We start from the raw sequence: 101897 nt of genomic DNA, 5'->3' as shown, positions 1-101897 counted from the left end.
AGCCGATATGGCGTTTCGCCTCTACAGGGTTCTCACGGATACTCACGCCCTTGATGTAAACATCACCCTCCGTCGGTCTCAACACGCCACATATGATATTCATCGTGGTCGACTTACCCGCCCCGTTGGAGCCGAGCAAACCGTAAATACCGTTCCGGGTAATCTCGAAATTGATATCCCGGATCGCCCACTGGATCGTGTAACGATGAGATAGATTTTCAATTTTTACGATCGATTCTTCCATACAATAGATTTACTTTATATTAGTGATTAATACTTTATTATCGTTTATAAATCAGCACTTTAAAACGTCAATCATTATTTCTTATCTAACATCTTCCGTATTTTGTACAACATGTACTCGTAATGCAATTTCGTATCACCGGTACTTTTCTGAACGGCTGTTTTCAACAAATCCTGAACTTTAAACAACAGGTTGAAATAATGATCCACCGGGATATAATCACTCGGCATAACCACGTTCATGTTCGGGTAAAAACCGCTTTGTTCCTCAACGGCCTTTCCGTCGAAACGCACCTGATTGCGGTACTCGTCCATTAACCGATTCGCCGTTTTCATGTCTATAACGGGGAATACCGCTTTATATGAATCCACCAAACCTTTTTTGGGAACGAAATTCCCGGCATTGGTCGCTACCGTCGAGGAGGCGACGACGCTCCCCAAGAACTCCCGTTGCAAGGCCATCTCGTGCTTCTCTAACGGACGGTTTTTTATCGTGCCTTCCCAAACCGCTTTATAGATATCGTCGACATACTCCTCTACGGGATAACCGCTACCTTTTTCGGCTCCCAACGCCACGTACTTCAAACGGAAGGTCAACGTGCCGAAAATAAAACCACGGATACGGTCGATATAAGAGTTGCCGATCTCGAGTTGTCGCAGGACGGCCTCGTTCTCCAACCAGGAAAGATCTTTAGCCAGGTCGACCATCGCTTTCAAAGTAGCTTTCTGCGTGGTTTTCGGAACCGCGGTGTAACTCGTCAGATCTTCATCGTCAAACGCCTCGCGTTGATAAAAACCGCCAAGGTTTACCGAAAGGTCGTTTATCCGTTTTTGTAATTGCCCGTATAACATGTTATACAAGATCGCGCGCTGGCGTTGATCAACGTCTCCTTCAGCGTACCATTCATAAAAATGACGAACGGAGAGTTTCAAATTATTAACGGTGTATTCGAGGGCTTTTAAATGATCGTCTCCCAAATCCCCGGCGAACGTCGTCGGGTCGTAATAGTAATAAGGCATTTTACCGAAACGACAATTGGGGTTGTCCCGGCCTTCCTTGATCCAACGGTCTAAGGTTTCAAATTCATCCTCCGGACGGGAAGCGTTAGCGATAGGACGATACAACCAATTGATCACGTAATAGTCGTAATCGCCCAAACCTTTCGGAGTCATACGAACGCCTTTCTCCACGTCTCCCGGCTGGGCGATGTAATTACAAGGCACTTCATCCATGATCGAGGGACTCAGACCGTGTTCCCGCGTGAAAGAAGGGGAACGCAAAGAGTCTACCGGATAAGCACTCGAGGCCCCAGCGTTGTAGACCAAACCCAGGTTAATACCCGTTTCACGCGTGACATTCGCCCGGATAAGCTCCCCGATCTGTTCGTCGGAAAGCTGTTTCCGTCTCACTCCCGGGTCGGAAGCCATCGTCGTCACCTTGCGATCAAATTGTAAACCGGAGGCCAACCCGTCATAAAGGTAAAGAGACGCCTGCAAGATTTCCCCCGTACGAGGGTCGATCGTCATGGAACGTTGCATGTCCATCCATAGCGGGGCGTAACGAACCGTCGAATAACCGATGTTGTTGGCGTTAAAATCCGGATCGTTCCTCGGGAAATCGACCACGCGTATCGCATTTTTGAACCCTATCTTCTCAAAAGCCGCATTCCAAGCCTCGATACCCTCTTTCACGGGTTTTTTCCAGGCCGGGGGAATCAACGTGTCCATGTAAAAAACGATCGGCTTCAGGGGTTCGACCAGTTTTCCTTGCTGGTAAGCCGCACTATCGCTCGGCTCTAAACGCCAGCGTTTCGTGAAATACGTTCTTTCAAGGGGCTTTCGACCATCCGGGAACTGGGACACGCTCGTGAAAGATACTCCCAGGCGGGGATCCGCCAAGCGGGGTTTCATCGGCTCCTCCGGTAACAGCAACAACATCTTGTTAGTCGTAACGGAAACCTTAACATCGGCCGGTAACATCTTGAACGCACCGAACAAGTACATGTTTTCGATAAAACCCAACTCGCAAGTCACCGAGATATTATCTTTATAAGACCGGACCTCTTTCAAGAAAGAGGTCTCTTTCTTGTACTCGTGAACACGGGCGATATAACCGTAAAAAGAGTTAGCCGAGTAAGCGGCAAAAGGGGTCGTGTAAGGAGAGTATTCCATGAAAAGAGGGGTCATGTCAACCACGATAGCGCTACTATCCGGCGTGTAAGCCGCAACTTTGAAAGAAGCGTAAACGCCACCTGCGTTGGACCGCTCTATCGCCTCGTCCAGGTTCTGGTCACCACCACGGTTCAAAGGCTTATCCAGAAGAGAAATCCGCGCCTGTAACGTCGAGTCCAAAAGAACGAAACGGAAGGGAAGCGAGTACCCCCCGAATTGACCGACGACTCCCTCTCCGTTATCGCTGATATCTTCGATGGAAGAGACCAGTAACATCTCTTTTCCCAGCAGATTCAGCGGATACTCGACGAGGACCTTGTCTCCCACCTTGTGGATCGTCATCAACCCCCGGGAAGTTTGCACTTTTTTACCTTGAAAAAGTTGCCGGTAAGGGGTCAACGTTTCTCCCCTCTCCACTCTCTTCTTTTTCCGCGCCCAAGATTCCTGGCAAAAAAATCCCAGCAAAAAAGAAGTGATCAATATATATAGTATTCCTTTCATACGTGACATCATGAATTATTTCAACGCCTGTTCCAGTTTATAAAGTAGTAAACGGTAATGTTGACGGGTATCGGCAGATCCGGTATTGGATTTCGATTTAACCAGGGACTGTATCTTTTTCAACATGTCGAAATAGAGGTGATCAAGAGGCTCAACTACCGTATTCGAGTTGACATTCACCCAGTAACCGAAACCCTGACGCTCTAAATGTTCCAAGCTCGTGCCCCGTTCAAGCACAGGCACCTCCTTGCAAGCCTCGACACGCGGAAAGTCCGAATACATGCCCATCCACTCCGTAGACAACATCCCGTATTTTTCACGGTGAAACGTCTTCACCACTTCCGGGACATCCACGAGCCCGCTACCGGAAACGATCGAAAACGGGTCGCCCGAGATTCCTTTCTTCGCCACGTCCGAGAACAACATGATATTGGCAAGCAATTTCATCTGGAGTTTCTTCTCCGACACCGAAAGGGTCTTGCCCTGTCTCGTCGGTTTGAAAACGAACTCTTGAACGTCATTTAAAAATTCCCGGGGGGTATAAGTATCCTTATTTTCATCTTTCACCGCCGTTAAAGTGACACTCCCCAGCCGGCTCATCACCGCTCCGAAGATTTTGTCTTCCAGCTCGGACGAGATTTCGCTCCGCAACGGCCATTTAGATTGCAACTCTTTAGCGTCAAGCCAATCAAGATCACCGATCTGACTCAACAAGAAGTGAAAAGCACGGCGTTGTTTCTCTCTCGGAACCACGGAATAACTGGGGCGGGAATCTCCTTCATAACGCTCGTTCAAGTAAATACCGCCGATATTCAATAAAACGTGGTTCACGTACCGAACGTACTGGTAAACAACCTCGTTGTACATGTTCTCCCGGAACGCCAGGTCGGGATCGTCTTTTCCTACCCAGGCACTCATGTTCGAGAGCACGTGTTTCAAGTTCTTCACGCCGTAGGTCGCCGACTTTATAGCGTCGTCTCCCAAATCTTCCTCGATTGAGCTCGGGTCAAAACGTGAATATATCTGTTGTTTGCCGTAACGATAAACGGGATCGCCAGATTTCTCGCTGATCCACCGGTTCAACGTCGGGACTTCATCTCGAGCGCTCTTGACATCCAATAGAGGAGTGTATAACCAGGCGATAGCGTACAAGTCGTACAGGCCCAGGTTGGGGGGCGTCAATTTTACCCCTCTCTCTTTATCGCCAGGTTGGGCCACGTAGTTGTTACGGGCGTAATCCATGATCGAGTACGTAGTTCCATGTTTTTGGGTGAAAGAGGGTGAACGCAACGAGTCCGTCGGGATCGAGGAAGAACCCGCCATGTTGTGCATCAACGCCAGGCAGTGACCCACCTCGTGCGCCACCACGTAACGGATACAATTGCCAAGGGTCTCCTCGTCAAAAGCGACCTTACGCACGTCCGGATCTGCCGGTGCCGTTTGCAGGAAACGCCAGGCAGTGACCAACTCTACCATGTTATGGTAAAGGTAAACGGAAGCGTTCAATATCTCTCCTGTGCGAGGGTCCGTCCAGGAGGGACCCATGGCATTAGCGATCCAGGAAGGGGAGTACCTCACGCAAGAATACTTCAGGTTATCGGGATCGAACTCCGGATCGTCCGTCGGGAAGTCCCTCGCGATTATGGCGTTTTTAAAGCCTATCTTCTCGAAAGCGGCCTGCCACTCCTCCACTCCGGCTTTGATGTATTTTTTCCAGCTCTCGGGAAAGGCGTTATCAACATACCAGACGATAGGTTTTTTAGGCTCTACCAGCTGCCCTGAACGATAGGCCGATTCGTCCGAAGGTTCCAGACGCCAGCGGGTCGCATAATAAAGGGCCTCGACTCCTTTATTGTCGTGACTGAAAGAGGATACTCCCTGGTAAAAAATACCGATACGGGGATCGGCCAGGCGGGGACGCATCGGCTCGTCAGGCAAAAGGATAAAACTGCGGGTCAATACCGACGTGAAAGGTAACTTGTAAATGTAGTAATACCGACCGTCGCGAACATTTACCTCGTAACTTAAAGAGGACTGCACGCTCGCATTATCAGAGAAAGACTTCACCTTCCCCAGCTGGGATTTATCCTTTTTAAACTCTTTGACGATCCAACGACCGTTTCCGAGGATCGGTGCATATGGAGAAAACGGGGTCAACTCCTCGTTATCGCTGATAAAGAAATCGGTCACGTCGATTACCACCGCCGTGCTGTCCGGAGTGTAAGCGAGGATCCCGGTATTATATAACGTGGCAGGTCGTGTGCTTGCCTTAACGCGTTCTTTCAAGTTTTCCACTTCCGTGGTGTACATCGTGTTCACTTTACATAAACTCACGAGAGAATCTCTTCTCGTGAATACAACGTGCAAGGGGTCCGTCGGTTTCTCTCCCACGCTACCGAACCAGTTGCTCGTCGTCTCCGATATGGTTGAACCCAGCAGCATTTCACGGTCCAATAAAGTCAACGGGATCTCGAAATAAACCTTACCATCCATCTTGTGTATGGTGAAAATACCACTCGCCGTCTCACAAGCTTTCCCTTTAAACAATTTATCGTAAGCAGTTTCGCTCTTCGGCTGAAGCTTGTCCTTTTTCTTTTGCTTTGCAAAGGCAAGCTGTCCGCTTCCGAATAAAGCAAACACGATAAAGAAAATCACAACTCTTTTTTTCATTACCAATTCTTTTCAATTTTACAAATACAATATAACATTCCCATTCCACAACAGTTACCAAACTGTTATAGTTCTATAAATCAATTAAATATTCAGGAGAGAAGGTATTCCAAAAGTATCTTTTGGAATACCTTCCATTAGTCATCTACCAAAATCTTTTTACAAATCATTATTTATAAAAATCGGTATAGCTATTATAGGCTAACTCCAAAAGGTCAACAATCTTTCCGCCCACGTTAAATCTCGTCTCCTCTATGATCTTAGGAGTAATGATATTAGATATGTCAATTGCAAAAAAGTCTCCGTTTTCCAAAGCAACATACAATCTGTTATAATCTATATTGGACGCATTATAAATAAACGCCACAACATTGGCAACAAACGGACTGCTCATTAAGCTTCCGGTCGTATTATTTTCCCGGTTCACGTAATGAATCTCTTTTCCTTTGGAATAGAAAATATAGTTATTGGATATCGGGGCACCGTAATTAGCGGCCGAAGTCAAAAACTTCGTTCCTTTGGGCAAATTTCCTCCCGGGAACGCTTGTTTACCGGCCTCTTCATGTTGAACGACCAAACCGGTAGCCCGATTGACAATAAAATCGGTCAACCAAGTTTTTCCATCCTTGTCATTGTAAATGATCGAATATTTATACACATTTCCCAAATAATTGTAATACTCTCCCGCAAACAGGTGCAGCACCTCTGTTCCTTCCGGCATAGCCCAGACCGGATCCGGATACTCGGCACCCTCCACGTAGGTCAAAGGGAAAATATTAAAGGGCTCAGAATTCATCCTAATCATCAATATTCTCCGGTTTTTCTCGTCCCAACAAGGTGAAATATATCCCCCCGAGGGAGTACGTCCTAAACCGAAGCCCGTCACTTGATATCCTTTTTCATCTACAATATAAGGTTCCGACTGGAATTTTCCTCCCAACCAACTGGCCGTTTTAACTCTCTGGTATAACTTTCCGTCTGCCGTTGCCAACAAAGAAAGCCGACTGCGATGGAACGCACTCACGACATCAAAATTAGCAGGAGTTCCGCTCATAAATTCATCCTTCAACTCCTCGGCGAATTTCATATTCTCGTTATTGACCACATATATACCCTTACTCGTCAATACCGTCGTCGCCGCCATGGAAGAAGAGATCGCGTTGTCATGATTCGCGTACAATCCGCGAGGTGTTCCCTCCAATTTCATATTGGCATTCGCTACTTCAAAAACATTATCCTGCAAACTGTAAACCACTTTACTCACCCCGTTAACGGTTTCTGTTTTTTGCGAATAACACGACAATTTGGCATTACTGCCGTTCTCGGACAAAATCAAGACGTTGCCTCTTCTGTATCTTCCATAGGTATAAAACCAAAGTCTTGCAACGAACTTCATTCCGGTCGACTGGTCAACGGCAGTGAAAGTTCCGGTTTGAGGAATCTCCGTATAGGAGGTAATTCCCAGTCTCGAAAACAAGGTATCCGTAGATATCGCCAACACTCTTTCCTCACAGAAAAGTTTCCCGTCGTAAGTTCTCCATTCGAATCTAAAATTAGAAGAATCTCCTTCGAAATGCATCGGAACCGTCGCCTTCGTGGAATCCCCCTCGTAAGCACGAATATAAACCGGAGAAGAGGAGTAATTATAATCCCATACCGGACCGTTGATCTCCTTGTAGTCATATGTTCCCTCGTCATCGAAACAACCTATCAATAAGGCGGCGAGAAATAAACATCCTAACAATATTTTGTTTTTCATCATAATAACTTCATTTTAAATTACAACATCACTTGCATGTACTCGTTATTTTCATCGTCGTATATCCGAGGATTTTGTTCCAGCAACCACTCTTTAAACTGTAAAACAAGTTGTTTAGCCCTGTCGGGAGATTCCGCGATCAGCTCTTTACTCATCTCTCCCTTCTTATCGATTTCGCTCATGAATAATTTGAACTTCTTCTCCGAATATTTTCCTAACAGATAACTCGTTACATCGCCATCCCACCAATCAGGCGGTGATACTTGAGTCGAAACGACGATAATCGCCCTTCTCCTCTCCCATTGTCCTAAGGCAAGTTTTTCGCCGGGAACCAATTCCACGATAATCCGCACGGGAGCAACATCCATTTTAGCCGTCCGGTGTATTTTCAAGTAGATGGTATCTCTTATGTCCACGGCATCTTCTCCCACAGTTGTCGACTTAAACGTATAAGAGGGATCCAGGGTAAACTCCTTTCCTTCCTCTCCCGTACTTCCTTCCGTAACGGCTTTTAACCCGAACGTAAGGTCTTCCGTCAAAAGATTTCCGGAAAGACAGACTACAAGCGGAACTTCTATATCCTTGGTTCCATCAGGATAATGGAAGAAAGAAACCTCGGTCGAATCGGCCCCTTCCGTACCGGGATAGATAGCATCCATATAAAATTTATCGAAAAAAACTTCGGGACGATCCGCAAACGTAAAAATTTTCTCTTCTTCACAGGCCCAGAATAAACAAAGAAGGAAACTTAAATATATACTCTTTTTCATATCTATAAATCATTTAAAATTTATCATAATCCTTCATTCGTCGGTATCGGCAATAAATATTCACTACGAGTAAAAGGACGAACCGTTCCATTACCGAAATCCACACTGGCATTCAAACGCTTGTATAAATAGAATAATTGCCCTTCACCGATCCACTCCCTGCGGGCATCCCGGATCAATTCGCTCACAAAATCCGCCCAACTGGAAATACTAAGGGACTCAACACATCCTCTCGCCTTACGAATATCTTCCAATATTTCTTTAGCTTTAGGGAAATTATTTTGACGAGCGAAGTACTCCGCCATAATGTATTTCATCTCTGTCGCACGAATCAACGGGATGACCGTGGCATTATAATCCCGAGTCGTTTCGTCCGTACTACAATAATACTTTCCTGAAATAGGATACTCTCCTCCGGCAAGATAGGTCAAACGCAAATAACGATAATCGCGGTCGGATTCGTCCACTCCTGCATAATTCTGGAAAACTTTCTGTCCATCGAGATTAAGCACGAACCATCCTGCACTTCCCGTATATTCCGGTGCATAACTGTAAGACAACCCGAAATCTTCATAAGCATTTTCATTATACACGCCGAAAATCAGGTTACTGATCGTTTTCAGATCTTTTTTATTATTCCAATTGGTAGAACTGACTCCGGAAAAATCATCCTTATCGAATGCTAACTCGTCACCGTAATTACTCTTCACTTTAAATTCCAGCACCTCTTTTGCACATTCATAGGCCTCCTGATACCTTCCGGCATATTGATAGGCTCTTGCCAACAAAGCCGTTACAGCAAAATAGTGCATGCGATATCCGCGTCCTTTGAAGAAGCTCTCCACATTCAGGGTCTGATTACCGTAAATTTCCGTTCCGAACACGAACGTATTATGGAATCTACTCTCTCCTCTGATTAAAGTTCCTCTTCCCACGAGAGAAGTATCCCAGACAACAACAAGCGGACGAGCTTGTTCCAAATCGGTTATTATTTTATCGATACAAGACTGTACGCCCAATTTTTGAGAATAGAGGCTGGGATAAGCTTCTACATAGGGAACATAAGCTTTTCCGTCGTCATTGACCGGAGCCGGAGCAAACAACCGCAACATATCGAAATGCATAAAAGCCCGGCAAGCGTAAGCCTCTCCCAAAATAAGGTTCTTTTCCATCTCCCCTTGAGAAAAAAGATCGGGAGTAGCATTTTTCAGATTCTGTATCAAATTGTTAGCATTGGCGATGATATTATAAGCATCCGTCCACACATTTTTCAAATAACTGACGGAATAAGTGGTCGTGTAGTCGAGTTTTGCAAAATCCCTCCAAATCTTCCCCGCGTAAAAATTATCTTCTCCCAGCTTATATTGTTGAGATATACAATCCAACATACCCCAAGTCAGCTCTTTTCCGTACAAAGCTGTCTCTCCCATGGTTTTATATAAACCATTCAGGACGGATCTGTAACCATCTCCCGTGGTTAACAAAGACTCTTCGGTAATTTGCGTTTCCGGTTGCACGTCCAACCAGCTTTCGCAAGCGGCAAACGAAAACGATATCAATAATACCACTGTTTTTATATAATCTTTCATTTCATTACTTTTTAGGTTAGAAACTTACATTCAAGGTAAAACTATAATTCCACGCGTACGGGTAATTGGTTCCCCTTTCTACCTTTACCGTTGACCAACGGGCAAGCTCGTTCACGTTGAAACGCAAGCCTAAGGCCGTTAATCTCCATTTGCTTATCAACTCTTTCTTAAAGTCATAACCGACAGATAAACTGGTAAATTCCAAAACATTTTCATCCTGCACGAATCGACTGGTCGGTTGCGTACTCGCACTATTCTGAAGATTACGATAAGGCGTTATATCTCCCGGCTTTTTCCACCTTTCGGTAAGTAACCGTTTGTCGACATTCACGCTCTGAATATTAGGATTCTCGACCCGATTCATCAACGTCGTGTTGTAAACCTGTCCACCCCATTGATAGCTGAAAGTGGCATTCATATAAATACCGCGGAAATTAACATTGAGTCCGAAAGACCCCTGCACGTCGGGTAATTCATCTCCGACAACCACCTGGTCATTGGAATCCCACGTATAGGTACTCGAACCGTCTCTTTTTATATATTTTTCCTTACCGTTTGCCGGATCGATTCCTGCCGAACGTACGGCATAAATAGCCGTTGTCGATGCACCTTTATAATATCTCGTAAACGGTGCATATTGCGTGTAATAAGACGAACCGTTTTGATAAGCCTCGTTAATTGCCTCGTTATAAGCTTCTGCCGCGGCTCCCAATTTCGTTATCTTATTCTTGTTTCCTCCCATATTCCCCATAAAGCTAACGATCCAATCCTTATCCCGGTAAAGAGTAGCGGATAAGTCTATTTCAAAACCCTTATTCTCGACAGAACCCGAATTGTCCCGGTATTCGCTGAAGCCGGAAGAGGGACGAATTGAAATCTGATCGATCAAATCCACCGTCTTCTTGATATAATAATTGGCAGACAACAGTATACGGTCATTGAGGAATCCCAATTCGAAACCGACATCCGTCGTTTTGGTAGTTTCCCATTTTAATTTCGGATTACCCAGGTACTTTAAGGAAGTAGCAGGACCGGTATAATACCAATGCTCCGAATCCACTTCATAAGTAGAAACAGCCGTGTATGCCGGGAAATTCACCTTACCGGTACTACCGTAAGAAGCCCGAAGTCTTAACCTGCTTAACAACCAATTATCCTTCAACCAACTGTAATTATGGATATTGATACCAGCACCAACGGACCAGAAGGGAGCATATCTCTTATCCGAACCGAATTGTGAAGAACCGTCCAAACGTATAGATCCGTCAAAAAGATAGACATCGTTATAAGAGTAGTTTATTGAAGCCAAGAAACCGATCAAACGGTTGGTTGATTCATCCACGGATGTCTTATCCGGTTGAGATTTGGCATAAGAAGGGTTATACATTCCCTCCATCTGGAATCCTTTAAACACACTCGTATGTGAATTGGAATTATCCTCTTTGATATTTATTCCAAGCGTTGCATTAATAAAATGTTTTTCAAATGCCCTATTATAATAGAACATGGCATTCAGGTTCCAACTATAACTATCCGAATAACTCTGGGTCAACTCTCCTCTTTCATTTTCATTGTAACTACCAGAATTCCTATATGCATATACAGATTTAGGATCTATAAAAGATTCCTGTTTTTGGGTCGTTTTGGTTATACTCAGCTGTCCCTTGAATTGCAAACCCTCCAAAATAAACAAATTCACGTTCAGGTTATCCTGAAATTCATGGTAACGAGTACGACCGTCAAACCCACCTAAAGTGACATCGAATAAAGGATTGGCTTTCGTTCCGATACCATCTTTGAGGTACTTCAGGTATTCGCCGTCTTCATCGTATATTTCCAAATAAGGTTGCTGAGAGGCATACGTGCTGAACAAACCGTAAGGAGAGTTTTCAGAACGCGTTCCCGCGTAAGAGATATAATTTCGAATTTGCAATTTTTTGTAACGATAATCCAAAGACATGCCTGCTCCGACACGGTCCCGATAGGAACCTCTCATCGCTCCACCGTTTTTATCATAGAAGAAATCGACCCCGTACCGTATGCTTTCCACACCGCCTTCTATATAAATCGTATGCTTGTGATTGAATACGTTGTGTAAGGGCTGAGCCAGCCAATCGGTATCAACCCCCTTCAATACCTGATTCAATTTGTTGTAATAATCTTGATCGCTGTTCGGCTGACTACTCGGAGAAGAAGCCGTATAAACACCGGCTAACCGCTCTACTTCCAACTTTTCGGCAGCGTTACAAAGATTGTAATCGGAAAGATCCGGCAACTCCAAACCACCCGTAAAATTATAAGTCACCCGCATTTCTCCCGGTTGCGGAGCAACGGTAGTGATAACCATTACGCCATTGGCGGCACGGGAACCGTACATAGCCGTTGCCGCGGCATCTTTCAAGATAGTGATACTTTCCACCCGGTTCATATCCATATCGTATATCTTTTGAACATCCACCTCAAATCCGTCCAAAATAAACACGGGCAAATTAGGGTTATCTTTCAGGTTGGTACGTTGTGTCTGCTTCATATATTCCGATTCCAGACTTTTATTCATACCGATACTGGACTCTCCCCGGATATTGATTTCAGGCAAACTATTCGGGTCGGATCCCCACGCACTCTGGCGGATTCGGAAAGAGGGATCGAAAGTCTGAACAGCCGCAAGCATATTCTTACTATTGGTTCTCAATAGCTGTTCCCGGTTTACCGTGGTTACATTTCCCGTAAAACTCTCTTTTCGGATATTGGAATATCCCGTCACAACGACATCCTCCAACGCAACCTTATCCTCCTTCATGACGATTTTCAAATCTTTTCTAACCTCTCCTTCCTTTAAAGCATTGATCTTTACGTTCTGAGTCTGCATTCCGATAAAAGTAAAGATTAAAGTCGCCGTATCCCGGGGTATAGGAATGCGAAATGCCCCCTTATCGTCCGTGGCAACTCCCAAGGTCGTACCTTTTACGAGAACGGTAACTCCGGGTAAGAAGACCCCCTTTTCATCCACGACGACTCCCTTGATCAAGATAGGTTCCTTTTTCGTACTATCTTGAGCTGCCACTTTAGGAGCCAATCGGATAACGATCAAATTTTCTTTAAATTCATAGGCAAAACCGCGAGGTGTCAAAATCTCTTGTAACAACTCTTTTACCTCTACATTCAACGCCTCCACGTTTACACGACTCTCCCCCTTTATCAGATCATAATTATAAAGAAAATCATACCCGCTTTGTTCTGTGATTTCTTTAAAAACCTTGATTAACGTTGCGTTCTTCATCTTAATGCTGACGGTCTCGTTTTGGGGAAAACCTTTTGCAGAGAGAAGCATTGTCCCAGCAAGAATAAAAAAAGTAATCCTTCCCATCGTAAATAAAATTTCCTGCAACCACGTTTTTCCACGTGACATGGCAAAAATCCATTTCTTTTTCATAAATTTGTAGCGTTTAGTAATTAAACATTGTATCCCGCGTCTACGCGCATTTGACAAAGGGACACGTTATCTAAAACTGAAAATGTTGGAAGCATTTTCAGTTTTATTTTTTATTCACAGTTATAGTTCTATTATCTATTTGGAAATCAACATCATAAGTCCCTTTTAAAATCTCCAAGAATTCACGAATATCGCCGTAACGCTTTATCCTACCTGAAAATCTGATTCCTTTCAACTCTTCACTCGCATAATGGATTTCTATATTATACCACCGAGCCAACGTATTCATGATCTCTTCCAAGGTAGTTCCTTCAAACTTATAGTATCCGTCCTTCCATGAGATATATAGCGCCACATCGACTTGACGCACATTCATTTGTCCCGTCAGCGAATCAAATACGGCCTGTTCTCCCGGTTTTAAAACACCCAAAGACCTCTCGTCGCTTTGAATCGCCACGGCTCCTTCGACCAAGGTTGTAAATATCTCTGAAGTACCCTCGTAAGACGCAACATTAAACTTCGTTCCCAACACCCGAATATCAATTCCTTTGCTCGTCACGATAAAAGGCCTCGACAAATCTCTTTTCACCTCAAAAAACGCCTCTCCGTCGATATACACACGCCGTTCCTTAGCCCCCCACACCGACGGAAATCTCAATCGGGATTCCGAATTTACCCATATCCTCGTACCGTCTTCCAACTCCAAAGGATATTCTCCCCCTCGAGGTACTTCCAAAATACGATATTCCAGATTCTCTTCACTCGAAACAAGAGAGTCCCCCGTCACAGAACAAATCAACCCGTCTTCTTTGTTGCTGATCACCTGCCCCTTCTCCACAAACGTGAACGTTTTATCTAAACTCAAAGCAATAGTCTCTCCTGAAGCCAAAGTCAGCACAGCTTTTGTCTCTCCTCCCTGAATGCTCAATGATTCCATCGATTTCATCCGAACAGGTTTATCCTGGAAAAAATAATAAAAAGAGAACGAAAACAACAGTAAAACAGAAGCCGCATAAGCCCATTTCTTAATACTCCTTAAATACCTGGTCTTACGCTTTTCTTGTAGTTTCTTTATACATATCTGATAAGCAGCATCAACATCGATATACTTTTCCTGCTTATAATCAAAGTAATACTTCTCTAATTTCTTCAGCACGACTTGATTCTCGACCTCAGATTTTAACCATTCTTGTAAAATCGATTGCTCCTCTAACGTCAACACCTCACCGTTAATTTTGGCCGCAATTATTTCCCAAATAGAATTTTGCATATCTTTTAACCTTGCATTTTGTCAAAAGACCCCAAAATCTACATTTAATGTGACAAGGATTTCGTTTTTTTTAGAAAAAAATTTATTTTATTTGGTTTTCGCTGATTGTGAATACCTTAAGAAAATAAAATACAATAAAGCAGTAAACGATTTTCCATTCAAAGAAACTCGTAATGATTTGAAAGCTCTCGCCATCTGTGTCCGCACGGTATTTATAGAAATTCCCAACAGATTGGCAACTTCCTGATATTTCATACCCTCTACACAACACAGGTTAAAAATACGCCGGCATTGTTCCGGCAAACGATTCATAGCCCGATACAACTCTTCCCGCTCTTCCATCTCCTCCAAATCGACCTTACACTCCTCCTTTTCATTCACGATCATACGAACCAGCTTATCGTTATGTCTCCTCTCGTTCCGTATATAATTGATACAATTGTTACGAGTGGATCGAAACAAATATCGCTCCAACTCGGAACTTATATTCTCGTATTTCTTCTCGTACCAAAAATTAATAAATAACTCCTGAACGATATCTTCCGCTACTTCCCGATCCTTCAATATGGTACTCGCGTAAACGACCAAATTGGCGTAATAAACCCTGAACAAACGTTTGTACGCTTGTTCATCACCCGTTTTCAACTCTTGTAGTAAATTAGCAGACACCAAACAACTGTATTAAATCTTACAAACAAAGATACGTCAAATTTCAACTCATTCGCAAGACTATAATAAAAACAAATGTATTTTTTTTATAAAATCGTTAGTCAATTATGATTTTTTCAAGGAATTTATCAAATAGATATCCAATCATATCACTTCTTCACAATTAAGACAATAAAGCATGCAAATATTTTAATTTAGGAATTAACAACACCACACCGACCAAAAATAATACACATATTATTAACCAATTATAATAAATATCATAAAAATAAATATAATCCAATAATCATCTTTTACACGAAAAAAAAGCTCGAATTACATCTCCTTTTTCTTTCCACTAAAACCGCAGTGTTAATTCTTTTTTAATTTTCAAGCTAACACGTGACCAAACATAAATTTTTACAGGGACGATCGACGGATTAGGTCATCTTGTCACTCTATGATACCGCGATTAACACGACGACCAACCGAATGAAAACAGGTATAACCGAAACTGAAGAGTCTTTTCGGGACAAAACAAATCGATAGCGTCATGAAACGATCGGGTGATTCACCATCTCATCACCCGATCATCCGATCTTTTAATCGGTTAATATGACTGTCACTGCTTTCGGCCCGTGCGCTCCGATTACAAGAGCTTGCTCTATATCAGCTGTCTTTGAGGGACCCGCAATAAAACATCCGTATCCGAAATCGTTAAAATAAGGATGGCGGTAAGCTTCATGCATGTTGTTTACGATCTGATGTCGATCCAACACGATAACCAAAGATTCCGAAATAAAATAGAGTGCTTTATACTTTGTACTTTGCCTGATCCATACAGCTCCGTTCTCTATCACGCCGAATTCCCCGCGGATAACTCCCACATCCGTCCCGTTTAACTCCCGGGGATCCGTTAAAACATCGGGATTCAATGTAGCACAAGCGATACTCGGCAAATCGGAAGCGATCATTTTGGCATCCGGATACTGCTTTCGAATCGTTTCATTGATATCTTCGCCTTTTTCAAGCAAGAATACATCACACCCTACCCTTTGCGCTACCTCTATAAAATGTCGAATCTTATCTTCGAAAGTCATCGGCTCAAAGTCCATAGCAGGCCGTTCGACCTCCGGCACCGGATGAGCTTTTATTCTGTTCAATATGTCATTTTTACTATTCATGGTCAATCTTATTATGTTTCCATATGGAATGAAAAGTTTCCGGAGCTATCCGGGGTAATTCCCGTCCTTTTCCCCAAGGATCCAAACGGTTATACAATACAAAGCGAGGCATATGCTCCGCTACACGTCCTGCCTTTATCGTTGCATAAAATAAATCGGGATGATTCATTATCCATTTCATTCGCTTTACCATAAACTTTTTCATCGGATCGGCCAGGTTCAATCGGTCCATCTCCTGTCTCCATTTATAGATCTGTTCGGCCAAATCGATTTTAGCCGGACATACGTTGGAACAGGAATAACACAAAGAGCAGGCCGATACATTACCGGAATATTTTTGCGGAGAATTCAACATCCCCAAATTAATTCCAATCGGGCCCGGAATAAAATAAGAATAGGAATATCCTCCCGTACGACGATATACCGGACAGGTATTGATACAGGAACCGCAACGAATACACTTTAACATACCTATATGGTCAGGATTACCCAATATATCGCTCCTTCCGTTATCCACGATCACGATATGCATCTCTTGTCCTTCCACCGGTTTTTTATAATGCGAAGTATAAGTCGTCGAGGGCTGTCCGGTAGCGGAACGGGCTAACAAACGAATATAAACGGCTAATGCATCGTAATCAGGAATTACTTTCTCCATCCCCATGATGGCAATATGCACTTTCGGGAAAGAAGTTCCCATATCGGCATTCCCCTCGTTGGTACAAACCACAAAAGTTCCCGACGAGGCGACGGCAAAGTTTACCCCTGTCATGGCAATATCGGCATGCAAAAACTTCTCTCTCAAATTAGCCCGAGCCGCGTGGGTCAAATAGGTAGGATCACTATTTCCCGGTTCCGTATGCAAGTATTTTTCAAAAACTTTCCCCACCTCTTCCCGTTTTACATGGATAGCCGGCAAAACAATATGACTGGGCGGCATCCCCATCAACTGCATGATCCGCTCTCCCAAATCCGACTCCACGACATCAATACCCTGTTCGGCCAGAAACGGAGTCATTCCGCACTCTTCGGACAACATGGATTTACTTTTTATCAAATTCTTACCGTCATGTTTTTTGATGATTTCATATACTATTCGATTGTGCTCTTCCGCATCTTTAGCCCAATGCACATGAATTCCGTTTTCCGCGGCATGTTTTTCGAACTCTTCCAAATAGTAAGCCAGATGGCTGATGGTATGTTGTTTTATACGACTTGCCATCTCCCGCAATTTCTCCCATTCCGGCACACCGAAAGCCATTTTATCACGTTTCTCCCTGACAAAAAAAAGAGCCTGGTCGTGCCACCGTGTCCGTTCCTTATCGGCTATAAATTTTTCGGCCGCTTTAGCATGTGTACTCATGATCTCGAGGTTAAAATTTCAATGATATGAATCGTTTTGATCGGTAATTTTTCACGTCTGATAACTCCCTCCATATGCATCAGGCAGGAACTATCAGCCCCGGTAATAAACTCTGCCCCGGTCGACATATGATCCCTTACCTTATCTTCCCCCATACACACGGATGTAGCCGCCTCCTCCACGGCAAACATGCCTCCGAAACCGCAACATTCGTCTACCCGCTTGGGTTCCAATACCTCCACCCCTTTCACCAGGGAAAGTAAATCCCTCAATTTGGAAAACCGGGGAATATTCAACTCGCTTGGGGAAGAGAGATGTAGCAAGCGCTCCCCGTGGCAACTATTATGCAAACTCACCTTATGCGGAAAACAGGCATCTAACTTATCTACTTTTACCACATCATGCAAGAATTCGCAGATCTCATATATCCGGCTACCGATACAAGCATGTTCCTCTTTACGCAACAATCGAGGATAATTCTCTTTGACAAAAACGACACAACTGGCCGAAGGTCCGACTACATAATCGTATTTTTCGAACAACTCCTCCATCTTCCTTGCCAGCCCGATCGAATCGTGTTCAAAACCGCCGTTCGCCATAGGCTGGCCGCAACAAGTCTGCTCCAAAGGATAATCCACGTCTACCCCCAAGGACTTCAATAGCCTGTAAGAAGCCACGCCTACATTCGGATATATCGCATTGACATAACAGGGAATAAATAAACCTATCTTCATATGCTATATTTTAATTTGAAAAACGGATTCTATTCCATTTTTTCATTGTAATACATTCATCTTTCCAAAAATACAATCTTTAGCGTTTAAATTTTCTTTCATACGAATAAATAAACAATAATTCCTGTAATAATGACATAGGCTAACGCGTAAGGAATAGCCGCCTTTAATATACCTCCCTCCTGTCCCTGCCGATCAGTTGCCGACGTGGCAATAGCCATACTCTGCGGAGAGATTATTTTTCCTCCCGTCGCTCCTGCAGTATTGGCCGCAGACGACCAAGTGGGATCCACTTGAATATGTTCCGCAACCCCTGCTTGCAACTTTCCAAAAAGGATATTAGCCGACGTATCGCTTCCGGTTAGGAAAGTACCTAAAGCCCCGATCGTCGGAGCAAAAACCGGGTATAAAGCCCCGGTTGCCGCGGATAAAGCCATTGCCAAAACCTGTATCATTCCGGCTGTCTCCATAACGGAAGAGAGGCCGACCCAACAAATCACCGTAACGATCGTTTTTCTCAATTGAATGAACGTTTTCCAAAACAATCGCAATAAAATTCCGAGAGAAGCCCCTTGAATCAATCCCCCGATAAAGGAACCTAAAAATAAAAGGACTCCCCCTTGTGTCAACCACTGAATAACATACCGGTTTTCCTCTCCGCGAATAGTAAAAGAAACAGTTGATACTCCAACGGATTGTAAAGAGTTTTTTATCGTCGGGAATAACGGACTCGTTACCAATACGAAAAACATAATCAAAACATAAACCATCCATGCCGATGCGATCTCTTTTCCCCGATACGGAGATCCTACTCTTTTCTTCCCTTCTTTACGAATTAACTTTCCGAAAGAAACAATAACGACCACCGCAACAATACTGCCGATAATAGCCGGAGTTTCCGCTCCTATATAACGGGCCGACAAATACTGGGCCGACAAAGAAAAACCTCCGACCAACATACTTAATACCATATTTTAGGTAAAGATTTAAGTTTAGGATCTGCTAAAAACGTAAGGGCAAAAGGTACTAAAAACATCAACACGGATAATTGAAGCACCACAGCCGTACTCAAAGGACCTACCGGCAAACCGGTTTCTTGAGCCAAAACAATCACAGGCACCCCCACGGCACCAAAAGCCGTCGGAACACTATTGGCAATCAAACTCACGACAGCAGAAAAAAACGGCCGAAAACCCAGACTAATCAATATGGCTGCCGGGATGGCAACAGCGGTACCAAATCCTGCCATCCCCTCCAACAACCCGCCAAACCTCCAGGTAATCAAAAGTACCTGTATGCTCTTATCCGTAGAAACAGAGGAAAATTGTTGCTTCAATACCTCTATTTTTTTCGTACGTAACAATACGTTATAACTATATATAGCCATCAGGATAATAAAAAGAATAGGAACCAGCGCCTTTAACATTCCGTACACAAAAGAAAGTGCCGTATCCCGTAGCGAACTATGAAAAGCAAACATAGCCAAAGATGCCGTTACGATCAAAGTTATTACACTACTTTTATCCCCCGACATTTTAAAGAATCCCATCAGGATAATCAATAAAAGAACAGGTAACGCCGCATAAAAGATTTCCATAACTTCTATCATTAAATCAACGAGAATAAAAAGATAACGAAAAACCTTTTCCATTCACTTAGATACGAGGAATAAACGTATAAAACAAAAAAAATGTTACTTGCCATGCCCGATTTTTTAAATTTATTTACGAACCGACTATTTTAACCAAGACGGGAACCTTCCCATTCCCGATCATGCTAAAACAAAATAAGATTCAGGAACCTTAATTGAATAAAAAATCATATTTTTGCAAGTCAAATGAGTAACGTACATTTAAAATACATAGCAATTCGATTGAAACATTTGCTGACGAACCCGGAAGCAGAATGGGATACAATTAGAACGGACGAGACGGGAAGGATCGAACTTTTCAGAAATTACATCGTCTTGCCGGCGTTTCTATTTTCCATCCTGGTCTTTTTGCTCAGGCTTGCGAGCAATGATGTCACGGTCGCTTTGGGATGGGGAATCATTAATTTCATTGCCTGTACCGCGGGATGTTACATCTGCTTCCGTCTTACGCGGGAATATCTTTCTAACAAAACGATAGACCCGGGCAAGATAGCTTTGAAACTATCCGTCTACAGTTCGGCTGTATTCATTCTATTTCATAGCCTTGCCGTCGGTTTTACGCAAAATTTTATCGGAGACGTGATGGCTATTCTAAGTCTTCTCTCGCTTAGAATATTATACATCGGATTAAATACGATATCGGGATTAAATACACGATACAAAAAAAGTGCCGTTATCATTATCGGATTACTGATTATTTGCACCCCCATCATCATTACGAGACTCTTGACAATTATTTTTAGAATCCCGGCTATTAACGCGTAAAAAAATTATGGAAAACATTAATATAAGAAACAAACGAGCCTCCTTCGATTACGAGTTTATAGAAGAATACACGGCCGGCATTGTATTGACAGGAACCGAAATCAAATCCATTCGCGCCGGCAAAGCCAGTCTGGTGGATGCCTATTGCTATTTCCATAATGGGGAATTGTGGGTAAAAGGGATGTATGTGGCCGAATACAAGTTAGGCACCTATTACAATCATATCGAACGACGCGAACGTAAGCTGTTACTTCAGAAAAAAGAGTTGGTCAAACTGGAACGTAAAACAAAAGAATCCGGTTTGACGATCGTCCCGATCCGGCTCTTTTTAACTGAAAAAGGCTTTGCCAAACTCCGAATTGCACTGGCCCGCGGTAAAAAAGAGTTCGACAAACGAGAATCTTTAAAAGAGAAAGATGCCAAAAGGGAAATGGATCGTTTTATGAAAAAATAAATAAAATTCAAAGCCGGAATTCGGGATTTTCTCATCGTATTCAAGTCTCTTTTACCGATCAACATCAATAAACACCCACACGTAAGCGCTTTGCTCCGCAACGATCATTGGAGAACAGGAGCTTTTTACCATACCCGTATTTATCGTTCTATTCTCTTTTTTTAAAACATTCTCAATAGAAAAAAATTAAAAAAGTAATATCAAAATGTTAAATCTTAAAAAAGAGTAGTACTTAATAAAGGTCGGCGTATTCTATATATGAAGAAAAATATTTTATTTTGTCACAAAAAAAACAGGGTTTCATTTATATAGAATAATTCACAAATTTAGTGAATCTATTTTCACCATGATAACGTAAATAATACAGGTCTAAAGCAATAGATTTATAATGATTAATAACCAAAAGGGAATATATCCCAATTCCGGGCGAGGACCCCTTATTCCTCCCCGGAATTTTTTATTCGCTTGTTCTCAATAAAAAATCAAATCAATAAGAACGTTCATTACGTCCTTCCATCCAATTGATGTAAGCCGTATTGACGACCTTATTTCCCCCGGGTGTCGGATAGTTTCCGGTAAAATACCAATCCCCGGTATTACCAGGACATGCTTCGTGAAGATTTTCAACGGTTTGGAAAACTACTTTTATTTCGGCTTTTATGGCATTACTTTTTACCATCTGGGCTATTTTATCGGAAATTTCTTCATTACTGAAAGGGGCGTAAATCTCTTTCACGTAATTTTTTATCTGCTCTTTAGGAAGTTTTTCCTGTTGTTTGCATTTTTGATAAACCTCATCAATTAAACGAATCATATTCCGTTCTTTCAGTAACTCTATAGCCGCGTTAAAGGCAATAAATTCTCCCATCCGGTTCATATCTATCCCGTAACAATCCGGATACCGTATCTGGGGAGCCGAAGAGACAACAATAATTCGTTTAGGGCGCAAACTGTCCAATATCCGTAAAATGCTCCTTTTTAAAGTCGTTCCGCGAACAATGGAGTCGTCGATTACCACCAAATTATCCGTATCCTTTACTGCTCCGTAGGTTACATCATATACATGTCCGACCATATCGTCACGTCCTTCGTCCCCCGTGATAAAAGTACGCAATTTAGCATCCTTGATGACAATCTTTTCAACACGAGGCTCTTTACAGATAATTGCATCCAACGTCTCTTCGCACCAATTCGCTTTCCCCTCCCGGATCAATCTTTTTTTATCTTCGACCATATACTGTTGTATCCCTTTTACCATTCCGTAAAAAGAAGTTTCAGCCGTGTTCGGAATAAAAGAGAAAACGGTATTATCCAGATCTCCATCTATCGCTCTCAACAGCTGAGGCGTCAATAACTCCCCTAACCTTTTCCGCTCCCGATAAATACTTCGGTCGTTCCCCCGTGAAAAATAAATCCTTTCAAAAGAACAACTGCTTTTTTGCCGCGGTTCCCGTACCAACTCTTCCCGAACAGAACCATCCTTTTTTATAATCAAGGCATATCCCGGGCGAATTTCCAGTATATTCGCATCGTCTACACGGAATGCCGTTTGAATGACAGCCCCTTCTGAAGCCACGACGACCACTTCTTCGTCTTTATAATAATAAGCCGGACGAATACCCCAAGGATCACGCATTACAAAAGCATCTCCGTGCCCTACCACTCCCGCAACCACGTATCCGCCATCCCAGTCGGCACTACTCCTGGACAAAACACCGACCAAGTCCAAATGCTCCTCTATCAAAGACGAAATATCCTGTTTCGCGTACCCCTGATCCCGGTAATCCCGATACCGATCCTGAATCTCATTATCTAAGTAATAACCGACTTTTTCCAATAAAGTTACCGTATCCGAATAGTTCCGGGGATGTTGACCCGCCTGAATCAGACTTTCAAACAGCTCATCCACGTTTGTCAGGTTAAAATTAGCCGCCAATGCCAGATTACGGGAACGCCAGTTACTCGCCCGCTTCAACGGATGTACATAATCAATATTATTTTTTCCGAAAGTAGCATAACGCAAATGTCCCAGATAAATCTCTGAAACAAACGGGAGATTCTGTTTACTCCAAACCGCATCTTTCTCCTTTATCTCCTCCGCGTGAATAGATTCGTGGATCTTGTCAAACACCTCCTGAATCGGATTGGCATCACATGAACGTACTCGGTCCATGTATTTAAACCCCGGAGCCATATCCAACTTTACTCCTACGACTCCCGCACCGTCCTGTCCACGATTTCGCTGTTTTTCCATCAAAATATACAAACGATTCAAACCGTATAGGTATGACCCGTATTTTTCCCGATAATATTCCAAGGGCTTTAGTAACCGAATGAATGCAATCCCACATTCATGATTAATGACATCACTCATAAATAATTATATTTACCTTCCAATGAATAGATTCCGAAAGCGATACAAAATTAATAAAATCAAAAAGCATTGACCGTTTCGGAGAGACTAAATCATTTTATTTTTTTTATTTTTCAGATTTTATTTCAGAATATATCGATTTTTTTCCGATAACCTTTATCTTTATACCACATAATACAGAAAAAAAATGAAAAAAAAATACTTGTTTATCCTCATCGTCGTTAGCTCTATCGTTGTTCTCTTTTTTCTATTTTCAGAGGATGCTACTTTCGACAAGCCAAAGCAACAACAGACCGCAATCGAAGTAAACCGGGATTCGGTCCATTTAGATACCTTCCGGTATAGCGAGTCGAAAAAAACCATATTTGAAATTAAAAATACAGGTCATTTCCCATTGATCATAAAAAAAATAGAAACATCATGCGGATGTACCGACGTGACATGGAATAAAAAACCTCTATTGCCCGGGAAAACAGAAAAGATTCAAATTACCTTTACACCCAACTCCCTGGGGCATTTCTCCAAAACCATCCGAATATTTTGTAACATCTCCTCTCAAACTTACACGTTAAGACTAAGCGGATTTGTAAAAGAATAATAATACTGTATCTATAAACCACTTTCCCTCTAACTAAATAATACTCAATTTTACACAAGAATCAACCCGCTTCAGCGTATTCAAAATAAAAAACACTAACTTGGAAAAACATCGTTTAGAGAAATGAACCAAATCTAACCTATCATGAAACGAATATCATTGCTATTTAGTATAATAGTTTTACTATATGCCTTTCAGGAGCATCCTCCATTTGAGGAAGAAATATCCGATCGATTCTATAATCTTTTCCAAAAATATCCTAAAGAAAAACTCTATCTACATACCGACAAGGATATATATCTGGCAGGAGATACCGTTTGGTTCAGAAGTTACATGGTAAATGCTTTTACGAATATTCCGATAATACTCAGCAGACTCATATACGTGGAACTATCGGACAAGAGGGATTCCGTCATCCAGCGCCTCAAATTCAGGGAATGGGACTCCACTTTTTACGGCAACATCAATCTGCCGGAAGATATAAAACAAGGAGATTACTGCATACGGGCCTTCACGTATTGGATGCAAAACGAGGGAACCGACTACTTTTTCAAAAAAAACATCCGGGTAGTGAACCCGCATGAAGCCAGAATCAATACCGAAGTGAAATACATCAAACAAGAGAACGGCAGGCTAACGGCAGAGATCAAGTTATCGAACGCCATGAACATCGTCTATAACAAGCAAATCTTTCTATATCAGGTAAACAAACAAAACCAAGCAGGTAAAATCCGCTCCGCTCGTACCGACGATAACGGTATTTTACGCGTTCAACTCCAGTCGGATGACCGTACCATATACTTGAGCACGAAAGACAACTCCTCCATCGAATGTGACCGTTACCTCTATATACCCAAGGAGGTAACAGACTTCGATGTGCAATTTTTCCCGGAAGGAGGAAATTTATTAAGCAACAATTACCAACGAGTTGCCTTTAAAGCCATCGATTCCAACGGGCTTTCAACAGAAATAGAGGGAACCGTTTATTTAGACAGTATGCCTACTGTCCTAATCAAAAGCGAACACAAAGGAATGGGAAGTTTTAAACTCCCTACCTACACGAACAAACACTACTACGCCGAAATTACGAACAAGGACGGCATCACCAAACGTTTCACTCTACCACCCGTCGTTAACGAAGGGATAGGCATTCAAATGGCCTCCAAGGATTCCTGTATATATTACACGATTATTACCGCAAATAACTCTCGTTTCCCCGATGGACTTTCCCTGTTGATACAATGCAGGGGACAACTCCTTAACTTAATTCCGATCAACGCACAACATAAAAAGGGAAAAATCTCCATCTCCTCCCTGCCGGAAGGAATAATACAGGCCGTTTTACTGGATTCCTCCTTCAAAGTATACAGCGAACGCCTGTTTTTCATCCGCCCCGGCAAGCAAACAAATGTAGATATTCATACCGATAAGGAAACATTCGGCCCGCGGGAAAAGATAAACCTTCGTCTGCTTTTAGAATCTAACGCCACCCGGGGATCGTTCTCCATGGCCGTGGTGGAAGATTCCGGGTTAGACACCACCTCCTATAACGACAACATCCACTCCAACCTGCTGATGACCTCCGACCTGAAAGGATACATCGAGGAGCCCGGGTACTACTTCAGCGACACGACCGAGGAGACCAACCGACACCTGGATTTGGTCATGCTAACACACGGCTGGACACGGTTTAACGTGGCCGACTTGGCAAAAAATCAATCTCCCAGAATGAATTTCTATCTGGAATTAGGACAAGCCATTACCGGGAAAGTGAAAAATGTCTGGGGGAAAGCTTCTGAAAAAGCCAATTTGCTTTTTATTTCCGACAAGGGAAGCATCACGATGACCACCACGGATTCTACCGGATATTTCAGTAACAATCGATTGTTTTTTACCGACGGCACTAATTTTGTCGTCAGGGCCACTAATCAAAAAGGCAAAAAACGGGTAGAGATTCATTTCGATAAAGATTCGTTTTTAACCGTATCGAACTTTTTTCCTTACAACGAAAAAATCATGAGAGAAGAGGAAGAGTTTTACGACAAATTCAATCAAAATTATTATTACGAGAACGGGGAAAAAGTGTACCTGTTGAATGAAGTGAAGGTCAATCGCAAGGCTCCTCTCAAAAAATACTCTAAATACGACAATTGGGCCGATGATCTCTACCGGTTGGATTCCGCCCGGATCGCAAATGACCCGGAAGAGAATATCGTTAAACTTATTGCCAGGAAAATACCCGGGCTCATGGTTTACGACGAACAAGTATGTGCCATAGGCCCGTTCCCGCCTCGCGCGATTCCAGTTGCATTAAACGGATTCATGGAAAGGAGTTATACTTTTATCAACATGATTCCCAAAAGATATTTCTTGGGAGTTACTTTATTAACAGGTTCTATTGCCAAAAGCTCTTTCGGAGTAGATTCCGTTCTTTTAATTACGACACAACCCGATTATCATTTTGAAAAGCCATCCAATCAGATCAACATAAACCGGATACGTCCGATGGGAATTCGAATCCCCGATGAGTTTTACGTTCCGAAATACGACATCGACTCCATACGCAACGCCCCCGAAAAAGATAAAAGAGTAACCTTATTCTGGGATCCGGTCATCACGTTAGACCCCGGAAAAACGACAGCACTTTCATGCTACACGAACGATAAACCGGGAACTTATTCCATCATTGTCGAAGGGATAACCTTAGACGGGAAAACGGTAAGAAAAATAAAAAAGATCAAGGTAAACTGATCGTTTGCACGTAATAGTTGTTAATTAACATACTTTACAACCTAATTTGGGAACTATGATTTAAAATTAAGTTATCTTTGTGGACCTTTTAAAAAAGAGACGAATGCGTAATTTGCTAAAATACAGTCTATTAACACTATCTATTCTCTTAATGAACGGATATTCTCAAGCCATTTCCGCCCAACCGGAAGTGTTAAGAGAGAGTTATGCCGCTCAAACAACCTTACGCCAAGCCTCTAATGAAATTCTCCATTTACTGGAAGCAATCTCTTCCTACTTCGGAGAAGCCCCGTTAGGTAACACGCATATTACCTCGGATCTAAAATCTTACAACCACCACTTGTTTCATGCCAAATATGCAAAGAACATTACACCGTCTTTAGCACCTTTTAATCGGAACAGGTATTTTCATCCTTACTCGACTCTTAACAAAACAAAATACTACGTTTTTGCTTTACGCAAAATTATTATTTAGTTTATGAAAGAGGATATATCTTTTTTATCCTTTTCTATCCTTTAGCATAAATTAGTCATCTGATTTATCCATTTTATATCTACATTTTAACATTTTATTTTATGAATCTGACCTTATTTGTAGTAGTACTACTTACGGCCATCGCACTTGTCGTCATGGCCATGGGAATTGCCCGGTTGATCTCTCCCCGTTCTTACAATCAACAAAAGGGGGAAGCCTACGAGTGCGGTATCCCGACACGAGGAAAATCCTGGATGCAATTTAAAGTAGGATATTACCTGTTTGCCATCCTGTTTCTGATGTTTGACGTGGAAACCGTATTTTTGTTTCCCTGGGCTGTCACGGTTCAAAGTTCCGGCATATACGGATTACTAAATATATTGTTTTTCATGTTGATTCTAATCTTGGGATTAGCATATGCCTGGAAGAAAGGAGCGTTGGAATGGAAGTAAATATCAAATCCATGAAATATGAAGAGTTCAATGACAACGAGTATCTTGAACAACTTCGGGCATCCGGCACAAACGTGTTCATGGGATGCCTTGACGAGGTTATCAACTGGGGACGTTCGAACTCCCTTTGGCCTCTTACCTTTGCGACCAGCTGCTGCGGTATCGAATACATGGCAGTCGGAGCAGCCCGTTATGACTTTGCCCGTTTCGGCTTCGAAGTAACCCGGGCCAGTCCGCGGCAAGCCGACTTCATTGTCGTAGCGGGAACGATTGTCCATAAAATGGCTCCGGTATTAAGACGCCTTTACGATCAGATGGCAGAGCCGAAATATGTTATCGCCATGGGCGGATGCGCTATTTCCGGAGGCCCTTTCAAAAATTCATACCACGTCGTTAAGGGAGTAGATTCCATTATCCCGGTTGACGTCTACGTACCCGGTTGTCCTCCCCGGCCGGAAGCATTGTTATACGGTATCATGCAACTCCAACGGAAACTAAAGGTTGAAAAATTCATCGGGGGAGTCAATCGAAAAGAAGAGAAGAAATAAATGATCTATTTATGCTAACAGATAAAATCAAACATATCGACCCGGATATTACCATAGAGGAAAACGGTATACCCACCGTTATTGTCCCGGTTTCCGAATATCGAAACACAGCCTTGTTTTTCAAAAACGATCCCCAACTCTCTTTTGATTATTTAGTATGCATGACCGGCATGGATTGGGGAGATTCCATGGGTGTCATCAATCTACTGGAATCCACGATACACGGGCATCGTATCTTCCTAAAAACAAGCACTACCGACCGGGAGAGCCCGGAACTTCCCTCGATAAGCGATATTTGGGAAACAGCCAACCTAAACGAACGGGAAGTATTCGACTTTTTCGGTATACGTTTCATCAATCATCCGGATATGCGTCGTCTTTTCTTACGCAACGACTGGGTAGGCTATCCGTTACGAAAAGACTACGACGCAAGCGAAGTCATCAATCCCGTACGTATAGAAAGCGATGAAACATTGGATACCGCCCCCACTTACAAGGAAAATAGAAGCGGAGAGATTCAGGAAAAAGAGAATATCGTATTCAAAGAAAACGAATACGTGGTGAACATCGGTCCTCAACATCCGGCTACCCACGGAGTTCTTCGTTTCAGAGTATCCTTGGAAGGTGAAATCGTAAAAAAAGTAGATGTCAACTGCGGTTACATCCACCGGGGCATCGAAAAACTGTGCGAAACCCTCACCTATCCCCAAACATTAGCCCTGACGGATCGACTGGACTATTTAGCCGCACAACAAAACCGTCACGCGTTATGCATGTGTATCGAAGAGGCCTTGCAAATCGAAATACCGGAACGGGTGAAATACATTCGAACTCTTATGGACGAACTGAACAGACTCTCTTCTCATCTCTTGTTTTGGTCGGCTCTATGCATGGACTTAGGAGCTCTTACGGCTTTCTTTTACGGTTTCCGTGACCGGGAGAAAGTATTGAATATGCTAGAAGAAACGACCGGAGGACGTCTGATTCAGAATTACAATGTAATCGGCGGAGTCATGGCTGATATTCATCCCAACCTAACCCGCCGGATCAAAGAGTTTATCACCTATCTACCTCCCATGATCAAAGAGTATCATGAGGTATTTACCGGAAATGTCATTGCACAGCAACGCCTGAAAAACATCGGTATCTTATCCAAAGAAAACGCGATCTCTTATGGCGTTACCGGACCTTCCGGAAGAGCTTCCGGGTGGGCATGCGACGTTCGCAAGCGAATGCCGTACGGAGTCTATGATAAAGTAGATTTCAAAGAGATTACCTATAACAAAGGAGACTCGTTCAGCAGATACATGGTCCGAATGGAAGAGATGCTCGAATCCCTCCATATTCTGGAGCAATTGGTTGACAATATACCGGCCGGGGATTTTGCAGTAAAAACGAAACCGGTGATTAAACTCCCGGAAGGCCAATATTTCAAGAGTGTAGAGGCCAGCAGAGGAGAATTCGGAGTATACATCGAAAGCCGGGGTGAAAAAAACCCCTACCGGATGAAGTTCCGTTCCCCTTGTCTGACATTGGTCTCCGTTGTCGATCAATTGGCACAAAACAACAAGATCGCCGACCTGATCGCCATAGGAGGTACCCTGGATTACGTGGTCCCGGATCTCGACAGATAAATAAAATAAAAGATACTTAGGTTTAGTAAGGAATACAAATAGTGTTGGAATTATAAATCTAAAATCATAAATCTAAAATAGCATATATGTTTGATTTTTCGACAATAACAGAATGGATAGACAACTTACTCCGAAGTTTCCTGCCCCATACCGCGGCAACTTTGATCGAGTTCGTCATCATCGGGTTATGCCTGTTGGTGGGCTATGCGCTCATTGCCTTAGTATTGATTTATGCCGAACGAAAAGTGTGCGCTTTTTTCCAGTGCCGGATCGGCCCTAATCGCGTAGGACCTTACGGCATCATACAAAGCATCGCCGATATGATTAAAATGCTCACGAAAGAATTGATCGAAATCAATCAGGTAGACCGTTTCCTGTTCAACTTAGCCCCCTTCGTGGTGATCGTCGCCTCCGTATTGGCATTCGGGTGCATTCCGTTTGCCAAAGGACTGCATGTTATCGATTTTCACGTGGGCATTTTTTTCCTGATTGCCGTCTCTTCCATCGGTATCGTCGGGATTCTGCTTGCCGGATGGGCCAGTAATAACAAATACTCCCTCATCGGGGCCATGCGAAGCGGAGCCCAAATGATCAGCTACGAACTCTCCATCGGACTCTCTATCTTGACGATGGTTGTATTTGCGGGAAGTATGCAACTCTCCACGATCGTAGAAGAACAAGCCAACGGATGGTTTATTTTCAGAGGACATATTCCGGCTCTTATCTCATTCGTAGTATATCTGATAGCCGGAACGGCAGAAACCAACAGAGGTCCTTTCGACCTGCCGGAAGCCGATTCGGAGCTGACGGCCGGATACCACACGGAATATTCCGGGATGCAGTTCGGATTTTTCTATTTAGCGGAATACCTGAACATGTTTATCGTGGCCGCTGTTGCCACTACCCTGTTTTGGGGAGGATGGATGCCGCTGCATATTCCGGGATGGGAAAGTTTCAATCAGATCATGGACTACATTCCGACCATCGTCTGGTTTTTCGGGAAAGTGGCAGTCATCATATTTATCATTATGTGGTTCAAATGGACCTTTCCGCGATTAAGAATAGACCAATTGCTTAAATTGGAATGGAGATATCTTCTGCCCATTAACCTGTTCAATCTTTTTTTAATGGTCGTCGTCGTGGTTTTTAAACTACACTTTTAAACTTTGAATTATGAACGTGAAAGAATATATCAGTTCCTTTTTCAGCGGCTTACACTCGCTGCTTGTCGGAATGCGGGTAACGTTAAACGAATTTTTCACCCGGAAAACAACGGAACAATATCCTGAAAACAGGGCTACATTGAAAATGTTCGATCGGTTCCGGGGAGAATTGACCATGCCGCATAACGAAAAAAACGAACATAAATGCATCGCTTGCGGTATTTGCGAGATGAATTGTCCTAACGGAACCATCAAAATCACTTCGGAATTCGTGACGGACGAGGAGGGAAAAAAGAAAAAGGTATTGGTAAAATACCAATACGATTTAGGTAGTTGCCTGTTTTGCCAACTATGCGTAAAAAACTGCCCCCAACAGGCTATTACATTTATTCCCACGTTTGAACACGCTGTTTTCACGCGTTCAAAATTGGTCAGGATACTGAACCGCGAAGGATCTAAAGTGGAAGAAAAAACAAAATAATGAAAAGAGAGAGGGATAACAGGAACTTTTGTTACAACCCCGTCTCTATATTAATAGATTGAATTATGAATATTGCTTTACAAGATGCCGTTTTTTTTATTTTGGCGACAGTCATCGTAGTTTGTTCCATTCTGACGGTAACGACCAAAAGGATTCTACGATCTGCGACCTACCTGTTATTCGTGCTTTTTGCCACGGCAGGTATCTATTTTCAGCTTAATTACTCCTTTTTAGGTGCCGTTCAAATAACCATCTACGCGGGAGGCATTATCATACTTTACGTGTTCTCCATTTTGTTGACCAGTCCGGATGGAGATAAAGCGGAAAAACTAAAAAACAGCAAAATGGCCGCGGGTTTACTGACAGCTTTGGCAGGTACGGTCCTATGTGTTTTTATCACTTTAACACATTCGTTCGGCCCCAGTCGGCCCGCGGATGGAGAAATTCATATGAAAACCATCGGAACGGCCTTAATGGGCATGGAGAAATACCAATACCTGCTGCCTTTTGAAGCCATCAGCGTCTTACTGTTGGCTTGTATGATCGGGGGTATTGTCATCGCCCGGAAACGATAAAAACAAAACGAAAGAAAAACATTGCAAAATCTAAACATAAGCACATGGAAATACACATGGAATATTATCTGGTAATCAGTACCGTCATGCTTTTTGCAGGAATATACGGATTCATCACCCGCCGAAATTTATTGGCCATCTTGATCTCGATCGAGCTGATCCTGAACTCGGTTGATATCAATTTCGCGGTATTCAACCGTTACCTTTTTCCCGATCAATTGGAAGGTTTTTTCTTCACCTTGTTTGCAATCGGAATATCAGCCTGCGAAACGGCCGTGGCCATCGCCATCATTATAAACATATACCGGAACATCAGGAATATCCAAGTAAAGAACTTGAATAAGATGAAACATTAAAATCCGACGAATTACAAAATCGGGAATTTGAAAATATAAAATTATAAATCATGGAATACGTTTTACTCATTCTGATCCTGCCGCTATTTACCTTCTTGGCCATCGGGTTACTGGGGACGAAGCTTAAACCGCTGACAGCCGGTTGCATAGGAACCGCCTCTCTCGCCCTATCGGCCATCTTAGCCTATATCGCGGCAGGGCAATATTTCTCAACGGCACAGGTAAACGGCATATATGAAAAATTAATCCCCGTGAATTTCACGTGGCTTCAATTCACGGACCGTTTGCATATCGATTTAGGACTTTTATTAGACCCGATCTCGGTCATGATGCTGGTGGTCATTACCACGGTCTCGCTGATGGTGCATATATACAGCCTCGGATACATGAAAGGAGAACGGGGATTTCAGCGTTATTACGCTTTTCTCTCCCTATTTAGCTTTTCCATGTTAGGGTTAGTTGTGGCAACCAATATCTTCCAGATGTACATATTCTGGGAGTTAGTCGGGGTCTCCTCCTACCTGCTGATCGGTTTCTATTATACCAAACCGGAAGCTGTATCCGCCTCTAAAAAAGCATTTATCGTCACCCGGTTTGCCGACCTCGGCTTTTTGATCGGAATCCTGCTATTATCCTATTTCACAAAAACATTCAGTTTCGAATTGCTGACTTCCGGCGACCGATCTCTGTTTGCCGACGCATCCGGAATGACATTTATGGACTGCTCTGTTATCAGCTGGGCATTGGCCCTTATTTTTATCGGGGGAGCAGGAAAGTCGGCCATGTTTCCTTTACACATCTGGTTACCGGATGCCATGGAAGGTCCGACTCCGGTTTCCGCGTTGATTCACGCCGCCACCATGGTCGTGGCAGGAGTATATCTGGTAGCCCGATTATTTCCCGTCTATTACCTGGAGGCGCCCGATGTTTTAGTCGTCATCGCTATCGTGGGGGCTTTTACCTCTTTATACGCGGCTGTCGTCGCATGCGTGCAAACTGATATCAAACGGGTATTGGCCTTCTCTACCATCTCCCAAATCGGGTTCATGATGGTAGCTTTGGGTGTCTCCGGCATGGACGGACATGCCGGATTGGGCTACATGGCTTCCATGTTCCACCTCTTCACTCATGCCATGTTTAAAGCCTTGTTGTTCCTCGGCGCAGGAGCCATCATTCATGCCGTACACAGCAACGAGATGAGCCATATGGGAGGATTGAGAAAGTATCTTCCGGTTACGCATATTACCTTTTTGGTCGCTTGTCTTGCCATTTCGGGGATTCCCCCTTTCTCTGGTTTTTTCAGTAAAGACGAAATATTGGCTGCTACGTTCAATTTCAATCCTATATTGGGAGGTATCATGAGTTTTATCGCCGCTTTAACCGCATTCTATATGTTCCGGTTGTATTACAATATTTTTTGGGGAAAAGAGAGTCCGCACGAACACACGCCCCACGAAGCTCCTCGGTCCATGACCTTACCGTTGGTATTTCTGGCCATAGTCACCCTGTTTGCCGGTTTTATTCCCTTCGGGAAATTTGTCAGCAGTAACGGAGCCGAATACGTGATTCATTTGGATTGGGTCGTAGCCGCCAGTAGCGTACTTATCGCTTGTTTAGCGATAGCGATCGCAACCCGCCTGTATAAAAAAGAGAGCTCCGTCCCGGCTCAAATGGCCAATACTTTCCCTACTTTATACAGGGCAGCATCCAAACGGTTCTATATCGATGAGTTTTACCTGTTTATTACCAAACGGATCATATTCAACGGAATATCCCGTCCGATCGCCTGGTTCGACCGCCACATCATCGACGGAACGATGAACGGTATAGCTCAATTGTCCCAACGAACCGCTTACGCGATCCGGGGATTCCAATCCGGACAAATACAACTGTATGCTTATATTATCCTGTTGGGTACCTTATTCATCGCCTTTTTGGTTTTATTCGTGTAATCTAAAATACAAAAGATATGAATTTTTTATCCTTATTCGTTCTTATTCCGATCCTGATGATGTGCGGATTGCTCTTTTCAGCGAACCTGAAACAGATACGAGCCGTTGTTGCCGCGGGAGGATCTCTATTGCTGGCTTTGGCCATCGGATCGGTATTTGCCTACATAGGCGAACGGAACGCCGGAAACACGGCGGAAATGCTTTTTACGGCAGATTGCGTATGGTACGCTCCGCTTAACATACACTACTCCGTAGGGGTCGACGGAATCTCCGTCGCCATGTTACTGCTCTCTTCCGTCATTGTTTTCACGGGAATATTTGCCTCCTGGAAAATGGAGTTCCTGCAAAAAGAATACTTCATGTGGTTCTGTTTGCTCGCCGTCGGCGTATTCGGTTTCTTTATCTCCGTAGATCTGTTCACCATGTTTATGTTTTACGAGATCGCCCTGATTCCCATGTATCTATTGATCGGGGTATGGGGTAGCGGAAAGAAAGAGTATGCGGCCATGAAATTAACCCTCATGCTGATGGGAGGCTCGGCCTTATTATTGGTAGGAATCTTGGGTATCTACTTCCATTCGGCAACCGACGGGGGACAGTTGACCATGAACCTGCTCCGGATCGCCCGAACCCACATCCCGGTAGAAGCCCAACATTGGTTCTTTCCTTTGACATTCGTCGGTTTCGGTGTTTTGGGGGCTTTGTTTCCGTTTCATACCTGGTCTCCCGACGGACACGCATCCGCCCCGACGGCCGTTTCCATGCTACACGCGGGAGTATTGATGAAGTTAGGAGGCTACGGTTGCTTCCGGGTAGCCATCTACCTGATGCCCGAAGCCGCCAAAGAACTATCTTGGATATTTATCATCCTGACGGGTATCAGCGTGGTATACGGGGCCTATTCGGCCATCGTACAAACCGACTTGAAATACATCAATGCCTACTCTTCCGTAAGCCATTGCGGATTGGTATTGTTCGCCATTCTGATGCTGAACCAGACTACCATGACCGGAGCCGTACTCCAGATGCTCTCCCACGGTTTGATGACGGCTCTCTTCTTCGCCCTCATCGGCATGATATACGGACGCACGCACACGCGGGATATCCGGGAAATGGGCGGATTGATGAAGATTATTCCCTTCTTGGGTTGCTGTTACGTTATTGCCGGTTTAGCCTCTTTAGGTTTACCGGGATTAAGCGGATTCGTGGCCGAAATGACGGTATTTGTCGGGGCGTTCCAACACACGGATACCTTCCATCGGGTCTTCACGATCATCGCCTGTACCTCAATCGTCATTACGGCGGTCTATATCCTGCGGGTAGTCGGTAAACTTCTGTACGGACAAGTCGTTAACGACCACCATCTGGCCCTCATGGATGCCAACTGGTACGAACGCCTGTCCGTCATCGTATTGATACTGGCGATAGCCGGTATCGGTCTGGCTCCCTTATGGATATCCGACATGATCCGCGAAAGTTTATTGCCGGTCGTTAACGTGTTGAACTATTAGTAATCATTAAACCTCAAAATAAAATGTATTACACGAATCTAATGCCATTAAAAGAAGAACTATCCTTAGTCGCCCTGATAGTCATCCTTTTGCTATACGATATATTCGGTTCTCCCAAAAGTCTGAAATATTTTCAGCCGACAGCCTGTATCCTGATGGGAATACATACCCTGTTGAATCTGTTTCCCGGCGAAGCTGCTTCCGCGTTCGGGGGCATGTACCATTACGAACCGATGGGAGGAATCGTAAAAACAATTCTGAATATAGGTACACTGCTTATTTTCATGCAGGCAAATAACTGGCTGAAAAGCGAAGAGACCGTCATTCGAAGGGGCGAATTTTACATGATCACCCTCTCGACATTGTTAGGCATGTATTTTATGATCTCTGCCGGAAACTTCCTGATGTTCTTTATCGGCATGGAAACCGTATCCATCCCGATGGCTACGTTGGCCGCTTATAACAAATACAAGCATCTTTCAGCGGAGGCCGGAGCCAAATACATTCTTTCGGCGGTCTTTGCTTCCGGATTGGCCCTTTACGGTATCTCGTTGATTTACGGTACCGTGGGAACCCTCTATTTCGAAGATATTCCCGCGGGTATCAACGGCAGCCCGATCCAAATCATGGCCTTCGTATTCTTTTTCACGGGTTTAGGATTCAAACTATCCTTAGTTCCCTACCACCAGTGGACGCCCGACGTTTACGAGGGGGCTCCGACCAGCGTAACCGCTTATCTTTCCGTTATATCCAAAGGATCGGCCGCTTTCGTGTTAATGACCGTTTTGTTTAAGGTATTCGGAAACCTGATCCACGAGTGGCAAGCCATTCTCTACGGTGTGATCATCGCCACGATCACCTTAGCCAACCTCTTCGCCCTGCGCCAACAGAATATAAAACGATTCTTCGCCTACTCTTCCATCTCGCAGGCCGGCTACATCATGTTGGGTGTTATCAGCGGATCGGCTATGGGTATGACGGGATTGGTATACTATATCCTGATCTACACGCTTTCGAACTTAGCTGCGTTCGGAGTTATCGCCATCGTCGAAACTCGTTCCGGAAAATTGAATATCGACGAATATAACGGCTTATACTCGACAAATCCCAAATTAAGTATCGCCATGATGATCGCCCTGTTTTCCTTGGCAGGGATTCCTCCTTTTGCCGGATTCTTCAGCAAATTTTTTATTTTTGCCGCCGCCGCCAAAGAGGGATACTACGTCTTGGTATTCATCGCCCTGCTGAACACGATCGTCTCGCTTTACTACTACCTGAGAATCGTAAAAGCCATGTTTATCAACAAAAACGAAGAAGCCGTGACGGCTTTCCGTTCCGATAATTACACCCGGTTAAGTTTAGTGATTTGCAGCGCGGGTATTCTTTTATTAGGCCTCATCAGCAGTGTTTACGAATACATCGATACATTCAGCAGATTCTAATTTTCCTCCATATACGGATCCCCTTTATTCTTCGGAAGAGATTAAAGGGGATTTATCTTTTTGTATATTTAAAAATAGAACCCCAGATCAAAATAGAATTTCAATTTTTTATCCCGGTCGGAAAGACTGAACACGACATCTATCGGTCCCAAGCGGGAATCCCGCGAATAAGAAACGCCTCCGCCCCAAATACCCCGTCGGCCCCACATATCGAAAAAACGATCGTCTTGTTGGGCATAATTACCGATCAAAGAGGCATAATGCCGGCCTCCCATCCGTTGTCGCAATTGAAGCCGCCACACGACAAGCGAGTTCTCGGCCATCTCCATATGGTTGATCCCTAAAAAAGCTATCTGTTGGGGCAGATAACGGCCGGGATGCGCTCCTCCCATGCAATTCAGATAAGAATATGCCGGGCTGCGACCGATCAAAACCCGCCCCGAGACAGAAGGCAATATCTTCAAACGGTTCGTTAGCGGTATCACTCCCTCTAAACGAGACTCCAATACAGAAAAAGGAGAATGCTCCTTATAGGTAATCATATTATCGGTATACAGGGAATAATCGGCCCGGAAAGAGACCCCCCGGGTCGGATAGTAACGCCGGTCGTAGGTCTCCAAACGAGCCGACCCGTAATAACTGAAAAAGCCCTCCGGCCGCACGTCCATCACCTCTCCCCCGGCAGAATAGAGAAAGGAATTGTAATCGAAATATTCGTAACGCAAACCTACCTGAAACTGGAAGTTCCGGAAATAAAAATTAGAAAGTCCGAGCTCTCCCATATGATAACGGAACGTCATATTGTAATCCTTATGCCCCTCTTTATACACGTTAACGTCGCTAAAACGAAACATATAGGCCAAATTGAACCGACGTAAAAAAGTATTTTCCAACGTATACTCCAAACGCACGTAAGGGTTGGCACTCAAACGCCCCGTTACGGAAAACTGGGAACCTCGCAGAGTCTTATTGTTCAATGTCGTATTGATCAGGATAGCCGCCATCTCCTCGGAGTCAAACCGAAAACCTATGTTCACACGACTCACCGGATGCTCTTTCAGGGTCAGTTCCAGATCATAGGGAGGATCCCCAACCAAACGGTAATTAACGGCACTGAATGCTTTCGTACCGTACAAAACGGCGATGGTCCGGTGCAAATCCTGTAAAGAAATTTCACTATTTTCTCGGACATACAATTTTCTCCTTACCCATTTTTCATCTTTCGGGGAGACTCCCAAAACCCGGATATCCCGTATCCTAAAATACCCGGGAGACACAAAACGACTCTTCCCGACTTTCGATTCCGCCTTTTCCGGTTTGATTCCGATTTTCTCCTTGAAAGCCATCAATTCGTCCCACTTCGACAAAGCGGCGATTTTTCCTCGGGCCAATAACGAATCGATCGCTTTCGTACTGAAACTGGCCGCAGTATAACCCTTTACATTAGGACGTATCAATAGATCCGTCTGTTTGAGGTTTGCCTCGTATTTATTCATACAAAGCAAATTAATAATCTGGGGTATCACCTGGGAAACGGATTTCAATTCATCCGCACCGAGCAAATCGGCCTGTACATCCACCCCGATAATCACTTCCGCACCCAACGCCTTAGCCACATCCACCGGAAAATTATTCAATACACCCCCGTCAACCAACACCATATCCTCCATTCGAACCGGCGTAAAAGCTCCCGGAATGGCCATGCTGGCACGCATCGCCAACGCCAGGTTACCCCGATCGAGCCGGATCTCCTTCCGGGTTATCATATCCGCCGCGATACAGGTAAACGGAATAGGCAATTTCATAAAATCCAAAGAATCATGATAACCGATCGTCAAATCCTGAAACAGATTATAAATATTCTGGCCGCTTACAAATCCCAAAGATCGTCCCTGCTTTTTGCTTCGATCAAAAGGTATGGACAATAAGTACTTTTCATCCTGCTCTTTTTCGTAAAAAGAGAGATCATACCGATACACCTTATCGCTCAGTAAAAATTCCCAATTCTGACGGCGTACCATACTGTCGAGAGCATCCGCACGATAACCGATGGCATATAACCCGCCAACAATGGATCCCATACTGGTTCCCACGATTATATCGACAGGTATCCCCGCCTTTTCCAATACCTGCAACACCCCGATATGAGCCACACCCTTGGCTCCTCCCCCGCTCAACACGAGTCCGACTTTTTTCCGTTGCGCATCCGCAGTACTGCACAACAACAGAAAAAATAAAAAAGACAACCAGACTCTTTTCATGGGAAGCACTGTTATTCCGTCATTTTTTACCGTGTAAATCCAATATCCATTCGCCGATCTCTTTCAACGCCACTGGAGAAAAAGTTTGCTCTATGATTCCGTATTCCCCGGGAGTCCCCGTGGTACACTCTTGAAACAAATGATTCAATCCGGGTAATATCCTTACTTCGAACCGTCTGTTTTTTCCCTCTGTCAAAGCATTTCGTATCGCCTCTATGTTAACACCCGCGGGAACCTGCAAATCCATCCCTCCGTTCAAAGCCAAAACCGGACACTTTACCTTTTTCAGTATCGGATAGGGATCATATTTGAGCAAAGCCGTATACGAAGGAGTCAGACAACCATCCACCTGTACTCGAATCCATCTATCGAGACTCATATTGCCGGGTTTCAAAAAAAGATGTTCATGTGCAAAACGGGAGACAAGAGCAGTAATGGAATCCCGTTCCTTTTCAGGATCCTCCGAAGCAATAATCCGATCAAAAATCGCCCGATCCAAATCGCCAATCTTTTCCATCAACTTCGGATCCGTTCCGTAAGCTTTCCCGATCAACTCCTTCTGCAATAAGACGAGTCGATCCCCCCGAATACCGGGTCCTGCCAATAAAACGATAAAACCAACACGCTTGTTTCTGCTTGCCGCAACAGAAGCCACACATCCCCCTTCACTATGACCGATCAATCCGATTCGCCGGATCTTTTTTTCTCTCCTTAAAAAATCGACCGCCGCTTCCGCATCCGAAGCAAAATCCCATAAAGAGGAGGAATTAAAATCTCCCGCGGAAGCTTCCACCCCCCGATCATCCACCCGCAACACGCCGATGCCTTGTCGCGTCAAATAATCGGCCAAAACCCAAAAAGGTTTATGTCCCATCATCTCTTCATTTCTATTCTGCGGGCCGCTACCGCTAATCAACACAACCGTAGGGAAGCTCTTCTTCCCTTCCGGTAAAGTCAAGGTTCCAGCTAACCTGACGGAATCTCTTTTATTCTCAAAAAATACCTCCTCGACCCGGTAAGGATAGGGCCCCCGGGGTTCCTGATAGCGTATATTTCCGTCTCCCGGGACAAAAAGCAAAAAAGAGGTGTATCCCATCTGCTTAAAAGTTCCTTCGATCTCTCCCTCTCCATTCAATTTTCCCGTGTATTCAACACCCAATTTCCGAATGACGAAACGCAATTGTCCATCTCTCCAACAAACGGTATCGACAGGGATTCCGAGGGCCCCCTGAGCGGGGCTATCCAAAGAGGCGGTATATCCGCCTTCGTTTCTATCGATATGCAACACGAGTTTTAAAACCCCACCCGGAAAAAGCAATATTCCGTTCCATGCACCCGTATCATGCTGAGCCGAAACCGTTCCGGCTCCCCCTATAAAACATACTATCCAAACGATTAAGAAGTTTCTCATCAGTCTCGTGTTGATTCTTTTACAAATCTACAAAATTTGTAACTTGATCCCGAAAGAAAGACTCAAAATATCTCCTAAACCGATATACCTGTTTCCGACAGCACTGATAAAATATAAATCACAGGTACTGAATTCGTAAAAGACCGTCATTTTTTTAAAGGGGGCACTCCGGTCTAACCCGAAAGTAAGCCGTTGTCCGATAAAAACATGGAAACGAACCCGCGTGGAAAACTTATAATAGTTACTCGGATAACGATCCGGTTCCTTCACCCAAAAAGCATCGTCCAATACCGTATTCACGTAAATACCCGTCGTCAAGGGATCGAACGACCAACGTTTGGCTAAATAAACATTGGTCCAGGGAATATAATTTTGTTTTAATGTAAGAGTAACCTTTGCCTCATTGGAAGAAAAACGGGGTATGAATCCGATCAGGAAATCGGTTTCCCATTGGTCTCTCTTACCGTAATCCCATCCCATTCCTAACGAAATCAAACCTATGGAACCGGCAAATTGCAGTTTTTGATATTTAGGAATCAATTTTTGCCAAGTCGTCTGGTAATTCATCAATTTTCGCTCGTAGCGTGCCCGTAAACGTTCTTGCCGGGCCAAACGATGAGCTTCCTGTTCCTTTATACGAATGCTGTCGGCATCCTGCTGTGCACAAAGAGGCGAAGTGACAAAAAGAAATAACCCGATCCCCCATTTAATAATAGACCACTTCATAACCATATCCTTTCGGGGTTAAAGTAAACAACAAATAATTTTTATCTTTCATACAACTGCAACCGTAATACATGATTCCGTCTTCAAACAGATCTTCCGCCATCAAAGTATGATTGTGTGCATGCAAACAAAATTCCATCCGGGGAAAACGCCTCAACAACTCATGAAATACCTGAGACACGTTATTATTGAATTCAACATCTCCCGGTCGGACATGCATCACGGGGATCGTACGCTTAAAACCGGAAACACTATCCTGCAACTCTTTATAAATAAAAGAAAAATCTGGGATCGGATGGGAATAATCAAATTCCAAGGCACAAGTGTTCATGCAGATAAATTTCGTATCACCCGCAATAAACGAAAAATTCATATCTCCGTATATCTTCTTGTACACCTCCACCCCGTTTCCCAACACATCATGATTACCGAGCAAAGCAACATAGGGCACTTTCAACTTCGACATAATATCCCGCACCCACTCGAACTCCTTGGTTAAGCCAAAATCGGAAATATCCCCGCCATGAATAACAAAATCCACATCATCACGGGTGTTCACGTGGGAGACGAACTTTTCAGTCTCGTCATACCAACGCTGACTATCTCCCATCAACACGAAACGAATTGTATCTTTCCCTTTACAAGCCTCCTCGATACGGGCAATATTCTTCTCGTTTATTCCCCTCTCCCCACCCAAACGGACATCATAAGGATGGTACTCTATCAGATCGCAACCATATACAAACAAAGCGATCATTAACATTACACCTACTCTCATCACAAGTTTATTTTTACACTACACGAAAAAGTAAAGTACAAAAAACAGACCAAATACAATATATTTTAAGATAATAAATATTAAAATAGAAAGTTAAATCGCTCCTCGTTTCCGAAACTCTAATCCCATCCGTTTTTCCTCGCAATATACTATCTTTGCAATGAAAAAAAAGATCATGAAGGCTAAAGTAAACAAAACGAATGCAGCCCGTCTACTCGACAAAGCAAAAATCGATTACGAGCTTGTTCCTTACGAAGTCGACGACAATAACCTGGCTGCCGTTCACGTTGCCGAACAATTAGGGGAAAATATCGGGCAGGTCTTTAAAACCCTTGTACTGAAAGGAGATAAAACCGGCTTTTTCGTATGCGTTATTCCAGGCGATCGAGAAGTCGACTTGAAAATAGCTGCCAAAGTGTCCGGAAATAAAAAAGCCGATCTTATTCCCGTGAAAGAATTACTCTCTACAACGGGCTATGTCCGGGGAGGTTGTTCCCCTATTGGCATGAAAAAAGAATTTCCGACCTACATTCACTCCTCCTGTCTTCATTTCGATTACATCTATATCAGCGCCGGAATCCGCGGTCTGCAAATCAAAATCTCCCCCTCCGACCTAATCCGCATCACCCAAGCCAAGACGATAAGGATCGAGGGAAAAGATTAAGAGATTAGATGATTAAAAAGATTGTAGATTAGAAAATTCGGAGCTCAATTTACAATTAGCGGATGTTGATTCAATCGACCAATCATTGAATCGTTAAATCACTTAATCCCCTAATCCCTAAATTCTTTCGTTGTCAGTCGTTCCGACATATACTCCGCAGCCCTGCGTCCGTCTCCCATCGCCAAAATAACCGTGGCTCCTCCGCGTACGATATCTCCGCCCGCGAAAAGTCCGGGAATATTGGACTCCATGGTCTTTTCATCCACGATAATCGTTCCCCTGGAAGAGACATTCAGTCCCTCCACGGAACGAGGAATTATCGGATTAGGAGAGACTCCCACGGCCACGACCACCACGTCGGCATCTATCAGATATTCGGAGCCGGGAACAGGCACCGGACTACGACGTCCGCTGGCATCCGGTTCTCCTAAAGCCATTTTCTGTACTTTCACTTGTTTAACCCGGCGATTTTCATCGGCAATATATTCAACCGGATTGGTCAGGGTCATAAACTCGCATCCCTCTTCCTTGGCATGCTTCACCTCTTCGATCCGGGCAGGCATCTCCTCCTCGCTTCTACGATAAACAATCGTAGCCCGTTCGGCACCCAGACGTTTTGCCGTCCGGACAGAATCCATCGCGGTATTTCCCCCGCCGACTACGACCACCCGTTTCCCGTGATACACGGGAGTATCCGACTCTTCACTATCGGCACCCATCAAATTCACCCGGGTCAAATACTCGTTGGAAGAGAGTATGCCATTGTAATTTTCTCCCGGTATATTCATAAAACGGGGCAATCCCGCTCCCGAAGCTACATAAAATCCTTTAAAACCTTCCGACTTTAAATCTTCCATCGAATCCGTCATACCCACGATAAAATTGGTAACGAATTTCACCCCCATCTTTTTCAGACTGTCAATCTCCACATCCACTACCCGATTAGGCAAACGGAACTCGGGAATTCCATATTTCAACACCCCTCCGATCTCGTGCAAAGCCTCAAAAACGGTCACATCAAATCCCTTTTTAGCCAAATCCCCGGCACACGAGAGTCCGGACGGCCCGGAACCGATCACCGCCATTTTTATACCGTTAGCCGGAGCCACCTCAGGAACGGATACGCGACCAGATTCCCGCTCGTAATCCGCCGCAAACCGCTCTAAATAACCGATAGCTACCGGTTGCTTATTCAACTTTTGAATATAAAAACACTTGGATTCACACTGTTTCTCCTGAGGGCATACCCGGCCGCAAACCGCCGGCAAAGCACTCGTATTCTTCAAGATTACGGCCGCTTGTAAAAACTCCCCCCTTTCAATGTTCTTCACGAAACCGGGAATATCAATCTCCACCGGACAACCTTCCATGCACGTGGGATTTATACAATCCATACAACGTTTCGCTTCCAGAACGGCCATTTCCGACGTTAACCCTTTATTCACCTCTATCCTTTGGCTCTTAATCCTCTCCACGGGATCCACTTCCGGCATACGAACCCGCTCTATGGATGTCCGTTCCTTACCCGGCACATCTCGACGTAACTGCTGTCTCCAGGCAGCATTCCGATCACTTACCCCACTCATATTTTTATTTTTCAAATTCATGCAATTTTTCACTCTCGGTATTTTTATACCCGTTTAAGCGGGACAACATCTCGTCAAAATCAATCTGATGCGCATCAAATTCCGGTCCGTCGACACAGGTGAACCGGGTTTTTCCTCCCACCGTAACCCGGCAGGCTCCACACATACCAGTACCGTCCACCATGATAGCATTTAAGCTGGCTATCGTGGGAACGTCATATTTCCGCGTCAATTTCTCACAAAACTTCATCATGATTGCCGGACCGATAGTCACCGCCAAATCGATCTTCTCCCGTTTTATGATCTCTTCCATCCCCTCCGTAATCAATCCCTTCTTTCCGTAAGAACCGTCATCCGTCATAATAATCATTTCGTCCGACAAAGCCCGTATCTCATCTTCCAAAATAACCAAATCCTTCGTCCTTCCAGCGATCACCGATAGGACCCGATTACCAGCTTCCTTAAACCCTTTGACAATAGGCAACAAAGGTGCGACACCGACACCGCCACCGCAAGCCAACACCGTTCCTACTTTTTCTATGCGAGTCGGTTTTCCCAATGGCCCTACTAAATCCGTGATATAATCCCCTACCTTCAAGGCACATAATTTCCGGGAAGAAACTCCCATCACCTGCACCACTAATGTAATACTCCCCCGCTTTAAATCGGCATCCGCTATCGTCAAAGGCATTCGCTCTCCCTTCTCCCCCACCCGCACGATGACAAAATTACCGGGTTTTCTCGCCTTGGCGACCAAAGGGGCCTCCACTTCCAATTTCACTACCCGCTCCGAAAAATAGGTTTTACTCAGTATCTTATTCATATTCGTTACTCTCTTAATATTATATCACACGTTCAAGGGGTGTGAAGATAATAAAAAATATCAACAAAAAACACCCGTAACCACCTTCTCTCCTTCATATATAATATTTCAACATCAAAATACTATATTTGCAATAAATATAAATCGATTATCCGCTATGAACAATAAGAAAGAAAAAAAGGAAAAAATAAACGTGGTATACTCTACTGATCCCGATTTTCAATACGAATACAACGAAGAAACAGAAGCAGAAACGCTGGTCCCGGAAAAACAGAATCTCAGGGTATCTCTCGATTCCAAACAGCGCAAAGGTAAAATCGTCACGCTCGTGCAGGGTTTTATCGGCACAGAAAACGATCTAAAAGAATTAGCCAAATTACTTAAAAACAAATGCGGGGTCGGCGGTTCCGTGAAGGACGGCGAAATCATTATTCAGGGTGAGCTCAAAGAAAAAATACTCACCATTTTAAAAGACAACAACTACCGAGCCAAATAAAAAAGCAGCTTATTAAAGCTGCTTTTTTATTACGTGCTACAACCATTTCACTAAAGCAAAATCTTGCCTGTGCGGTAGCAAAGGATTCTTCGGATAGATACGTAGACCTAACGTAAACAGCCCCGGATCGTCCGGAGTGATCTCTACCGAATAGAGGGCCTTGCCGTTTTCAAAAGAAATCGGGGCAAAATCATAGGTAGAACGAACGACCATTTTTCCGTTTACCTGTTCCGTAACGATCAACTCGACTCCCACATCGTCGATCGAAAGATCTCCTATATCCAAAAGAACTTTCCCCACGTACGACTTACCTAAAGAGATGATCTGTTTCGACTTATCCGGAAGAGTCAACGAATCAACGGTTACATTCTCCCATTCGCGTCCGACTTTTTTCTTCCATTCCGCAATCTCTATGGCTAAAGCATCATTATCGGCTATCAATTTATGATACCGACGGGACATCGGCAAGTAAAATTTCTCCTCGTAATCCGTCAACATTCGATTCGAAGTAAAGTTGGAAGCGACCTTGGCTATCGTATTCTTAATATACTCTACCCAGGCCGACGATATGCCGTTTTCTTCTTTCGCGTAGAAAACCGGAGCGATCTCTGTTTCAATGATATTATAAATCAATTCTGCATCCAGTTGATTCTGGAACTCTTGATTCTCATAGGTACGCTCCATGGGTAAAGCCCAGCCTGCTCCTTTCTGATAACCTTCCACCCACCAACCGTCCAACACGCTGAAATGCATAACCCCGTTCATAGCCGCTTTTTCCCCACTCGTACCGGAAGCTTCCTGCGGGCGGGTGGGGGTATTCATCCACACGTCCACCCCCTGCACCATCCGGCGGGCCAAATCCATATCGTAATTAGGCAAAAAGACGATCTTCCCTAAAAATTGCGGATACTTGGAAACCTCCACGATTCGCTTGATCAAATCCTGCCCCGCCTGATCCGCCGGATGAGCCTTCCCGGCAAATATGAACTGTACCGGACGATCCGGATTATTGACGATCTCGTTCAAACGATCCAAATTGCTAAACAGAAGATGGGCACGTTTGTAAGTGGCAAAACGCCGGGCAAAACCGATAGTCAAAATATCATCCCGCAGCTTATCTTTAATCTCTACCAACTCCTTCGGGGTAAAATAGGCCGTATCTCCTCCATCGGCTAAACGACGTTTAATATGACGTATCAACCGGCTCCTCAATACGCCCCGTACTCCCATAATCCGTTCGTTATCCACCTGATATATCCCTTCAAAGCAGGAGCGGTCGTAATGATGGGTTTTAAACTTCTCCCCGAAAACCTCCTGATGGATCGCTTTCCATTCGGGAGCCGTCCAGGTAGGGTAATGGACTCCATTCGTCACATAACTGATATGCAGCTCTTCGGGCATATATCCCGGCCACAAGCCTTTAAATATCTCCCGGGTGACCTTCCCGTGCAACCAACTGACCCCATTCACTTCCTGTGATAAATTAGCCGCCAAAAAGCTCATGGAGAATTTTTCGTTCGGATCTCCCGCATTGATTCTTCCTAAAGCCAACAACTGTTCCCAAGTTATTTTCAACCGGTCGGGGAAATAGGAAAGATACCCCCTCAACAAATTCTCCGTGAAAGCATCGTGTCCTGCCGGCACGGGCGTATGCGTCGTAAACAGCGATGACGCGCGAACGACCTCCAGCGCCTCGGAGAAAGCAAGGTCCTCGTTCTCCACGTACTCCCTCAGCCGTTCCAACCCAGTAAAAGCAGCATGCCCCTCGTTACAATGGTATACATCCGCAGAAATATTCAGCTTACGCAAAGCCTGAATACCTCCCAACCCCAATAACAACTCCTGCTTCAAACGGTTTTCCCAATCTCCGCCGTATAAATAATGTGTAATGCAACGATCTCCTTCCTGGTTATCCTCGAAGTCGGTATCCAACAAATAAAGCTCCACTCTCCCCACATCAACCCGCCAAATCCGTGCCGATACGTTACGTCCCGGAAAAGCCAGGCTTACCGTCAACCAATTTCCCTCTTTATCCCGTACGGGATTAACCGGAATTTTCATAAAATCTTGCGCTTCGTACTCCGCTTCCTGATTCCCAGCTGCCGAAAACTTCTGTGTAAAATAACCGTAACGATACAACAAACCGACACCCGTGATCCGGGTTTGCTTGTCGCTCGCCTCTTTCAAATAATCCCCTGCCAATACCCCGAGTCCGCCGGAATAGATTTTCAAAGAAGAATGCAACCCGTATTCCATGCTAAAATAAGCGATAGAAGGATCGTTCATTTTCTTTTTTCCCTCCATATAATCCTTAAATTTAGCATAAACTCTCTCCAAACGCTGCACGAACTCCTCGTCCTTCTCCAACTCTTTATAACGGTTCAAAGAGATCTTATCCAGAAGGGCTATAGGATTATGCCGCGTCAACATCCACTGCAAGGGATCTACACTCTTAAACAAATCCACGGCCTCCTCATTCCAGCACCACCACAGGTTATCGGCTAATTGTTCCAAGGCGCACAAGCGTTCCGGAATAGACCTGTGAATGATCACACTCACCCAGGTCGGCGTAGTGTTAATCATCTGTTTGTCGATAAACGCCACCTCTTCCGCCTCGTTCACAGGCATATCCTCAATTCTTAAAGCTACCTTCTGCAAAGCAATTTCGTAAGCCTTATGATAATAAGTGATCAGATGTTCCCATAAAGCAATCCGGGACACCTCTTTTGCATTTTCTTGGTAGTTAAGGTATTTATCCGGTGTCAGTACGGCTATATCCTTTATTTTATCCGCTATTTCGTGCACGACAACTTCATTATTCCGGTCGTCCCGAGCAATAACGTCTATTCCGGGGTGCTCTTTGGAATAATGAGTCTCCACCCATAATCCGAAGCCGGCCAAAGTCGTTGTTATCGTGGGAACCTTAAACGCCAGACTCTCCAAAGGCGTATACCCCCAGGGCTCGTAATAAGAGGGGAACACCGTCAAATCCATACCTACCAACAGATCATAATAAGGTACGTCGAATACCCCGTCGCTCCCGTTCAAATAGCTGGGACTGAAAAATACTTTTACCCGATCCTCTTCCCGGTTCAACAGTTGTTCCTCGGCAAACTTCAACAATACCGGATCATGATCCGGATCTGTCAACAGATGTGTTACGTAAGGATGTACGATCTCAACAGCCTGATACGGCTTCTCCATGTTATTTATCAGCTCTGCATTTACCCCTTGATGCCCGGCCGGAACCAAAATGAATGCCACGACTTCTCTCGTGTTGCCCTGATCCCGGTTCAAACGTCCCAAAGCCTCGATAAATACATCGATTCCTTTATTCTTAAATTCGTAACGTCCGCTGATTCCAACGATAAAGGCCTCCTCAGAAATAGCCCTCCCGGATAATGCCTGAGCTACTTTCAATAGTCTCTTTCTTCCGGCTTCTCTCTTCTCCGAGTAAATACCATCCGGGGGAGTGAAACTATTTTCAAATCCGTTCGGGGTAATCATATCGACTTTTTTCCCGAGAAAATGAGCACACTCTACAGCCGTAATCTCACTTACCGTTGTAAAACAATCCGCAAATTCGGCCGCCTTGCTCTCCATTGACTGCTTCGCTTCCACCCGAAAACGATGAGCGACCTCAGCCGGATTATACTGTTGTATGTGATCGTACAAAGGCAGTCCGTTTCCCGCAATACTCCGTCCCAACACGGTGGCATGAGTGGTAAAAACACATCCCACCTGCGGAAGAACGTCTTTTAAATAGAGAAGACCGCTGCCCGTCATCCACTCGTGAAATTGAGCAATGACATGTTGGCGGGAAGAGGCATTGTAGCGTACAAAACTCTCTATGACTTTTCCTGCCGTGTAACCGAACAGAACAGGTTCGATATAATCCCATTGTCCGGTTAAGGAGTCCAATCGGAATTTTTCCCAGAAAGAGGTCAATATCTGATCTTTTTGGGCAATGAATGTGGTAAAATCAACTAATATCACCACCGGATTTCCCGCAATATTCCAACGTCCGACTTTTATTCGCAACCCTTCACGGGATACTTTGGCCCTCCACGATTTAAACAAATGCGGATCCTCCGTAAACTCCGGATTCGGTTCATTGTACCTCCATACATCCGGCCCTATCAGGATATGATTATTTTTGAACTCTCGGGCCATACTTAAGGCTTTCGTGGAAATAACAGTGTGTATACCACCAACTTTATTACACACTTCCCAACTCACCTCAAACAAATAGGCGGGATTTTTCAATTTTATATTGTTCATGTTTTAATTTTAAATTACAAATACAGATTGGCATTACTACACCGCTAACCCATACATCGTAGCTTTTGGTTATTTAAGATTATTTTTTCTTTTTAGTTACCGTATTCTTCGTTTTCTTCTCTACTTTTTTCCCCTTACCTTCTATCTCCTTTCCAGCTTTTACCTCCTTTCCAGCTTTTTCCGCAGAAACGACATACGTTTTCTCTTTAGGCTTGGTAGATCTTGCAACCTTCTTTTCGGGAGGTATTTTACCCTCCTGCATTATTTCTCTCTTCGATACAATATTACTCTTTTTTTCCAAATCATCAACCCTTATGATAAAATCACTCAATACATTCATATAATTAACAAAGGCTTCATAAGGCGATTCGTAAGGCGAACTATGACGACGGAAATCTCCATCGGAAAAAAGCTTGGTCCCCATATAATAAAAATGATCGCTTGCTTGCAGACGTTTATAATCCTCATTCACTACGGGATCATTGATACGCTTCACTCTCTTCTGAATCTTATACAACTCTTCAAAAGCCTCGGCCTGCAACTCATTACCCAACCATCCGGTAATATCCCGTTCTTCATCTGCCCAGGATATCGGGAAAGGTACATGCAAAGGAGCTACCGGCTGATGTTTCTTGACAACCTCTTTAGGAGTCAAGAATTCAAAATCAGTTGAAGCAAAGACGGCCTCCGGTAAATGCCGCATAAAATCAAAAATACCACTCTCTTGCGATTGATACTCTCCAAAAGTTTCATAATTCATAAACAAATTGACGATTTCACTCTCCCGGACACTCTCTTTTAACCAACCGGCATACTTTTCCGCTGTCAGAGGCCATTCACTCCAACTCCGATCCGAAAAACGCATGGTGATATCATCACTCAACCTGGAGTTTTTCAATAACAATTTTAATTTGGGATTGATCGAATTGGTATATAGAAAATTCGGGCTTTTCCATCCCAACACGTGTTTTGCCCCATCCGTCAACATGGCTTCATACCCCATTGCCGCCACACGCTCGCCAATCTGATCCGAATAGATCAAAGAGGAGTTGCGCAAGGTTACCGGACGTTGTCCGAACAACTCTTTTACCTTGCGGGCATGCTGTTTCACCTGGGCTTCGAATTCATCGGTAGAGGACAACGAGGCCAAGGAGTGGGCGTAAGTTTCCGCCAGAAATTCAACGCATCCTGTCGCCGCCAACTGCTTAAAACTCTCGATCACCTCCGGAGCATGTAATTCGAATTGCTCCATAGCAGAACCCGAAATAGAAAAGCTTATTTTAAAATTACCCCCGTAACGTTGGATCAACTCTAACATCAACGCATTCATCGGTAAATAACAATTCTCCGAGATTCGGCGTATCGTGGAACGATTGATATAATTATCAAAATAATCACTCCGTTTCCCAATATCAAAGAAACGGTATTTTCTTAGCCGAACCGGCTGATGTATCTGGAAATAGAAACATAATGTCTTTCTCATAACCTTATATTTTATTTATTTTTATTTACTTACAAGCTCTTTCATTCCTTTCCGTCCTCAACGTCCCGCGTTAAACTCATTAACAAGCTCTTCATAAATGAATTTAATTTTTAAAGCCGCATTTCTCCATTTCAATTGATTTACTTCCTCCAATCCCTCACGACCTGCAACCACGGACAATGCCGGATAAGCCAGCAGGCCGTATATGGCATCGGCCATAGCATCCACATCCCAATAATCCACCTTTATCGAATGTTTTAACACCTCTGCCACACCCGATTGTTTGGATATGATGGTCGGCACTCCGGAACGCATCGCCTCCAACGGCGTAATACCGAACGGTTCAGACACGGAAGGCATCACGTATACATCGCTATAAGCAAACATCTTCGGAACCTCCTCACCGTACAGGAAGCCGGTGAAATGGAAATGAGTAGCCATCTTCAATTGCGCCACCCGGCGAATAGAACGATTCAACATATCCCCGCTTCCGGCCATAACGAAACGTACGTCCGGATAACGTTGCAAAACTTTATGAGCCGCCTCTATAAAATATTCCGGTCCTTTTTGGTAGGTGATCCGGCCTAAGAAAGTAACGATTTTCTCTTTCACGCCGCATTCCACCTCGACCTCTTCACGAGACTGAAAATCTACCGCATTATGAACGGTCACCACCTTCTCCGGATCTATCCCATACCGATTAACGACTATATTCCGGGTCAGATTGCTCACGGTAATCACCCGGTCAGCTTCCTCCATACCCTTGCGTTCAATATCGTACACCTGCTGGTTCACCCGTTCACCGCTACGGTCAAATTCCGTCGCATGTACATGGATCACCAAAGGCTTGCCCGATATCTTTTTGGCCACGATCCCGGCGGTATAGGTCAACCAATCATGAGCATGGATCACATCGAACTGCTCTTTGGCGGCAACCGTCCCGGCAACCATAGCGTAACGGGCCACCTCTTCCATCAAATTAGCTCCATACTTGCCGGAAAACTGAAATTTATTTCGAAAAGATATTTTCTCCTCTTTTTCCCCGACCTTCAACGTTTGATGAACACTTCTTTCAAATGCCTCCGGATCGAGATAAGGAACCAAATTGGAATCAATCTCCATAAAATGAATATTCTTCCAATACTCTTCCAGATCGGAACACGTATTCACGACCTCAACATCACTCGCATTAATAATTCTCACGGCACTTTGATCCTCATCTCCCCCGGCTTTCGGCATCACAAACATTATTTCGACTCCGTATTCGGCCAATCCTTTCGTTAAACCGAAAGAGGCAGTTCCCAATCCTCCCGAAATATGAGGAGGAAACTCCCAACCAAACATCAATACTCTTGTACTCATATCATAATTCGATTTCAAAATTTGAGAATCCAGACACGAAACTTCCGTTCCTATTCCCGTTTCCTCTCAAACTTTTTGATTAACGCTAAACTTCTTAACACCTCTCCGACACTCCACGCCTGAGAGATACATCCACCAGGTCTGTGAATGGGGTCTCCGTCATACACTTCCGCGATAGAACAAACTCCGTAAGTGGTCATATCTTCCTCGAATCCGGCCAGTAGCTCTTTCACCGCAGGCAAAGCCTGCTTCCCCCTCAGCTTCAGACTGGCCTCGATGTAAGGGCCGATCAACCACGGCCAAACCGTTCCCTGGTGATAAGCCGAATCCCGTTCATTCTGATCTCCCTCGTAACGTCCCTTATATGAAGCACTTTTAGGCGACAACGTACGTAATCCCTTGGGTGTTAACAACTCGCGGCGTACCACATGCAACACCCTCTCTTTCATATCATCGCTAATCGGAGAGTACACCAAAGAACAAGCTATAACCTGATTCGGACGAACCAAGGTATTCTGACCGGTATGATCTACATAATCGGCAAGGTATTTTCCCTCTTCATACCAGAATAATTTATTGAAGCTCTCCCGAATCTTTCCCGGCATTTCTTTCCATTCTTCCACGAAACGGCGATCGGCAGCTTCCTCTGCCAAGCGCAAGCTGTAACACACGGCATTATACCACAAAGCATTGATTTCTACGGCATAACCGCTCCGAGGAGTTACCGGTATTCCCTTCACGATAGCGTCCATCCAAGTCAGGGCTTTACCGGGTTGTTCCGCCCAGACTAAACCGTTCTCCTCCATCTTCACCCAAGGATTCGTACCGTCCCGGAAAGCCTTCAATATAGCTTTCATCTTACTCCCGTAATTTTTCCAGATAAATCCCTTCTTTTTCATCGCATCGTCCAATTGCTGAAGCGTCCAAAAAAACCACATCGGGGCATCTACCGAATTGTACGCCGCATCCTGACGCTTTCCGATATTCGGGAACAATCCATTATGCAATTGACGGACCATCGTATCGATCACCTCCTTACAACTTTTTATATCCTGTTCGGCAGCCAACGTAATTCCGGGTAAAGCGATAAAAGTATCTCGCCCCCAACGCCCGAACCAAGGATAACCGGCTACCACTTCCGTATCCTTACCGTCATGAACAATAAATTGAGAAGCCGAGTATTTCAGACAATTCTCAAAATTATCCCTCGGCATACGCAGATCCACCAACCGTTGAAACTTACGCCTCAGGACGTTCGGATTGACCTCCTCCACGGAAGCCGAGAAAACGATACTCTCCCCTTTTTTGATCGGAACTTCAAAATAACCGGGGACAAACAAATCCTCCCGATAGTCATACCCCCTCGCTTTCTCTTCCAGATACTCGATATTGTAATACCAATCCGGCACTGCCACGAACTCATTCGGTTTACTCAATTGCATATTCAATGAGGGAAACCCTACATATAACCTCGACCTTATCCCGTTAGTAACCGACTCGTATTTCGTATTGGCCATCATATTGGCCTTACTCAAATCATGTACATTCCGATACGCCAGAAAAGGTTTTAAACGCAACAACGTATCCGAATGAGCATCTACCAAGGTATAGCGGATCATTACTTGTGCCTCGTTATGCACCATGATCAACTCTTTCTTCAGAACCACCCCTCCTACCCGATAGACTAACGTCCAAACAGGCTCATACTCACAATCGACAATATACTTATGCCCCCGGGGGTCATACACGCCGGGATATTTATGAATACCCAAATTAAACGATTGACCATGCTGTACGATAGTCTCATCCAACGAAGAGAGCAGCACATGGTTCATACCGCCGAATTCTTCGATCGGAAGTATCAGTAGACCATGATACTTTCTCGTATTACAACAAACAATAGTTGTTGACGCATATCCCCCCGCCCGATTGGTCGCTAAAACTTCCCGGTGCAGAGCATACTCTAAGTTGACTAACTCTTCTTTATTGAATTTTAAATATCCCATAATCTGCCATTTAATATATCAAAATCAATTATTATTACCTTCTTATCACGAACGATGCATAACAAATGCACTCCGGGCGGGAAGATACAAACTCAGTTGGCTTCTACCGGGAGCGATATAACGCGTAAAATGTTCCACGCTCTCGTCAATCCTTCCGAAACCGTCAAACAACGCACTATCCGTATTCAGAACCGTTATATACTTTCCCGGGGGAGCATCGAATTGATAATCCATAAAAGAAACCTCAGGATTAAAATTAAAGACGAACAAAAAATCTCCCCGGGTAAAAATCAAAATCTGCCTCTCGTTATCCCTCACCAAAGGAGAAGGATATCCCACGAATAGCTGATTCTCTCCAACGAAATGAATCATAGCCCGATCAAAAGCATTCAAAAAACGAAAACGTAACTGCTCATCATCGACCAAGCTCCATAATCTCCGGGCATGATCGTAACTCCAATTATTTCCCTCTCGCGGGAAATCAATCCACTCCGGATGTCCCCACTCATTCCCCATAAAAGAAAGATAACCGTCTCCTGCCGTTCCTATCGTCACCAAACGAATCATCTTATGTAAAGCAATGCCCCGGTCGATGTGAATATTTTTATTAAAAACACTCATCGAAGAGTATATAGCCTTATCGACCAACCGAAAAAAAATTGTTTTATCCCCGACCAAAGCCTGATCGTGACTTTCGGCATAGCTAATCGTATGTTCCTCTTTCCGTTTATTGGTCAGTTCGTAAAAAAGATCCCCCACGTGCCATTCTTCATCTTTCCTATCCTTCAACAACTTTATCCAGTAATCCGGCACACCCATACTCATACGAAAATCGAATCCCAATCCTCCTTCTTCTACCGGGAAAGCCATACCCGGCATTCCACTCATATCCTCGGCTATCGTAATCGCCTCCGGATCTACCTGATGAATCACCCGGTTGGCCAAACCCAAATAAACAATAGCATTTTCATCCTGATCGCCGTCATAATACATCCGGTAATCCGTGAAGTCCCGATTGATCCCATGATCCCAATAGATCATACTCGTAATCCCGTCGAAACGAAAACCGTCAAAATGGAATTCATCCAACCAATATTTGCAATTGGATAACAGGAAATTAATCACCTGATGCTTGCCGTAATTAAAACAACGGGAGTTCCATAAAGGATGATATCCCTGTTCTCCGGGGTAAAAGAACTGATCGTACGAACCGTCAAAACGACTTAATCCCTCCATCTCATTATTGACAGCATGCGAATGAACAATGTCCATAATAACCCGTACTCCCATTCCGTGAGCGGCATCAATCAAAGCTTTCAACTCCTCCGGAGTCCCGAATCTGGAACTAACGGCAAAAAAATTAGATACCTGATACCCGAAAGAACCATAGTAGGGATGCTCCTGAATCCCCATCAATTGCAGGGTATTATATCCCAAATCTACCATACGGGGAAGCACAAATAAACGGAACTCCGTAAATGTGGAAACCCTCTTGTGTTCGGTAGACATACCCACGTGCGCCTCGTATATCAAAGGGTGAACAGTACGATGAGGAGATTTATATTTCATGCGATACGGATTCTTCGGGTCCCATACCTGAGCACTGAATATTTTGGTATACTCGTCCTGAACCGCTCTTCTGACATGAGTAGGGATACGCTCTCCCGCTCCGCCGTCCCACTCCACCAACAAACGATAAAGCATTTCATGAGACAAAACACTCTCCGGCAATACGATCTCCCAATCCTCACTATTTATTTTTTTTAAGGCATAATCCGGATGTTTCCGCCAATCGTTAAATACCCCTATCAAATACACAGCCGTAGCATGCGGCGCCCATTCCCTGAACACCCATCCCCGGTCTGTTTTGTGAAGACCATAGTATAAATAAGAATTACACAGGTCGGCCAATCGCGTTGCCCTACTCGTGAATTCCTTCTCCAAAGCAAGCATCCGTTCATGTCTTTCCTGAATAACCTTCGCAAAAGGCTCCAATAATTTATCTTGATTCACGAGTTCCGGTTTCATATAATTGATCTAATTTAATTTTTTTGAATAATCACTTCCCTGCTTCAAATAAACCATTTTTGCATTACGTTGGGATGTATCTTCTGTTACATTTTTATTACTAAATTACGAAGAATTGAGTCATTTAGTTGTAATCTAAACCTTTTTTATTTTGCGGGAATTTTAATTTTACTCCTTTCTTTATTTCCCTGAAGAGTTTTTTTCTGAAATAACCTAAATTGGTTACAAGATAACAATATTTAAGCCAACAAGAGTAGATTATACTAATTTTAACATATTATATTTTAAGAAAAGATTAATATATCCATTTACATATATTTACAATCATTTTTTCATCAAACTCCAAGCTACAATCTTTATTTTTCTATTTTTGTCCCAAAATCGCACGGAATGAAAAAAATCTTATTAAATACGGCTTATTTCCCTCCAATACAATACTTATCGAAAATAAAAGATTACGAAGAAGTTATTATCGAACAATACGAACATTACGGAAAACAAAGTTACAGAAACCGCTGTGACATCATGACCGCCAACGGAGTGATGACCTTATCCGTTCCGGTAATAAAAGCAACGAGTAAAAAAATATTAACCAAAGAAACTTGCATAGATTACTCCACTTCGTGGCAAAAACTTCATTTTAAAGGTATCGAATCCGCTTACAAAAATTCTCCTTATTACGATTATTACATGGACCATTTCACCTCTTTTTTTACAAAAAAAGAGAAATACCTGCTCGATCTGAACACGAAGATAATACACGAAATTCTTGATATCCTATCTTTAAATAACACGATCGCCCTGTCGACAGACTACGTCAACACTCCCGACCATTGCGATGATTTCAGGGACGTCATTCACCCCAAACCGTCCCGGCGTAGATTTAACGATCCTTTTGTTGCCAAACCCTACCATCAAACTTTTGCCGAGCGTTTTCCGTTCGCCCCAAATCTCAGTGTCATGGATCTTCTCTTTAACGAAGGTCCCGATGCCACTCTCTATTTATAGCAAAAACTCCACGTTAAAAAATCCATATATTCGGGAACCCGAAATACCCGAACCAGCGACTCTTCTACCTGCGATGCAATAATACGATATTTTCCACATGATGCGTATGCGGAAACATGTCTACCGGTTGAACTGCCATTACTTTATAATCAGCATCCATCAGGTGAAGGTCGCGTGCCTGTGTTGCCGAATTGCAGCTGACATAAACGATACGCTCCGGTGCAGCATTCAATATGGTACTTACCACATCCGGATGCATTCCGGCACGCGGAGGGTCGGTAATAATCACATCGGGTTTGCCGTGACGGGCGATAAAAGCCTCGTTTAAGACCTCCTTCATGTCTCCCGCGTAGAAAAGCGTGTTGGTAATCCCATTGATGGAAGAATTTACTCTGGCATCTTCGATAGCTTCCGGAACATATTCAATTCCGATTACTTTATGGGCATGACGAGCGATAAAATTAGCAATCGTACCCGTTCCCGTGTAAAGATCGTAGACAGTTTCATCACCCGTTAACCCGGCCAAGTCCCGGGTTTGAGCGTACAGGTTATAAGCCTGTTCCGAATTGGTCTGATAAAATGATTTCGGGCCGATCTTAAACTTCAACTCTTCCATTTGTTCGTATATGTGATCCTCACCATGAAAGCAAATTACTTCCTGATCGGTAATCGTATCGTTCAACTTCTCGTTTATCACGTACATAAGAGAAGTAATTCCCGGAAAAGCCCCGACCAAACGTTGAAGTAAACATTCCCTTGCCTCCCGCTCTTCGTGTCCAAAAGTAATAATAACCATGATCTGGCCCGTGGAGGAGGTACGAATAATTAAGGTACGCAAAAATCCTTTTTGTTCCCGTATATTATAAAAACTCAAACCTTGGGCAACGGCATAATCCCGTATAAAGTTACGAATGGCATTGGACGGTTCCTGCTGCAAATGACAGGTTTTAATGTCTACCACCTTATCGAAAAGCCCCGGGACATGAAAACCTACCGCCGGAGAGCGTTCGATCTCCTGGTCGCAACCGATCTCTTCACGAGTTAAAAAACGCTTGTCCGAGAATGTAAATTCCAATTTGTTCCGGTAATGCCGGGTTCGCGAGGAACCTATAATCGGACATACATTCCGGAGCTCAACCTTTCCGATTCGTTGCAGATTATCTACGATCTCCTGTTGTTTAAAATCCAATTGCCGTTCGTAAGGCAGATTCTGCCATTTGCAACCGCCGCATATTCCGAAATGAGAACAGAAAGGCTCTGTCCGGATATCGGCATATTTCTTCACATTCACCACGAAACCTTCCAAAAAACTTTTTCGTTTCCTGGTTACCTGGACATCGACAACATCACCGGGAACGGTATTGGGAACAAATAACACTTTTTCATCCACGTATGCGATGGATTTACCTTCCGCTGCAATTTTTTGAATTTCGATATTTTCCAGTAACGGTTTCTTTCCTCTACCCATAAACTTAAAACACTTCAAACTTCAGATTAATACTCTCAAAATTTTGAAGGGCAAATATACGAATTAAAATGAAACAGAAGACCGGAAAGGTAAAATAGCCCGATCTGTTACGACATTAGTTTCTCTTTCAATATCCGAACTCCTTCGGACGCTCCTGTCTCTATAAATTCGATTCTGCTGTTTTTCACGCTCTCCGGAATCTTAGGATCGATAAGCAAAATACGACATCCGGCCGGAGCGTAATGCAACAAACTCGCCGCAGGATAAACGGCAAGAGAGGTTCCGATAACAACCAATATATCAGCCCGGGATACTAATTCTATCGCCGGCTCGATATTCGGCACGGCTTCCCCGAACCAAACGATATGCGGACGAAGAACGGAGCCGTCTTCTCCTTTTGTTCCCAATTTCAACTCCCAACCTTCCAGATCATAAATAAGAGTCGGGTTTTTGCTACTTCTGACTTTTTTCAATTCCCCGTGAAGATGCAGTACTTTCGAACTCCCGGCCCGCTCGTGCAAATCGTCTATATTCTGGGTAATGATTTGAACATCATACCCCATTTCCAATTCAGCCAATCCGTAATGGCCGGCATTGGGTTTTGCCTCATAAAGTTGCTTCCTGCGTTCGTTATAAAAACGATTGACTAATTCGGGATCACGCTCCCAAGCTTCCGGGGTACACACATCCATAACATTATACTCTTCCCAAAGACCGTCGCTATCCCTGAACGTCCGAATGCCACTCTCCGCACTCATTCCTGCCCCTGTTAAAACTACTAACTTCTTCATGATCAAATCAAATTTACGATTCATAATGTCATGCAAGTTAACTAAAAAAATCATTTCATTATCTCGAAACTTTCTCTATTTTTGCGATAATTAAAAACGAACTGGAATAAAAGTTCATTTTTCAGATTCTCAATTTTATCACGATGGAGTTTGGTATAGCTGATTTGAGTATAGTACCCGTGAGGCGGGAAAAATCGGAACGAAGCGAAATGACCTCCCAGATTTTATTCGGGGAGGTCTACGAGGTTTTGGAAAAGGAGGATAACTGGCTGCATATACGATTATTGCATGATGATTGTGAAGGTTGGATCGACCGGAAAATGCATAAGGAGATAAGCTCATCCTACGTCGAGTCTTATCGTTCATCCGATCAATTGATTATGGAAGAAGTATTCAACTTGGTACTAAAAGAAGGGGATTGGGGCAATAAATTAATCGTAGCGGGCAGCGTATTGCCATTCTACGACGCCTACTCGAAGAAAATGAAATTGGGAGAAGACGAATACACGTTGATCGGTACATTGAAAGAGATAGGCATTGACAACTTGAGGGATCTACTTATCCAATACGCATTGATGTACTACAATACCCCCTACCTATGGGGAGGGCGTACTCCGTACGGAATCGATTGTGCCGGATTGTCTCAGATCGTCTACCGAATGATCGGCATGAATTTACCCCGAAAGGCGGAACAGCAGGTAGTGAAAGGACAAACTCTCTCTTTTATCGAAGAATCCTTACCGGGGGATTTGGCCTTTTTCGGCGACGAGGCAGGAGCCATTACCCACGTGGGAATCTTATGGGAACCGGGACGCATAATCCATGCTTCCGGCCGGGTACGGGTCGACAAGATCGATCACCATGGTATTTTTAACGAAGAAACCAAACGCTACACCCACGCGTTAAAGCTGATCAAACGTTACATTAATTGACAATTGCAAACCAAAAAATTGAGGGATTAAGCGATTCGACGATTTAATGATTCAGTGATTAAAAAGATTGACGATTATTAGATTTTTATCTTCAACTTATGACCGGGTTTTAAATTTTTCACGTTTTTATCGGTAAGCCCGTTCCACCTCATGATATCCTTATTCGTGATCCCCGGATATTTCTTGGCTATATTCCACAGGTTATCTCCCTTCTTCATCACGTAGATTTCATATTCTCCTTCAATCAAGGGCTCCGTCTCCACCTCCGCGTTGGAAGCCATTCCAGCGTATTTCGCATCAGCCTTGTTCTGGTAAGTCTTCACCTTATCCTTAGGCACATAGACGACCAATTTCTGACCTACCCGGATTAAATTTCTGCTCATATTGTTCCAATACTTCAAATCCGCCAAACGTACATGAAAAGTATTGGCTATCCCCCCCAGCACATCTCCGTTCTTCACCACATAAATCAATTTCGCTTTATTACTGGGAGGAGCATAGGCATAGTGTTTAATCCGATCTCTCGGGTTAGCCGTCCGGTCGCTATCATCGAAATAATAAGAGCGATTATAAGCAAATATTGTATCCTGTTTATCGATAAACTCTCCGACGTAGTTATAAGGCATTCTTAAAGCGTAAGATTTTCCGAATCCTGCAGGGATAACATCCCGTCTATATTGAGGATTCAAATCCCGCAACTGCTCGATCGAAATATCCAAAAGTTTGGAAATCTGTTCAAAATGCAATCCTTCGTTTATCATAATGCTGTCGCACATCACGGGCAACTCGTTAGCGACAGGATAAATCTGATGCGCTTTATGATAGTTAAACACGTACATCGCCGCTATAAATGCCGGTACGTATCCCCTGGTCTCCCGAGGCAGACGATAATAAATATCCCAATAATTCTTCTTCGCCCCGGAACGACGAATAGCCTTATTCACGTTTCCGGGACCGCAATTATAAGCCGCAATAACCAAAACCCAATCTTTGTAAACACTATACAGATCCTTCAGGAAACTGACTGCCGCTTCCGTAGATTTTACCGGGTCTCTCCGTTCGTCCACGAAAGAGTTTATCTCCAAACGATACATCTTTCCCGTCCCATGCATGAATTGCCATAACCCGCAAGCACCGGCACGAGAGAACGCCCTGGGGTTCAGTGCACTTTCTATGACCGGAAGGTATTTCAACTCGAGCGGTAAGCCTTCCCGGTCCAGAATCTCTTCAAAAATAGGGAAATAATATTCGCTTAATCCCAACATAGCACCTACCTGAGCCCGGCGTTTTAGCGTGTATAACTCGATATAGTTCTTTACTATTTCATTAAACGAAACCCGTATAGCCGAATTCATGGAGTCTAATCGACTGAGGTAAATGGAATCGGGCAAAGAAGAAAAAGCCTCCTTTTGCTCCAACATGTTCAAGGTATCTCCCAATTCCGGTTTACTCACATACCACTTCTGGTATAATTCGTCTAATCTCCGGACAAAAGTTCCCGGAATGGAATCTGTAAGTAAAACCAAAGGAGGATTTATTATTTTAGGAGCTTCCGTTTGAATCTTCACGGAATCCCTATCGTGTCCCTTCACGGTAAGAACACCACACGATAAGATACATAACCACAAAAACACCCAGCGCATGCTTTTAAAAATTAAATGTTAATGATATTCCGACATTTCCCCCGGTTACAGGCGAAAAACCGGTAGTAGGACGAATCGACATAGATAAATCGTCATTGATTTCATAATCATAGAAATGAGCAAAAACCGTAGCATCGATAATCTGAATGATATAGATAGCTCCCGAAACGATGTACAGCAAATCTCGATTTCGTTTATAGTAATCTTTCTTATTTTTCAACTGATCTTTCAATCGTTGTTGTTGAGAAGGAGTAAAATCCGCCGCCGAATTTCCGGCAATCATCAATTTATCCCAGGTATTATCTGTAGGGTAAGGTGTTTCGGGATCCTCGCTTTTTCTATCTAAATAATTCGTGTAATCCAAAAAAGCCGTCTTATACTTTCGGAAATATTTTGAATTCCAGGAGAGTCCGTAGACCGTCGCCCCGATACCCCCGTATAAAATGGGCACCTTCCACCATTGTCCGTTGTAAATTTGAGCCGATCCCGGCAGAACCATCGCCATAATCGTCGCCTTATGCGGGGAATGAGGCTTTAAATTTTTCATTTTCTTCTTATAAACAAATGCCTCCTCACCTCCGACACGTACGGAATCCTCACTGATAATAGTATCGGTTACCTGTGTTAACAGGTATACGCTCTCTCCCCGGGCATCCGTACCCAGAAGAAGTAAAATCCCACACGCGATTAAAAATATTTTTTGTAAAACAGCCTTCACGATATAAACTTATTTCGCACTCAGTTTATCCAGTAAACCGACAATGCGTTCCAACTCACCATCCGACTTAAAAGATATGACAATTTTTCCTTTTCCTTTCTCGTTTCTCTTCAAATCAACCTTCGTCTCGAAATAACGAGAAAGATGACTTTGCAATTCGTTATAATCATCGATTGTTTTTACCTTCGACTCTTTTTTATCGACCTCTTCTTCTTTTTTGGGATTCATCAGCTCCCGGACTATCTCCTCGACCTTTCTGACAGAAAAATCATATTTCATAATCTGTTCGAACACCATATATTGGGTATCGGGATCCTCTATATTCACAATAGCCCGGGCATGCCCCATACTAATCTTTCTCTCTTTAATCGCCAATTGTATCGGAGCAGGCAATTTCAACAGGCGCAAATAATTGGATATGGTCGTTCTCTTCTTGCCGACCCGTTCGCTCAAAGCATCTTGGGTCAGACGACACTCTTCCAGCAAGCGTTGATAACTGATCGCTATTTCGATGGCGTTCAAATCCTCCCGCTGTATATTTTCAATCAAAGCCAATTCCAATACCGTATCTTCCTCCGCTTTCCGAATATAAGCCGGAATGGTCTCCAGTCCGGCAATCTTGGATGCCCGGTAACGACGCTCTCCGGCGATAATCTCGTACTTCCCGTCACCGATCTCTCGCACGGTAATCGGTTGAACAATCCCGATAGATTTTATAGAAGCTGCCAATTCATTTAATGCTTCCTCATCAAAAGAGGTCCTCGGTTGATGCGGATTAGGACGGATATCACTTAATTTTAACTCCTCTTGCATAGACGACCCGCTTCCACTCCTCGGCTTAATCTCTTCCGCCGCATCTCGAAGCAAAGCCCCTAACCCTTTTCCTAATGCATTTTTTTTTGCCATCAGCTTATTATTTATGATTACACGTCCAAACAATTTAACACTTCACATGAATTCTTTTTCGGCTAAGCTCTTCTATTCTTCTCCAACAATTCGTTTGCCAAACTCAGGTAATTCACCGTCCCTCGACATTCGGCATCGTACAGTACGACCGGCTGTCCGTAACTGGGAGCTTCCGCCAGCTTCGTGTTTCGCTGGATCATCGTATCGAAAACCATATCTTCGAAATGTTTTTTTACCTCGGAAGCCACCTGATTAGACAACCTCAAACGAGCATCGTACATGGTTAACACAAACCCCTCGATCTCCAAGGAGGTATTCAAACGCTTTTGAATGATCTTTATCGTATTCAACAACTTTCCCAATCCTTCCAAAGCCAAATACTCACATTGCACGGGAATAATCACCGAGTCGGCAGCGGCCAACGAGTTTACGGTCAACAACCCCAGTGAAGGCGAACAATCGATCAGTATGTAATCGTACTTCTCCCGAACACCGGCCAATACCCTCCCCATAACACTCTCTTTATCTTGAAAATTCAACATCTCCAATTCGGCTCCGACCAGGTCGATGTTAGAAGGCAATATATATAAATTCTCAATTTCCGTATTTAGAATAGCTTTTTCAGGCTCTATCCCCTCCACCAAACATTCGTAGATAGTAGCTTTCAACTCTTTTAAATCATATCCCACGGCCGTCGTCGCGTTTCCCTGCGGATCAGCATCCACCAACAAAACCTTTTGCTCCAAAACAGCCAAACTCGCCGCCAAGTTCACAGAAGTCGTCGTCTTTCCTACCCCCCCCTTTTGATTCGCTATAGCTATTATTTTTGACATAAGACTATAATTTTCGATTATGTGGTAAAAATACAATTAAAATAAATACACTACCGATTTTTAACGGATTTTTTAATAACAACCCGAACTTTTTTATTAACAATCATTACCTTTACAACCTATAAAAAAAAATCGCTTTATCATGAAAGATTCCTTAAAAGAGATAACAGAAGCACTTAATAGACAAAAAAATACACTAAAAGCCCGCGATCTTGCCCGTTTTTTTAAAACCGGTAAAGGAGAATACGGGGAAGGAGATCTTTTTATAGGAATCCCGATACCGCAAATCCGAGACATCGTAAAAATATACCAGCATATCCCCCTGCCCGTAGTACACGAATTGTTACTCTCGCCTATTCACGAATACAGGATGACAGCCGTTTTGATTCTGGTCCATCGTTTTGAAAAAGAGAAAGATCAACAGAAAAGAAAAGAGTATGTCGATTTCTATATTCAACATGTCGATCACCTGAACAACTGGGATTTGGTCGATTTAAGCTGCTATAAATTACTGGGACGCTGGCTCGAAGACAAAGAGAAAACATTACTCTATGAATGGGCCCGAACCGGTCATCTGTGGAAACAACGTATCGCTATCGTCTCTTGTATGTATTTCGTGAAAAGAGGAAAATTCGAAGAGTGCTTAGAGATCGCGGATATTCTGCAATTTCACTCCCACGACCTGATCCACAAGGCTGTAGGCTGGCTTTTGAGAGAGGTCGGTAAAAAGGACCGGCAAATCCTTACCGATTACCTCACGCCGAGGTACCGGCAAATGCCGAGAACCATGCTGCGTTACGCGATCGAACACTACCCGGAGGAGAACCGGAAAGCTTTTTTAAAGCGGGAAAATTAAAACTTATTTGACTCTTTTTATATAACTCGTTATATCTTAAACTCGAATTTACTCATGATTAGTTTTTTACAAGTCAATAATTTAAGCAAACGTTTCGGCGAACAACTTCTATTCGAAAACCTCTCTTTTGGCATCGGCAAAAACCAAAAAGTTGCTTTAATCGCTAAAAACGGCACGGGTAAATCCACTATGCTAAAAATCATTGCCGGGAAAGAGATCGCAGATGCCGGCACGATTATCTTCCGCAACGATATTACGGTCGGTTATTTAGAACAAGATCCTCAGCTGAAACCCGAGAACAACGTGTTCGAGGAGGTCTTCAATTCGGACTCTCCTTTATTAAAAGTGATAAGAAATTACGAAGAAGCGGTAACCAATAACGATTCTGAAGCCATAGAGAAATTAATCCCGCAAATGGATGCGTTGGCGGCATGGGATTACGAGACACAGGTAAAACAAATACTTTCCGAACTTAAGATAAACAAGTATAATCAACGTATCAAAGAGCTCTCCGGCGGACAGAAAAAACGAGTCGGCTTAGCGAAGGTACTGATCAGCAATCCCGATTTCCTAATCTTAGACGAGCCTACCAATCATTTAGACGTGGAGATGACCGAATGGTTGGAGAGTTACCTGGAAAAATCGAAAGTAACCCTGTTAATGGTCACCCACGATCGTTACTTTCTGGATCGAGTATGCGACCTGATTATAGAAATCGACGATTTCGGCCTTTACGCGTACAACGGTAATTACTCCTATTATCTTGAAAAAAGAGAAGAACGTATCGATGCCCGAAACGCCTCCATCGATAAAGCTAAAAACTTGCTTCGAACGGAGCAGGAATGGATGCGCAGGATGCCGCAAGCCCGAAGCCATAAAGCACAATACCGAATAGATAATTTTTACAAGCTGAAAGAGGTCGCCGATCAACATACCGAACAACAACAACTGGAACTCGATATTCGAGGAAAACGGTTGGGTAAAAAAATCCTGGAATTGGAACATGTCGACAAAAGCTACGGGGATCTTTGCATTCTAAAAGATTTCTCTTACAAATTCATTCGAGGAGAAAAAATCGGAATTATCGGAAAAAACGGCATCGGCAAGTCGACATTTTTAAATATCATCACGCAAACGACTAAACCGGACTCCGGGCAAATTGAAATCGGAGAAACCGTCGTCTATGGCTATTACAAACAATCCGGAATCACCTTCAAAGAAAACGATCGTCCGATCGATATCGTCAAAAACATCTCTGAAAAAATAGATTTGGGTAATGGCCGAATCATGTCGGCCTCCCAGTTTCTGGAATATTTTCTATTTTCCGATAAACTACAATACTCTCCGGTCTACAAATTAAGTGGAGGAGAAAAACGTCGTCTCTACCTGCTAACCGTATTGATGGGAAATCCGAATTTCCTCATACTCGACGAACCTACAAACGATTTGGATATCGTAACTTTAAACGTTTTGGAAGAATACCTGAAAGCCTTTCAAGGATGCCTGATCATTGTTTCTCACGATCGTTTTTTCACCGACAAAGTAGTCGACCGGGTATTTGCATTCGAAGGCAACGGCATAGTTAAAGATTTTCCCGGCAATTACACCCAATACAAAAATAAAAAAGAGGAGGAAGAACTGCTCCAAAAACAAGAAGCGAAAAAGAGCGTTCCTAACGCAAAAACCGTCGATCGGGAAAAAGAGAAAAAACGTAAACTCACGTTTAGCGAAAAGAAAGAGATGGAACAACTGGAAGTCACTATGGACCAACTGAATGCAGAAAAAGCAGAATTGGAAACAGCATTAAATACCGGAAAACTAACCACAGATGAACTGATCAAATTCTCTCAACGCGTTTCGGAGATTATAAACCTATTGGACGAAAAAGAGATGCGCTGGTTGGAACTCAGTGAAATACCCAATTAGTACGACTTTCCCCATCAAGGGACTTCCGACATCATCTCTATTTCACAAGGAGTCGTTGTGCAAAAATTCCATTTTAATATTTTTAGAAAAAAAATATTACATTTGTCCGTTGTGCAACAAAAACTCATGTTAATTGAAATAGGTCATGGAATACATCCCAACGATTTTACAACATTTCGGTATCTACTCGGAAAGCATCACGAAGCTAATACAATTTCTTATCCAAGCCTTTATTATGGGATTAATTGGATGGTTCGTCTACATTATCTCCAAAAAATGGCTGGCTAAAATCATCCTGAAGATCGTACATCGCACGGCAACTCAATGGGATGACCTATTACTGGACCAACACTTTTTCAATCGCTTGGCATTATTAATCGTTCCGGTTGTCATTCAGTTGATTTCCACTCAAATCGGATGGGAATATGCCGATATCATAAACCGTCTGATAAACGTGTGGGTTGTCATCTCCATTTTATTGGTATTATCCTCCATCATGGATGGGATCAATCGCATATACGAAAGTTATCCCATGGCTCGAAACCGTCCGATCAAAGTCTTTATTCAGGTCATCAAAATATTCTTCTACAGCATGGCCACCATCATTATTATCAGCATATTACTAAATAAATCACCACAAGCTTTACTCGTGGGATTAAGCGCCTTTGCCGCCGTACTGATGCTGATCTTCAAAGATTCCATCCTCGGATTCGTGGCCGGCGTTCAGTTAATTGCCAACCGGATGGTTCGCATTGGAGACTGGATCGTTATGCCCAGTCATAACACGGACGGCGAAGTCCTGGAGATCAACCTGACCACGGTAAAAGTACAGAACTGGGACAAAACCATATCCACCATCCCGACTTATAAATTAGTTTCGGAATCCTTTACGAATTGGAGAGGCATGGAGGAATCCAAAGGACGAAGAATCAAACGTTCCGTGAACATCGATATTTACTCTATCCATTATTTGAGCAAAGAAGAGCTAGACTCCCTGAAACAATCCCAATTACTGAAATCCTACATAGAGAAAAAAGAGGCCGAACTTGCCGTTCACAATGCTAACCGACATAATCTTCTGGACGAAAGACGCCTGACCAATATCGGCACGTTTCGGGAATATATGGAGTCATGGATCAATGCCAACCCGGACATCAACATAGAAATGACGCATATGGTACGACAACTTCAACCGGGTCCGACGGGAGTTCCCCTCGAGATTTACTGCTTTTCCGCCAAACAGAGATGGGTAGAATACGAACGGGTGCAATCGGATCTTTTCGACCACCTGTTTGCCATACTTCCGCTGTTCAACCTGAAAGTATTTCAGTATCCCGGTAAATTAGACTACCCGACAAACTAACTTAGAATCTTTTCCGGAAATAAACATAAACAGAGAGATACCGATAGGCTTTATCGAGAACAATCGACACCGGATATCGGACGGGGAAAATTCCGCGGCCGATACGTGAAACGGATAAAATTATTTAAAGCGTAAGGGTAAAAGTCGTTTCTCTACCGTATATGGAATTAACCTTTATATTTCCACCGTGAACCCGCATGATTTGCCGGGCGACACTTAAACCGATACCGGAGCCTTCCGCTTTCGTCGTGAAAAAAGGGACAAAGATTTCATCCATGACCTCTGGTTTTATTCCCGGTCCGTTATCCCTAATCTTAATCCACGTGCTTCCCTCTTCTCCTCCTCCCGCCGACACGAGGATATGCCCGTCGGAGCGCTCCCGCAAAGCATAAAAGGCATTCTTCAGCAAGTTTAACACCACCTGTCCCAACAGATTCGGATCCGCATACATTCTCAAACCTTCGGGTTGGATCGTAACCTCCAGCCTTACGGCTGAAAAATTAATCTCCATACTACATAAAATAACCATGCGATGGATAAATTCGTTCAAATCGACCAACTCTTTTTCCGGTTTCGGGATCCGCGTAAATTTACGATAGGATTCCACGAAAGAGATCAGTCCTTTCCCGGTCTCCCCAATCACTTGCAAACCGTTCATGGTATTACGTTTTAACTCCTCGTCCGGCATCTCTCCTTCCCGATACAACGATAACAAGGTATCGCTCAAGGAGGTCACCGGTGCGATGGAGTTCATGATTTCATGAGAAAGTACCCGGATCAAACGGATCCAGGAATCGATCTCCTTCTCATCCAACTCGTTCTCTATATCATTTATAACCAATAGCATGATCGGTTTATCACGCAATACGATCCGACTTGAACGAACCAACAACTGAATCCTCCCCCGTTCCGTAGTATATGCTACTCTCCGGCTCTCTCCCGGTTGAATATTTCGGAAAAGTTCCTGCAAATCCCAAGAGACCTTATGCAATTGATCGATATGAGTAAACACCTCCAAACCGATCAATTTTAAGGCCACTCGATTACAATCGGTAACAAACCCCTCTTTATCCATCACCACGATCCCGGAACTGACACTGTTAATAATCAACTCATAAAACTTTTCACGTTGTTGTACCTCCAACCGGGTATTTTGCAAAATATCCTTCATCCGGTTCAACATGACATTCAACATACGCTCCGAAGGCAAGCCCTCTCTCTCCGGGAAATGAATGGTAAAATCATCGTTCTCCAGAGAACCGAAAAAATAAGTCAACTTACGATTAACATGGTTTATTGAATTAAATATCGAAACGACACAAAATACCATCAATCCGGTTACAAATGTTGCCCCGACATAACTCTTTTCCGATATTAAAATATACGTCCCGATGCTGGAAATCAACGCTATCAGCAAATAAAAAAACAGACGAAAAGAGTAATACCGGGACATACCGTTACAAGTTAAATTTTTTTATCTTATTGTATAATGTCTGCCGGGTAATCCCTAACTGTACAGCTACCGTCGATAAGTTACCGTCGTTGCGTTCGATCGCCCGGCGAATCATCTCTCTCTCCATCTCCTCCAAAGTAGAAATTGTGTTCTCGAGCTGATCCGTCGTAGGTTTAAACAAAAAATCTTCCGGACGTAATCCCTCCTCATCACACATAATCACCGCTTTTTCGATAGCGTGTTGTAACTCTCTCACGTTTCCGGGCCAAGCATAATTCAACAAACGAGCTTTGGTTTCTTCCAGCAGATACAATCCCCGTTTACCGTATTTGGCCCCGTATTTCCGCAAAAAGAAATCGGACAATAAAAGGATATCCTCCCCCCGTTCCCGCAAAGGAGGAACCTCAATATGAATCGTGTTGATCCGGTATAAAAGATCCTCCCGAAACAATCCTTTTTCCACCATCTCCTGTAAATTACTATTTGTGGCACAAATCAACCGGATATCGACATCTATCGATTTATTGGAACCTACCCGGGTGATCTTTCTGCCCTGTATGGCCGCCAATAATTTCGATTGCAAGGCATAGGAGAGATTACCGATTTCATCTAAAAACAACGTCCCTTTATGCGCCGCCTCGAATTTACCGGAACGATCCTCGCGGGCATCCGTAAAGGCACCTTTTACGTGACCAAACAACTCGCTTTCAAACAAGGTTTCCGTGACGGCTCCCATATCCACGGATATCATAACCTCCTCTTTTCTATTCGACAAAGCATGCAGTTCCTTGGCAATCATCTCCTTACCCGTTCCATTCTCTCCGGTAATCAATACATTGGCATCCGTGGCCGCAACCTTCACGATCAGATCGTGTACCCGCCGCATGACCGGAGAGTCTCCCCATACTCTCTCTTGGCCTCCGTCCAACTGACGTTTCAATACCCCTTCCTTCTCCCGAAGTTGTTTCACCTCCTGCCGGGTTTGGTTCAATCGATAAGCAGCCAATAACGTCGCCACCAACTTGGCGTTATCCCAAGGCTTGACCACAAAATCAGTAGCGCCTTCTTTCACCGCTTTCACGGCCAACTCAATATCCGCATAAGCGGTGAATAAGACCACCGGCAAATCCGGAAGTCGTCTTTTAATCTCCGTCAACCAATACAAGCCTTCGTTTCCGCTATTTATTCCGGCAGCAAAATTCATATCCAATAAAACGACATCCACATTTTCACTCTCTAATATAGAAAGAATCCGGTTAGGGTTACCAGTAGGAATTACTTTTCGGAACACCCCCGCCAATAGCATCTCGATCGCCGTCAAAACTCCTTTATTATCATCTACAACTAATATCGTTCCCTGCTTGGTCATATCTATCCATAGTTTTACATCACATTACACTTCCGTATTTACCATTCTATTTGCCGTTTCGGTGACGACCTGACCGTCGAAAAGGTTTACCACCCGATGAGCGTAGGATGCATCGTGCTGGGAGTGGGTCACCATAATAATAGTCGTTCCTTCCCGGTTCAATTCGGTTAGCAGATTCATAACCTCCGCTCCGTTTTTGGAATCCAGATTACCGGTAGGCTCATCGGCCAGAATCAACTTCGGATCGGCAACCACGGCACGGGCAATAGCCACCCGCTGTTGTTGTCCTCCCGACAACTGCTGAGGAAAATGTTTGGCTCTATGGCTGATATTCATTCGCTTTAAAATAGTCGTTACCAGCTCTTTTTTCTCCGAACTTTTCTTTTTCAAATAGATCAAAGGCAGTTCTACATTTTCATAAACATTCAATTCATCGATCAGGTTAAAACTTTGAAATACAAAACCGATATTTCCTTTACGTACCTTGGTTCTATCTTTCTCCTTAAAATGTCCCACCTCCTGGCCGTTAAAATAATAATTTCCCTCCGTAGGATTATCCAACAAACCGATAATATTCAATAACGTTGATTTACCGCATCCGGAAGGACCCATGATGGCAACAAATTCTCCCTCTTTCACATGAAGAGAAACTTTATTTAAAGCGGTCGTCTCTACCTCCTCGGTACGAAAAATCTTACTTAAATTCTCAATCTTTATCATATACATTTACTTACGAATAAAACATATTCGAAAGATTACCATAAGCATGCCAAAACAAACATATCTCTTATTATCAACACATTAACCTACGAGCGATCCTCCCGAGTGTAAAAAAAATAGACAACACTGTCCTATTTTTTTACAAGACGACATCTCCCAGGCAAATATATACTTCTGATTATAAATACGTTATATCTATGGCATAAGTTTAGCATCAGGGAGGACAAAATAAAACAAAAAAAAGATGACTTTGAAATTATACCTCTTATTATTCCTTTGTTTCCTGCTAAAAACTTACAGGATCGAAGCCCAAACTTCAGGATGGACGCTTCAAGAATGTATCGATTACGGCGTTGAACACAGCCTGAGCATGCAACAAAAAAGATTACAAAACGATAACAATCGTCTGGAAGTAAGGGATGCCGTTTTAAACCTGCTCCCCTCCGTAAGTGGCATATCTCCGGGATTAAGTTATAGCTTCGGAAAGGGTATCGATCCCGAAACCAATACCTACGTGAATACCCGTTACATGTCGTTCGGCGGTTTCGGATTCGGAACCGGAATAACGGTTTTTGCAGGATTCAGCGGCATAAACCGGATCAAAATGGCTAAAATAGGTCGTTTGATGGGATTAAAAGAGACGGAGAACCAAGCCAATCAAATTGCGATACAAATCATGCACGCCTTTTTCAACTACCTCTATATGCAGGAAGAAGTACATATCACGGAAGAACAAGTTGAAAACTACCGAATGCGATTGAAAAAAATAGAACGGGAATGCGATTTGGGTAAAAAACCGAAAAGCGATCTTTACGAGATGCAGGCACAACAAGCTTCCATGGAGTTCTTGCTGGAATCTTCCCAGAATAATCTTCAAAATGCACTGGTTAACCTGAAATACCTGATGAATTACGAAGAAGAGGAGGAGTTTATGATAGATATCCTTTCATTTGAAAATTTTTCCCTTGAACAACACCATTTCGAAATCGATGACATTTATCGCAAAGCCATGGAAGAACTTCCGGAAATCTCTATGGCCAAATACTCTGTCCGTACGGCTCAATTAAATCTGATGACGGCACGGGCCAGTCTTTATCCCTCCATAAGCATGGGAGGAAGTATCTCTTTCGGAAGTTATTCGGATCATGTCAGTGAATCTTTCTGGAATCAGATCTTCGACCGAAACAGAATCGGAAAAGGTTTTAGCATCAGTATGAGCATTCCGTTCTATTCCGGCTTAAGCAAACGCTCCGGACTAAGAAGAGCGAAGAATTCGTTAACGGCTACGGAAATTCAATTTCTTCAAACCCAAAGAGAATTGTACAACGAGATCCAAAAAGCATTACAGGAATTAAGTTCTTGTGCCAGTCGTTATCAGATATCCCTCCAACGGGAAAAGTTCTCAACCCTTTCGCAAAGTGCCGCCCAAAAACGATACGAACAAGGTCTGATCACGATCATAGACCTCAATAACACCTCCAATAACCAATTAGAAGCCAGATCGGAAGTACAGAAAAGCAAATTCAATTATATCATGCAAAAAAAGATGATCGATTTCTACCGGGGAATTCCATTACAAACAAAAGTGACTTCTCCCGATAATTTTAATTTTCGCAATTACAAATAATATTAAACAAATACGTCATGGACAAACCCATTGAACAAAAAAAAGGTTTAAAGAAAAAACATATTCCCTACTTGGCCGGAACCGTTTTTATCCTGTTATTTATCGGCTGGGCCATATTCGGCAATCACCAATCCAGCCTGAGAGTGGATAAAGACAAAGTCACCATCGAGGAGGTTACGCGAGGTGTTTTCAACGACTATATCCGCATTATGGGAAACGTGGAACCCCTTAACTTTTCACAACTCACGGCTATTGAAGGAGGAAGAGTGAAAGAGCAATTTAAAGAAGCCGGAGAGATGGTAAAAGCCGGAGAGGTCATTCTCCGCTTAGAGAACCAAAGCCTCGAAACCGAAATACTGAATAACGAGGCCGGATTCGTGGAAGAACAGAACAACACCCAAAATGCCCTTTTGGATTTGGAAAAAGAAACCCTCAACCTACAACAGGAACGACTGAACACGGAATTGGATACCGAACGGAAAAAAAGAAAATATTTACAAAACGAACAGCTTTACAAAGAAGACCTGATTGCCAAAGAAGAATACCTCATCGCCAAAGAGGATTATGAATTTGCTATCAAAAGTCAGCAATTGATTTCGGAAAAACAAGCCAAGGATTCCATCCGACGCCACAGGCAGGCCATTATCATGAAAAGCAAACTGGAAAACAGAAAACGTAATCTGATATTGACCCGGGAACGATATGCCCAGTTGGAAGTTTGTGCCCCTATCGACGGGCAACTCGGAGAACTGAATATCGAAATCGGACAATACATCAGCTCCGGTACGCAAATCGGAAAAATAAACGTTTTAGGCAAATATAAGGTAACCGCTCTGATCGACGAACATTACATCGACCGGGTACGCAAAGATTTGGAAGCCACCCTGGAACGACAGGGAAAAGATTTCAACATGAAAGTAATAAAAGTATACCCCGATGTAAAAGAGGGGCAATTCAAAACCGACTTGGAATTCACGGAAGAGATCCCGGATAACATCCGGACAGGACAGACATACCATATCAATTTACAATTAGGAGCTTCCGACGAATCGATATTGATTCCCCGGGGAAGCTTTTACCAAAGTACCGGCGGACAATGGGTATACGTGCTTACGCCCGATGGTAAAGAGGCCTACCGACGGAAAATCAAAATAGGGAAACAAAATCCCAGGTATTATCAGGTTCTGGAAGGAATTCAGCCCGGTGAAAAAGTGATCACGTCCGGCTACGAAATGTACGGGGATAACGAAAGACTGATCTTTAAATAAAAACAATCTTTTTATACATTGCATTCAAATAAACCGTAAAAAGAAATCCGTTTCCCATGAATCAGCTCAAATTCATATGCAGAAACTTGTCCCGTCACCGTCTCTATACCGTTATCAATATAACCGGATTATTCATTGCCTTTACCGCAGCCTTACTCATGTACGGATACGTGGTAAAAGAGTGGAGAACTGACCGCTTTCATGAGAACAAAGAGGATATCTATCGCGTTACCTTCCAGAAGGCGGGAAATGAATTCTGGGAGAGTGAATTTTGCAGCCCCATGGCAGAACAGGCCCGGCAAGAGATTCCCGGCGTCAAAAACTTTGTCCGGGTAACAGCTCCTCAAACTCTTTTGGTAAAACCGGAAAACAGTCGGGAATATACTCCGGAGAATCCGTGTAGATACGCTGATTTTCAACTATTCCAAGTCTTCTCGTTTCCCCTCGTTCAGGGAGACACCCAAATACCCCGGAAATATTGGATCGTTATTTCGGAAAAAATGGCCCGAAAATATTTCGGCAAAGAAAATCCGTTGGGAAAAGAGATCACGATAAAAAAAACAAATGACGATTTGGGTATTCCTTACCACATTGCCGGTATCATGAAAAATATTCCGGACAGATCGTCTATTCAGGCGGACTTTATACTTGACTTCTCTGTTATCGAATGGACCTATCGGTATGCTCAGGGTAATTCATGCAATACTTTTTTACAAATCGATAAAAACGTATCCGTCTCCGACATAGAAAAAGCCATTCCGGATCTGGAATTCAGGCTCTCCGGCGATCCGGAATATTACTCGAATCGGATCACCAGGCTCCAACCCTTGAAAGAACTGCATCTGCATTCCGGCCATATCCGGGAATTCGAACCAGCTTTCATACTCGGATCACCCCAATTCAACCTGACCCTGAGTGGGATCACCTTACTCATCCTCTTCTTGGCGGCATGTAATTATCTGATGATTAAATTAGCCCAAATTCACAGGCAGGCCAACACCTTTACACTACAAAAATGCCTGGGAGCCGAAAATCGCCATATTTTACTGAGAATCATGCAGGAAACCGGAATACATCTCTGTATTGCATCACTCTTTACCCTGATCGGAGTCTATCTCCTTCATCCCCATTTTGTCCTGATCATATCCCCAATTCACGTGTATACCTTTCATTTATCGATAGTCGAATCTGTCGGGTTTCTAATCATACTTCTTTTGTTTACCATCTGTGTCGGAGGTATTCTTTACCTCCATTATGCCAGAGAGATCCGGGAACAAAAAATAAAGAAAGAAAACTCTTCTTCCATCGATTTGAAAAAAATGCTCATGTTTATTCAAATCTGTATATTCGGGGCTCTCCTGTTTTGTTCCGTCGTACTCTTTCGGCAAATGGCTTTTATACGGAACAAACCGATGGGATTCGATTCCCAAAATGTACTGTGTATCGAATGGGAAGGTTATAAAGGGACAAGCAGTATCAAAGAAGAGCTTTTACGTCATCCAGACATACTGTCGGTAAGCAACGGCCGACCGCTTCCGATCGGAAATTGGTCTTCATTTAAAACATTTGCCGCAGAACGTCCCGAAACGATTATCGATGCGTATGTACTATTAGGAGACCTCGATTATATCGATACATACCGGATCGAGTTGGTCGAAGGACGGAAGTTCCTTTCCAACTTAAAGGCGGAAGAGAGATTCCGGAACAGTCCGGTTCAGGAGGCAGAAGTAGTTGTCAACCAAAAGCTCGTTAAACAGCTCGACCTGAAACAACCGATCGGGTCCATCCTGGATTACGGTTTTTCCACGTTAAAAATTGTCGGGATCGTAAATGACTTTCATTACGAATCCCTCTATCAACCGATCAAACCGGTCATTATCGGATGCGATCTTTTAGGCTTCGATTGGAATCTAAGCATACGTTACCGGGAAGGGAAACGTAACGAAGTCGTTGATTACATCCATAAACTTTACCGGAAACGTTTTCCGATTGCTCTGTTTCACTACTCGGAATACCCTTACTCTCAATTATACGAAAAGGATATCGCTTTCGTCCGGTTGATCTATATTTTTACCGGCCTCGCCTTATTTATCGGAGGAATGGGTATCTTCGCCTTCTCCGTGTTTATGGCGGAAAATAAAAGAAAGGAGATTGCCTTACGAAAAGTAAACGGAGCCTCGGAAAGAGAGGTCGTAAGATTATTAAATTCTATTTTCCTGCGACAAATTATCGGGGCTTGCCTTATTAGTCTCCCTATTGCTTATTTCGGTTGTAAAAAATGGCTGGAAGGATTTGCCTATAAAACCGACATGACGATCGGGCTATACATAGGAGTAGTCGTTACGACCATTCTCATTGTCATGCTGACGACTAATTGGCAAATCGTTAGGGCAGCCCGTGCCAACCCCGTAGAAACGCTTAAAAAAGAATAAAACTATGTTCCGGCAAGAGATCAAATTTATATTTCGGAAACTACTTCGTAACAAAAGCTACACCTTGATCAATCTCACGGGACTGACCATAGCTCTTACAGCCTCTCTGCTGATATTTAAACATATCAGCAGGGAATGGGAAAGCGACCGTTTTCACCCCGGTACGAAAAAGATTTATCGCGTAACCCATAACGATCAAAATTCTCCCCGATGGTCGGGCCGGACCTACGGTATCATCGGTCCCTATGCTAAAAAGGAGATTCCGGGGATAGAAAACTACGTACGGTGTTTCTTTCCTCAATCCCTCGGTATTCAACCGGAAGGAGACACGGAGATATTCCTTGAATCAGCTTGCATGTACGCCGATCTTTCGCTTTTCGATCTATTTCATTTTCCTATTCTGACGGGAGATGCTCATATCCCCGATGTCTCCAACTGGGCGATACTCTCCTCCCGAAAAGCAGAACAATTTTTCGGGACACAAAACCCGATCGGAAGAATCATTCGAGCCAAATATACTTACCGGGAAGATTCGAGTAAAGAGTTCCAGATCATTGCCGTAATGGACAATCTTCCCCCTACCTCCTCCATTCAAGCAGATATCATCCTATCCCCCGTACACGAGAAAGATATATTTGAGAGATGGGGTGTCATCGGGACTCATCTCTTTCTGCAACTAAACGATCAGGCTGATCCCGCGAAGATCGAAAAAGCGATTCCCCTGCTGACGGCCAAACATTTTCCCGCGGGGACCCTCGGCAACGAAGCGTTTAAACTTCAACCGTTCCGGGAGATCTATTTTCATTCCGGCCATATCGTTCCCGATAATATGCTCAGAGGCTCTTGGCTTTTCACTCTCCTACTATGCGGCATTACCCTACTGATTCTGTTTTTAGCCGCCTCCAATTATATCATGATCAAAACAGCACAATTCCAACAAAAGGAGATCACCGGATTCGCTTTACAGAAGTGTTTCGGAGCCGGTTCCAACACGTTTAAGAGGCAATTGTCCGTAGAAATCGGGCTACAAATTCTTATTGCTTTCGGGATCGCTATCGGGGCTGGCAACCTGCTTCATCCTGTTATTAACCGTATATTATCGCCCCATCATCCCTATGCATTTACTTTCGGTGGAAAAGAAATACTCCTGTTTCTTCTCATAATCACGATTACTGCCGGGATGATCGGGTCATTTTTATTCTTTTACATCAGGAACAGACTGGAAAGGAACGGACTCTACCGTTCCTTCCGGTCCGCTCCACCGCATTCGAGCTTAAAACAGATGCTGACGATAACACAAATGGCTATATTCTGTGCCCTATTGTTCTCCTCTACTGTCATTTACAGTCAAATGGACTACATTAAAAATAAAAATTTAGGGTATAGCACTCAAAATACGCTCCATTTCCTGGTACCCAATCGCATCGGTTTATGTAAGAAAGAACTTTTGCGGAACCCGGATATCGTAACCGTCAGCAACGGAGAATCCCTACCCAAATCCCCTTCGTTCTACATAGACCTTTACCCGGAAAATAAACCCGATCATCAAATAAAGATACAAACCCTTATCGGTGACAACGACTATCTTTCTACTTACCGGATCACATTAAACGAAGGACGTATGCCTCAGGAACTCTCTACCGAATACGATCCCGATAATCCCAATTCTTATTACGGGGAAGTTATCGTGAACAAAGCTTTGGTACAAACACTGAACTTGCATTCCCCGCAAGATGCTATCATAAATCTGTACGATACACGTGTCAAGATAGTCGGAATAACGGAAAATTTCCACTTTAATCCCTTGTACCAACCCATTCAGCCCGTTGTTATATATAACGGCCTGTACATGCGAAGTACGAATCAGATTGTCCGTTACCAACCCGGTAAACGTCAGGAAGTCATTGATTATATAAAACAAGTATATACCCGGATCTATCCCGGCAGTCTTTTCAGTTACCATGAATACGCGGATTCCGATTTTTATGACAAAGACATAGCGACCGTCAAAATGATTATGATTTTCACGATCATCGCTATCCTAATCGGAGGTATGGGAATTTTCTCCTTTTCGACATTCGTGGCTAAAACAAAAAGAAAAGAGATCGCTCTGAGAAAAATAAACGGGGCTTCCGAATCCCGTATCACCCGAGAATTAAACCGGAATTTCATGAAAAAAACACTGACGGCTTGCACCTTAAGCATACCGATCGCCTATATCCTGTCGAACAAGTGGTTGGAGGGTTTCGCCTACAAAACGGAAATTTCCGGATGGATCTTTATCTTTGTTCCAGGAATCGTTGCCTTGATCGTACTCGGAGTGACTACCTGGCAAATCAGGAAGGCCGCCCGGACCAATCCGGTAGAGGTATTAAAAAACGAATAACCTAAACTGTACAGCCATGCGAAAAACAAGCATCAAGATTATACTCAGAGGATGGAAACAAAACAAAATATACACGTTCATATCCATCGTCAGCCTTATCGTCGGATTGACGGCAAGCATGCTGCTTGCAGGATTCGTCATGCATGAATACCGGATTGCCCAAGCTATCCCGGCAAGTGAAAAATGTTACCTCATCCAAACAAAAGAAGAAATATCCTATAACACTCTTTTTTCGGGAGAGATCGCCGATTACCTGCAAAGAAGTTATCCGGAGATCGAATCCCATGCTGTTTTTCGAAACGAACCCGTAAACCTCTTTCCGGGAAAAACAGAGATTCCTTACGAACAGGCTTACTCCGTGATACCCGAGACCGTAGATTTTTTTCATTTTAGAATGTTGTCCGGAGACCTGAAATCCACTCTCGCCCATGAAAATGAAATAGCCGTTACCCGCTCTTTCGCCCGGAAGTACCTCGAAAAAGAAAATCCTGTCGGGAAAACGCTACGCCTTACCCGCTATGCAATTAAAAATATAGAAGGCAAAATAACTTATATTCCGGTAGAAGAGGAATTCCGTATCACCGCGGTCATCGACGACCGTCAAAAGACGTTCCTCTCCTTCGGGATATTATGGGGCATTGCCGAAAATAAAATCAACGAAGCTCAGGGATCGAGTCAATTCTACGCTTTCGTTAAACTAAACGAGTCGGTCAACCCGCAAACCTTTCAGCAAAAAATCAGTCAGGATACCCTGATTCAAAATTTAAATGCCAACAGGGGTAAGGTCGTATTAAAACCGAGCAATCAACTCTACTTCTCGGAAAAATCTTATCTCTACTATAATGAGCTGATCGATAAACGGGATCCGACATTCATCTACACGAGCCTGAGTGTCGCCCTTCTTATCCTGATCGTATCCTGCTTCAACTATATCAACATCTATATGACCCGCACGTTCAAACAATTACAAAATACCAGTATCCAACTGGTACTCGGGGAATCGAAAAACGGCATTTACAAGCAATTGATCGGAGAATCTGCCATGCTCACCCTTCTCTCTTCGGGTATCGCCCTGATGCTTATTTACAGGTTACTCCCCGTCTTCAACAGTTTTGTCCAAAGCGATATGCAAATATCGGACTTCCTATCCGGACAAACCCCGTTGATATTGCTTTTTCTGTTAACGGTGATTATATCTATCCCTGTCATTTACATCAGTTTAAAACTGAAAGACAGCCTGTTAAGTCCTATTTTAAAACGAAAACTCTCACGACGGAACCGACTGACCCGGAACATTGTTATCGTACAGTTCTCCCTCTCCATTATTCTGTTTATTCTAATGTTTAATATCCGGAACCAAATGAACTATATCGTTCACAGCCGCCCTCATTCGGAAGAGATTATAGCGTTACACGGGGGAGTTTTTTTTCTGGAAAAAGGAGAATTCCGGAACTTCAAGGAACAACTCCATGCCCTACCGGAAATCCTGTATATTACAGGTTCGGCCATGCATCAGAATTTTACCTACTCTCGAAAAGATACCATCATCAACATAACCGACGCAGACGATTCATTTTTCGAATGCTATGATATTCCACTCGCGGAAGGAAAAGGATTTTCCCCGGGCCCCAAAGCCTACCACGAGGCCATCGTGAACGAATCTTTTGTCCGGAAAATGGGATGGCCGACTCCCATCGGGAAAACGTTCACCTACGATTACAATGAAAGGTATACAATTATCGGGGTCATTGCCGACTATGCCACGAATAAATTCACCGAAGGCATCAAACCCATGCTGATCCGCTATTCACCCGACGGCTCCAGCCGCCTTACCATCCGGATAAAAAAAGGTTCCCGGGAAGTAACCGAAACCAAACTTCGGGAATTATGGCAAAGCAACTACCCGACTTTCCCTCCACTCCTCACGCAGAGCATGGAAGAGATGTACCTGGAATTTCATCGGGAAGAAGTCCGGATCATGGAAACCCTTACGGTTTTCTCCTGGCTAAGCATCCTACTGAGTGCCCTCGGTCTCTTCGGACTGGCGTGGTTCTCCGTGGAGAGCCGACAAAGGGAGATCGGATTAAGAAAGATCAACGGAGCTACCGAAAATCAGATCGTTATATTACTATGCCGGAAATTCATAAAATGGATTCTGATCGCTTACGGAATCGCTATCCCCATCGGCTACTACTTTTCAGAGCAATGGCTCACCCGATTTATTTATAAATCTTCCCTCTCGCCAAGAGCCTTTATCATGGCCGGGCTCTCCGCCTTGGCAATCGGCCTGTTAACGGTAATCTGGCAAACCGTCAACGCCGCACGGGAAAATCCGGTAAATGTCCTAAAGGGGAACGAGTAATAACTCTCGTCTAATATAATTTATACCTGTTTTATGGAAAGCCCGATCCGTTTTCTGACTTTATCCACCTGAATCACTTTGACGCTCACATGTTGATGCAAGGAGAGGATCTCCGTGGGATTCGAGATAAACTGATCGGCAATCTCCGAAATATGGACCAGACCGTCCTGTTTTACACCGATATCCACAAAAGCTCCGAAATTAGTCAGGTTAGTCACGATACCCGGTACGACCATTCCTTCCTGAAGATCATCGATGGAATGAATCCGCTCGTCAAAACTAAACACCTTTGCCACAGACCGGGGATCCCGTCCCGGTTTTTTCAACTCCTCGATAATATCTTTTAGGGTAGGCAAACCGATCCGTTCGTCCACGTAGCGATTCAAATCGATTTTACCGCATGCCTCTTCATTTCCGATCAAAGACTTCAGGGGAAGTCCCAAATCTTCTGCCATCCGTTCTACCACAGCATAGGATTCGGGATGGACAGAAGAGTTATCCAACGGATATTCCGCATCGGCTATACGCAGAAATCCGGCACATTGCTCGAATGCCTTCTCCCCCATTCGTTTCACCTTCTTTATCTCTTTGCGGCTTTTGAACGGACCGTTCTCTTTTATGTATTCTATGATATTTTCCGCCAAAGCAGGTCCCAAACCGGAAACATGTGTCAAAAGGTACTTACTGGCCGTATTCACATTTACACCTACCCGATTTACGCAAGACTCCACCACCCGGTCTAAACTCTCCTTCAACTTCACCTGGTCGACATCATGCTGATATTGTCCCACGCCTATCGATTTAGGATCTATCTTTACCAATTCGGCCAAAGGGTCCATCAACCTACGCCCGATCGACACGGCTCCGCGAACGGTTACATCATACTGGGGAAACTCGTCCCGGGCTATTTTAGAGGCCGAATAGACGGATGCCCCGCTTTCACTCACCACGAAAACCTGAATCTTACGGTCATAACGCAGATTTTGTATAAAACGCTCCGTTTCCCGTCCTGCTGTACCGTTCCCTATAGCGATAGCCTCTATTTTATAAGCACTCACCAATTGGGTGACCTTATTAGCCGCCTGTCGTACTTCGTTTTGAGGCGGATGCGGATAGATGGTTTCGTTATGCACGAGGTTTCCCGTCCCGTCCAAGCAAACCACCTTACAACCGGTACGGAATCCCGGATCAATACCCAATACCCGCTTACTGCCCAACGGGGGAGCTAACAACAATTGGCGCAAATTTTCGGCAAAAACGTTAATAGCCTCTTCATCGGCTTTTTGCTTGCCTGCTACACTGTATTCAGATTCGATGGAAGAGACGAGTAAGCGTTTATAACCATCCCGTACAGCCTCCCTCACCTGCTCCGCACTCTCGTTCCTGGCTTTTACGAATTGCCTTTCCAACGCCTCTACGGCTTCTTGGTCGGGAACACCTATGCTTACCTTCAAAATACCCTCGCTCTCTCCCCTCCGGATAGCCAACATCCGGTGAGACGGACAACGACGTAAACTCTCCGCGTAATCGAAATAATCCTTATATTTTTCTCCCCCCTCCTCTTTTCCTTTTATCACTTTAGAAGTAATCGTCGCTTCCCGGTCAAAAAAACGCCGGGTCGTATTCCGTGCCCGCTCACTTTCACTGACCCATTCGGCTATAATATCCCTCGCACCCTGCAACGCCTCTTCCTCATTCTCCACCTCTCCTTTCACGAAACGGGTAGCTTTCGTCCATACCTCTCCCCCCTCCTGTTTCATCAACATGGCGGCCAAAGGCTCCAGACCTTTCGCTTTTGCTTTGGAAGCCCTGGTTTGTTTTTTAGGTTTATAAGGAAGATAAATATCTTCCAATTCCCGAAGTTCCCGGCAACTCTCAATCGTCTTCCTCAGTTCGGATGTCAGCTTTTCCTGCTGTTCGATACTATCGAGCACCGTCTTTTTACGCTTCTCCAATTCTTTAAACTGCCCGTAAATCTCCTGTACTTTTCCGACCCCCACTTCATCCATACTTCCGGTCATCTCTTTCCGGTAACGGGAAATAAACGGAATCGTCGCTCCTTCATCCAGCAGATTCAACAAATTTTCCACGTATCGACCGCCGAAGCCACTCTTTTCCGCTACAAACACAACAGGATCTATATAATATTCCATAAATTCGTATTTTAATCCGCTAATATACGGCTTCTCCACATTTATCACTATCTTTAAACCGAAAAAATAGCGAATCATCGTATGATTGAAATCAAAAATATAACTAAAAACTACGGAGAGTTAGAAGTATTAAAAGGCATCGACCTGACGATTAAGGAGAAAGAAATTGTCACTATCGTGGGAGCCAGCGGAGCAGGAAAAAGCACGTTATTACACATTCTCGGTACGTTGGATACGCCGGATCGGGGGGAACTCTATTACGACGGCATTAATGTGGCGAAACTCTCTTCCAACAAACTTTCCATCTTCCGCAACCAAAACATAGGTTTCGTGTTCCAATTTCATCATCTGCTACCAGAATTTACAGCCTTGGAAAACGTGTGTATACCGGCATGGATCAAGGGAGAAGGAAAAAAAGAAACGGAAAAACAAGCACTGAAACTCTTAACACTTTTAGGGCTGTCCGACAGAATCCATCATAAACCTAATCAGCTTTCCGGAGGCGAGCAACAACGGGTTTCCGTGGCCAGAGCCCTGATCAACCGCCCCAAAGTGGTATTGGCAGACGAACCCTCCGGTAACCTGGACACCCAAACCAAAAACGAATTGCACCAGCTCTTTTTCTCTTTACGGGAAAAATTAGGACAGACATTCGTGATCGTCACCCACGATTCGGAATTGGCAGCCATGTCGGATCGACAAATAAAATTACGCGACGGGAGAATCACTTCGGATTAAATCTTTCCGTTTATTTCACGTACTGCAAAAAATGGCTCAAACCTGTTTGTGATTTCACGCATTGTTTTTACATTTGTCAATTAGAAAATAAAATATTTATTCATTAATCAACCTTTAAATGAAGTATACTGAAGAGTTAGACAAAGTGAGTTATTGTTTCGGACTAAGTATTGCAAGTAACCTCCTTTCATCCGGTGTTAATCAAATAAATACGGAAGCGTTTGTAGATGCTTTACGTAGTGTATACGCTGGCCAGATGCCTGAAATCACCCCGGAAGAAGCCAATCAGATTTTACAGACTTATTTTGAAAAATTACAGAACGAAAGAGGAAATGCGGCAAAAGAAGCCGGAGCTTCCTTTTTGAAAGAGAATAAAACAAAAAAGGACGTCATTACCCTGAATAGCGGCCTGCAATATAAAGTGATCTCCACCGGAAACGGAGCAATCCCCAAAGCGGGAGACACGGTTAGATGCCACTATGAAGGACGTTTGATCAACGGTACCGTATTTGATTCCTCTTACCGCCGCGGAGAACCGGCAGAATTTCCCGTAAACGGGGTAATTCCCGGTTGGGTGGAAGCTTTACAATTGATGCCCGTGGGTTCCAAATGGCAATTATTTATCCCGTCAGAACTGGCTTACGGAGCACACGGGGCAGGACAAGCCATCGGTCCCAACGAGACTTTGATTTTTGATATAGAATTACTGGATATCGTATAATTTTAATTAATAAAACTATGAATACTAAGAATTTGATCTTAATGTTATCTGTTGTTGTTCTCGGTTTTACCAGCTGTTGTAACAACGCGACAAAAACTACCGCTACTTTAAAAACAGAAGCTGACACGGCATGTTATTATATCGGTTATATGAACGGTACCATGTTAACCAGAAACGGTTTGGATAAACCAAACGTAGAGGCTATTATTGCCGGTATGAATACCGCTTTACAGAAGAAAAAAGCTCCGGCAGACTTAATGGAAATGCAACAATTCCTCGGTAACTACATTCAAAAAGTTATGACTGCAAAAGCTGAAGAGACTTTGAAAAAAGGAGAAGCTTTCCTGGCTGAAAACGCCAAAAAAGAGGGCGTAAAAACAACCGAAAGCGGCTTGCAATACAAGATCGAAAAAGAGGGTACAGGTGCGATTCCGTCCGACACAAGCATCGTGAAAGTTCACTATAAAGGAACCTTTATTAACGGAGAAGAATTCGATTCTTCATACAAACACAACAAACCCGCGGAGTTCCCGGTAAACGGTGTCATTCGCGGATGGACTGAAGCATTGAAGATGATGCCCGTAGGTTCCAAATGGACGCTTTATCTCCCTTCCAAATTGGCTTACGGCCCGAGAGGGACGAACGGCGGCCCCATCGGTCCGAATGAAGCATTGGTCTTCGAAGTTGAATTACTCGAGATCGTTTCCCCTGCCGCAAAGTAAATAATTTATCACGCTGTATGAAAATAAGTAACAAGCCCAAATGAATTGGGCTTGTTTTAATTATAAAGATATGAACTACGAAGTTGTTGGAAAATTAATTTATAAAGAAGATACCCAAAAGATTAGCGATCGTTTCCAAAAACGGGAATTTGTCATTGAGGTGGAAAACGAGAAAAACTCCCAATGGAACGATTTCGTGAAAATCCAATTGATACAGGATAGATGTGACCTGCTTGAAAACATCCACCTGAACGAAGACATCAAAGTCTATTTCAACCTGAGGGGAAGAAAATGGGAAAACAACGGACAAATCTCCTATTTCACCAATCTCGAAGGGTGGAGAATCGAAAAAATCCAGGCCGAGCCGCAAATGGCCGGTACCCCCGCTCCCCAATACCGGGTGGAAGATATCCCTCCTATGCCGGAGGCCGACGATCTACCCTTTTAATTGTAGATTGTAGATTTTAAATTATAAATAAACTGACGGGAAATCCCGTCAGTTTATTTTTTAAATTACAGAATATCGAAATCTTAATTCCAATCACAGAATCATTATATCACTCAATCACAGAATTTTTTAATCTACAATTGTCAATTGTACATCATTTGTCCTATCACAACCAATAACGTCAAAAGCAACGTACTTAAAGAAAGAAATCTTAATTGAGGATCGAGGGCTCTCCCTTTTCCATAATACACTTTCGCCAAATGAATTCCAAACAGGGGTAAAGTTAATGTAAAAAGATACCCGAACCAGCCGTTAGAATGCAAAATAGTATACAGGACCATACAAACGAGAGCCATTACGATCATGATAAAATGGTATATTTTTGCTCCTCTTATTCCCAACATGACGGGAATCGTTCGTTTTCCGCAAGTTTCGTCATTTTCCATATCCCGGATGTTATTCATATTCAATACCCCGGTGGAGAGAAGCCCGATTGAGACTGCCGGAAAAAGGGCAATCCACGGCAAACGGCCCGCCATGGCAAAATAACTACCCAAAACACTTACTATCCCGAAAAAGATAAAAACGAACAAATCGCCCAAGCCACGGTAACCGTACGCATGATCCCCCACCGTATATTTCACGGCAGCCACAATAGAGGCTCCTCCGGCAACGAACAAAATAATACTTTTCAGATCCAACAGATCCCCAAAAGCATCGTATACCAACAAACTTCCGGTAACGACCGCCATACCTCCGAAGAACAACATGGCCCGGATCATCTCCCGTTTACTCAACGCTCCGCTCTGTGCGCTTCGGATAGGCCCTAACCGTCTTTCGTTATCGGTTCCCTTCTCCAGGTCGCCCACCTCGTTAGCCAAATTGGAGAGTATTTGTAACGCCATTGTCGTCACGATCGCCCACGCGAAAGCCCACGGCCTAAAATAACCGTCACTCGCGGCCAACATAGCTCCCAATAAAACGCCGGATACGGATAAAGGCAATGTTCTTAATCGAAGACTTGTAATATAGGCTTTACTCTTAGACATTTTCTCCTCCGTACTCAAAGACCTCTCATCGAATTAATTTCAATTCATGTTCTCCGATCTCCACCCGGCGTTGCTTAAGCAATCCGCCTACTGCCTTTTTGTAGTTTTTCTTACTGCAACCGAACAAACGATAAATATCTTCCGGCGCACTCTTGTCGGAGACGGCTAAAACCCCGCCGTTCTCTTCCAACTTGGTCAAGATCAATTGAGACAACCGATCCACTTGCTGGTGACCGTCATTCTTTTGCAGGATACAATCGATTTTCCCGTCTTCCCGCAAATTCTTTATATATCCCGTAACCCGTTCACCCACGGTCAAAGGTTGAAAAATTTCGTTCCGATAGATCACGGCCTCGTGTTTGCCGTTCACGACGACACTATATCCCAAATCGGTCCGCCGGGCAATCAAAAGCTCTACCTCTTCTCCTTCCTTGTAATCCGCCGGCTCTTGATTTAAAAACTTATGCCATTTCGAAGAGGCCACGATGCGGTCGGTCACCTGATCTACGTAAACATAAACCAAATACTCCCTCCCCACAATCATATTTTCTCGTTGTTCCCGAAACGGCACCAATAAATCTTTACGCAATCCCCAATCTAAAAAAGCACCTACCTTACTCGTTCCTACTACCTTCAACAAAGCAAAATCACCCACGATGGCTTTGGGTTTATTCATGGTCGCGATAATCCGGTCCTCCGAATCGAAATAGATAAAAACTTCCAACTCATCCCCCTCTCTGACCTCTTTAGGAGCATTCTCACCCCGCGGCAACAAAATCTCGCCCCAATACTCCCCTCCATCCAAATACAACCCGAAATCGACCTCTTTAACGACCTTCAATATATTATACTCTCCTAACTTTATCATCTCTCGTTATTTATTTGGGTACAAAGATAGGAATTAATTATAAATTGTAGATTTTAGATTGTAAATTAAAAATTCAGCACCCGATTTACAATCTAAAATCAATAATCGTCAATCACTTAATCACAGAATCACTTAATCACAAAATCACTTAAATGCCCTCTCCGCTAATCCCGGTCCGTTCAGTTTGAGCTTATCGAAATACTCCGGGACAGGGCGGCCCATCAATTTATCCACGTACATCTTGGCGATATATTGCGACAACATAAACCCGTGCCCGCGCATGCCGACAAACAACCCCAACTCGGGATCGACGATATAACGGGGTTCCGTGTAATAACCAGACCAGGTAGCCTGAATCCCGACCCCGGCCAAATCGGGAATCCAATCCACAAAGAATTCCCCGATAATCTCCAAAAATTCTTTCGTATTCAACATCAAGTCCTTATCCGTTCGCAAAGCATCCACCCGCGGAGAAGCACAACCGATAATCTGTCCCGTATAAGCAATCTGTTGACCGTAAACGGCCGAGAAACCTTTGTACTCTTGTCGATCGATCAGCATATCCAAACTATTCCCGTTTTTTCCTAACATCGGTAATCGACGGGTTATAAAAGCTTGATGCCTTACGGGATAAAGTCCCGCCTGAATACCCAAGCTCTCACAAATCTTTCCGGCCCCGGCTCCCAAGGCATTTACGAAATTCTCGGTTCGGAATTCCACGTATTTTTTATCGTGAGTCAATACCAAGACAGAATAGGTAGAACCTTCGCGAGCCACCTCGATCACCTTACAATCTTCTATGACTCGGCCTCCGGCAGCTATCCCGATATTGCGTATCAACTCAACCACCTTCCCCGGGGTCGCTTGCCAACAATTATTCGTGATCAAAGCTCCTATATAACGTTTGGATTTCGTGCTAAATGCCGGAGAAATCTCTTTTTTGAAATCTTTCGGATCGACCATATAAGCATCGGACCATGCCTTACTGGCTTCCAATGCGTTATAGGTAGCTTCATCGTGAGCGAGATTCACGTAACAGGTAGCCTTGTAATCGATATTGGATATTCTTTGCAGATCCTTAAATAACTGATGATTACGTTCAGCGATTTCTGCTAATTCCGGTAAAGAGAATGCCGTACGACCTCCCCCGATGTTTCGCCAGGAAGATCCCCGATCCGCATTTACCAGAACAGGATTCATTCCCGCTTCCGCCATATAACGGAACAAAGCACTTCCGGCGATACCTCCTCCCGCTATCAATGCCCCTACTTCAACTTTTTTAAAACCTTCCCGATTGGCCACCAAATAAACATCCCCGGCTTTAGAAGGATAGATTTCACCTAAAGTCAACGGATTGGATAACGGTGCCCGCGGTGTGGCATCCCCGACAATTTCAATTCCTTTGGCCCTTAATGCCGTCCTCAAACGCGGGATACAGCGTTTTCCCCGGCAAGGTCCCATAGCCAGATGGGTAGAATGCTTTATCTCGTCGATAGAGATAAAAGTACGATCGCCGACGATCTGCAAAACGTCGTCCAAAGTCACATCGTCACAATGACAAATAAAAGTAGCCTCTTTCTTATCCTTCAACAAAGGCTCCATCTTCAAATTCTCGGGGTAACGATTCTTTACGACGAAACCTCGAACTTTTACCAACTCTTCCCCGTGAATATCCAATGATCTTACCCTGACTATATTGGTTTTATTCGGTTTATGCAACACTTTCTCGATGATTCCCGATCCTAACTTTTCCCCGTAATTGTTAACTAAATATACCTCTTCCTTTTCCGCCACCTCATATTCGATAGGTAAGAAAAGGGTATCCTTACGCATATCATACCCGAATATGGCTAATCCGGGACATTGATACACACATTCCATACAACCGATACATTTGTCATAATCGACATAAGGAACTGTAAAAGTAGCCTCTTTTGTTATCGCTCCGTGAGGACAAGCAAAAGAACACGGATTACAGGCAAAACCATACAAACAATCCATCTGCACGAATCCTCTTTGCTTCATTCTCGTAAGATCCGGCAAACGTGGTTCCTCCAATACTCGTACCGGATGCTGCTGCGAATCGATATACTCTTTGGATAACACCAAATAATCATCGTAATTGATCCGGACTCCCAAATCGATCATGATTTCTACCGCTGCCTGTTTACCGCGAAGCACGGCACTCGTTCCCTCCCCAATTCTTACCGCATCCCCGGCGGCATAACAATTAGCGCCGAATACAGCTTTACCCTTTGTCAATAATTGATTATCCGGTATCAATCCAGTACAGATATTAATAACATCTATTCCGTCCAATATCTTTTCCGTACCCGGCACCGGTTTGAAATTTTCACATTCGGCGATGACAGCTCCGGTGACGCCGGTATAATCGGCATTGGGAATAGCTTTTAATAACATATGAGACGTCATGATGGGAATCGCCAACCGACGTACCCGATTCGCCTGCACGGGAAACCCGCCCTCCTTCGGCATAGCTTCTATGATGGCTTTCACGTGGGCTCCTGCCTGCATCAGTTGGTAGGAGGTAAGATAACCGATATTCCCGGCTCCCACGGTCAGCACGTTTTTTCCCAACAACGTAAATTCATTGTTCATCATTTTCTGAACCACGGCTGCCGTATAGACGCCCGGCAGATCGTCATTCTCAAAAGCAGGCATAAAAGGAACGGCACCCGTGGCCACAACTAAATAATCCGCATCGACAAAGAAAACCGTGTCTGTCTCTAAATTTTTCACAGCTACCCGTTTCCCTTCCAAAATATCCCACACGGTTGAGTTCAGGTAAATGCCATCCATATTCTCTCCGGCCAGAGTCTTCGCGATATCGAATCCCCGCATCCCTCCAAACCGTTTCTCCTTTTCGAAAAAGAAAAATTGATGCGTTTGCATATTAAACTGTCCACCGATCTTGTCGTTATTATCGATAACGATATTATCAACTCCCCGTTTTTCAAACTCCTCTCTAACAGCTAAGCCAGCTGGCCCGGCGCCGACAATCACTACCGTCGTACGTAATATTTTCCGGGATGCCTCGGGAGCTGCCTCCTTTATTTTAGCCATCTCTCCGGAGGCAATCTCCCGCACCTCTTTCACCCCATCTACCTTCGTCACGCAAATCCGCTTTACTTTTCCGTCTACCAACATCTCACAAGCACCGCATTTTCCAATGCCGCAAGCCAACGAACGTTTACGCCCATCCAAACTATGACTATGTACCGGATAACCGGCTTGATGAAGAGCTGCCGCAATCGTTCCTCCACACTCCCCCTCTATTTTTTTCCCGTTAAAAGTAAAAATTACTTTATCACGTTTGGGAACATCTAAAATCGGATGATGATTAATTTTTGACATAAGATATAGGTTTTAGTAGGTTATTTTTCATTATATCCTTGGCAATGTATTCTATTACAAACAAAAAAAAGCTGACTTTCGTCAACTTTTTAAAATACGCGCTAAATTTCTTCCGCCTGTTTTATAAAAAACTTATCCCGTCTATATCCAAATATAAAGATCCTCACGTTACTTTCTCAAAACTGAAATTTCCTTCCACTCCCTGCGCATCGACACTTACTCCCATAATGGTGACATCATCAACCAGCACCCCGAACCAACTGTCCAATTCGTAATAAATTTCATGTTCCGAATGAATAATATCTACCTCCACCGCATCCAACTTCACCTTATGTTCCTCGATACGCCCTTTTAAAAATTCTTGCAGCATATAAGGTTCTTCTTCCTTCGGTTTATCCGTAAATATGATCCGGCCCGAGAGTTCACTTCCTTCCTGCTTTAAAAACAACTCCCCTTCCGTAATACCGTAACCGTAATTTTCCCTATATTTCCATTTACCCGTTAAATCAATCATAATCATACGATCTGGACTTTTTTTATTTATCTGTTTTCTCCCGTCTCTTGGCCTCATTCCAATACCCATCCATCTCCTCCAAAGACATATCGGCAAGTTTCACTCCCGATTCGTTTGCCTTACTCTCCATGTAAGAAAAACGACGAATAAACTTCCGATTCGTCTTCTCCAATGCATCTTCCGGATTAATACCGTATAAACGGGCGGCATTGACCAAGGCAAACATAAAATCACCGAATTCCTCTTCCATTTTTTCCGTATCTTCCCGTTGCATCTCCGCTTGTAACTCATCCAGCTCCTCTCTTACCTTTTTCCATACATCTTGCTTTTGCTTCCAATCGAATCCAACTCCCCTTACCTTATCCTGCACCCGAAAAGCCTTAATCATTGCCGGAAGAGCAGACGGGACTCCTTCCAACACCTTATGGTGCCGACTTTTCTCCTTCAATTTCAACTGCTCCCAATTCCGCAACACATCATCCTCATTCTCCACCTGTACCTCCCCGTATATATGAGGATGCCGGTAACGCAATTTCTCACAAATCTCTACCAACACATCCTCTATATCAAATTGCTGTTGCTCCTCACCGATACGAGCATAAAAAACAATGTGCATGATCAGATCTCCCAACTCCTTCTTTACCTCCTGCATATCCTTTTTCAGGATTGCATCCCCCAATTCATACACCTCTTCCACCGTCAAATTTCGTAAACTCTCCAAGGTCTGTTTTTTATCCCAGGGACATTTCACCCGTAGGGTAGCGATGATATCCAACAAATCGGCAAAAGCCTCTTTTCTCTTTTCAATATCTTGACTCATTACAATTTAAAATTATTAATAACGGCTTCCTCAAAACCTCGAAATTCTCTCGGACAAGGCCGTGAATCCTTAATGGATAAACCCCATTTTTATTTTCAATTCTCGATTGTTTTAACTACTTTGCACCTGCAAAAATAAGTTATTTATTTTAATTTCACGATGGAGAGAAGAATAAGTATCGGAAACATTGATCCCATTGACTTTTACGGCATTAATAACGCAAAATTCATTACACTCAAGGAGTTTTTCCCCAAATTAAAAATCACAGCCAGAGGTGACGAAATCATCGTTCAAGGAGAAGAAAAAGATATCGAAATCTTAAACGCCAAGGTAAACGCCTTACTGGAACATTATAACAAATACAATATGCTGACGGTCGCCAACCTGAAACGAATCATCCTGGAAGACGACGTTATTGAAGATCCGGAAGATCCGGCATCTATAATCGTTTTCGGAAACGGGGGAAAAATTATCAGGGCAAGAACAGCCAATCAACGCAAATTAGTAGACCTCTCCAAAACCAACGACCTGCTCTTTGCTACCGGTCCCGCTGGATCAGGGAAAACATACACGGCCATAGCCTTAGCCGTAAAGGCATTACGCAATAAAGAAATAAAACGGATTATACTCAGCCGACCGGCTGTTGAAGCAGGAGAAAGTTTAGGATTTTTGCCGGGAGATATGAAAGAAAAAGTAGATCCCTATCTCCAACCCTTGTACGACGCTTTGTCCGATATGATCCCGGCTCGGAAGTTAACCGAATATTTAGAATCCGAAGTCATTCAAATCGCACCTTTGGCCTACATGCGCGGCCGCACTTTAAACGATGCCTTTGTTATTTTGGACGAGGCTCAGAATACGACCCGCAATCAATTGAAAATGTTCCTTACGCGAATGGGAATCAGTGCTAAATTTGTCATCACGGGAGACATGAGCCAAATCGATCTTCCGAAACAAAACGATTCAGGTCTGATTCATGCTTTCAAGATACTAAAGGACATCAAGGGCATCGCCTTTGTAGAATTCGACACGAACGATATCGTTCGCCACCGTCTCGTAAAAGAGATCGTGAAAGCTTACAACAATGAAAAAAAATCCATATAACAGATCATTAAAGCGAATAACATGGAAGCGATTGTAAAAACAAATTTCAAATTTCCGAAACAAAAAAATCTATATGTCGGAAAAGTTCGGGATGTATACAACATCAATGACGAATACCTGGTCATGCTCGTCTCCGACAGAATTTCTGCTTTTGACGTGGTCCTGCCCAAAGGGATTCCTTGCAAAGGACAAGTATTGAACCAGATTGCGGCGAAATTTCTTGATGCCACTTCCGACATTGTTCCCAACTGGAAAATCGCCACTCCGGACCCGATGGTAACAATCGGCCACATGTGCGAACCGTTCAAGGTGGAGATGGTTATCCGCGGTTACCTGGCAGGCAGTGCATGGAGAGAATACAAAGCCGGGAACAGAACGCTTTGCGGGATAAAACTCCCCGAAGGAATGGTTGAAAACCAGAAATTTCCCTCCCCCATTATCACGCCGACGACCAAAGCCATGGAAGGCCATGATGAAAACATATCCAAAGAAGAGATCATCGCCAGCGGTTTGGTCAGCAAAGAAGACTACGAAATGCTCGAAAAATACACGTATGTTCTTTTTCAAAGAGGCTCGGAAATGGCGGCTAAAATGGGACTTATCCTCGTGGATACGAAATACGAGTTCGGAAAGAAAAACGGACAGATCTTCTTAATAGATGAAATCCACACACCGGATTCATCCCGTTATTTCTATGCTGACGGATATGAAGAAAGATTAGCAAAAGGAGAAAAACAACGCCAGCTTTCCAAAGAATTCGTTCGCGAATGGCTGATGGCAAACGGCTTTCAAGGAAAAGAGGGGCAACAAGTACCTGAAATGACTCCGGCGGTGGTGAAAAACATTACCGACCGGTACATCGAACTTTATGAAAACATAACGGGAACCGAATTCAGCAAGGCCGAAAATACAAACATACTGGAACGAATCGAGAAAAACGTGAACGAGTGCCTCGATAAACTGTTGAAATAAAAAATATTCAAACAATGCAAACCCCGAAAGTCAGATATCGAAACTTTCGGGGTTTTATTCTTCCTGATTCATGATTTACTATTGAATGCTGCTCTTACCCTCTTTCAATCGTCAACTCTTCTCCAATCACTGAATCACTGAATCTTATAATCATTATATCTCAGCATCTTTTAATTTACCATTTTAAAATAGCATACGGTACCCGTTCCAATGGGTTATTTCAATGCATCGAGCAATCCTTCAACCCCGTCTTCCAAAAGGTCCAACACCAACTCGAAACCGGCCTCCCCACCATAATAAGGATCCGGTACTGCCGTTCGACAGGAAAAATGCCGACAGAAATCGGTCATTTTATGTATTTTCCCCAACTCCTCCTCCGTATCGGCCAAAGCGCGTAAATCCCGGATATTTTGATCGTCCATACCGATGATCATATCAAATTCTTTAAAATCGGCCGGAGGATAAAATTTACGGGAACGACTGGTCAACTCGTAACCTCTGTTTTCAGCATGCTGTCGCATCCGCTCATCTGCCGGTTCTCCGGAATGCCATCCGCTCAATCCGGCGGAGTCGATAAAAAATCGATCCTCCCATCCTCTCTCTTTCACATAATACTTCATTACCGCCTCCGCACTCGGAGAACGACAGATATTACCCAGACAAACAAAAAGAATCTTTTTCAATTGAAATTCAAGAATCTTAAGTAGACACTATCAAATTAAAATTCAGAAATCAGCAGATACGAATTCAATCTCTCGATCACAAAATCATTGAATCACGGCATTCCTTACAACTTACAATTAAATCATTCGGCTTAACTAAACAGAGAATCGACAAACTCTTCCCGGTTAAACACTTGCAGATCTTCCATTTTTTCTCCTATACCGATATATTTCACCGGTATCTTAAATTGATCCGAAATACCGATCACGACCCCCCCTTTAGCCGTTCCATCCAATTTGGTTATGGCCAATGCATTTACTTCTGTCGCTAACGTAAATTGTTTTGCCTGCTCGTAAGCATTTTGTCCGGTGGAGCCATCCAACACCAATAAAATCTCATGAGGAGCATTCGGTATTACCTTCTGCATTACCTTTTTAATCTTTGTCAACTCGTTCATCAAGTTGACTTTATTGTGTAAACGTCCTGCCGTATCGATTATGACCACATCCGCATGATCGGCTTTCGCCTTGCTCAACGTATCGTAAGCAACAGACGCCGGATCTGCTCCCATAGCCTGTTTTACAATAGGTACTCCGACCCGCTCGGCCCAGATGACCAACTGATCGACGGCAGCAGCCCTAAAGGTGTCGGCAGCACCCAATACCACGGATTTTCCGGCTTCTTTGAACTTATTGGCGAGCTTACCTATCGTAGTTGTCTTTCCGACCCCGTTCACCCCAACAACCATCATCACGTAAGGTTCGTCTCCCGGCGGTAAATCGAATGAATTGTAATCCGATACGTTATTCTCCTTCAAAAGATCCACGATCTCTTCTTTCAAGATCCTATTCAACTCTTCTACACCGACGTATTTATCTCGTTCGACCCGTTCTTCAATCCTGCGAATAATTCTGACAGTAGTCTCCACTCCTACATCCGAAGTAATCAAAACCTCTTCCAGGTTATCGAGAACTTCATCGTCCACTTTCGATTTTCCGACTATTGCCCGAGAAAGCTTTTTAAAAACGCTCTCTTTTGTCTTCTCTAAACCTTTATCAAGGCTCTCTTTTTTCTTTTTATTAAATAAACCGAATAATGCCATTTCCCAAATCTTGTTTCAAACCACGAATATATAAAATTAAAACCTATTCCCTACGCTCATCAATCATTTCTTCAATATCTGCTCAAAAAAGACCTGATCTTTGTAAGCCAACGCATCCAAAATCAAACCGCAGGTATAAGTCAAAGTTGCAATAACAAACAATGATCCGGCCAATATAGCCGAAGGAACCTTATATATATATTGGTAATCTATATACTCCATGATTACCGGGATACCGAAAATAAAAGACAGTATCATACAAAATAAGGCGATAACGGTAAAGAAACGCAAAGGTTTATAATGCCGATACATATTGAAAATACACATGATAACCCGAAAACCGTCAGAAAAAGTATTCAGTTTGGAGAAACTCCCTTCCGGTCTCTCAGAAAAGTCTATCGGTACCTCTACGATTCTGAAATATTTACTCAAGGCAAATATGGTCATTTCCGTTTCCAACTGGAACCCTTCGCTAATTACAGGAAAAGTCTTCACGAAATTCCGGCTGAAAACCCGGTATCCTGTCATAATGTCTTTCAAATCCGTACGAAAAAAGTAGTTAATAAAAAACTTAACCAAATTATTACCGAAACCATGGAAAGACCTCTTGTTTTCTTTAAAATAAGTACCGTTGCTCAAACGATCTCCGATCGCGATATCTGCCTCTCCCTTTTCAACGGGTTCCAACAGCGACTTAACCGCCTTGGCCGGATAAGTATCGTCCCCATCCACCATAATATAGATATCGGCATCGATATCCCGAAACATGCTTCTTACGACATTCCCCTTTCCCTGCCGATGCTCTTTACGTACGATAGCTCCCGCCGATAAAGCCTCTTCCACGGTATTGTCCGTAGAATTATTATCATACACATACACCTCTAAATCAGGTATTTCTCTTTTAAAATCATCCACTACTTTACGAATCGTTAATCCTTCATTATAACAAGGAATAAGCAAACAGGTTTTCATCATATTACTTTTTTTTGAGGATACTCCATATACAACAGGTTCGAGAAATTTTGTACCACTTTCGAAGTGGCAAAATAGAAGAGAAGTAAAGGCAAGAAATTAAAAAGTCCTCGCTTGTAACCATAACTGATATAACCTTCAAAAATATCAAGAGAAGGTACATCGATCTGATAATAGACCAACAAATAAATACACCACGCCGCAACGATCAACGACAAGGTAATTCCATTGAAAAACGACCACTCCCGTTTATACATCAGGTAAATCAGATTCAACACGAAAGCCGTGATCCCCAAATAAATAACCCAACCGTACAATTGAGAAGAAAAACTGATCTCTTCAACGATACGCATCATAAAGTCGAACTTACCCTCCAACTCTATAATTCCCAGCTTAAAAGGTTGTTGCAAATCAGAGGCTTTCAGAACGTATTTCAGATAGATTTCCCATGTTCCGTAAGCGACACAAGAAGGTATACCAAACCATAAACACCTCTTTACATTTTCCCGGGAAAACAACGACCGCTCCCGACATTCCCGTATCAGTCGATAAGCCAAAGCAAAACAACAGGGAATAAAGAATACAACCCCTTCCGTTCGTCCCCAGACACCCAAAGTCAAGGTAATAATACTGAGGGCAAAATAACGCTCTCCTTTACGATTAAACCAACAAATAAAACCGATCATTCCGATCAAAGTATAAATAGTTTGCGGCATATTCGTCATTAAGAAGGTCGATTGTGCCGCAAATTCAGGTGTTGCCAACAAAATCAATACCATCAACATCGATGATAACGGATTCACATAACGACGTAATAAACCGTAAAAAGAAAAGGCAATCGAGACATAATACAAGATGGGAATAATCTTTACCGACATTTCCCCGCAAATATATGCATAGGCAAAACTTAAAGGAAAAAGGGGAGGATAAATACTACGGTAAGAAACCAAACGATGGGCCGGATCGAAAAGAGAATTATGGAGCGTTCCCTCGTGGGCAATCGCCCGGGCTAAAAAATCATACCCGGCAATCGTATCGTAATGAATAGCAGGCCAGTATAAAGCCTTTACCGTTACCAGATAAATCAAATAGATCAATACTCCCGACAAAAATAAAACTCCGGCATTTTGTTTGTGTAAAAGTCTACTGATCTCTCCCTTACGGACGTACCGTTTTATAGGTGCAAAAATATCCTGATCTTTCTTGAAACAATACAAAAGAAAATATAAAAACGCCACCAATAAAAAAGTACCAGACAAAACAGTCCCGCGTATCAAAGAGATCCCCAAAACATCCATAAGAAACATCCATACCGTCACACATCCCATACCGATAGGAAAACCGAAACCTAATGTTTCCGATAACGACCATTCCCGGCTGATCAATCTCAAAACAATCATCCCTATCAAGTACACCGATACGATTGAAAATAAAGCTATCATAAATTATCTTTTTATGGGTATAACAGAAAAAGCAGGAGCGGTAGCCCAATCGACGCTATCTTTTACATATTCGTACCCATGTTTGTCGATAACGGCAATATGAGTCACTTCAGCCGGACACCCTTTCAAACTATCGGCATATATAATCTTACGAGGATATACAAAATAAGACGCCCATATCCTATTTCTCAAAGAAGCACTATTGGAGGGCTTATCTTTAAAAAGCTTAACATGTAAGAGCGTATCCTTCGGAGGAAACAGAATAACCGCATCCGGCGGAGTATTGGTCTTTAGAAAATGTAAATAATTAAAATTCGCTCCATGTTTAATCTCGTTCTTCTGCTCTGTACTCATCCGGGGGTAGCGTTTTATCATCTCCAGATTTCCCTTCAACATAGAAAAAACCCAATTATACCCGCCGTTATCGCGAACCGCAGTCTGTACGACAAAAACCATCAAAAATAAAGCCGCTATATTTTTAACTATAAAAGAAGTCGTATTATTCATTATATCGTCCTATTTTTGACAAAAATATTAAAAAAAATTGACAATTGAGAATTATAGATTAACGATTGGAGACAGAATGATAAGAGATTGAGAGATTAAATGGATTAGGAGATTAAATGATTGACGATTTTAAATTGTAGATTGAATTCCGTTTTTAATTTACAATCTAAAATCTACAATCTACAATAAAAAAAAAGCCACGATCTCTCGTGGCTTCTCCCTAAATTCGGCATCGACCTACTC

At 43.5% G+C, this 101897-nt stretch carries 77 protein-coding genes and 1 pseudogene; 33 read left to right on the top strand and 45 right to left on the bottom strand.

Annotation, left to right across the window (positions count from 1 at the left end; all coding sequences use genetic code 11):
• From NVS78_RS13740 to NVS78_RS13680, 13 genes and pseudogenes are all read right to left on the bottom strand, one after another.
• On the bottom strand, positions 1–244 hold a 244-nt coding region (locus NVS78_RS13740; protein ID WP_286359670.1), incomplete at its 3' end, for an ATP-binding cassette domain-containing protein.
• A 74-nt stretch (positions 245–318) separates the two neighbouring features.
• Positions 319–2916, bottom strand: a complete 2598-nt coding sequence (locus tag NVS78_RS13735; RefSeq protein WP_286359669.1) for a zinc-dependent metalloprotease — start codon at positions 2914–2916, stop codon at positions 319–321.
• A 15-nt stretch (positions 2917–2931) separates the two neighbouring features.
• On the bottom strand, positions 2932–5586 hold the full coding sequence (locus NVS78_RS13730; RefSeq protein WP_286359668.1) for a zinc-dependent metalloprotease: 2655 nt from the start codon (positions 5584–5586) through the stop codon (positions 2932–2934).
• 169 nt (positions 5587–5755) lie between these two features.
• Positions 5756–7348: a PKD-like family lipoprotein gene (locus NVS78_RS13725; protein ID WP_286359667.1), complete on the bottom strand. Its 1593-nt coding sequence runs from the start codon at positions 7346–7348 to the stop codon at positions 5756–5758.
• Positions 7349–7365: 17 nt separating this feature from the next.
• Entirely contained in the window at positions 7366–8115 is a 750-nt protein-coding gene (locus NVS78_RS13720; protein WP_286359666.1) for a DUF4843 domain-containing protein, read from the bottom strand.
• Positions 8116–8138: 23 nt separating this feature from the next.
• On the bottom strand, positions 8139–9704 hold the full coding sequence (locus NVS78_RS13715; RefSeq protein ID WP_286359665.1) for a RagB/SusD family nutrient uptake outer membrane protein: 1566 nt from the start codon (positions 9702–9704) through the stop codon (positions 8139–8141).
• A 16-nt stretch (positions 9705–9720) separates the two neighbouring features.
• A complete protein-coding gene (locus NVS78_RS13710) occupies positions 9721–13137 on the bottom strand; it encodes a SusC/RagA family TonB-linked outer membrane protein (RefSeq protein WP_286359664.1) in 3417 nt (1138 codons plus the stop codon).
• Positions 13138–13240: 103 nt separating this feature from the next.
• Positions 13241–14407 carry a FecR family protein gene (locus NVS78_RS13705; protein ID WP_286359663.1) on the bottom strand — a complete coding sequence of 389 codons (1167 nt, stop codon included), beginning with the start codon at positions 14405–14407 and terminating at the stop codon, positions 13241–13243.
• Positions 14408–14494: 87 nt separating this feature from the next.
• Positions 14495–15076 carry an RNA polymerase sigma-70 factor gene (locus NVS78_RS13700; RefSeq protein ID WP_052649443.1) on the bottom strand — a complete coding sequence of 194 codons (582 nt, stop codon included), beginning with the start codon at positions 15074–15076 and terminating at the stop codon, positions 14495–14497.
• 581 nt (positions 15077–15657) lie between these two features.
• On the bottom strand, positions 15658–16239 hold the full coding sequence (locus tag NVS78_RS13695; RefSeq protein ID WP_286359662.1) for a LutC/YkgG family protein: 582 nt from the start codon (positions 16237–16239) through the stop codon (positions 15658–15660).
• On the bottom strand, positions 16232–17602 hold the full coding sequence (locus NVS78_RS13690; RefSeq protein WP_286359661.1) for a lactate utilization protein B: 1371 nt from the start codon (positions 17600–17602) through the stop codon (positions 16232–16234). The genes NVS78_RS13695 and NVS78_RS13690 overlap by 8 nt, the downstream gene beginning before the upstream one ends.
• The gene (locus NVS78_RS13685) at positions 17599–18336 is read right to left on the bottom strand and encodes a (Fe-S)-binding protein (protein WP_286359660.1); all 738 of its coding nucleotides are present in this window, start codon (positions 18334–18336) and stop codon (positions 17599–17601) included. Before NVS78_RS13685 ends, NVS78_RS13690 begins: the two co-directional genes overlap by 4 nt.
• Positions 18337–18434: 98 nt before the next feature.
• Positions 18435–19933: pseudogene (locus NVS78_RS13680) on the bottom strand (L-lactate permease).
• 240 nt (positions 19934–20173) lie between these two features.
• Here NVS78_RS13680 and NVS78_RS13675 point away from each other — a divergent pair.
• Together NVS78_RS13675 and smpB are read left to right on the top strand one after the other, a co-directional pair.
• Complete coding sequence (locus NVS78_RS13675) at positions 20174–20752, top strand: YIP1 family protein (protein ID WP_286359659.1); 579 nt, start codon at positions 20174–20176, stop codon at positions 20750–20752.
• Between the two features lie 7 nt (positions 20753–20759).
• Positions 20760–21206 carry an SsrA-binding protein SmpB gene (gene smpB, locus NVS78_RS13670; RefSeq protein WP_041504546.1) on the top strand — a complete coding sequence of 149 codons (447 nt, stop codon included), beginning with the start codon at positions 20760–20762 and terminating at the stop codon, positions 21204–21206.
• Positions 21207–21693: 487 nt separating this feature from the next.
• On the opposite strand, the gene NVS78_RS13665 is transcribed toward smpB, so the two are convergent.
• Positions 21694–23580: an amidophosphoribosyltransferase gene (locus NVS78_RS13665; protein WP_286359658.1), complete on the bottom strand. Its 1887-nt coding sequence runs from the start codon at positions 23578–23580 to the stop codon at positions 21694–21696.
• Between the two features lie 187 nt (positions 23581–23767).
• Between NVS78_RS13665 and NVS78_RS13660 the strand changes: the two genes are divergently transcribed.
• From NVS78_RS13660 to NVS78_RS13600, 13 genes are all read left to right on the top strand, one after another.
• Positions 23768–24178: a DUF1573 domain-containing protein gene (locus NVS78_RS13660; RefSeq protein ID WP_286359657.1), complete on the top strand. Its 411-nt coding sequence runs from the start codon at positions 23768–23770 to the stop codon at positions 24176–24178.
• Positions 24179–24322: 144 nt separating this feature from the next.
• Complete coding sequence (locus NVS78_RS13655) at positions 24323–26929, top strand: alpha-2-macroglobulin family protein (protein ID WP_286359656.1); 2607 nt, start codon at positions 24323–24325, stop codon at positions 26927–26929.
• A gap of 103 nt (positions 26930–27032) precedes the next feature.
• Entirely contained in the window at positions 27033–27404 is a 372-nt protein-coding gene (locus NVS78_RS13650; protein ID WP_286359655.1) for a hypothetical protein, read from the top strand.
• Between the two features lie 101 nt (positions 27405–27505).
• Positions 27506–27856, top strand: coding sequence for an NADH-quinone oxidoreductase subunit A (locus tag NVS78_RS13645; protein WP_041504553.1), 351 nt, complete (start codon positions 27506–27508; stop codon positions 27854–27856).
• Complete coding sequence (locus NVS78_RS13640; RefSeq protein ID WP_082027585.1) at positions 27847–28404, top strand: NADH-quinone oxidoreductase subunit B; 558 nt, start codon at positions 27847–27849, stop codon at positions 28402–28404. Before NVS78_RS13645 ends, NVS78_RS13640 begins: the two co-directional genes overlap by 10 nt.
• Positions 28405–28415: 11 nt before the next feature.
• Positions 28416–30038: an NADH-quinone oxidoreductase subunit D-related protein gene (locus tag NVS78_RS13635; protein ID WP_286359654.1), complete on the top strand. Its 1623-nt coding sequence runs from the start codon at positions 28416–28418 to the stop codon at positions 30036–30038.
• A gap of 86 nt (positions 30039–30124) precedes the next feature.
• On the top strand, positions 30125–31201 hold the full coding sequence (gene nuoH, locus NVS78_RS13630) for an NADH-quinone oxidoreductase subunit NuoH (protein ID WP_286359653.1): 1077 nt from the start codon (positions 30125–30127) through the stop codon (positions 31199–31201).
• Between the two features lie 10 nt (positions 31202–31211).
• Positions 31212–31682, top strand: coding sequence for a 4Fe-4S binding protein (locus NVS78_RS13625; protein ID WP_286359652.1), 471 nt, complete (start codon positions 31212–31214; stop codon positions 31680–31682).
• Between the two features lie 65 nt (positions 31683–31747).
• The gene (locus tag NVS78_RS13620) at positions 31748–32257 is read left to right on the top strand and encodes an NADH-quinone oxidoreductase subunit J family protein (RefSeq protein WP_041504556.1); all 510 of its coding nucleotides are present in this window, start codon (positions 31748–31750) and stop codon (positions 32255–32257) included.
• 56 nt (positions 32258–32313) lie between these two features.
• Positions 32314–32613 carry an NADH-quinone oxidoreductase subunit NuoK gene (gene nuoK / locus NVS78_RS13615; protein ID WP_041504607.1) on the top strand — a complete coding sequence of 100 codons (300 nt, stop codon included), beginning with the start codon at positions 32314–32316 and terminating at the stop codon, positions 32611–32613.
• A gap of 50 nt (positions 32614–32663) precedes the next feature.
• Positions 32664–34565, top strand: coding sequence for an NADH-quinone oxidoreductase subunit L (gene nuoL / locus NVS78_RS13610; RefSeq protein WP_286359651.1), 1902 nt, complete (start codon positions 32664–32666; stop codon positions 34563–34565).
• Positions 34566–34582: 17 nt separating this feature from the next.
• Positions 34583–36076, top strand: a complete 1494-nt coding sequence (locus NVS78_RS13605) for a complex I subunit 4 family protein (RefSeq protein WP_286359650.1) — start codon at positions 34583–34585, stop codon at positions 36074–36076.
• Positions 36077–36099: 23 nt separating this feature from the next.
• Positions 36100–37518 carry an NADH-quinone oxidoreductase subunit N gene (locus NVS78_RS13600; RefSeq protein ID WP_286359649.1) on the top strand — a complete coding sequence of 473 codons (1419 nt, stop codon included), beginning with the start codon at positions 36100–36102 and terminating at the stop codon, positions 37516–37518.
• A gap of 68 nt (positions 37519–37586) precedes the next feature.
• Here NVS78_RS13600 and NVS78_RS13595 read toward each other — a convergent pair whose 3' ends face one another.
• Genes NVS78_RS13595 through NVS78_RS13580 form a run of 4 tightly spaced genes read right to left on the bottom strand, consistent with a single transcriptional unit; the run spans position 37587 to position 42694 of the window.
• On the bottom strand, positions 37587–39779 hold the full coding sequence (locus NVS78_RS13595) for a patatin-like phospholipase family protein (RefSeq protein WP_286359648.1): 2193 nt from the start codon (positions 39777–39779) through the stop codon (positions 37587–37589).
• Positions 39780–39798: 19 nt separating this feature from the next.
• The gene (locus tag NVS78_RS13590; RefSeq protein WP_286359647.1) at positions 39799–41190 is read right to left on the bottom strand and encodes an alpha/beta hydrolase family protein; all 1392 of its coding nucleotides are present in this window, start codon (positions 41188–41190) and stop codon (positions 39799–39801) included.
• Between the two features lie 27 nt (positions 41191–41217).
• Positions 41218–41916: a hypothetical protein gene (locus tag NVS78_RS13585; protein WP_286359646.1), complete on the bottom strand. Its 699-nt coding sequence runs from the start codon at positions 41914–41916 to the stop codon at positions 41218–41220.
• Positions 41897–42694: a metallophosphoesterase family protein gene (locus NVS78_RS13580; protein WP_286359645.1), complete on the bottom strand. Its 798-nt coding sequence runs from the start codon at positions 42692–42694 to the stop codon at positions 41897–41899. The genes NVS78_RS13585 and NVS78_RS13580 overlap by 20 nt, the downstream gene beginning before the upstream one ends.
• Positions 42695–42869: 175 nt before the next feature.
• Here NVS78_RS13580 and ybaK point away from each other — a divergent pair, with 175 nt between their 5' ends.
• The gene (gene ybaK / locus NVS78_RS13575; protein WP_286359672.1) at positions 42870–43358 is read left to right on the top strand and encodes a Cys-tRNA(Pro) deacylase; all 489 of its coding nucleotides are present in this window, start codon (positions 42870–42872) and stop codon (positions 43356–43358) included.
• Between the two features lie 110 nt (positions 43359–43468).
• Here ybaK and gltA read toward each other — a convergent pair whose 3' ends face one another.
• Complete coding sequence (gene gltA, locus NVS78_RS13570) at positions 43469–44944, bottom strand: NADPH-dependent glutamate synthase (RefSeq protein WP_286359644.1); 1476 nt, start codon at positions 44942–44944, stop codon at positions 43469–43471.
• A gap of 4 nt (positions 44945–44948) precedes the next feature.
• Complete coding sequence (locus NVS78_RS13565; protein WP_286359643.1) at positions 44949–45767, bottom strand: sulfide/dihydroorotate dehydrogenase-like FAD/NAD-binding protein; 819 nt, start codon at positions 45765–45767, stop codon at positions 44949–44951.
• 157 nt (positions 45768–45924) lie between these two features.
• On the opposite strand from NVS78_RS13565, the gene NVS78_RS13560 reads away from it, so the two are divergent.
• The gene (locus NVS78_RS13560) at positions 45925–46263 is read left to right on the top strand and encodes a translation initiation factor (protein ID WP_286359642.1); all 339 of its coding nucleotides are present in this window, start codon (positions 45925–45927) and stop codon (positions 46261–46263) included.
• Positions 46264–46299: 36 nt separating this feature from the next.
• Here the strand turns inward: NVS78_RS13560 and glgP are convergent, their stop codons facing one another.
• From glgP to NVS78_RS13535, 5 genes are all read right to left on the bottom strand, one after another.
• Positions 46300–50544, bottom strand: coding sequence for an alpha-glucan family phosphorylase (gene glgP, locus NVS78_RS13555; protein ID WP_286359641.1), 4245 nt, complete (start codon positions 50542–50544; stop codon positions 46300–46302).
• 79 nt (positions 50545–50623) lie between these two features.
• Positions 50624–52027, bottom strand: a complete 1404-nt coding sequence (locus NVS78_RS13550; RefSeq protein ID WP_286359640.1) for a glycoside hydrolase family 57 protein — start codon at positions 52025–52027, stop codon at positions 50624–50626.
• Positions 52028–52084: 57 nt separating this feature from the next.
• Entirely contained in the window at positions 52085–53389 is a 1305-nt protein-coding gene (locus NVS78_RS13545; RefSeq protein ID WP_353620739.1) for a glycosyltransferase family 4 protein, read from the bottom strand.
• 50 nt (positions 53390–53439) lie between these two features.
• A complete protein-coding gene (locus NVS78_RS13540) occupies positions 53440–55395 on the bottom strand; it encodes an amylo-alpha-1,6-glucosidase (RefSeq protein ID WP_286359639.1) in 1956 nt (651 codons plus the stop codon).
• A gap of 45 nt (positions 55396–55440) precedes the next feature.
• Positions 55441–57423, bottom strand: a complete 1983-nt coding sequence (locus tag NVS78_RS13535) for an alpha amylase C-terminal domain-containing protein (protein ID WP_286359638.1) — start codon at positions 57421–57423, stop codon at positions 55441–55443.
• A 390-nt stretch (positions 57424–57813) separates the two neighbouring features.
• On the opposite strand from NVS78_RS13535, the gene NVS78_RS13530 reads away from it, so the two are divergent.
• Complete coding sequence (locus NVS78_RS13530) at positions 57814–58431, top strand: WbqC family protein (protein WP_286359637.1); 618 nt, start codon at positions 57814–57816, stop codon at positions 58429–58431.
• Between the two features lie 64 nt (positions 58432–58495).
• Here NVS78_RS13530 and rlmD read toward each other — a convergent pair whose 3' ends face one another.
• Complete coding sequence (gene rlmD, locus NVS78_RS13525; RefSeq protein ID WP_286359636.1) at positions 58496–59899, bottom strand: 23S rRNA (uracil(1939)-C(5))-methyltransferase RlmD; 1404 nt, start codon at positions 59897–59899, stop codon at positions 58496–58498.
• Between the two features lie 107 nt (positions 59900–60006).
• Positions 60007–60690, bottom strand: a complete 684-nt coding sequence (locus NVS78_RS13520; RefSeq protein ID WP_286359635.1) for an SIR2 family NAD-dependent protein deacylase — start codon at positions 60688–60690, stop codon at positions 60007–60009.
• A gap of 143 nt (positions 60691–60833) precedes the next feature.
• Between NVS78_RS13520 and NVS78_RS13515 the strand changes: the two genes are divergently transcribed.
• Positions 60834–61622: a C40 family peptidase gene (locus tag NVS78_RS13515; protein ID WP_286359634.1), complete on the top strand. Its 789-nt coding sequence runs from the start codon at positions 60834–60836 to the stop codon at positions 61620–61622.
• 77 nt (positions 61623–61699) lie between these two features.
• Here NVS78_RS13515 and NVS78_RS13510 read toward each other — a convergent pair whose 3' ends face one another.
• The 4 genes from NVS78_RS13510 to NVS78_RS13495 all read right to left on the bottom strand — a co-directional run bounded on the left by NVS78_RS13510 (position 61700) and on the right by NVS78_RS13495 (position 65722).
• Positions 61700–63265 (bottom strand): lytic transglycosylase domain-containing protein, encoded by a 1566-nt coding sequence (locus NVS78_RS13510; RefSeq protein ID WP_286359633.1) that lies wholly within the window; start codon positions 63263–63265, stop codon positions 61700–61702.
• 4 nt (positions 63266–63269) lie between these two features.
• On the bottom strand, positions 63270–63983 hold the full coding sequence (locus NVS78_RS13505) for a DUF5683 domain-containing protein (protein ID WP_052634894.1): 714 nt from the start codon (positions 63981–63983) through the stop codon (positions 63270–63272).
• Positions 63984–63992: 9 nt separating this feature from the next.
• Positions 63993–64889, bottom strand: coding sequence for a ParB/RepB/Spo0J family partition protein (locus NVS78_RS13500; protein ID WP_286359632.1), 897 nt, complete (start codon positions 64887–64889; stop codon positions 63993–63995).
• A 62-nt stretch (positions 64890–64951) separates the two neighbouring features.
• On the bottom strand, positions 64952–65722 hold the full coding sequence (locus NVS78_RS13495) for a ParA family protein (protein ID WP_041504581.1): 771 nt from the start codon (positions 65720–65722) through the stop codon (positions 64952–64954).
• Between the two features lie 142 nt (positions 65723–65864).
• Here NVS78_RS13495 and NVS78_RS13490 point away from each other — a divergent pair, with 142 nt between their 5' ends.
• The 3 genes from NVS78_RS13490 to NVS78_RS13480 all read left to right on the top strand — a co-directional run bounded on the left by NVS78_RS13490 (position 65865) and on the right by NVS78_RS13480 (position 69867).
• A complete protein-coding gene (locus NVS78_RS13490) occupies positions 65865–66578 on the top strand; it encodes a DNA alkylation repair protein (protein ID WP_286359631.1) in 714 nt (237 codons plus the stop codon).
• Positions 66579–66632: 54 nt separating this feature from the next.
• Positions 66633–68504, top strand: a complete 1872-nt coding sequence (locus NVS78_RS13485) for an ABC-F family ATP-binding cassette domain-containing protein (RefSeq protein ID WP_286359630.1) — start codon at positions 66633–66635, stop codon at positions 68502–68504.
• A gap of 145 nt (positions 68505–68649) precedes the next feature.
• Positions 68650–69867 carry a mechanosensitive ion channel family protein gene (locus tag NVS78_RS13480; protein WP_286359629.1) on the top strand — a complete coding sequence of 406 codons (1218 nt, stop codon included), beginning with the start codon at positions 68650–68652 and terminating at the stop codon, positions 69865–69867.
• A 124-nt stretch (positions 69868–69991) separates the two neighbouring features.
• On the opposite strand, the gene NVS78_RS13475 is transcribed toward NVS78_RS13480, so the two are convergent.
• The 3 genes from NVS78_RS13475 to NVS78_RS13465 are packed head-to-tail and all read right to left on the bottom strand — an operon-like array spanning position 69992 to position 73409.
• On the bottom strand, positions 69992–71320 hold the full coding sequence (locus tag NVS78_RS13475) for a sensor histidine kinase (protein ID WP_286359628.1): 1329 nt from the start codon (positions 71318–71320) through the stop codon (positions 69992–69994).
• A 4-nt stretch (positions 71321–71324) separates the two neighbouring features.
• Positions 71325–72689, bottom strand: a complete 1365-nt coding sequence (locus NVS78_RS13470; RefSeq protein ID WP_286359627.1) for a sigma-54-dependent transcriptional regulator — start codon at positions 72687–72689, stop codon at positions 71325–71327.
• Positions 72690–72713: 24 nt separating this feature from the next.
• The gene (locus NVS78_RS13465) at positions 72714–73409 is read right to left on the bottom strand and encodes an ABC transporter ATP-binding protein (protein WP_286359626.1); all 696 of its coding nucleotides are present in this window, start codon (positions 73407–73409) and stop codon (positions 72714–72716) included.
• A gap of 244 nt (positions 73410–73653) precedes the next feature.
• Here NVS78_RS13465 and NVS78_RS13460 point away from each other — a divergent pair, with 244 nt between their 5' ends.
• Genes NVS78_RS13460 through NVS78_RS13440 form a run of 5 tightly spaced genes read left to right on the top strand, consistent with a single transcriptional unit; the run spans position 73654 to position 83484 of the window.
• On the top strand, positions 73654–75036 hold the full coding sequence (locus tag NVS78_RS13460; RefSeq protein WP_286359625.1) for a TolC family protein: 1383 nt from the start codon (positions 73654–73656) through the stop codon (positions 75034–75036).
• A gap of 17 nt (positions 75037–75053) precedes the next feature.
• Complete coding sequence (locus tag NVS78_RS13455) at positions 75054–76304, top strand: efflux RND transporter periplasmic adaptor subunit (protein ID WP_286359624.1); 1251 nt, start codon at positions 75054–75056, stop codon at positions 76302–76304.
• 56 nt (positions 76305–76360) lie between these two features.
• Complete coding sequence (locus NVS78_RS13450) at positions 76361–78736, top strand: ABC transporter permease (protein WP_286359623.1); 2376 nt, start codon at positions 76361–76363, stop codon at positions 78734–78736.
• Between the two features lie 4 nt (positions 78737–78740).
• Entirely contained in the window at positions 78741–81122 is a 2382-nt protein-coding gene (locus NVS78_RS13445) for an ABC transporter permease (protein ID WP_286359622.1), read from the top strand.
• Between the two features lie 16 nt (positions 81123–81138).
• Positions 81139–83484 (top strand): ABC transporter permease, encoded by a 2346-nt coding sequence (locus NVS78_RS13440; RefSeq protein ID WP_286359621.1) that lies wholly within the window; start codon positions 81139–81141, stop codon positions 83482–83484.
• A 20-nt stretch (positions 83485–83504) separates the two neighbouring features.
• Here NVS78_RS13440 and NVS78_RS13435 read toward each other — a convergent pair whose 3' ends face one another.
• A complete protein-coding gene (locus tag NVS78_RS13435) occupies positions 83505–85637 on the bottom strand; it encodes a Tex family protein (protein WP_286359620.1) in 2133 nt (710 codons plus the stop codon).
• An 81-nt stretch (positions 85638–85718) separates the two neighbouring features.
• Here NVS78_RS13435 and NVS78_RS13430 point away from each other — a divergent pair, with 81 nt between their 5' ends.
• The 4 genes from NVS78_RS13430 (at position 85719) to NVS78_RS13415 (ending at position 88266) form a co-directional block, all read left to right on the top strand.
• Positions 85719–86375, top strand: coding sequence for an ABC transporter ATP-binding protein (locus NVS78_RS13430; protein WP_041504590.1), 657 nt, complete (start codon positions 85719–85721; stop codon positions 86373–86375).
• A 118-nt stretch (positions 86376–86493) separates the two neighbouring features.
• Positions 86494–87096, top strand: coding sequence for a BamJ family beta-barrel-assembly machinery protein (gene bamJ, locus NVS78_RS13425; protein WP_286359619.1), 603 nt, complete (start codon positions 86494–86496; stop codon positions 87094–87096).
• Positions 87097–87113: 17 nt separating this feature from the next.
• Positions 87114–87818, top strand: a complete 705-nt coding sequence (bamJ, locus tag NVS78_RS13420; protein WP_286359618.1) for a BamJ family beta-barrel-assembly machinery protein — start codon at positions 87114–87116, stop codon at positions 87816–87818.
• Positions 87819–87888: 70 nt separating this feature from the next.
• On the top strand, positions 87889–88266 hold the full coding sequence (locus NVS78_RS13415) for a DUF3127 domain-containing protein (RefSeq protein WP_286359617.1): 378 nt from the start codon (positions 87889–87891) through the stop codon (positions 88264–88266).
• Positions 88267–88409: 143 nt separating this feature from the next.
• Here NVS78_RS13415 and menA read toward each other — a convergent pair whose 3' ends face one another.
• The 5 genes from menA to mazG form a co-directional block, all read right to left on the bottom strand.
• Positions 88410–89315, bottom strand: a complete 906-nt coding sequence (menA, locus tag NVS78_RS13410; protein WP_286359616.1) for a 1,4-dihydroxy-2-naphthoate octaprenyltransferase — start codon at positions 89313–89315, stop codon at positions 88410–88412.
• Positions 89316–89340: 25 nt separating this feature from the next.
• Complete coding sequence (locus tag NVS78_RS13405; protein WP_286359615.1) at positions 89341–90183, bottom strand: CvfB family protein; 843 nt, start codon at positions 90181–90183, stop codon at positions 89341–89343.
• Positions 90184–90327: 144 nt separating this feature from the next.
• Entirely contained in the window at positions 90328–93558 is a 3231-nt protein-coding gene (locus NVS78_RS13400; protein ID WP_286359614.1) for an FAD-dependent oxidoreductase, read from the bottom strand.
• Positions 93559–93721: 163 nt separating this feature from the next.
• Positions 93722–94078, bottom strand: a complete 357-nt coding sequence (locus tag NVS78_RS13395; RefSeq protein WP_286359613.1) for a hypothetical protein — start codon at positions 94076–94078, stop codon at positions 93722–93724.
• A 16-nt stretch (positions 94079–94094) separates the two neighbouring features.
• Complete coding sequence (gene mazG, locus NVS78_RS13390) at positions 94095–94892, bottom strand: nucleoside triphosphate pyrophosphohydrolase (protein WP_286359612.1); 798 nt, start codon at positions 94890–94892, stop codon at positions 94095–94097.
• Between the two features lie 159 nt (positions 94893–95051).
• Here mazG and NVS78_RS13385 point away from each other — a divergent pair, with 159 nt between their 5' ends.
• Both NVS78_RS13385 and NVS78_RS13380 read left to right on the top strand, forming a co-directional pair.
• Positions 95052–95996, top strand: a complete 945-nt coding sequence (locus tag NVS78_RS13385) for a PhoH family protein (protein ID WP_286359611.1) — start codon at positions 95052–95054, stop codon at positions 95994–95996.
• 21 nt (positions 95997–96017) lie between these two features.
• Complete coding sequence (locus tag NVS78_RS13380; protein WP_286359610.1) at positions 96018–96968, top strand: phosphoribosylaminoimidazolesuccinocarboxamide synthase; 951 nt, start codon at positions 96018–96020, stop codon at positions 96966–96968.
• A 215-nt stretch (positions 96969–97183) separates the two neighbouring features.
• Here the strand turns inward: NVS78_RS13380 and NVS78_RS13375 are convergent, their stop codons facing one another.
• From NVS78_RS13375 to NVS78_RS13355, 5 genes are all read right to left on the bottom strand, one after another.
• Complete coding sequence (locus NVS78_RS13375; RefSeq protein WP_286359609.1) at positions 97184–97651, bottom strand: low molecular weight protein-tyrosine-phosphatase; 468 nt, start codon at positions 97649–97651, stop codon at positions 97184–97186.
• Between the two features lie 131 nt (positions 97652–97782).
• Positions 97783–98733 carry a signal recognition particle-docking protein FtsY gene (gene ftsY / locus NVS78_RS13370; protein ID WP_286359608.1) on the bottom strand — a complete coding sequence of 317 codons (951 nt, stop codon included), beginning with the start codon at positions 98731–98733 and terminating at the stop codon, positions 97783–97785.
• Between the two features lie 63 nt (positions 98734–98796).
• On the bottom strand, positions 98797–99708 hold the full coding sequence (locus tag NVS78_RS13365; RefSeq protein ID WP_286359607.1) for a glycosyltransferase family 2 protein: 912 nt from the start codon (positions 99706–99708) through the stop codon (positions 98797–98799).
• Positions 99705–101147: a glycosyltransferase family 39 protein gene (locus tag NVS78_RS13360; protein WP_286359606.1), complete on the bottom strand. Its 1443-nt coding sequence runs from the start codon at positions 101145–101147 to the stop codon at positions 99705–99707. Before NVS78_RS13360 ends, NVS78_RS13365 begins: the two co-directional genes overlap by 4 nt.
• Before the next feature lie 3 nt (positions 101148–101150).
• Positions 101151–101654, bottom strand: a complete 504-nt coding sequence (locus NVS78_RS13355; RefSeq protein ID WP_286359605.1) for a hypothetical protein — start codon at positions 101652–101654, stop codon at positions 101151–101153.
• Positions 101655–101897 lie beyond the last annotated feature (243 nt).

Source organism: Gabonibacter chumensis (genome assembly GCF_024741215.1).
In the GTDB taxonomy this organism is placed as follows: Bacteria; Bacteroidota; Bacteroidia; order Bacteroidales; family Marinifilaceae; genus Gabonibacter; species Gabonibacter massiliensis.
The sequence above is the reverse complement of the archived record's forward strand: the minus strand, read 5'-3'. Positions and strand labels throughout refer to the sequence as shown.

Bases quoted from the DNA above. Each gene is read 5' to 3' on its own strand.
- glgP (WP_286359641.1), bottom strand. From the start codon at position 50,544: ATGAACAATATAAAATTGAAAAATCCCGCCTATTTGTTTGAGGTGAGT.
- NVS78_RS13385 (WP_286359611.1), top strand. From the start codon at position 95,052: ATGGAGAGAAGAATAAGTATCGGAAACATTGATCCCATTGACTTTTAC.
- NVS78_RS13625 (WP_286359652.1), top strand. From the start codon at position 31,212: ATGAACGTGAAAGAATATATCAGTTCCTTTTTCAGCGGCTTACACTCG.
- menA (WP_286359616.1), bottom strand. From the start codon at position 89,315: ATGTCTAAGAGTAAAGCCTATATTACAAGTCTTCGATTAAGAACATTG.
- NVS78_RS13395 (WP_286359613.1), bottom strand. From the start codon at position 94,078: ATGATTATGATTGATTTAACGGGTAAATGGAAATATAGGGAAAATTAC.
- NVS78_RS13540 (WP_286359639.1), bottom strand. From the start codon at position 55,395: ATGGGATATTTAAAATTCAATAAAGAAGAGTTAGTCAACTTAGAGTAT.
- NVS78_RS13655 (WP_286359656.1), top strand. From the start codon at position 24,323: ATGAAACGAATATCATTGCTATTTAGTATAATAGTTTTACTATATGCC.
- NVS78_RS13530 (WP_286359637.1), top strand. From the start codon at position 57,814: ATGAAAAAAATCTTATTAAATACGGCTTATTTCCCTCCAATACAATAC.
- NVS78_RS13380 (WP_286359610.1), top strand. From the start codon at position 96,018: ATGGAAGCGATTGTAAAAACAAATTTCAAATTTCCGAAACAAAAAAAT.
- nuoL (WP_286359651.1), top strand. From the start codon at position 32,664: ATGGAATACGTTTTACTCATTCTGATCCTGCCGCTATTTACCTTCTTG.
- NVS78_RS13690 (WP_286359661.1), bottom strand. From the start codon at position 17,602: ATGAGTACACATGCTAAAGCGGCCGAAAAATTTATAGCCGATAAGGAA.
- NVS78_RS13550 (WP_286359640.1), bottom strand. From the start codon at position 52,027: ATGAGAAAGACATTATGTTTCTATTTCCAGATACATCAGCCGGTTCGG.
- NVS78_RS13710 (WP_286359664.1), bottom strand. From the start codon at position 13,137: ATGAAAAAGAAATGGATTTTTGCCATGTCACGTGGAAAAACGTGGTTG.
- NVS78_RS13495 (WP_041504581.1), bottom strand. From the start codon at position 65,722: ATGTCAAAAATAATAGCTATAGCGAATCAAAAGGGGGGGGTAGGAAAG.
- NVS78_RS13365 (WP_286359607.1), bottom strand. From the start codon at position 99,708: ATGATGAAAACCTGTTTGCTTATTCCTTGTTATAATGAAGGATTAACG.
- NVS78_RS13405 (WP_286359615.1), bottom strand. From the start codon at position 90,183: ATGATAAAGTTAGGAGAGTATAATATATTGAAGGTCGTTAAAGAGGTC.
- NVS78_RS13685 (WP_286359660.1), bottom strand. From the start codon at position 18,336: ATGAAGATAGGTTTATTTATTCCCTGTTATGTCAATGCGATATATCCG.
- NVS78_RS13705 (WP_286359663.1), bottom strand. From the start codon at position 14,407: ATGCAAAATTCTATTTGGGAAATAATTGCGGCCAAAATTAACGGTGAG.
- bamJ (WP_286359619.1), top strand. From the start codon at position 86,494: ATGAAGTATACTGAAGAGTTAGACAAAGTGAGTTATTGTTTCGGACTA.
- NVS78_RS13585 (WP_286359646.1), bottom strand. From the start codon at position 41,916: ATGAAGTGGTCTATTATTAAATGGGGGATCGGGTTATTTCTTTTTGTC.
- NVS78_RS13455 (WP_286359624.1), top strand. From the start codon at position 75,054: ATGGACAAACCCATTGAACAAAAAAAAGGTTTAAAGAAAAAACATATT.
- NVS78_RS13725 (WP_286359667.1), bottom strand. From the start codon at position 7,348: ATGATGAAAAACAAAATATTGTTAGGATGTTTATTTCTCGCCGCCTTA.
- NVS78_RS13640 (WP_082027585.1), top strand. From the start codon at position 27,847: ATGGAAGTAAATATCAAATCCATGAAATATGAAGAGTTCAATGACAAC.
- NVS78_RS13595 (WP_286359648.1), bottom strand. From the start codon at position 39,779: ATGAAAAGAGTCTGGTTGTCTTTTTTATTTTTTCTGTTGTTGTGCAGT.
- NVS78_RS13465 (WP_286359626.1), bottom strand. From the start codon at position 73,409: ATGATAAAGATTGAGAATTTAAGTAAGATTTTTCGTACCGAGGAGGTA.
- NVS78_RS13360 (WP_286359606.1), bottom strand. From the start codon at position 101,147: ATGATAGCTTTATTTTCAATCGTATCGGTGTACTTGATAGGGATGATT.
- NVS78_RS13515 (WP_286359634.1), top strand. From the start codon at position 60,834: ATGGAGTTTGGTATAGCTGATTTGAGTATAGTACCCGTGAGGCGGGAA.
- NVS78_RS13580 (WP_286359645.1), bottom strand. From the start codon at position 42,694: ATGAGAGTAGGTGTAATGTTAATGATCGCTTTGTTTGTATATGGTTGC.
- NVS78_RS13355 (WP_286359605.1), bottom strand. From the start codon at position 101,654: ATGAATAATACGACTTCTTTTATAGTTAAAAATATAGCGGCTTTATTT.
- NVS78_RS13605 (WP_286359650.1), top strand. From the start codon at position 34,583: ATGAATTTTTTATCCTTATTCGTTCTTATTCCGATCCTGATGATGTGC.
- NVS78_RS13480 (WP_286359629.1), top strand. From the start codon at position 68,650: ATGGAATACATCCCAACGATTTTACAACATTTCGGTATCTACTCGGAA.
- NVS78_RS13500 (WP_286359632.1), bottom strand. From the start codon at position 64,889: ATGGCAAAAAAAAATGCATTAGGAAAAGGGTTAGGGGCTTTGCTTCGA.
- ybaK (WP_286359672.1), top strand. From the start codon at position 42,870: ATGAAGGCTAAAGTAAACAAAACGAATGCAGCCCGTCTACTCGACAAA.
- NVS78_RS13645 (WP_041504553.1), top strand. From the start codon at position 27,506: ATGAATCTGACCTTATTTGTAGTAGTACTACTTACGGCCATCGCACTT.
- NVS78_RS13665 (WP_286359658.1), bottom strand. From the start codon at position 23,580: ATGAGTGATGTCATTAATCATGAATGTGGGATTGCATTCATTCGGTTA.
- NVS78_RS13565 (WP_286359643.1), bottom strand. From the start codon at position 45,767: ATGAATAAGATACTGAGTAAAACCTATTTTTCGGAGCGGGTAGTGAAA.
- NVS78_RS13415 (WP_286359617.1), top strand. From the start codon at position 87,889: ATGAACTACGAAGTTGTTGGAAAATTAATTTATAAAGAAGATACCCAA.
- rlmD (WP_286359636.1), bottom strand. From the start codon at position 59,899: ATGGGTAGAGGAAAGAAACCGTTACTGGAAAATATCGAAATTCAAAAA.
- NVS78_RS13735 (WP_286359669.1), bottom strand. From the start codon at position 2,916: ATGAAAGGAATACTATATATATTGATCACTTCTTTTTTGCTGGGATTT.
- NVS78_RS13520 (WP_286359635.1), bottom strand. From the start codon at position 60,690: ATGAAGAAGTTAGTAGTTTTAACAGGGGCAGGAATGAGTGCGGAGAGT.
- NVS78_RS13470 (WP_286359627.1), bottom strand. From the start codon at position 72,689: ATGACCAAGCAGGGAACGATATTAGTTGTAGATGATAATAAAGGAGTT.
- NVS78_RS13560 (WP_286359642.1), top strand. From the start codon at position 45,925: ATGAACAATAAGAAAGAAAAAAAGGAAAAAATAAACGTGGTATACTCT.
- NVS78_RS13590 (WP_286359647.1), bottom strand. From the start codon at position 41,190: ATGAGAAACTTCTTAATCGTTTGGATAGTATGTTTTATAGGGGGAGCC.
- NVS78_RS13460 (WP_286359625.1), top strand. From the start codon at position 73,654: ATGACTTTGAAATTATACCTCTTATTATTCCTTTGTTTCCTGCTAAAA.
- NVS78_RS13600 (WP_286359649.1), top strand. From the start codon at position 36,100: ATGTATTACACGAATCTAATGCCATTAAAAGAAGAACTATCCTTAGTC.
- NVS78_RS13545 (WP_353620739.1), bottom strand. From the start codon at position 53,389: ATGAGTACAAGAGTATTGATGTTTGGTTGGGAGTTTCCTCCTCATATT.
- nuoH (WP_286359653.1), top strand. From the start codon at position 30,125: ATGTTTGATTTTTCGACAATAACAGAATGGATAGACAACTTACTCCGA.
- NVS78_RS13510 (WP_286359633.1), bottom strand. From the start codon at position 63,265: ATGCGCTGGGTGTTTTTGTGGTTATGTATCTTATCGTGTGGTGTTCTT.
- mazG (WP_286359612.1), bottom strand. From the start codon at position 94,892: ATGAGTCAAGATATTGAAAAGAGAAAAGAGGCTTTTGCCGATTTGTTG.
- NVS78_RS13730 (WP_286359668.1), bottom strand. From the start codon at position 5,586: ATGAAAAAAAGAGTTGTGATTTTCTTTATCGTGTTTGCTTTATTCGGA.
- NVS78_RS13485 (WP_286359630.1), top strand. From the start codon at position 66,633: ATGATTAGTTTTTTACAAGTCAATAATTTAAGCAAACGTTTCGGCGAA.
- NVS78_RS13400 (WP_286359614.1), bottom strand. From the start codon at position 93,558: ATGTCAAAAATTAATCATCATCCGATTTTAGATGTTCCCAAACGTGAT.
- NVS78_RS13620 (WP_041504556.1), top strand. From the start codon at position 31,748: ATGAATATTGCTTTACAAGATGCCGTTTTTTTTATTTTGGCGACAGTC.
- NVS78_RS13650 (WP_286359655.1), top strand. From the start codon at position 27,033: ATGCGTAATTTGCTAAAATACAGTCTATTAACACTATCTATTCTCTTA.
- NVS78_RS13660 (WP_286359657.1), top strand. From the start codon at position 23,768: ATGAAAAAAAAATACTTGTTTATCCTCATCGTCGTTAGCTCTATCGTT.
- NVS78_RS13635 (WP_286359654.1), top strand. From the start codon at position 28,416: ATGCTAACAGATAAAATCAAACATATCGACCCGGATATTACCATAGAG.
- NVS78_RS13435 (WP_286359620.1), bottom strand. From the start codon at position 85,637: ATGGAATATTATATAGATCCTGTTGTGTTTGTAGCGGAAAAGAGTGGC.
- NVS78_RS13720 (WP_286359666.1), bottom strand. From the start codon at position 8,115: ATGAAAAAGAGTATATATTTAAGTTTCCTTCTTTGTTTATTCTGGGCC.
- ftsY (WP_286359608.1), bottom strand. From the start codon at position 98,733: ATGGCATTATTCGGTTTATTTAATAAAAAGAAAAAAGAGAGCCTTGAT.
- bamJ (WP_286359618.1), top strand. From the start codon at position 87,114: ATGAATACTAAGAATTTGATCTTAATGTTATCTGTTGTTGTTCTCGGT.
- NVS78_RS13535 (WP_286359638.1), bottom strand. From the start codon at position 57,423: ATGAAACCGGAACTCGTGAATCAAGATAAATTATTGGAGCCTTTTGCG.
- NVS78_RS13445 (WP_286359622.1), top strand. From the start codon at position 78,741: ATGTTCCGGCAAGAGATCAAATTTATATTTCGGAAACTACTTCGTAAC.
- NVS78_RS13440 (WP_286359621.1), top strand. From the start codon at position 81,139: ATGCGAAAAACAAGCATCAAGATTATACTCAGAGGATGGAAACAAAAC.
- NVS78_RS13475 (WP_286359628.1), bottom strand. From the start codon at position 71,320: ATGTCCCGGTATTACTCTTTTCGTCTGTTTTTTTATTTGCTGATAGCG.
- NVS78_RS13715 (WP_286359665.1), bottom strand. From the start codon at position 9,704: ATGAAAGATTATATAAAAACAGTGGTATTATTGATATCGTTTTCGTTT.
- NVS78_RS13695 (WP_286359662.1), bottom strand. From the start codon at position 16,239: ATGAATAGTAAAAATGACATATTGAACAGAATAAAAGCTCATCCGGTG.
- NVS78_RS13430 (WP_041504590.1), top strand. From the start codon at position 85,719: ATGATTGAAATCAAAAATATAACTAAAAACTACGGAGAGTTAGAAGTA.
- NVS78_RS13675 (WP_286359659.1), top strand. From the start codon at position 20,174: ATGAGTAACGTACATTTAAAATACATAGCAATTCGATTGAAACATTTG.
- smpB (WP_041504546.1), top strand. From the start codon at position 20,760: ATGGAAAACATTAATATAAGAAACAAACGAGCCTCCTTCGATTACGAG.
- nuoK (WP_041504607.1), top strand. From the start codon at position 32,314: ATGGAATATTATCTGGTAATCAGTACCGTCATGCTTTTTGCAGGAATA.
- NVS78_RS13450 (WP_286359623.1), top strand. From the start codon at position 76,361: ATGAATCAGCTCAAATTCATATGCAGAAACTTGTCCCGTCACCGTCTC.
- gltA (WP_286359644.1), bottom strand. From the start codon at position 44,944: ATGAGTGGGGTAAGTGATCGGAATGCTGCCTGGAGACAGCAGTTACGT.
- NVS78_RS13490 (WP_286359631.1), top strand. From the start codon at position 65,865: ATGAAAGATTCCTTAAAAGAGATAACAGAAGCACTTAATAGACAAAAA.